The organism is Serratia sp. AS12, assembly GCF_000214195.1.
Taxonomy (GTDB): domain Bacteria; phylum Pseudomonadota; class Gammaproteobacteria; order Enterobacterales; family Enterobacteriaceae; genus Serratia; species Serratia plymuthica.
The window spans coordinates 2233475-2348817 of sequence record NC_015566.1 but is presented as its reverse complement, the minus strand read 5'-3'; the positions used below and the strand labels follow the sequence as shown (position 1 = coordinate 2348817).

The 115343-nt window shown below is 54.4% G+C and carries 113 protein-coding genes, 3 tRNA genes and 1 other annotated feature (2 of these 117 running past the window's edge); of the genes, 52 read left to right on the top strand and 64 right to left on the bottom strand.

All coding sequences use genetic code 11. The annotated features are described in order from the left end of the window. On the top strand, window positions 1–637 hold the final stretch of the coding sequence (gene rsxC, locus SERAS12_RS11005; RefSeq protein WP_013812721.1) for an electron transport complex subunit RsxC. It extends 1763 nt beyond the left edge of the window; the window shows 637 of its 2400 coding nt (coding positions 1764–2400); its start codon lies beyond the left edge, outside the window; the stop codon is at window positions 635–637. Window positions 638–729: 92 nt separating this feature from the next. Here rsxC and SERAS12_RS11000 read toward each other — a convergent pair whose 3' ends face one another. Next, window positions 730–1623 (bottom strand): helix-turn-helix domain-containing protein, encoded by an 894-nt coding sequence (locus tag SERAS12_RS11000; RefSeq protein ID WP_013812720.1) that lies wholly within the window; start codon window positions 1621–1623, stop codon window positions 730–732. Window positions 1624–2002: 379 nt separating this feature from the next. On the opposite strand from SERAS12_RS11000, the gene rsxD reads away from it, so the two are divergent. The 4 genes from rsxD to nth are packed head-to-tail and all read left to right on the top strand — an operon-like array spanning window position 2003 to window position 5057. Then, on the top strand, window positions 2003–3088 hold the full coding sequence (gene rsxD / locus SERAS12_RS10995; RefSeq protein WP_013812719.1) for an electron transport complex subunit RsxD: 1086 nt from the start codon (window positions 2003–2005) through the stop codon (window positions 3086–3088). A gap of 9 nt (window positions 3089–3097) precedes the next feature. Then, on the top strand, window positions 3098–3727 hold the full coding sequence (gene rsxG, locus SERAS12_RS10990; RefSeq protein WP_013812718.1) for an electron transport complex subunit RsxG: 630 nt from the start codon (window positions 3098–3100) through the stop codon (window positions 3725–3727). After that, a complete protein-coding gene (locus SERAS12_RS10985; RefSeq protein ID WP_013812717.1) occupies window positions 3724–4422 on the top strand; it encodes an electron transport complex subunit E in 699 nt (232 codons plus the stop codon). The genes rsxG and SERAS12_RS10985 overlap by 4 nt, the downstream gene beginning before the upstream one ends. Continuing rightward, the gene (gene nth / locus SERAS12_RS10980) at window positions 4422–5057 is read left to right on the top strand and encodes an endonuclease III (RefSeq protein WP_013812716.1); all 636 of its coding nucleotides are present in this window, start codon (window positions 4422–4424) and stop codon (window positions 5055–5057) included. Before SERAS12_RS10985 ends, nth begins: the two co-directional genes overlap by 1 nt. Window positions 5058–5422: 365 nt before the next feature. Here nth and SERAS12_RS10975 read toward each other — a convergent pair whose 3' ends face one another. From SERAS12_RS10975 to SERAS12_RS10960, 4 genes are all read right to left on the bottom strand, one after another. After that, on the bottom strand, window positions 5423–7030 hold the full coding sequence (locus SERAS12_RS10975) for a glycoside hydrolase family 43 protein (protein WP_013812715.1): 1608 nt from the start codon (window positions 7028–7030) through the stop codon (window positions 5423–5425). After that, window positions 7027–8403, bottom strand: coding sequence for a glycoside-pentoside-hexuronide (GPH):cation symporter (locus SERAS12_RS10970; RefSeq protein ID WP_013812714.1), 1377 nt, complete (start codon window positions 8401–8403; stop codon window positions 7027–7029). Before SERAS12_RS10970 ends, SERAS12_RS10975 begins: the two co-directional genes overlap by 4 nt. 247 nt (window positions 8404–8650) lie before the next feature. After that, window positions 8651–9553, bottom strand: a complete 903-nt coding sequence (locus tag SERAS12_RS10965) for an AraC family transcriptional regulator (RefSeq protein WP_013812713.1) — start codon at window positions 9551–9553, stop codon at window positions 8651–8653. Window positions 9554–9732: 179 nt separating this feature from the next. After that, window positions 9733–10584, bottom strand: a complete 852-nt coding sequence (locus SERAS12_RS10960; protein WP_013812712.1) for a helix-turn-helix transcriptional regulator — start codon at window positions 10582–10584, stop codon at window positions 9733–9735. Window positions 10585–10726: 142 nt separating this feature from the next. On the opposite strand from SERAS12_RS10960, the gene SERAS12_RS10955 reads away from it, so the two are divergent. The 3 genes from SERAS12_RS10955 (at window position 10727) to dtpA (ending at window position 15865) form a co-directional block, all read left to right on the top strand. Beyond that, on the top strand, window positions 10727–12115 hold the full coding sequence (locus SERAS12_RS10955; protein WP_013812711.1) for a glycoside-pentoside-hexuronide (GPH):cation symporter: 1389 nt from the start codon (window positions 10727–10729) through the stop codon (window positions 12113–12115). Further along, entirely contained in the window at window positions 12112–13437 is a 1326-nt protein-coding gene (locus tag SERAS12_RS10950) for a glycoside hydrolase family 30 beta sandwich domain-containing protein (protein WP_013812710.1), read from the top strand. Before SERAS12_RS10955 ends, SERAS12_RS10950 begins: the two co-directional genes overlap by 4 nt. A 907-nt stretch (window positions 13438–14344) precedes the next feature. Continuing rightward, window positions 14345–15865, top strand: coding sequence for a dipeptide/tripeptide permease DtpA (gene dtpA, locus SERAS12_RS10945; RefSeq protein WP_013812709.1), 1521 nt, complete (start codon window positions 14345–14347; stop codon window positions 15863–15865). Window positions 15866–15936: 71 nt separating this feature from the next. Here dtpA and SERAS12_RS10940 read toward each other — a convergent pair whose 3' ends face one another. Both SERAS12_RS10940 and SERAS12_RS10935 read right to left on the bottom strand, forming a co-directional pair. Beyond that, the gene (locus tag SERAS12_RS10940) at window positions 15937–18027 is read right to left on the bottom strand and encodes a prolyl oligopeptidase family protein (RefSeq protein WP_041416077.1); all 2091 of its coding nucleotides are present in this window, start codon (window positions 18025–18027) and stop codon (window positions 15937–15939) included. A 159-nt stretch (window positions 18028–18186) separates the two neighbouring features. Then, entirely contained in the window at window positions 18187–18750 is a 564-nt protein-coding gene (locus tag SERAS12_RS10935; protein ID WP_013812707.1) for a helix-turn-helix domain-containing protein, read from the bottom strand. Window positions 18751–18862: 112 nt separating this feature from the next. Between SERAS12_RS10935 and SERAS12_RS10930 the strand changes: the two genes are divergently transcribed. The 3 genes from SERAS12_RS10930 to SERAS12_RS10920 all read left to right on the top strand — a co-directional run bounded on the left by SERAS12_RS10930 (window position 18863) and on the right by SERAS12_RS10920 (window position 21221). Continuing rightward, window positions 18863–20047, top strand: coding sequence for a benzoate/H(+) symporter BenE family transporter (locus SERAS12_RS10930; RefSeq protein WP_013812706.1), 1185 nt, complete (start codon window positions 18863–18865; stop codon window positions 20045–20047). Between the two features lie 93 nt (window positions 20048–20140). Continuing rightward, complete coding sequence (locus SERAS12_RS10925; protein WP_013812705.1) at window positions 20141–20638, top strand: MEKHLA domain-containing protein; 498 nt, start codon at window positions 20141–20143, stop codon at window positions 20636–20638. A gap of 79 nt (window positions 20639–20717) precedes the next feature. Further along, the gene (locus tag SERAS12_RS10920; protein WP_013812704.1) at window positions 20718–21221 is read left to right on the top strand and encodes a cupin domain-containing protein; all 504 of its coding nucleotides are present in this window, start codon (window positions 20718–20720) and stop codon (window positions 21219–21221) included. Here the strand turns inward: SERAS12_RS10920 and SERAS12_RS10915 are convergent. Beyond that, the gene (locus SERAS12_RS10915; RefSeq protein ID WP_013812703.1) at window positions 21186–22040 is read right to left on the bottom strand and encodes an aminoglycoside phosphotransferase family protein; all 855 of its coding nucleotides are present in this window, start codon (window positions 22038–22040) and stop codon (window positions 21186–21188) included. The two genes, SERAS12_RS10920 and SERAS12_RS10915, sit on opposite strands and share 36 nt — an antisense overlap. Window positions 22041–22195: 155 nt before the next feature. Here SERAS12_RS10915 and SERAS12_RS10910 point away from each other — a divergent pair, with 155 nt between their 5' ends. Beyond that, window positions 22196–22573 (top strand): RidA family protein, encoded by a 378-nt coding sequence (locus tag SERAS12_RS10910; RefSeq protein ID WP_013812702.1) that lies wholly within the window; start codon window positions 22196–22198, stop codon window positions 22571–22573. A gap of 9 nt (window positions 22574–22582) precedes the next feature. Here SERAS12_RS10910 and SERAS12_RS10905 read toward each other — a convergent pair whose 3' ends face one another. Both SERAS12_RS10905 and SERAS12_RS10900 read right to left on the bottom strand, forming a co-directional pair. Further along, window positions 22583–22963, bottom strand: a complete 381-nt coding sequence (locus tag SERAS12_RS10905) for a nuclear transport factor 2 family protein (protein WP_004943837.1) — start codon at window positions 22961–22963, stop codon at window positions 22583–22585. Window positions 22964–22993: 30 nt separating this feature from the next. Beyond that, window positions 22994–23305, bottom strand: coding sequence for a hypothetical protein (locus SERAS12_RS10900; RefSeq protein WP_013812701.1), 312 nt, complete (start codon window positions 23303–23305; stop codon window positions 22994–22996). 201 nt (window positions 23306–23506) lie between these two features. Between SERAS12_RS10900 and SERAS12_RS10895 the strand changes: the two genes are divergently transcribed. Then, the gene (locus tag SERAS12_RS10895) at window positions 23507–23776 is read left to right on the top strand and encodes a hypothetical protein (protein WP_004943833.1); all 270 of its coding nucleotides are present in this window, start codon (window positions 23507–23509) and stop codon (window positions 23774–23776) included. Here the strand turns inward: SERAS12_RS10895 and SERAS12_RS10890 are convergent. Next, window positions 23773–24168: a nuclear transport factor 2 family protein gene (locus SERAS12_RS10890; protein ID WP_013812700.1), complete on the bottom strand. Its 396-nt coding sequence runs from the start codon at window positions 24166–24168 to the stop codon at window positions 23773–23775. The genes SERAS12_RS10895 and SERAS12_RS10890 overlap by 4 nt on opposite strands. Before the next feature lie 236 nt (window positions 24169–24404). Between SERAS12_RS10890 and SERAS12_RS10885 the strand changes: the two genes are divergently transcribed. From SERAS12_RS10885 to gstA, 4 genes are all read left to right on the top strand, one after another. Next, window positions 24405–25070 carry an HD domain-containing protein gene (locus SERAS12_RS10885; protein WP_013812699.1) on the top strand — a complete coding sequence of 222 codons (666 nt, stop codon included), beginning with the start codon at window positions 24405–24407 and terminating at the stop codon, window positions 25068–25070. 107 nt (window positions 25071–25177) lie between these two features. Further along, on the top strand, window positions 25178–25441 hold the full coding sequence (locus SERAS12_RS10880) for a DUF3811 domain-containing protein (RefSeq protein ID WP_006324956.1): 264 nt from the start codon (window positions 25178–25180) through the stop codon (window positions 25439–25441). Window positions 25442–25643: 202 nt separating this feature from the next. Beyond that, entirely contained in the window at window positions 25644–26528 is an 885-nt protein-coding gene (dapA, locus tag SERAS12_RS10875; RefSeq protein ID WP_013812698.1) for a 4-hydroxy-tetrahydrodipicolinate synthase, read from the top strand. 92 nt (window positions 26529–26620) lie between these two features. Next, window positions 26621–27226 carry a glutathione transferase GstA gene (gene gstA / locus SERAS12_RS10870; protein ID WP_013812697.1) on the top strand — a complete coding sequence of 202 codons (606 nt, stop codon included), beginning with the start codon at window positions 26621–26623 and terminating at the stop codon, window positions 27224–27226. Window positions 27227–27263: 37 nt separating this feature from the next. Here the strand turns inward: gstA and pdxY are convergent, their stop codons facing one another. From pdxY to anmK, 5 genes are all read right to left on the bottom strand, one after another. Continuing rightward, the gene (gene pdxY / locus SERAS12_RS10865; protein ID WP_013812696.1) at window positions 27264–28124 is read right to left on the bottom strand and encodes a pyridoxal kinase PdxY; all 861 of its coding nucleotides are present in this window, start codon (window positions 28122–28124) and stop codon (window positions 27264–27266) included. Window positions 28125–28190: 66 nt separating this feature from the next. Further along, the gene (gene tyrS, locus SERAS12_RS10860) at window positions 28191–29465 is read right to left on the bottom strand and encodes a tyrosine--tRNA ligase (RefSeq protein WP_013812695.1); all 1275 of its coding nucleotides are present in this window, start codon (window positions 29463–29465) and stop codon (window positions 28191–28193) included. A gap of 138 nt (window positions 29466–29603) precedes the next feature. Then, a complete protein-coding gene (gene pdxH / locus SERAS12_RS10855) occupies window positions 29604–30257 on the bottom strand; it encodes a pyridoxamine 5'-phosphate oxidase (protein ID WP_013812694.1) in 654 nt (217 codons plus the stop codon). 89 nt (window positions 30258–30346) lie between these two features. Continuing rightward, a complete protein-coding gene (locus SERAS12_RS10850; RefSeq protein WP_013812693.1) occupies window positions 30347–30649 on the bottom strand; it encodes an MliC family protein in 303 nt (100 codons plus the stop codon). 45 nt (window positions 30650–30694) lie between these two features. Then, entirely contained in the window at window positions 30695–31816 is a 1122-nt protein-coding gene (anmK, locus tag SERAS12_RS10845) for an anhydro-N-acetylmuramic acid kinase (protein WP_013812692.1), read from the bottom strand. Window positions 31817–32181: 365 nt separating this feature from the next. On the opposite strand from anmK, the gene SERAS12_RS10840 reads away from it, so the two are divergent. Beyond that, the gene (locus SERAS12_RS10840; protein ID WP_004943793.1) at window positions 32182–32646 is read left to right on the top strand and encodes a glycine zipper 2TM domain-containing protein; all 465 of its coding nucleotides are present in this window, start codon (window positions 32182–32184) and stop codon (window positions 32644–32646) included. 86 nt (window positions 32647–32732) lie between these two features. Here SERAS12_RS10840 and slyA read toward each other — a convergent pair whose 3' ends face one another. Next, window positions 32733–33167 (bottom strand): transcriptional regulator SlyA, encoded by a 435-nt coding sequence (gene slyA / locus SERAS12_RS10835; protein ID WP_013812691.1) that lies wholly within the window; start codon window positions 33165–33167, stop codon window positions 32733–32735. Window positions 33168–33347: 180 nt separating this feature from the next. Between slyA and SERAS12_RS25540 the strand changes: the two genes are divergently transcribed. Genes SERAS12_RS25540 through SERAS12_RS10825 form a run of 3 tightly spaced genes read left to right on the top strand, consistent with a single transcriptional unit; the run spans window position 33348 to window position 36488 of the window. Then, window positions 33348–33584, top strand: coding sequence for a DUF1656 domain-containing protein (locus tag SERAS12_RS25540; RefSeq protein ID WP_143760031.1), 237 nt, complete (start codon window positions 33348–33350; stop codon window positions 33582–33584). 3 nt (window positions 33585–33587) lie between these two features. Continuing rightward, window positions 33588–34445, top strand: a complete 858-nt coding sequence (locus tag SERAS12_RS10830; protein WP_013812689.1) for an HlyD family secretion protein — start codon at window positions 33588–33590, stop codon at window positions 34443–34445. Window positions 34446–34454: 9 nt separating this feature from the next. Continuing rightward, the gene (locus SERAS12_RS10825; protein WP_013812688.1) at window positions 34455–36488 is read left to right on the top strand and encodes an FUSC family protein; all 2034 of its coding nucleotides are present in this window, start codon (window positions 34455–34457) and stop codon (window positions 36486–36488) included. 6 nt (window positions 36489–36494) lie between these two features. Here the strand turns inward: SERAS12_RS10825 and sodC are convergent, their stop codons facing one another. Beyond that, window positions 36495–37019 (bottom strand): superoxide dismutase family protein, encoded by a 525-nt coding sequence (gene sodC, locus SERAS12_RS10820; RefSeq protein ID WP_006324947.1) that lies wholly within the window; start codon window positions 37017–37019, stop codon window positions 36495–36497. 241 nt (window positions 37020–37260) lie between these two features. On the opposite strand from sodC, the gene SERAS12_RS10815 reads away from it, so the two are divergent. Further along, a complete protein-coding gene (locus tag SERAS12_RS10815; protein WP_013812687.1) occupies window positions 37261–39105 on the top strand; it encodes a triacylglycerol lipase in 1845 nt (614 codons plus the stop codon). A gap of 60 nt (window positions 39106–39165) precedes the next feature. Here the strand turns inward: SERAS12_RS10815 and SERAS12_RS10810 are convergent, their stop codons facing one another. The 3 genes from SERAS12_RS10810 to SERAS12_RS10800 form a co-directional block, all read right to left on the bottom strand. Continuing rightward, on the bottom strand, window positions 39166–40062 hold the full coding sequence (locus SERAS12_RS10810) for an aldo/keto reductase family oxidoreductase (protein WP_013812686.1): 897 nt from the start codon (window positions 40060–40062) through the stop codon (window positions 39166–39168). Window positions 40063–40161: 99 nt separating this feature from the next. Next, window positions 40162–40401: a DUF1289 domain-containing protein gene (locus SERAS12_RS10805; protein WP_013812685.1), complete on the bottom strand. Its 240-nt coding sequence runs from the start codon at window positions 40399–40401 to the stop codon at window positions 40162–40164. Window positions 40402–40422: 21 nt separating this feature from the next. Next, window positions 40423–41352 (bottom strand): LysR substrate-binding domain-containing protein, encoded by a 930-nt coding sequence (locus tag SERAS12_RS10800; protein ID WP_013812684.1) that lies wholly within the window; start codon window positions 41350–41352, stop codon window positions 40423–40425. 140 nt (window positions 41353–41492) lie between these two features. On the opposite strand from SERAS12_RS10800, the gene SERAS12_RS10795 reads away from it, so the two are divergent. The 4 genes from SERAS12_RS10795 (at window position 41493) to SERAS12_RS10780 (ending at window position 45836) form a co-directional block, all read left to right on the top strand. Further along, entirely contained in the window at window positions 41493–42134 is a 642-nt protein-coding gene (locus tag SERAS12_RS10795; protein ID WP_013812683.1) for an NAD(P)-dependent oxidoreductase, read from the top strand. A gap of 152 nt (window positions 42135–42286) precedes the next feature. Beyond that, window positions 42287–43924 carry a phosphoethanolamine transferase EptA gene (gene eptA, locus SERAS12_RS10790; RefSeq protein WP_013812682.1) on the top strand — a complete coding sequence of 546 codons (1638 nt, stop codon included), beginning with the start codon at window positions 42287–42289 and terminating at the stop codon, window positions 43922–43924. A 103-nt stretch (window positions 43925–44027) separates the two neighbouring features. Beyond that, window positions 44028–44648 carry a TetR/AcrR family transcriptional regulator gene (locus SERAS12_RS10785; protein ID WP_013812681.1) on the top strand — a complete coding sequence of 207 codons (621 nt, stop codon included), beginning with the start codon at window positions 44028–44030 and terminating at the stop codon, window positions 44646–44648. Window positions 44649–44738: 90 nt separating this feature from the next. Next, entirely contained in the window at window positions 44739–45836 is a 1098-nt protein-coding gene (locus tag SERAS12_RS10780; RefSeq protein WP_013812680.1) for an alkene reductase, read from the top strand. Window positions 45837–45945: 109 nt separating this feature from the next. Here the strand turns inward: SERAS12_RS10780 and idi are convergent, their stop codons facing one another. Then, the gene (gene idi, locus SERAS12_RS10775; protein ID WP_013812679.1) at window positions 45946–46485 is read right to left on the bottom strand and encodes an isopentenyl-diphosphate Delta-isomerase; all 540 of its coding nucleotides are present in this window, start codon (window positions 46483–46485) and stop codon (window positions 45946–45948) included. Between the two features lie 324 nt (window positions 46486–46809). Here idi and gloA point away from each other — a divergent pair, with 324 nt between their 5' ends. Both gloA and rnt read left to right on the top strand, forming a co-directional pair. Beyond that, window positions 46810–47217, top strand: a complete 408-nt coding sequence (gene gloA / locus SERAS12_RS10770) for a lactoylglutathione lyase (RefSeq protein WP_013812678.1) — start codon at window positions 46810–46812, stop codon at window positions 47215–47217. Between the two features lie 79 nt (window positions 47218–47296). Then, entirely contained in the window at window positions 47297–47977 is a 681-nt protein-coding gene (gene rnt / locus SERAS12_RS10765; protein WP_013812677.1) for a ribonuclease T, read from the top strand. 71 nt (window positions 47978–48048) lie between these two features. Here the strand turns inward: rnt and SERAS12_RS10760 are convergent, their stop codons facing one another. Further along, window positions 48049–48393 carry a Grx4 family monothiol glutaredoxin gene (locus tag SERAS12_RS10760; RefSeq protein ID WP_013812676.1) on the bottom strand — a complete coding sequence of 115 codons (345 nt, stop codon included), beginning with the start codon at window positions 48391–48393 and terminating at the stop codon, window positions 48049–48051. A gap of 415 nt (window positions 48394–48808) precedes the next feature. Between SERAS12_RS10760 and SERAS12_RS10755 the strand changes: the two genes are divergently transcribed. Beyond that, complete coding sequence (locus tag SERAS12_RS10755; protein WP_013812675.1) at window positions 48809–49627, top strand: C40 family peptidase; 819 nt, start codon at window positions 48809–48811, stop codon at window positions 49625–49627. A 214-nt stretch (window positions 49628–49841) separates the two neighbouring features. On the opposite strand, the gene SERAS12_RS26215 is transcribed toward SERAS12_RS10755, so the two are convergent. After that, the gene (locus tag SERAS12_RS26215) at window positions 49842–49931 is read right to left on the bottom strand and encodes a YnhF family membrane protein (RefSeq protein ID WP_004943739.1); all 90 of its coding nucleotides are present in this window, start codon (window positions 49929–49931) and stop codon (window positions 49842–49844) included. Window positions 49932–50254: 323 nt separating this feature from the next. Between SERAS12_RS26215 and purR the strand changes: the two genes are divergently transcribed. After that, entirely contained in the window at window positions 50255–51280 is a 1026-nt protein-coding gene (purR, locus tag SERAS12_RS10750) for an HTH-type transcriptional repressor PurR (protein ID WP_004943736.1), read from the top strand. On the opposite strand, the gene punR is transcribed toward purR, so the two are convergent. After that, complete coding sequence (punR, locus tag SERAS12_RS10745; protein ID WP_013812674.1) at window positions 51277–52221, bottom strand: DNA-binding transcriptional activator PunR; 945 nt, start codon at window positions 52219–52221, stop codon at window positions 51277–51279. The genes purR and punR overlap by 4 nt on opposite strands. A gap of 124 nt (window positions 52222–52345) precedes the next feature. On the opposite strand from punR, the gene punC reads away from it, so the two are divergent. Both punC and cfa read left to right on the top strand, forming a co-directional pair. Continuing rightward, complete coding sequence (gene punC, locus SERAS12_RS10740) at window positions 52346–53554, top strand: purine nucleoside transporter PunC (protein WP_013812673.1); 1209 nt, start codon at window positions 52346–52348, stop codon at window positions 53552–53554. Between the two features lie 341 nt (window positions 53555–53895). After that, window positions 53896–55047 (top strand): cyclopropane fatty acyl phospholipid synthase, encoded by a 1152-nt coding sequence (gene cfa / locus SERAS12_RS10735; protein WP_013812672.1) that lies wholly within the window; start codon window positions 53896–53898, stop codon window positions 55045–55047. 76 nt (window positions 55048–55123) lie between these two features. On the opposite strand, the gene SERAS12_RS10730 is transcribed toward cfa, so the two are convergent. Further along, entirely contained in the window at window positions 55124–55420 is a 297-nt protein-coding gene (locus SERAS12_RS10730) for an I78 family peptidase inhibitor (protein ID WP_013812671.1), read from the bottom strand. Window positions 55421–55448: 28 nt separating this feature from the next. Beyond that, window positions 55449–56099, bottom strand: coding sequence for a riboflavin synthase (locus SERAS12_RS10725; RefSeq protein ID WP_013812670.1), 651 nt, complete (start codon window positions 56097–56099; stop codon window positions 55449–55451). Between the two features lie 242 nt (window positions 56100–56341). On the opposite strand from SERAS12_RS10725, the gene SERAS12_RS10720 reads away from it, so the two are divergent. The 7 genes from SERAS12_RS10720 (at window position 56342) to SERAS12_RS10690 (ending at window position 60989) form a co-directional block, all read left to right on the top strand. Next, window positions 56342–57718: an MATE family efflux transporter gene (locus SERAS12_RS10720; RefSeq protein ID WP_013812669.1), complete on the top strand. Its 1377-nt coding sequence runs from the start codon at window positions 56342–56344 to the stop codon at window positions 57716–57718. 192 nt (window positions 57719–57910) lie between these two features. Then, a tRNA-Val gene (locus SERAS12_RS10715) sits at window positions 57911–57987 on the top strand. Window positions 57988–58007: 20 nt separating this feature from the next. Beyond that, window positions 58008–58084, top strand: a tRNA-Val gene (locus tag SERAS12_RS10710). 20 nt (window positions 58085–58104) lie between these two features. Then, a tRNA-Val gene (locus SERAS12_RS10705) sits at window positions 58105–58181 on the top strand. A gap of 141 nt (window positions 58182–58322) precedes the next feature. Further along, window positions 58323–58628, top strand: a complete 306-nt coding sequence (locus SERAS12_RS10700) for a cupin (RefSeq protein ID WP_013812668.1) — start codon at window positions 58323–58325, stop codon at window positions 58626–58628. Between the two features lie 403 nt (window positions 58629–59031). Next, window positions 59032–60444 (top strand): pyruvate kinase PykF, encoded by a 1413-nt coding sequence (gene pykF, locus SERAS12_RS10695; RefSeq protein ID WP_013812667.1) that lies wholly within the window; start codon window positions 59032–59034, stop codon window positions 60442–60444. Window positions 60445–60752: 308 nt separating this feature from the next. Next, on the top strand, window positions 60753–60989 hold the full coding sequence (locus tag SERAS12_RS10690; RefSeq protein WP_004943717.1) for a major outer membrane lipoprotein: 237 nt from the start codon (window positions 60753–60755) through the stop codon (window positions 60987–60989). A gap of 137 nt (window positions 60990–61126) precedes the next feature. Here SERAS12_RS10690 and SERAS12_RS10685 read toward each other — a convergent pair whose 3' ends face one another. From SERAS12_RS10685 to sufA, 7 genes are all read right to left on the bottom strand, one after another. Then, the gene (locus SERAS12_RS10685) at window positions 61127–62140 is read right to left on the bottom strand and encodes a L,D-transpeptidase family protein (RefSeq protein ID WP_013812666.1); all 1014 of its coding nucleotides are present in this window, start codon (window positions 62138–62140) and stop codon (window positions 61127–61129) included. Window positions 62141–62443: 303 nt separating this feature from the next. Then, window positions 62444–62860: a cysteine desulfuration protein SufE gene (gene sufE / locus SERAS12_RS10680; RefSeq protein ID WP_013812665.1), complete on the bottom strand. Its 417-nt coding sequence runs from the start codon at window positions 62858–62860 to the stop codon at window positions 62444–62446. 98 nt (window positions 62861–62958) lie between these two features. Further along, window positions 62959–64179 carry a cysteine desulfurase SufS gene (sufS, locus tag SERAS12_RS10675; protein ID WP_013812664.1) on the bottom strand — a complete coding sequence of 407 codons (1221 nt, stop codon included), beginning with the start codon at window positions 64177–64179 and terminating at the stop codon, window positions 62959–62961. Beyond that, window positions 64176–65462: a Fe-S cluster assembly protein SufD gene (gene sufD / locus SERAS12_RS10670; RefSeq protein ID WP_013812663.1), complete on the bottom strand. Its 1287-nt coding sequence runs from the start codon at window positions 65460–65462 to the stop codon at window positions 64176–64178. Before sufD ends, sufS begins: the two co-directional genes overlap by 4 nt. Then, window positions 65437–66183 carry a Fe-S cluster assembly ATPase SufC gene (sufC, locus tag SERAS12_RS10665; RefSeq protein ID WP_013812662.1) on the bottom strand — a complete coding sequence of 249 codons (747 nt, stop codon included), beginning with the start codon at window positions 66181–66183 and terminating at the stop codon, window positions 65437–65439. The genes sufD and sufC overlap by 26 nt, the downstream gene beginning before the upstream one ends. Window positions 66184–66225: 42 nt before the next feature. Next, entirely contained in the window at window positions 66226–67722 is a 1497-nt protein-coding gene (sufB, locus tag SERAS12_RS10660; RefSeq protein ID WP_004943701.1) for a Fe-S cluster assembly protein SufB, read from the bottom strand. A gap of 14 nt (window positions 67723–67736) precedes the next feature. Further along, on the bottom strand, window positions 67737–68108 hold the full coding sequence (gene sufA, locus SERAS12_RS10655) for a Fe-S cluster assembly scaffold SufA (RefSeq protein ID WP_004943698.1): 372 nt from the start codon (window positions 68106–68108) through the stop codon (window positions 67737–67739). 556 nt (window positions 68109–68664) lie between these two features. Between sufA and SERAS12_RS10650 the strand changes: the two genes are divergently transcribed. After that, window positions 68665–69069, top strand: coding sequence for a hypothetical protein (locus SERAS12_RS10650; protein ID WP_013812661.1), 405 nt, complete (start codon window positions 68665–68667; stop codon window positions 69067–69069). Between the two features lie 57 nt (window positions 69070–69126). Here SERAS12_RS10650 and menI read toward each other — a convergent pair whose 3' ends face one another. Beyond that, complete coding sequence (gene menI / locus SERAS12_RS10645) at window positions 69127–69543, bottom strand: 1,4-dihydroxy-2-naphthoyl-CoA hydrolase (RefSeq protein WP_013812660.1); 417 nt, start codon at window positions 69541–69543, stop codon at window positions 69127–69129. Beyond that, entirely contained in the window at window positions 69540–72596 is a 3057-nt protein-coding gene (locus SERAS12_RS10640; protein WP_013812659.1) for an FAD-binding and (Fe-S)-binding domain-containing protein, read from the bottom strand. Before SERAS12_RS10640 ends, menI begins: the two co-directional genes overlap by 4 nt. Window positions 72597–72907: 311 nt before the next feature. Here SERAS12_RS10640 and ydiK point away from each other — a divergent pair, with 311 nt between their 5' ends. Then, on the top strand, window positions 72908–74008 hold the full coding sequence (ydiK, locus tag SERAS12_RS10635; protein ID WP_013812658.1) for an AI-2E family transporter YdiK: 1101 nt from the start codon (window positions 72908–72910) through the stop codon (window positions 74006–74008). Between the two features lie 469 nt (window positions 74009–74477). Here ydiK and ppsA read toward each other — a convergent pair whose 3' ends face one another. Then, window positions 74478–76856 (bottom strand): phosphoenolpyruvate synthase, encoded by a 2379-nt coding sequence (ppsA, locus tag SERAS12_RS10630; protein WP_013812657.1) that lies wholly within the window; start codon window positions 76854–76856, stop codon window positions 74478–74480. Between the two features lie 530 nt (window positions 76857–77386). On the opposite strand from ppsA, the gene SERAS12_RS10625 reads away from it, so the two are divergent. The 9 genes from SERAS12_RS10625 to SERAS12_RS10585 all read left to right on the top strand — a co-directional run bounded on the left by SERAS12_RS10625 (window position 77387) and on the right by SERAS12_RS10585 (window position 86339). Further along, the gene (locus SERAS12_RS10625) at window positions 77387–78208 is read left to right on the top strand and encodes a pyruvate, water dikinase regulatory protein (RefSeq protein WP_013812656.1); all 822 of its coding nucleotides are present in this window, start codon (window positions 77387–77389) and stop codon (window positions 78206–78208) included. A 235-nt stretch (window positions 78209–78443) separates the two neighbouring features. Next, entirely contained in the window at window positions 78444–79490 is a 1047-nt protein-coding gene (locus SERAS12_RS10620; protein ID WP_013812655.1) for a 3-deoxy-7-phosphoheptulonate synthase, read from the top strand. Between the two features lie 125 nt (window positions 79491–79615). Beyond that, window positions 79616–80101, top strand: a complete 486-nt coding sequence (locus SERAS12_RS10615) for a glutathione peroxidase (RefSeq protein WP_013812654.1) — start codon at window positions 79616–79618, stop codon at window positions 80099–80101. 164 nt (window positions 80102–80265) lie between these two features. After that, window positions 80266–80457 (top strand): hemin uptake protein HemP, encoded by a 192-nt coding sequence (hemP, locus tag SERAS12_RS10610; protein WP_013812653.1) that lies wholly within the window; start codon window positions 80266–80268, stop codon window positions 80455–80457. A gap of 93 nt (window positions 80458–80550) precedes the next feature. Beyond that, the gene (locus SERAS12_RS10605) at window positions 80551–82632 is read left to right on the top strand and encodes a TonB-dependent hemoglobin/transferrin/lactoferrin family receptor (protein WP_013812652.1); all 2082 of its coding nucleotides are present in this window, start codon (window positions 80551–80553) and stop codon (window positions 82630–82632) included. Window positions 82633–82695: 63 nt separating this feature from the next. Continuing rightward, window positions 82696–83730 (top strand): hemin-degrading factor, encoded by a 1035-nt coding sequence (locus SERAS12_RS10600; RefSeq protein ID WP_013812651.1) that lies wholly within the window; start codon window positions 82696–82698, stop codon window positions 83728–83730. Continuing rightward, a complete protein-coding gene (locus tag SERAS12_RS10595) occupies window positions 83727–84557 on the top strand; it encodes a hemin ABC transporter substrate-binding protein (protein WP_013812650.1) in 831 nt (276 codons plus the stop codon). The genes SERAS12_RS10600 and SERAS12_RS10595 overlap by 4 nt, the downstream gene beginning before the upstream one ends. Then, window positions 84557–85561: an iron ABC transporter permease gene (locus tag SERAS12_RS10590; RefSeq protein ID WP_013812649.1), complete on the top strand. Its 1005-nt coding sequence runs from the start codon at window positions 84557–84559 to the stop codon at window positions 85559–85561. The genes SERAS12_RS10595 and SERAS12_RS10590 overlap by 1 nt, the downstream gene beginning before the upstream one ends. Beyond that, on the top strand, window positions 85554–86339 hold the full coding sequence (locus tag SERAS12_RS10585; RefSeq protein ID WP_013812648.1) for a heme ABC transporter ATP-binding protein: 786 nt from the start codon (window positions 85554–85556) through the stop codon (window positions 86337–86339). Before SERAS12_RS10590 ends, SERAS12_RS10585 begins: the two co-directional genes overlap by 8 nt. Before the next feature lie 60 nt (window positions 86340–86399). Here SERAS12_RS10585 and SERAS12_RS10580 read toward each other — a convergent pair whose 3' ends face one another. The 24 genes from SERAS12_RS10580 to SERAS12_RS10465 all read right to left on the bottom strand — a co-directional run bounded on the left by SERAS12_RS10580 (window position 86400) and on the right by SERAS12_RS10465 (window position 111007). Then, complete coding sequence (locus SERAS12_RS10580) at window positions 86400–87842, bottom strand: protein adenylyltransferase SelO (RefSeq protein ID WP_013812647.1); 1443 nt, start codon at window positions 87840–87842, stop codon at window positions 86400–86402. 243 nt (window positions 87843–88085) lie between these two features. Then, the gene (locus SERAS12_RS10575) at window positions 88086–88826 is read right to left on the bottom strand and encodes an EAL domain-containing protein (protein ID WP_013812646.1); all 741 of its coding nucleotides are present in this window, start codon (window positions 88824–88826) and stop codon (window positions 88086–88088) included. Between the two features lie 544 nt (window positions 88827–89370). Further along, window positions 89371–90384 carry a lipoate--protein ligase A gene (locus SERAS12_RS10570; RefSeq protein ID WP_013812645.1) on the bottom strand — a complete coding sequence of 338 codons (1014 nt, stop codon included), beginning with the start codon at window positions 90382–90384 and terminating at the stop codon, window positions 89371–89373. Between the two features lie 57 nt (window positions 90385–90441). Continuing rightward, entirely contained in the window at window positions 90442–90906 is a 465-nt protein-coding gene (locus tag SERAS12_RS10565) for an NlpC/P60 family protein (protein ID WP_004943635.1), read from the bottom strand. Window positions 90907–91079: 173 nt separating this feature from the next. After that, window positions 91080–91472 carry a 4-amino-4-deoxy-L-arabinose-phosphoundecaprenol flippase subunit ArnF gene (gene arnF / locus SERAS12_RS10560; protein ID WP_013812644.1) on the bottom strand — a complete coding sequence of 131 codons (393 nt, stop codon included), beginning with the start codon at window positions 91470–91472 and terminating at the stop codon, window positions 91080–91082. Then, a complete protein-coding gene (gene arnE, locus SERAS12_RS10555; protein WP_004943629.1) occupies window positions 91469–91816 on the bottom strand; it encodes a 4-amino-4-deoxy-L-arabinose-phosphoundecaprenol flippase subunit ArnE in 348 nt (115 codons plus the stop codon). The genes arnF and arnE overlap by 4 nt, the downstream gene beginning before the upstream one ends. Then, window positions 91813–93477 carry a lipid IV(A) 4-amino-4-deoxy-L-arabinosyltransferase gene (gene arnT / locus SERAS12_RS10550; RefSeq protein WP_013812643.1) on the bottom strand — a complete coding sequence of 555 codons (1665 nt, stop codon included), beginning with the start codon at window positions 93475–93477 and terminating at the stop codon, window positions 91813–91815. Before arnT ends, arnE begins: the two co-directional genes overlap by 4 nt. Continuing rightward, a complete protein-coding gene (gene arnD, locus SERAS12_RS10545) occupies window positions 93474–94379 on the bottom strand; it encodes a 4-deoxy-4-formamido-L-arabinose-phosphoundecaprenol deformylase (protein WP_013812642.1) in 906 nt (301 codons plus the stop codon). Before arnD ends, arnT begins: the two co-directional genes overlap by 4 nt. Then, complete coding sequence (arnA, locus tag SERAS12_RS10540) at window positions 94376–96358, bottom strand: bifunctional UDP-4-amino-4-deoxy-L-arabinose formyltransferase/UDP-glucuronic acid oxidase ArnA (protein ID WP_041416570.1); 1983 nt, start codon at window positions 96356–96358, stop codon at window positions 94376–94378. Before arnA ends, arnD begins: the two co-directional genes overlap by 4 nt. Then, window positions 96358–97338, bottom strand: coding sequence for an undecaprenyl-phosphate 4-deoxy-4-formamido-L-arabinose transferase (gene arnC / locus SERAS12_RS10535; RefSeq protein ID WP_013812640.1), 981 nt, complete (start codon window positions 97336–97338; stop codon window positions 96358–96360). The genes arnA and arnC overlap by 1 nt, the downstream gene beginning before the upstream one ends. After that, entirely contained in the window at window positions 97325–98479 is a 1155-nt protein-coding gene (arnB, locus tag SERAS12_RS10530; protein ID WP_013812639.1) for a UDP-4-amino-4-deoxy-L-arabinose aminotransferase, read from the bottom strand. The genes arnC and arnB overlap by 14 nt, the downstream gene beginning before the upstream one ends. Window positions 98480–98867: 388 nt before the next feature. Further along, window positions 98868–99623 carry a vitamin B12 ABC transporter ATP-binding protein BtuD gene (gene btuD, locus SERAS12_RS10525; RefSeq protein WP_013812638.1) on the bottom strand — a complete coding sequence of 252 codons (756 nt, stop codon included), beginning with the start codon at window positions 99621–99623 and terminating at the stop codon, window positions 98868–98870. A gap of 19 nt (window positions 99624–99642) precedes the next feature. Next, window positions 99643–100194: a glutathione peroxidase gene (locus SERAS12_RS10520; RefSeq protein ID WP_013812637.1), complete on the bottom strand. Its 552-nt coding sequence runs from the start codon at window positions 100192–100194 to the stop codon at window positions 99643–99645. Window positions 100195–100235: 41 nt separating this feature from the next. Further along, the gene (gene btuC / locus SERAS12_RS10515; protein ID WP_004943610.1) at window positions 100236–101243 is read right to left on the bottom strand and encodes a vitamin B12 ABC transporter permease BtuC; all 1008 of its coding nucleotides are present in this window, start codon (window positions 101241–101243) and stop codon (window positions 100236–100238) included. Between the two features lie 175 nt (window positions 101244–101418). Further along, a complete protein-coding gene (locus SERAS12_RS10510; protein WP_013812636.1) occupies window positions 101419–101871 on the bottom strand; it encodes a DUF2502 domain-containing protein in 453 nt (150 codons plus the stop codon). A 573-nt stretch (window positions 101872–102444) separates the two neighbouring features. Continuing rightward, a complete protein-coding gene (gene ihfA, locus SERAS12_RS10500; protein ID WP_004943604.1) occupies window positions 102445–102741 on the bottom strand; it encodes an integration host factor subunit alpha in 297 nt (98 codons plus the stop codon). Between the two features lie 4 nt (window positions 102742–102745). Beyond that, entirely contained in the window at window positions 102746–105133 is a 2388-nt protein-coding gene (gene pheT / locus SERAS12_RS10495) for a phenylalanine--tRNA ligase subunit beta (RefSeq protein WP_013812634.1), read from the bottom strand. A 14-nt stretch (window positions 105134–105147) separates the two neighbouring features. Continuing rightward, the gene (gene pheS / locus SERAS12_RS10490; RefSeq protein ID WP_004943598.1) at window positions 105148–106131 is read right to left on the bottom strand and encodes a phenylalanine--tRNA ligase subunit alpha; all 984 of its coding nucleotides are present in this window, start codon (window positions 106129–106131) and stop codon (window positions 105148–105150) included. Window positions 106132–106334: 203 nt separating this feature from the next. Further along, window positions 106335–106457 (bottom strand) — a sequence feature (Phe leader region). Beyond that, window positions 106409–106453: a pheST operon leader peptide PheM gene (gene pheM, locus SERAS12_RS26210; RefSeq protein ID WP_121608962.1), complete on the bottom strand. Its 45-nt coding sequence runs from the start codon at window positions 106451–106453 to the stop codon at window positions 106409–106411. Its footprint overlaps the feature before it by 45 nt. 113 nt (window positions 106458–106570) lie before the next feature. Next, window positions 106571–106927 carry a 50S ribosomal protein L20 gene (gene rplT / locus SERAS12_RS10485; RefSeq protein ID WP_004943595.1) on the bottom strand — a complete coding sequence of 119 codons (357 nt, stop codon included), beginning with the start codon at window positions 106925–106927 and terminating at the stop codon, window positions 106571–106573. Window positions 106928–106970: 43 nt separating this feature from the next. Beyond that, the gene (gene rpmI, locus SERAS12_RS10480; protein ID WP_004943591.1) at window positions 106971–107168 is read right to left on the bottom strand and encodes a 50S ribosomal protein L35; all 198 of its coding nucleotides are present in this window, start codon (window positions 107166–107168) and stop codon (window positions 106971–106973) included. A gap of 98 nt (window positions 107169–107266) precedes the next feature. Next, window positions 107267–107818, bottom strand: a complete 552-nt coding sequence (infC, locus tag SERAS12_RS25530) for a translation initiation factor IF-3 (protein ID WP_013812633.1) — start codon at window positions 107816–107818, stop codon at window positions 107267–107269. 3 nt (window positions 107819–107821) lie between these two features. Next, window positions 107822–109750: a threonine--tRNA ligase gene (gene thrS, locus SERAS12_RS10470; RefSeq protein ID WP_013812632.1), complete on the bottom strand. Its 1929-nt coding sequence runs from the start codon at window positions 109748–109750 to the stop codon at window positions 107822–107824. Between the two features lie 297 nt (window positions 109751–110047). Continuing rightward, window positions 110048–111007 carry a hypothetical protein gene (locus SERAS12_RS10465; protein ID WP_239440994.1) on the bottom strand — a complete coding sequence of 320 codons (960 nt, stop codon included), beginning with the start codon at window positions 111005–111007 and terminating at the stop codon, window positions 110048–110050. 416 nt (window positions 111008–111423) lie between these two features. On the opposite strand from SERAS12_RS10465, the gene SERAS12_RS10460 reads away from it, so the two are divergent. Together SERAS12_RS10460 and SERAS12_RS10455 are read left to right on the top strand one after the other, a co-directional pair. Continuing rightward, window positions 111424–111642 (top strand): hypothetical protein, encoded by a 219-nt coding sequence (locus SERAS12_RS10460; protein WP_013812630.1) that lies wholly within the window; start codon window positions 111424–111426, stop codon window positions 111640–111642. 136 nt (window positions 111643–111778) lie between these two features. Beyond that, entirely contained in the window at window positions 111779–112465 is a 687-nt protein-coding gene (locus SERAS12_RS10455) for a MarC family NAAT transporter (RefSeq protein ID WP_004943583.1), read from the top strand. Window positions 112466–112503: 38 nt separating this feature from the next. Here the strand turns inward: SERAS12_RS10455 and SERAS12_RS10450 are convergent, their stop codons facing one another. The 3 genes from SERAS12_RS10450 to SERAS12_RS10440 all read right to left on the bottom strand — a co-directional run. Then, a complete protein-coding gene (locus tag SERAS12_RS10450; RefSeq protein WP_013812629.1) occupies window positions 112504–113637 on the bottom strand; it encodes an ABC transporter substrate-binding protein in 1134 nt (377 codons plus the stop codon). Between the two features lie 151 nt (window positions 113638–113788). Next, window positions 113789–115072: a septum site-determining protein gene (locus SERAS12_RS10445; protein WP_013812628.1), complete on the bottom strand. Its 1284-nt coding sequence runs from the start codon at window positions 115070–115072 to the stop codon at window positions 113789–113791. Window positions 115073–115327: 255 nt separating this feature from the next. After that, window positions 115328–115343, bottom strand: the 3' end of a protein-coding gene (locus tag SERAS12_RS10440) for a cytochrome c (protein WP_013812627.1). It continues 1322 nt past the right edge of the window; the window shows 16 of its 1338 coding nt (coding positions 1323–1338); its start codon lies beyond the right edge, outside the window — the gene reads right to left on this strand; it ends in the stop codon at window positions 115328–115330.

Below are 115343 nucleotides of genomic sequence, written 5' to 3'. Positions count from 1 at the left end.
ACCGGCCGCGGTGGTGACGGAGGAAGATCCGCGCAAAGCGGCGGTCGCAGCGGCCATCGCTCGCGCCAAAGCCAAAAAGGCCGCGCAGCAGGCAGAGGCCGAGATGCCTGTCGAAGCCACGCCAGCCGAACAGGCCGCGGTGGTGACGGAGGAAGATCCGCGCAAAGCGGCGGTCGCAGCGGCCATCGCTCGCGCCAAAGCCAAAAAGGCCGCGCAGCAGGCTGCGGCAGAAACGCCTGTCGAAGCCACGCCAGCCGAACCGGCCGCGGTGGTGACGGAGGAAGATCCGCGCAAAGCGGCGGTCGCAGCGGCCATCGCTCGCGCCAAAGCCAAAAAGGCCGCGCAGCAGGCTGCGGCAGAAACGCCTGTCGAAGCCACGCCAGCCGAACCGGCCGCGGTGGTGACGGAGGAAGATCCGCGCAAAGCGGCGGTCGCAGCGGCCATCGCTCGCGTCAAAGCCAAGAAGGCCGCGCAGCAGGCTGCGGCAGAAACGCCTGTCGAAACCACGCCAGCCGAACCGGCTGCGGCGGTGACGGAGGAAGATCCGCGCAAGGCAGCCGTCGCAGCGGCCATCGCTCGCGTCAAAGCCAAAAAGGCCGCGCAGAGTCTGGCTACGGCTGAGGCAGATAAAGAGTAAAACGACGGTAGCGCCTTGCAGAACGCAAGGCGCTTTAGGCTGTGTCCCTCGATGGAACTGCGAATGCACCACGGGTCATTAAGGGACGCAGCCTAATCAATAGAAATCAGATAGGTATAATCGACGTCGATCTGACGCATCTTCGAGTCCTGATTCCACTCTTTGGGTTGAATAATTTCCATTTCTACGCTGCCCTGCACCTCATGGCGCAGCCCTGGCATCACGTGGGTCACCAGATAAGCGAAGAACTGTAAACACTCTTTCGCCGTGCCCAGATGGTTGATAGAAATATACTCGCGGCCAGGAATATGAATATTGTCGATCTGATGCCCCGAAAGAATATCCTTTTTGTTCTCCGCCTCCACCGCCATAACGTGAGTGGATGAGCACTGCTTGTCATCCCGGTTACGGGCGGAGTGGATACTGTACACCCGGCGGCAGTCCACGTTCAGCCCACGGAAGAAATCGGTGAAAATCTCGTCCTTCATCGCCATGCAAGAAGCCTGTTCGATTTCCGTTTCAGCGGCAAAATCCAGCTGGCGCGAGAAGCCAACCAGTTGCATATCCGGCAGCGTTACACGTTTCACCTCCGGATAGTAATCGGCCGCGAAACTGGCGTCGAAACTGAAACGCGGCATCAGGTTCTTCACATCCCATTTGTCCATCGAGCGATAACGGTTGGGCGTGGTGTCGAAACGCTGTTTGAACATGCGCGTAAAGGTCTGCTGGGAGTCAAAGCCCAATTCGTCTGAGATGTCGATGATAGAACGGTGGGTAATGCGTAACGCTACGGCGGCACGCGTCAGGATGCGTGAACGGATGTAGGTGGCGAGCTGAATGCCGGTGATACGCTTGAATTTGCGCTGCAAGTGCCATTTGGAGTAGCCGGAAATGCGCGCGACTTCGTCCAGATTGGGCCTTTTCTCCAGATGTATCTCAACCCACTCAATTAATTCTTCAATAAAAAATACATCTTCATTAGTCATTATTATGTATTCACTAACTTAATAATACTCGGGATAATAACCCACATGGATTATGTAAAATTTGTTATTTTGTGCGAAAAAACGTACCGAAAATAACATGCAAATCCAGTGGTTATCGCCTGACGTCGGCCCGCGATGCCAACAGTTTGGCTACTGCATGCCCAAGCTAGCGCAGTTTTACCGCGAAAAAAAATCCGATCGCGCCACAGGCCGGTTAAACCACAGCGCAGCCCGTGCTAAAAGCCTAATACCCCTACAATTAAGACGTATTACCCTTTCAGTGATTGAGGTAGAATGCAGCGCTATTATTTTCCCTGCGTCTCCGCTATGAGGCGCGTCGAACCTGCCGATCCACGGCAAAGATAGGTGTAGTGATTCTATGAAGTTCAGGCCGGTACAACAAACAGCCGCCAAAGGCTTGCACATCGCCAGTTCCCCTTTCACCCATAACCAGCAAAGCACCAGCCGCATCATGCTGTGGGTGATGCTGGCTTGCATTCCGGGCATGGCGGCGCAGGTGTGGTTTTTCGGCTACGGCAACCTGATCCAAACCGCGCTGGCGATGGTCGTCGCCCTGCTGGCGGAAGGTGCTATCCTCGCCCTGCGCAAATTACCGGTACGCACCCGGCTGGCAGACAACTCGGCGCTGCTGACCGCGCTGCTGCTCGGCATCAGCTTGCCGCCGCTGGCCCCCTGGTGGATGATTGTTATCGGCACCTTCTTTGCCATCGTTATCGCCAAACAGCTTTACGGCGGCCTGGGGCAAAACCCGTTCAATCCGGCCATGGTCGGTTACGTGGTGCTGCTGATCGCCTTCCCGGTGCAGATGACCAGTTGGCTGCCGCCGGATGAACTGCGCGCCACCGCGCTGTCGTTCCAGGATACCCTGCTGGCTATTTTCAGCGGCCATACCGCACAGGGGGCCACTATTCACGAACTGCAAATGGGCGTTGACGGCATCAGCCAGGCTACGCCGTTGGACGGTTTCAAAACCGGCCTGCGCAGCGGTCATAGCGTCGAGCAGATGCTGCAACAACCGCTGTTCGGCGGCACGCTTGCCGGCATTGGTTGGCAATGGATTAACCTCGGCTTCCTGGCAGGCGGTCTGTTTATGCTGGCGCGCCGCCTGATTCACTGGCAGATCCCGTTCAGCATGCTGGCGACCATCGCCTTCTGCTCCGGCCTGGCCTGGTGGTTTGATCCCGCGCATCAGGCATCGCCACTGATCCACCTGTTCTCCGGCGCCAGCATGCTGGGCGCGTTCTTTATCGCGACCGACCCGGTCAGCGCCTCCACCACGCCGAAAGGCCGCCTGATTTACGGCGCTCTGATTGGCGTGCTGGTATGGCTGATCCGCGTTTATGGCGGCTATCCAGATGGCGTGGCCTTCGCCGTGTTGCTGGCCAATATTACCGTGCCGCTGATCGACCACTACACGCAACCCCGCGTGTACGGCCATCGCTAAGGAGCCATGATGCTAAATTCAATGAGAAAGCATGGCACCACGCTTGCGGTGTTCGCGGCAGTGACGACCGGCCTGACCGCCGTGGTGCACAGTCTGACGCAGAAAACCATCGCTCATCAGGCGGAACTGCAGCAAAAAGCGCTGCTCGATCAAGTGGTGCCGCCGGAAAACTACGATAACAACATGCAGACCGAATGCTTCCTGGTCAGCGACCCGGCGCTGGGCAACGGCGCCCCGCACCGCCTGTATCTGGCACGCAAGAACGGCCAACCAACGGCCGCGGCACTGGAAACCACCGCACCGGATGGGTATTCCGGCGCCATTCAGCTGCTGGTCGGCGCCGATTTCAACGGCACCGTGCTCGGCACCCGGGTGATCGAACACCACGAAACGCCGGGGCTGGGAGACAAGATTGAGCTGCGCATTTCGAACTGGATTTCGTTCTTCAGCGGCAAGAAAATTGAAGGCGCGGACGACAAGCGTTGGGCAGTGAAGAAAGACGGCGGCATGTTCGATCAATTCACCGGCGCCACCATCACGCCGCGTGCGGTAGTCAACGCCGTTCGTCGCACGGCATTGTATACGGAAACGCTGCCGCCTAAACTCAATACCTTACCTGCCTGCGGAGCCAGCGAATGAGTGAAGCAAAAGAGTTGATTGTCCAGGGGCTGTGGAAGAACAACTCCGCCCTGGTTCAGTTATTGGGGATGTGCCCGTTGTTGGCCGTCACCTCTACCGTTACCAACGCCCTGGGGCTGGGGCTGGCGACCACGCTGGTGCTGACGCTGACCAACGGTTCCATTTCTGCGGTGCGTCGCTGGGTGCCAAGTGAAGTCCGTATCCCTATTTACGTGATGATCATCGCGGCCGTAGTGAGTATCGTGCAGATGCTGATCAACGCCTACGCCTTCGGCCTTTACCAGTCGCTGGGGATTTTTATTCCGCTGATCGTCACCAACTGTATCGTGGTCGGTCGCGCCGAAGCGGTGGCGGCTAAAAAACCGATCGGCCTGTCTGCACTGGACGGCATGGCCATCGGCCTGGGCGCAACCGGCGTCATGGTGACCCTGGGAGCGATGCGCGAGCTGCTCGGCAACGGCACCCTGTTCGACGGCGCCGATATGCTGCTGGGAAGTTGGGCCAAGGTGCTGCGCATTGAAGTGGTTCATTTCGACAGCCCATTCCTGTTGGCCATGCTGCCGCCAGGCGCCTTTATTGGTCTGGGCCTGCTGTTGGCGGTGAAATACCTGATTGATGAACGGATGAAGGCACGCACCGCCAGGGCGTCGGTGGCCGAACCGACGCTGGAACCAGGACAAGCAGAGAAAGCGTAATGAATAAAATCAAACGCCTGGAAATTCTGACCCGGCTGCGTGACAACAACCCGCAACCCACCACCGAGTTGGTCTACACCACGCCGTTCGAGCTGTTGATTTCAGTGCTGCTTTCCGCGCAGGCCACTGACGTCAGCGTCAACAAGGCCACCGCCAAGTTGTATCCGGTGGCCAATACCCCGGCGGCGCTGTTGGCGTTGGGCGTCGACGGCGTCAAGAGTTACATCAAGACCATAGGCCTGTTTAACAGCAAGGCCGAGAACGTCATCAAAACCTGCCGCATGCTGCTTGAGCTGCACGGCGGCGAAGTGCCGGAAGATCGCGCCGCGCTGGAGGCATTGCCCGGCGTAGGCCGCAAGACCGCCAACGTGGTGCTCAACACCGCCTTTGGCTGGCCGACCATTGCGGTAGATACCCATATCTTCCGCGTTTGTAATCGCACGAACTTCGCGCCGGGCAAAAACGTTGATCAGGTCGAAGAGAAGCTGCTGAAGGTGGTGCCGGGCGAGTTCAAGGTCGATTGCCACCACTGGTTTATCCTGCACGGCCGCTATACCTGCATTGCGCGCAAACCCCGCTGTGGCTCCTGCATCATTGAAGATTTATGCGAGTTCGCTGGTAAAACCGAGGTGTAAAGTACAAATAAAAACCCGCATGCGCATCTTTCCATCGTGAAGTTATGGCTTTATGTAAACTCTCACAATCAGATGGCTTGCAGAACCCGGAGGATTGGGCAATCTCTGGTTATTTATTGTCACGGCAACGTCTCAGAGCCGGTTTCATCCACTGTGCGTGCCATGCCGTTGAGAGCCGCCGGCACGCCGAGAGTAAAGAACCTGTCGCCCTGAGCAAGGCTCTGTGTTGTTGATCTGCCCAGGGGCCGCACGTTCAGACAGTTTTCATATTGTGTGACTAGTCAGTGATAGCGCCCTGCAGCGCGGCGACACCGCGAATGATTGGAGTTGAATCTGTCAGTTTTCCATGACGAGGTATTTCCTGCTTATTTATCTTCAATAATCGGGACGTAAGAAAAATAATCAAAATCTGCATACGCGTTTTCCCCCGTAAAGTCCTGGCAACAGATACCGACAAATGCGCCAGTAAACCGCTCATGGCCTTTTTCTTTGAAGTATTCATCGGACAGCTTGCTGTATTCAACATATCCCCCCACGCGATGCCACTCTTTTTCGTCATAGGAGTAAAAGAAGAAGGCAGCATCATGGCTAACCTCAACTTTTAGGTGAACCGGACCATCATGCTCCAGTTCAATCCCCTTTTCCGTCGGTTGATTGAATCTGTTCAGATCATTAATCATCAGGTTAAGGGTGCGCTTCCTCTCACCGTCAGCCGTCAAAAACAAATAAATGTAATTAGTGGTATCGTAAATACAGACCAGCCCTGCCATTTGCTGGAAAGACGTCGGTGTGAAATCAACGCATGTTTGTGCCCTGAAAACGAAGTCAGTTTGTCTTCTGGCCACCAAACTCTGGCAGTGGTGGGAACTGAGCGACTCTTTGCCATGCAACCGCAACCACCCTTTTTTGGCTTTCAAGCTGCAAATTTCCTCAGGCAGCGGAATGCGCAGGCTTTGAAAGTGTAGCGGCAAAGTGGGCGAGTCAAAATCATCCCGTTGCGGCTCATCAGGCCACGGTTTTTCCGGTAACCGGCAGTGGACGACAAGATCCGCAGTCGTTTTCTCATTGGACAGTCTTAACCAACCGTCGTGGCTCCAGTAAACTTTTTGGATGGCGGTTTCCCTGCCCATTGGGCTTCTGCCGCGTGAAGGCAAAGGCCGGCCACAGAGGTGAACCATAAAACACTCGCCCATCTCGGTTTCAACCAGATCGGCATGACCCGTACGCTGCAAGGGAAGCCGACAATCATAACGGGAAGTCATCATCTGGCCACAGGGATCAGTTTCGTACGGCCCCAGTAAATGGCGCGAACGTGCCATAGTCACGCCATGATTGTAGAACGTCCCCCCTTCTGCCGTTAAGAGATAGAACCAGCCGTTCCGCTCATAAATGTGTGGCCCTTCCGTCGTGCCCAGATCGCTTCCGTTATAAATCTTTTGACACTCACCGATGAGTTTTCTGCTTTCCTCATCGTATTGTTGAATGATGATGCCATTCCAATGCGGGAAACCCGGCTTCCCCCCATCCCGGTAACTCATCTCCATACTCACCAGCCACTTGGTACCGTCTCTTTTATGAAACAGCGACGGATCAATTCCCCGGCTGTTGAGATAGGTTGGCTCAGACCATTCCCCCTCAATGTCAGAAGTCGTCACGATAAAATTGTTGGCATCCCAAAACCTGCCCGTCAGGTTTTTTACATCGGTGTAAACCAAGTAAAATTGCCCCTTATCGACACTCAGGCAAGGCGCGTAGATCCCGCCAGAGTCCGGATTGCCTTTCATATCCAACTGGCTCGCCCTGCTAAGGGGGTATGAGATTAATTTCCAGTTTTTTAAATCAAAAGATTTATAGAGACAGATACCAGGAAACCATTCGAATGTTGAAGTAACGATATAATAGGCATGATTAGCATAGATAATAGAAGGATCAGGGTTAAATCCTGGTAAAATAGGGTTATTAATGATTGTCATCTTAACTCTCCCTTTACTTCTGAAAGATCGTCGGTAGACGCATTTTTTGGCGAATACGCGCCACCATCCTTCTTCTGGTCAAGATTATATTTTCTGAGAATCAGGATAAGACTCAAAATTAATAGCGCTGGGATAACCGTGAAGATAAGACGAATACAAAGAGTGGCAGTATCCGCTTGGGTAGCCGAGTTTCCTATATAACCACCGACCGTCAGTAACCACCCCATCAATGCTCCACCTATTGCAATACCGACTTTGATGGCAAAAATGTTCGTTGAAAAAACCAGCCCGCTGAATGACTTCCCGGCTTTACTTTCAATATGGTCAATGATATCGCTGAGGAGACTCCATTGTAACGGCGTTGCCGTAGAGTTTATAAAATGGATACATCCGATAATCACACAGATAACAACGACATATTGTGCCGGAACGAAAAACAAACCGAACATGATGGCCGCCTGCACCGTCATTGCCATTTTATAAGCAAATAATCGGTCTAATCTCGAGTACAGAGCAGTGGTAAACATTGATCCAAAAAACTTGGCACCAAGAATAATGGTTAAAATAATACTAACCAGATCGGGTCGATGTAAATAATAAGTAACGAAATACATTGCACCACCGGTTTTTAAAATACCAGCCGTCAGGTTCACCACATTGAGTAAAAATAACTTCCGCCAGTTTCTATCGGATGAAAGATGGCGGAGTTCTTTAAAAACAGTGCTGAACTTCTGTGATTTGTCTACAGGGCGAACATACTTTTCATTGGTCAATGCGAAGCAAAGATAAAACATAACGGTGCTGATTATCCCCATCAACACCATAGAGTAAAAGTAGCCGTGTTGCAGATTGCCGCCCCCCAGGGTTTTAGTCAGCGGCAGCGCAATAACCGAGACAATGATCCCGCCCAGGGCCGCGAAGGCAAAGCGGTACGATTGCATGGAAACGCGTTCGTCCGGGTTCTGGGAGAGGTTATTAATCATGGCGCAATAAGGGACGTTTACCAACGTATAAAGCAGTGATAATGCAGTATAAGAAACATAGGCATAGATGAGTTTGCCCGTTTCACCGAATTCTGGGGTGAAAAAAGTGAGAGAGCCAAGAATACCGAAGGGCAATGAGAACCAAAGTAAGTAGGGTCTGAACTGTCCGTGCTTTGTTGAGGTGTGATCGGCTAAAAATCCGATGTACACATCGAAAAAAGCATCCAGGATACGTACGACGAGAAACATGATTCCCATATGAAAGGCGCTGAGGCCATAAATATCCGTATAAAAATACGCCATGAACAACATGATGGTTTGCCAGATGATGTTCGATGCGCCGTCGCCCAATCCATAGCCTATTTTCTCTTTAACCGTGAGTTTAGACATGTTGATACCTTTTGAGGTTTTATAGAGTCAGAAAGCACTGACGTCCTGGTATCAAAAATAATCTTTACCTTGGGAGGCGGCTGTAACGGAAAGTGGATTTTATATAATTTTTTTGCGTTTGCAGGGTAACGGAGATCACCATTTTGGAAAGTGATGATTGCCTGAATTCCGAAGACATGGGTTTGAACGGTCGTTTCGCCGTGTGGGAACGACGGCCAGGTTATATAACCTGTTTCTAATGAGGTTTTTAGGGTTTCTCCTGGCGGACAAGATTATCGTGCTTAGTAGACAGTTGCTTCGTGGAGCGACTGTTAGTTCTGAATGTTTTAGGCGTTACCCCCATTAGCGATCTGAATTTGAAACAATAATAGGCACTGTCGGTAAATTCGCACTGATAAGCAATGTCAGTAATGCTTAACTCGGTATTTCTGAGGAGCTCGGTGGATTGAGAAATTTTTTTCCCGACCAGGTACTCTTTAAAACTGACTTGCATGATTTTTTTGAACGTTCTGGAGAAATGGCTTGTCGAGAGAGAGCAATGCGCAGCGGCTTCATTCAACGTCATGTTGAAGGTTGCATTTTTTTCAACATGTACGACCAAATCAATTATCTTGTCGAAGATGTTATTTTTTTCATCACTGACGGTGACTTGCTCAGCATGTTGAGCATGGGTAAACACCGTATTGAGCAAGAGTATTAACAACGGATTCGCTTCACAGAGAGTATGGGGGGCGTCATGCATATCGGTGAACCATCTGAAGAGAAATTGCATGCGTTCGGCATCGCGCTCGTTCAGTTGCAATACAAACCCGGCGTGCGGAGGCGTCACGGGAAACTGATATTTCAAACGATTCAGCACCGTATTATTGTATTGCAGCAAGAAGCGCTCATGATTATCGGTGAATGCCAACTCCATATCATGGAGTCTCATCGGCCCCACAAAGACTAAGGTATTGTCTCTCAGTTTGAATTTTTCGCTGCCGATAGAGTAAAAACCTTCGGCGTGGCGAAACCACATAATCTCATGTTCCAAATGTACGTGGGGCCTGATGTATACCCCTTTCTCAGGCACAGCCTCCCGTGCGCGCAACATGTAATCTGTGCCCAGCGTCGTTTCAATTTTTTCGAAAAAGTGATCTACGTTCCACATAATACGCAAATTTCTTATAAAAAGACGTCGATAACGCCATTTGTTACGCCTTTTAAAGCTAAAAATCAACACCGTGCTTGACTGTGTTTGAAGACCCGCCCTTTGCCGCACCGCATAACGGCCGGCAGGTCATTACACTAATATGCTCATTACGTAACGTCCCGCCTCGGCTTAAGGATTCAAAACTCGCCTGTCTTGCGTATCCTTATCCTGAAGTTTCTTGGTGAGCACCCCATTATTTTTTTGAACTTGGCACAGAAATAAGCGCTGTCCGTGAAATCAGTTTGCTCCGCTATTTCACTGATTTTTAGCTCGGTAGAAGATAACAGGCGCACGGCTTTCGTAAGTTTCCGCGTTAATAAAAAATCTTGCAGTGTTTGCCCAAAAATGGATTTGAAAGTGCGAGAGAAATAAGACACGGACCAATCACAGCGTTTTGCCGCCAGAGATGTTGCAAGTGTATACTCTTGGTTAATATCGATATAACGAATGAGCTCGATAAGCCTGTCGATATGCTCGGCTGCAATAGTAGATGCGGGACAGTTTATTTTTTGCAGTGTAAACAATAAAAATGTTTTCAACAGCGACAACACCAACTCTTCTGCGTTGTCCTGCTTCAGGTGCTCCGTAGCCCAACCCAGCAAATTTTCGATCCTGTCTGCTTCGCTCTGAGTGACATAGCCTATCATCGGTTGAATGCGTTGTTCGGGTTGCAGATTGATGGCGCAGTTTTGCAGCCACTGCACTTCAAACTGAAGTAAGTACCGCAAATGGTCTTGTTGCGGTTCCAACTGCATCTCATGGCACAACAAGGCAGGAATAAATATCAACGTATTGTTTTTAATCAAATAAGTTTCATTGCCGATGGTGAAACTACCCCTTGCCGCAGGAAACCACATAACCTCATACATTAAGTGGAAATGCGTTGCGATAGACAGGCCAACAAAGTGGGTGCTGTCATCGCGCCTTAACGTGAATGCCCGCCCCGTGGGGACAGGAATATGTTCATAAATGGGACCGGCATCACTCATGGAGTTCACTTTTATTATATAAATATCACTGTTTAATACATATAAATCACAAAAAAAGCAATACTATTACTTCACCCCGGGCTTATTGATTTTTCATCAACCACCACCCGTTCGGAGCACAACTCGCCCGAAGGAGACATTAATGTCTGAAATATCTATTTCTATAAAAGAAAAAATAAGCTATGGCTTAGGTGATACCGGTTGCAATCTGGTTTGGCAAACGCTGATGTTATTTATGGCTTATTTTTACACTGACGTTTTTGGACTTTCCCCCCTGCATATGGGAACAATGTTTCTCGCCGTACGCGTTATCGATGCCGTAACCGATGTTATTATGGGTGCAATCGCCGATCGTACGCGCAGCAAATTCGGCCAATTCCGCCCTTACCTGTTGTGGTTTGCCATTCCATTCGGCGTTTTATGTACTTTGACATTTTATACGCCCGATTTCAGTTATACTGGCAAGCTTGTTTATGCCTACATTTCTTATACGTTACTTTCTCTCGTTTACACTGCCATCAACGTGCCTTATTGCGCAATGATCAACAATCTGTCGAGAGATCCGCGAGAACGCGTCTCCTTGCAATCATGGCGTTTTGCGCTGAGTACATTAGGTGGGCTGATCGTATCATTGAGTGCGCTTCCGTTGGTGAAATACCTCGGTCACGGCAACCTGCAACAAGGTTATTTTTACGCAATGATGGTAATGGGATCGCTCAGTATTATTTTCTTTTACATCTGTTTCGCAAATACTCGGGAACGCTACATTCCAGCTGCAGATACTCAACACCACAGCATTTGGAGTGATTTTCAGGTGTTGTGTGCAAACAAGGATTGGCGTCTGTTATTTACGCTCAACGTAGTTAATCTTATCGCCGTTATTTTTAAAGGTGGCTCCGCCCTTTATTATATCAACAGCGTCATGCACAGACCAGACTTGGCGACGCCGTTGCTCACACTCACGCTCATTGCGGGTATCGTAGGCGCACTATTATCTCCCATTATTTTCAAAAACACGGATAAAGTACTGGGGTTCAAGCTGGCCATGGCTGCTGAGGCTATTTTATTATGCCTGTTCTACTTTATCTCACCGTCGCAGATCATGCTGGTTTGCACGATGATTTTTCTGATTAACGTCATTCAACTTGCGGCCACTCCATTGCAATGGAGCATGCTCTCAGATGTGATAGATGTAGAGGAACGCGTCAGCGGCCGCCATTTAAGTGGCATCGTTTTTTCCACTAATTTATTTGCAATTAAAATGGGTATTGCTATTGGTGGCGCACTGATTGGTTGGTTATTGGCCTGGGGGAATTATATTGGTGGTGCCGCAATACAGGGAAATAGCGCTTTACTCATGATTACACTCCTGTTTACGGTCTTGCCCGGTATTCTGACATTCAGTTTGATCCTGATTATGCATGGGTACTCTCTCAACGATAAAAAATTGGCTTTGTTACTCACCCACTCTGTTGCCCCTTTTCCCGAAAACACGCTGTCTGATAATGCTCACAGGAGAGCTGACATATGAATATTGAATGGATCACATCATCTGATACGGAACAATGGCAGAAATGCGACCGTCTTCTAGAAACAATTAAACCCGCTAACCTGCAGCTGTCCAAGCTCCGTGGTCGTCAGGTGGAAGGGTTCGGCGGGTGCTTCAATGAACTGGGGATGACGGCGTTAAATGCTCTGGACGACAAACAGCGGCACGACATCCTGGATAACCTGTTTTCGCCAGAGGGTGAATGTCGGCTTACCCTGGGACGCGTACCGATCGGCGCAAGTGATTATGCCGTATCCTGGTATAGCCTCAATGAACAAGAGGAAGATTACGCCATGGAACACTTTTCCATTGAGCGTGACAAACGTTATTTATTGCCTTATATAAAAGAGGCACTTGCGCGTCAGCCAAACATGACGCTTTTTGCCTCCCCCTGGAGCCCACCCACCTGGCTGAAAACACACCAAGCCTGTAATTTTGGCCGTCTTCGCCGGGATGAACGGGCGCAAAAAGCTTACGCATTATATTTTAAAAAATTTATCGAACACTATGAGAAAGAAGGTGTGCGCATAGCGCAGGTACATATTCAAAATGAAGTTGTCGCCGATCAAAAGTTCCCCTCTTGTGTCTGGAGCGGCGAGCAGTTGAAAGAGTTTATAAAAGAGTATCTTGGCCCACTCTTAATGCAAGAACCCATAGACAGCGAGATCTGGTTAGGAACCATCAATGCTCCGGAATTTTTGAAAGAGCCGGGACAAGACTATGATGACTACGCCAACTGTGTACTTTCCGACCCCGAAGCCTACCAATATGTTAGCGGCGTGGGTTATCAGTGGGCCGGTAAGAATGCCATTCAACGAACCGTAATGAGTTACCCTGAATTACGCTATTACCAAACAGAAAGTGAATGTGGTGATGGAAATAATAGCTGGCAGTACGCGCACTATATTTTTGGTTTGTTCCGACATTACTTAATCAATGGTGCCAACGGCTACTTTTACTGGAACATGGTGTTGGCTGAAGGGGGGGAAAGTACCTGGGGTTGGAAGCAAAACAGTATGATCTCCATAAATAAAGAAACAAAATCAGTAAGTTATAATCCAGAATATAGCGTTATGCGTCACTTTTCTCGATACGTTGTACCTGGTGCCCGGCTAATACCATTAACCGGTGCAATGAGTGGTAATGCCGTTGCGTTCGAAAACCCTGATAACTCGGTCATCATCACGATAAATAACCCTTCATTTCATAAAAGAGAACTGAGGCTTGCCATTGGGGGAAGAACCGTTGAGTTTACCCTTCATGAAAACTCGATAAGTACATTAATAGTAAAAGATTACCATTAAAAATAATGGCCCTGAAATAATGGGCCTTATCTCCCCTGTTGCAGTACGCCAATCCTCCCCCGAGCGACGCGGCGAAGCCGGTATCTTCTGGCCGCCGGGGCGGCAGCCCCTCTTTATGCGATGCGTGGCACTATCCGCTATCGCGTGATAGTTCCGTAGGAGCTATTGGGGCAACAACGAGCACATCACGTGAGTACCGCTCCCAAGGTTTGAAGGCAAAAAATCATAACCTATGTCGTTTGAACCTGAGCCTGCTTGCCCACCTTGGATAGCGCCTTTTAGCGCTATAGCCTGTTGCAGATATAACATTCTTCACGCGCTACCCTGCGTGCGCCACTTCCCCTGCCACTGCCCTATTTTTTATCAGAAATGTGATACTGAACAGCAGTAACCTTGGCGATTTCGTGGATTTCAGCGAAAAACTCACTTCCATGTTATTTTCAAGCGAAAATTTAGTCAAAAATTGCGGCATAAATCACGCTTTCGCGATCACATTGTCGTCACAACCGCCAGCCCCATTGTCTTAAATTTCTATAATTTTACAAAACAACCATTACACACAACAATCCAGCAGGTTGATTAGCGACAGCATTTATATCGACTACAAAAAGACAATACAGCAGAATATATCACTAATTAAATTTCGTATAGCTTTTAATCAAAACAAAAATTCGCCAAAACAAATCAAGGCAAAAGTTAATGCTGAATAACATTTGCAACATGGTTGTTTCACAACGCGAACGTTATATGTAACAGAGTATGACAAACGGCTTGCCTCGCTGACAAAGATAGTGAACATTAACCGCCGTCATCCCATCCTATAACAACGCAGAAGGATGCAGTCCTGCATCACCTTTTGCCATTTCTCGTCTCTACGAGACGGGGCAGTGAAAAATCAGAGGTACCAGTGTCAACTGCAAACAACAACAGCAAACACCCTGAGGGCGTCAGTCTTAACGCCTTCAAACAACCTAAGGCGTTCTACCTGATCTTCTCGATCGAACTGTGGGAACGTTTTGGTTATTACGGCCTGCAAGGCATCATGGCGGTTTATCTGGTCAAAATGCTTGGCCTGAGCGAAGCCGACTCCATTACCCTGTTCTCGTCCTTCAGCGCCCTGGTGTATGGCTTCGTTGCCATCGGTGGCTGGCTGGGGGATAAAGTGCTGGGCTCCAAGCGCGTGATCGTGCTGGGCGCGCTGGTACTGGCCGTCGGTTATGCCATGGTGGCGTACTCCGGCCATGAAATCTTCTGGGTCTATCTGGGCATGGCGACCATCGCCGTGGGCAGCGGCCTGTTCAAGGCGAACCCATCCTCCCTGCTGTCGACCTGCTATGAGAAAGACGATCCGCGTTTGGACGGTGCATTCACCATGTACTATATGTCCGTCAATATCGGTTCTTTCCTGTCGATGCTGGCGACCCCGTGGTTGGCGGCGAAATATGGCTGGAGCGTCGCGTTCTCACTGAGCGTGGTGGGCATGCTAATCACCCTGGTCAACTTTATGGTCTGCCACAAGTGGGTGAAACAACACGGCTCCAAGCCGGACTTTAAGCCGCTGCAGGTCAAGAAGCTGTTGATGGTGCTGGTTGGCGTCGTGGCGCTGGTTGCCCTGTCAAGCTGGTTGCTGCACAACCAGATCATTGCCCGCTGGGCGCTGGCGATTATCTCCCTGGGTATTGTGGTCGTGTTCGCCAAGGAAGCCTTTACGCTGCACGGTGCAGCGCGCCGCAAGATGATCGTCGCCTTTCTGCTGATGCTGGAAGCGGTAGTGTTCTTCGTGCTGTATGCCCAGATGCCGACCTCGCTGAACTTCTTCGCCATTCATAACGTCGAGCACAATATCCTCGGCCTGGCGTTTGAACCTGAACAGTATCAGGCGCTCAACCCGTTCTGGATTATGCTGGCCAGCCCGATTCTGGCGGCGCTGTATAACAAGATGGGTGACCGTCTGCCGATGCCGCACAAGTTCGCCTTCGGCATGATCCTGTGCTCCGGCGCCTTCCTGGTACTGCCGTGGGGCGCCAGCTTCGCCAACGAACAGGGTATCGTGTCGGTTAACTGGTTGATCCTGAGCTATGGGCTGCAAAGCATCGGTGAACTGATGATCTCCGGCCTGGGTCTGGCCATGGTGGCGCAACTGGTGCCGCAACGCCTGATGGGCTTTATTATGGGGTCATGGTTCCTGACCACCGCTGCCGCCGCGCTGATTGCCGGCAAGGTTGCGGGATTGACCGCCGTACCAAGCGACATCAACGATGCGCACGCGTCACTGGCTATCTACAGCCACGTGTTTATGCAAATCGGTATCGCCACCGCCGTCATTGCCATTCTGATGATGCTGACCGCACCGAAGCTGTACCGCATGACTCTGGACACCGCAGAAGACACCGAAAAGAAAGCGCAGGCCGCCGCAGCGGTTAACTGATAACGGTTTCGGACAGACAAAAAACGGGGCGTCTCAACAACGCCCCGTTTTTTATTTCAACCTCTCTCTTCTCAGTCTGGCGACTTGCCGCTCAAAGTTGCCCACATAAATTCGCTGACCAGCGCGCTGTGGAACGCAGCCTGTTTCTTGTCTGCGGCGGCGCTATGCCCACCCTCGGTATTCTCATAGAAGTAGGCCTGCTGATACCCCATTTTCTGCATGCGCGCCGCCATTTTACGGGCGTGCGACGGATTGACGCGATCGTCGCTGGTAGCGGTGTAAAACAGCACCGGCGGGTAAGGCACATCCGCTTTGATATTGTGATAAGGCGAGAAGGTTTTGATGTACGCCCACTCCTCCGCTTTGGCCGGATCGCCATATTCGGCAATCCAGGAAGCGCCGGCGGAAAGTTGGGTATAACGCTGCATGTCCAGCAGCGGCACCTCACAAACGATACAGCCGAACAGCTGCGGGTACAGCGTCAGCATGTTACCCACCAGCAGCCCGCCGTTACTGCCGCCACGCGCGCCCAAATGCTGTGACGACGTCACTTTTCGTGCAATCAGATCCTGCGCCACTGCGGCAAAATCCTCATAAGCGCGATGGCGGTTCTGCTTAAGCGCCGCCTGGTGCCAGGCCGGCCCATATTCCCCGCCGCCGCGAATATTCGCCACCACATACACCCCGCCGCGCTCCAGCCAGGCCGGCGCCTTGCTGCCCATGTAACCCGGCAGCAGCGACACTTCAAAACCGCCATAGCCGTACAGCAGCGTTGGGTTGCTGCCGTCCAGCTTGATGCCTTTGGCCGAAATCTGGAAATACGGCACGCGGGTGCCGTCGCGGGAGGCGACAAAATGCTGGCTGACCTGATAACCGCCGGCGTCAAAGTCCTGCGGCCCCTGCTTGAGCAGCTCTGCCTCGCCACCGTCGAGATTCCCCAGGTACAGCGAAGTCGGTTGCAGGAATCCGCCAATCGTCAGGAAATAATCGTTGGTTTCATCGTCAATCCCGCCGGCGGAAATCGTGCTGATGGCGCCCGGATTGCCGAGCGGCCTGCGCTGCCAGTTTTTACCCTGCGGCGTCAGCACTTCCAGCCGATTCACCACGTTGTCCATGATGCTGAGGATCAGGTGGTCGCGTGTGCCGCTATAACCACTTAGCGCCGCCTGCGCGGTCGGCGTGAATAACACCGTCAGTTCGCGTTTACCCGCCAGATAATCATCGAAATAGGCCGCCAGCAGCGAACCTGAGGGATAGCGCGTGCCGCCTACGTCCCAGTCGCTGCTCGGTTTGATCAATAGCCATTCACGGTGCGTGCTGAACTCGGCGTCAGCGGGAATATCAATTTTGATTTGCCGATCCTGCTCGGTCAGCAGAAAGGCTTCACGGCGGTAGAAATCCAGGCTACGGCCCACGTAGCTACGCTCAAACCCCGGCATGTGGTCGTGGTAAGCAAACACCGTCATGTCCTGCGGTTGCGCCTCATACAGCGTCTGGGCGGCACTCAGCGGCGTGCCGCGCCGCCAACGTTTGGCGATACGCGCATAACCGGATTGGGTCATCGAACCTGCGCCAAAGTCGGTGGCGACAAACAGGGTATCCTTATCAATCCACGACGCCTGGCTTTTCGCCACCGGCAGCACAAAACCGTTTTTCACGAACGCTTTGCTGACCAGATCGAATTCGCGTATCTCTGTGGCGTCGCCGCCGTCCGGCGACAATTCCACCAGGCAATAACGATACTCCGGCGGTAACGGCTCGGAACCGTGGAACACCCAGTCTTTGCCTTCCGCCTTGCCGAGCGCATCGATATCCAGCACCGTTTCCCAGGCCGGGTTGGCCTTGCGGTATTCCTGCAGCGAGGTGCGCCGCCATAGCCCGCGCGGATTGGTTTGATCCTGCCAGAAGTTGTAGTAGTAATCGCCGCGCTTGGCGACCCACGGAATTTGGCTGTCCTTGTTCAGGATCTCCAGCACCTGTTTTTCCACCTGTTGAAAGCTTTTGCCTTGGGCAAAACGCGCGGTAGTCCGCTGGTTTTCCTGCTTCACCCATGCCTGCGCGGCCTTGCCCTGCAGCGCTTCCAGCCACAGGAACTCATCGGTGGCGCTGGCGCCGCCCTCCGCCGCCATCGCCAGGCGGACACTGTTCGGTAATGAAGTCATCGCGAATACGGCTCCTGCGGTTTGTGCACTGAGTTTAATAAACTGGCGTCGATTGCTAACCGGCAAAATCAAGTTCTCCTTCCTGGATAAATAAGACTCATTTTCAACAAGGTAGATCGTTGACGCAGCGGAGTCAAAGCCTGCGCCCATGCCGTTGAGTCAAAATTTAGGATAGTGGATCAGATCGTGAATGCGCACCGTCTCCTGGCTGGCGTTGCGGTAAGCATGTGGCCGATCGGCCTGAAAGCGCATTGCCTCGCCGCTGGCCAGGCTGTACCACTGACCGTCGACCGCCAGATCCAACTGGCCGCTGATGACAATCACATGTTCAATGACGCCCGGTTCGTGCGCCGACGATTCACTGAGCGCTCCCGGCGCCAGGTCGATAACGAACATGTCGAAACCCAATTGCCTGTCGAACGGAAACAGCGGCACCACCCGCATATCGGCGTTGTACTGGTTGAACACCGGCGCATCGCCATAACGATGCAACGTGGCCTGCTCTTGCAGCGGCGATATCTCCAAAAAAGCGGAAAACGCCACGTTAAAACCGGTGGCGATTTTCCACAGCGTCGCCACCGTTGGACTGGATTCGCCGCGTTCTATCTGCCCCAGCATCGCCTTGCTGACGCCGGTATTCTCAGCGGCCTGAGCCAGGCTCCAGCCGCGCTGCGCACGCAGCGATTTCAATGTTTGCGCCAGATGGCCGGACAGTTCCTGCATGATTCCCCCTTCTGAATTCCGGCTGATTATAGCCACTTGTGCGCTATAACGCACGGTGCTATGCTCATTCATCTCTGTGCGTTATAACGCACAATTACAGCCGGAGTCTGCCATGCGCCCTGCCATCTCGTTGCGTCATTTGACCCTGCCCGCCGTTATGGCCGGGTTTGTAGCGGTATTGGTGGGTTACACCAGTTCCGCGGCCATTATCTTTCAGGCCGCGGCGGCGGCCGGTGCCACGCCAGTGCAGATCGGCGGCTGGTTGAGCATGCTGGGGCTGGGAATGGGCGTGACCTCGCTTGGGCTTTCGTTGTATTACCGTACACCGATCCTGACAGCCTGGTCGACCCCGGGCGCGGCGCTGCTGGTCACCAGCCTGCCCGGCACGCCAATCAACGAAGCGATTGGCGTGTTTATCTTCACCTCCGGGTTGATCCTGCTGTGCGGCGTCACCGGGCTGTTCGCCCGGCTGATGGACTCTATTCCGCAGGCGATTTCGGCGGCCATGCTGGCGGGGATCCTGCTGCGCTTCGGCCTGGACGCTTTTGCTTCGCTACAGGTAAATTTCGTGCTCAGCGCCGGGATGGGGTTGATGTATCTGGTGAGCCGCCGCTATCTGGCGCGTTATGCGATTGTGCTGACGTTGCTGGTGGGGCTGGCTATTGCGGCGTTGCAGGGCACTATTCATCTTTCTCAGCAACCGCTGGCTTTCGCGGTGCCGGAATTTATTGCACCGCATTTCACCTGGTCGACGCTGCTTGGCATCGGCGTGCCTTTCTTTGTGGTGACCATGGCATCACAAAACGCCCCCGGCATCGCTACGCTGAAGGCCGCAGGCTATAGCGTCCCTACTTCGCCGCTGATCAGCTGGACGGCATTGACCGCACTGCTGCTGGCACCGTTCGGCGGGTTCTCCGTTTGCATCGCCGCCATTACCGCCGCCATTTGCATGGGGCCGGACGTGCACCCCGACCCACAGCGCCGTTATATGGGCGCCGCTGCCGCCGGGGTGTTTTATCTGCTCGCCGGGCTGTTTGGCGGCGCTATCGGCATGTTGTTCAGCGCGTTGCCGCCGGCGCTGATCCACACCATTGCCGGGCTGGCGCTGCTCGGTACTATCGCCGGCAGTTTGCAACGCGCGCTGCAGGATGAAAAACAGCGCGATGCCGCTCTGATCGCCTTCCTGATCACCGCCTCCGGCGTAACGCTGCTCGGCGTCGGCTCTGCATTTTGGGGAGTTATTGGCGGCGCGCTCGCGCATCTCATTTTGTCGCTGCCACGGCGCACAATGGATTGATCCAGGCGTAATTCTTTTCCGCTTCAGCGATCTTCTGCTTAACTGTCAAAGGGGCGATTATTGCCCCGCTTTGGATCCGTTAAGAGAGCCGCTATGCCATCGTCCGAGCTGATTGATCTGATTCAACGTATCGACTCCGCCTATCGCCAGTGGACGGGCGTCGGCCTGCCTGGGCCGCAGGCCACTGCTTCCGACCAGCATTTTCTCTGGTTGCACCATCAGGCGCCGTACAGCCTGTTGGCTCATGAGGGCGGTGTGGATCCGGTTTTTATCTACGCCAATCATTGTGCGCAGCAGTGTTTCGGTTATTCCTTCGATGAATTTATCGCGCTACCTTCGCGATTGAGCGCCTCGCCGGTAGATCGTGCGGAACGCCAGCAATTGCTGGATAAAACCGCCCGCCAGGGCATCGCACAGGGGTATCAAGGCCTGCGAGTCGATAAATTTGGCAACGCCTTCACTATTTATGATTGCGCGGTATGGCAGATCCCGGGCGGGGGTCAGGGCGCACTGTTCTGGCCACAGCCGAAACGCCGACCAGGCTGGTTTAACCACAGGAGAACATGCACAGTGCAAAACGATAAAGGTTGATACATATATCTTCGACAGGCTTAGAGGCTGTTACCACCGCCTCAGCCAATTATTAAGTGACATTGTAACGAGAGGCTTTATGAATGATAACGCCGCGCTGTTAGCCCAGCGACTGATCCGCAATCTTGAAGAAGTCGAAAAAACGCACGATCGCCGTCCGCCGTTATATGACAGCGTCGGCGCCCGTTTAGGCACCGGCACCGCTGCCAACAAGCTGGGAGCGTCCATCGACGTGGTGGCGCCAGGCATGCGTTCCTGCCCTTATCATTTTCACTATGCGCAGGAAGAAATGTTTATCGTGCTGGAGGGAACCGGAACACTGCGGGTCGCCGGTGAGCAATTGCCGATCAAAAGCGGCGACGTTATTTTTATCCCACCCGGCCCGGAATACCCGCACCAAATCATCAACACTTCGGCGGTACCGCTGAAATATCTTTCCGTCAGCACCCGTGAGCAGCCTGAACTGGTGGAATATCCGGACTCGGGTAAATTCCAGGCAACAGCCCAACGTGACAATGGCCAACCGGTGCGCTATCTGCAACGCCCTTCAGCGTCGCTCGATTATTGGGAGGGTGAACCCTGAGTCCCCCTCCGGCAGCGGCAGGCCCAGCGCGCGCGCAGCCTGTTCCGCCACCCGAAAATCGATATCCGCCGCTTCGCCGTCTTCCATAAACCAGGCTGCGGACAGCCCTGCCCAGGCAAGGATCCATTGCAGCAAACGCTGGCGTTCCAAGCCAGCCAATTGGCAGACCTGCTCCACGCGGCGCTGGAAAATATCCGGATCGGTGGCAATGCCGTAATTGGGGTTGCAGAAGATATTGGCATAGTCGAAGGCGCGTTCGCCGTAGAGGCGTTTGGGATCGATCACCAGCCAACCGCGCTCGCCGAAATCCAGCACGTTGTCGTGGTGAATATCCCCGTGCAGCACGCTCTGTTCCCGCGGGCTGGTCAGCAGTTCCGCCGCCGCCGTGGCGCTGAGCCGCAGCATACCGCCGTGGGCCTGCGCCGCCGGCCACAACGCGTTGAACCACAGGTGCAACGGAATAAGCTCTGGCAATGGCTGTGAACGCGGCGCATGCAGGCGGGCAACCACCTGGCAGAGAATCGTCGTCGCCTGCCGATCGTCGCCGTCTCGCACCATTTGCGCCAGCGATCGCTTGCCCTGAGCACGCTCCAGCAGGATGCCGTCCTCGTGCCAGGCCAGCACTCGCGCAGCACCTTCGCCCTGCCACCAGCACATCAGTAACCCGCCGAACTTTTCTTCCTGTTCGCGGGCGATTTTCAGCATGGCGGCAGCGCCCTGATAGCGCACCGGCATCAGCAGGCTGCTGTGAGTTTCAAATGCTTTGCCGTCAGCTTCCAGCTGCCAGCGTTGCACATAGGGAATAAAGGCAGGATTCATTGCGGTCAGGCGTCCTTATTGATGGCAATCACGGTGATAAATTGGCACCGGTGATACTATTAGAAATCAACAGTTCTCGGCGTATTCCCGGTGTTAATTGCAGTATCCTAACCAAGTTTGCCTGTTTTTTTAATTAATCTTGCGGGGTTTTTATCATGACGTCATTGAAGCGCATTAATTATCCGCAGTTACCCACGCCGGGCGGGCCTTATGTCCACGCGGTGCGCCACGGCGATACGCTGTATATCTCCGGGCTAACGGCCTTCGCCACCGAAGCTCAGGGGCAAACGGCGCAGCAACAGACCCAAGCCATTCTGGAGCAGTTGGCGACCATTACCGCCGCCGAAGGCACCAATCTCAAAGCGCTGATTAAAATCACCGTGTTTTTAACTGACATTGGCGATCTGCAGGCAATTCGGCCCGTGCTGTTTGATTATTTTGATGGTGCGCTGCCGGCCTGTTCACTGGTCGCGGTCAACGCACTGTTCTCGCCACAGGCATGCGTGGAGATCGAAGCCGTCGTGGCGCTGTGAGATTGGGCGCTATAATGCGCCCTCATCCAGCTCGCACGGGCCGACTTTGAACCAGGCCTTCACGATCTTGCCCTGTTCAACTTCATAAATGGCGATCACGTCCATTTTTCCGCGCCCCTGCGGGAAATTGCGCGTAACCACTTCCTGATCGATCACCATGCTGCCCAAGGCCATGCGCTTGACCCGTTCACCGTACAGGCTTGGCTCCTTGAAACGCGCAATATGGCGCTCGCGGATCTCCGCCTTGCCACTGGCCAGCAGCGTATCCGGGTGTTCATAATACTGCGCGTCTTCCGCCCAGTACGCCATAAAGGCGTCAATATCGCGGGCGTTATAGGCATCAAGCTGCTGCTGAACCACATCTTCCGGGCGTATCGTTTTGTTGTTCATACTATCCCCTGCTCGTAGTTAACCTGACAATTACAGCGCGGCGATTTCATCAACCTGATGATGAAAGACATAAGGGTCTGAAATTAAAGCGAAGGCTTCATCGTCCGGATAAGTGACCGCTACCTGATAATCCTCACCGGCGAAACGTTTTATCGCCGCCAGAGACTCCCAGTAGGTGGCCAGAAAGAAGTGCGCATACTGGCCCTGGACCTCTTGGCGAACAAAAGCACCAAGGTTTCCAGCCGTAGCTTCAGCATGCTGCAGCCCTGTGACAGTTAAATGATCGGTAAATCCTTGCTGATGCCGTAATGGCACGCACCCGTGCCAGGTCCTGACAATCATTACGCCCCCAAATGAATAAAAAAACACAAATAGTGAATAGGTAACGTATCATGCTTTGGGGTTTATTCACTACCCCGTGCGCAGATTTTCAGCGGAGGAATGCCAGCGGGAAAAACAGCGGCGCGGCGTGCGTTAACCTTTGCCGCCATCAGGAATATTCTGGTAATTTATCGCTAAGAGAATTATCACCCGCGGAAAGTTATGCAGCAAAAACCGGTTATGCACGAAGCCAGACAGTTAAAGCGCCTCAACGCCGCCACGCGGCGGCAATCCCATATGTACAAATGGATTGCCTTTGTCGCGGCGATGGATGCTGTGTTGGTGTTTTGCTATGACCGCGATATGCGCAACATTACCTTTTCAGGCGCAGTCGCGCTGGTGTGCGGCTATTTGTGGATCCGCGATCGCAACAAGGCGCGCGGTTACCGGCGGGAATACGATCGTAAATACGGCAAACACAGTGGTCTTTAGTTCTGCATGGCTTCCAGCACTTTAGCGCTGTCCACGATTTGCGTGAACTTGACGATTTTCCCCTCGCGCAGCTGATAAATATGCGCAAAGGATGCAGTGAATGATTTGCCGGTCGCGCCATAGGTGCCATGATAGAACCCTTGGGCAATCACGTTTTCACCGGCATCGTAGAAGTGTTCAACGTCGGCGCGGTAGCCCTGCCATTCTGTCCCTAAACGCTGATGAACATTTTTAAAAATGGCCTGCGGCCCAACGTAGGTACCGGCATAAGGAAAACCTGCCGCTTCGGTCCATTCTGCATCGGGCGCCAACGCCGCCAGCAGGTTACGACCGTTCTCTTCGGCACTGCCACCTTCATAGGTAGCGCGTACAATTTCCAGATTCGTTGGCATGTCTGTTCTCCTGTGGCATTAGCGGGATATTCCGGCCATGCCCCGCAGACACAGGCTAACACCAGGCGGGGATGACCGGAATGAGACTATTGTAGGTTGCTTATTCCGGTACAAAAACCGTAATTACGGCAATAGTCTATTGCAATACAGTAAACAATTCTGTTACTGCGGTGTCATAACCGCCTCATCTGCGGCTGCTATGATGATTAACAATCACCGCCACCAAGGAGCAAAACGTGCATTTTCCACTGCTGCCACAGGAATTGCTGCGGCCTTTCTCACCCCATCAGGAGCTGGCGCAGGCGCTATTGCCGCTGACCCTCGATTCCGACGATGGCTCGCATGACGTTGCCCACTTGCACCGTGTATGGAAAAACGCCCGCCAGATCAGCATTCAGGAAGGCGGCGACCGGCGCATTCTGTGTGCGGCGGTGCTGTTGCATGACTGCGTCGCGGTAGAAAAGAACTCGCCACAGCGCCACCTGGCGTCACGCATGGCGGCGGAGAAAGCCGCTCTGACGCTCACACAACTGGATTGGGAAACGCAGGACATCGCCAAAACGGTCCATGCCATCGAAGCGCACAGCTTTTCTGCCGCCATTACGCCGGAAACGCTGGAGGCGAAAATCATCCAGGATGCCGACCGTTTGGACGCCATCGGCATGATTGGCGTGGCGCGCTGTTTCTACATCGGCGGGCGTATGCGCAGCGCGCTGTACGATGCCGCCGATCCGCTGGCGCAACAGCGCCAATATGACGATAAGCGTTTCACGCTGGATCACTTCGAAACCAAACTGTTTAAGCTGCAGGAAGGCTTTCAGACCGCGGCCGGTCGACAAATGGCTCAGGAACGCACCGAGCGCATGCGTCGCTTCCTCAGCGAGTTGCTGGAAGAGATGTGAAAATCGCTGTTAATGCCCCCAACGCATCGATTCCGTTACGCTACCGGCATCTTCGCCGCAATAATTGCTGTACACTGACAACCATCTTCACTGACCAGGCCACAACGATGAAAAAACTGACGCTGAAAGACATGACGGAAAGCGAACAACGTGAAGTAAAAACCGAGCTGGACAAGGCGCGTAAAAACCTCGGCCGGGAACTGACGAATGCCGAGAACAACAAGACCAAGGATGAAGTCGTGGCACGTATCATGGCCGCCCGCGAGAAAATTGAAAAAGCGACGCGCGCCGAACGTAAAGCCAACCGGGTCAAACCCAGCGGCGAAACCTTCAGTTGGTCCGCTTCAATCAGCACCCGCCCCCCGCGTTAATGCCTTACGAAAACCCCGCCAGCGCGGGGTTTTTTATTGCCCCGATTTATTAGCCAAACTCATCAGCCCATTCAAATCATGAATAACAATGTTATCAAGAAGTTGTAAATTGACAGCATAATGAAGAATATTCATTATCGGCGGATATCCTCTGGCATTTTCTCATCTGGCTTATCTGTCGTTTGCACTGAAGGAACTTATTATGGCTTCATTTTCCGGTATTTGGGTTGCGCTGGTTACCCCATTCAATAATAACGCCGTCGATCTGCCTGCGGTTAAACGGCTGGCGCAATACCTGATCGCCTCTGGCGTCTCCGGGCTGGTGGTCTGCGGCACAACCGGTGAAGCGGCGGCGTTAAGCAAGGAAGAGCAGTTGGCCGTGCTCGACGCGGTGCTGGACGTCGTGCCGGCCAGCCAGGTGGTGATGGGGCTATCGGGCAATAACATGCTGGACACCCTGCAGATGCAGCAGGAGATCCAACTGCGCGACATCGCCGGGGTGCTGATCCCCGCGCCCTATTACATCCGCCCATCGCAATGCGGTCTGGTGGATTACTTCACCCAACTTGCCGATGCGTCGAGCGTGCCGGTGATCCTGTACAATATCCCGCAACGCACCGGCATCGTGATGGAACTGCAAACTATCAGGAAGATCGCACGCCATCCGCAGGTGAAGGCGATCAAGGACTGCGGCGGTAACCCGGACACAACCATGGCGCTGATTGACGACGGCGAGATCGACGTCATGACCGGCGAAGATAATCTGATCCTCACCACCCTGTGCCTGGGGGGAACCGGTGCGATTTCCGCCTCCGCGCACATTTATCCGCAGCGCTTTGTGCAACTGGTGCAACAAGTCGCCGACGGCGATCTGGCCGCGGCGCGTGCGAACTTCTATGCGCTGTTGCCGATGATCCACCAGATGTTCAGTTTCCCCAACCCCGCGCCGGTCAAAGCCGCTCTTGCTCAGCAGGGCCTGATCCGCAACGAGCTGCGCTCGCCGATGCAAATCGTACCACAGACGTTGCAACAGCAAATTGCCGTGACTCTGGCGCAGTTACAACCGGAAGATGCGTTAATTAGCTAAATTTGTCAGCTAACCCGCTGTAATTTTAGCGTTATGGAACTAAGATCAGAGGTTAAGCATGCCTGTCATTCATCACAATCAAGGAGCTTCCGATGAAACTGTTCTATAAAGCCGGTGCCTGTTCTCTGTCCCCACATATTGTGTTGCGTGAGGCGGGTCTGGATTTTACGGCGGAGAAGGTCGATCTGGCGCAGAAAAAGACCGAAAGCGGCGCAGACTACCTGGCGATCACCCCCAAAGGACAGGTACCGGCACTGCTGCTCGATGATGGCAGCCTGCTGACCGAGGGCGTGGCGATTGTGCAATATTTAGCGGATCGCGTGCCTGATCGCAACCTGATCCCGGCGGCGGGAACGCTGTCGCGCTATCATGCCATTGAGTGGTTGAACTATATTGCGACCGAATTGCACAAGGGATTTAGCCCGCTGTTCAATCCAAAAACGCCGGATGAATACAAGAGCATCGCACGCGCCAAACTGGAGCAACAGTTCAGCTATTTGGACTCTGTGCTGGCGAAACAGCATTTCCTGTTGGGAAACCGATTCAGCGTGGCAGATGCCTATCTGTTTACCGTTTTGCGTTGGGCCGTCTCCCAGCAGTTCGATCTCAAAAAATACCCCCAGTTAGCGGCGTATTTTGACAGAGTAGCTGCGCGGCCAGCGGTGGATGCGGCGTTGAACGCCGAAGGTTTGAAATAATCCCCAAGCCCCGGCTGCACTGCCGGGGCTACAGAACTTACCGTTTTACCGCTTTGAATTCGCAGTTCGGTTGCACGATGCGGTCTTGCGCCGCCACTACCTGCAGTTCGTACTCGCCCATTGCCTGGGTTGTCAGCATCACCTCATATACCGCTGCGGTCACATGCTCCAATGCTTTATCCAGCGCCACGCCTTTCAGTAAATTGACCAGCAGCAGACCGCTGGTCAGATCGCCCACGCCGACTGGCTGACGAACGCCAAAATCCACCAGCGGACGACTGATATGCCAGGCTTCATCCGCCGTGACCAACAGCATTTCGAAACAGTCGATATGATAGCCGGCACGACTCAGGTGTTTGATCAGCACCAGCTTAGGTCCTTTGGCGATCAGTTCACGTGCTGCGCTTATCGCCTGCCCGACGTCAGTCACTTCCCGCTGACTCAGCAGTTCCAGTTCAAGCAGGTTTGGCGCAATCATGTCGCTGCACTGCAGCGCCTGTTGGCAAAAAAACTCCGCCACGCCCGGCGCAACGATGCAGCCCTTCTCAGGGTGGCCCATCACCGGATCGCAGAAATACCAGGCGTCCGGGTTAGCCTGTTTGACCTGACGAACCACCTCGAGAATATGGCTGCCCTGCTCCGGTGAACCAATATAGCCGCTCAGCACCGCATTGCAGTTTTTCAGTTGATCGATGGCCGCAATCCCCTGAGCGATCTCCGTCAGGTGGCTGGCCGGCATCACGCAGCCCGTCCATTTGCCGTACTGGGTATGATTCGAAAACTGCACGGTGTTCAGCGGCCAGACGTTAACGCCCATACGCCGCATGGGGAATTCAGCCGCGCTATTGCCGGCATGCCCAAATACCACATGCGATTGAATAGAGAGAATGTTTTTCATCAACACTGACGGTCCTGCCACCTTAAAAAATAAAGGGGCCTCGAAAGGCCCCTCATTGATATTTAATTATTTCCAGTCGATCAGGCAGTAATGCTTCTTGCCCCGGCGCAACAACGTGTAACGGCCGAACAGACGATCGGCGTCGCTGAATGCGTATTCGGCGTTGGACTGTTTCTCGCCGTTGATGGTCACCGCGTTGGAGCCGATCATGGTGCGCGCCTGGCCACGTGACGGCACCAGTTCAGCATTCACCAGCGCCTGCTGCAGATCCGCATCGCCATCCAGTTTGATGGTTGGCATACCGTCTTGCGCCAACTGGGCGAAATCCGCTTCGGTCATCTCATGCAACGCACCGGAGAACAGGCTCTGGGTGATGCGCTTGGCCGCAGCCAGCCCTTCCGCACCATGTACCATGCCGGTCACTTCTTCCGCCAGCACATACTGGGCACGCGGTGCCTTGCCGCTGTTCTTGTCTTCTTCTTCCAGCGCATTGATCTCGGCCAGATCCATAAAGGTGAAGAACTTAAGGAAACGGTAAACGTCGGCGTCGGCGGTGTTGATCCAGAACTGGTAGAACTTGTACGGGCTGGTTTTTTCCGGTGCCAGCCACACTGCGCCGCCTTCGGTCTTGCCGAATTTGGTACCGTCCGCTTTGGTGATCAACGGCACCGTCAGGCCGAACACCTGTTTCTGGTGCATGCGGCGAGTCAGATCGATACCGGACGTGATGTTGCCCCACTGGTCGGAACCGCCAATCTGCAGTTCCACCTGATGGCGGTTGTACAACTCGGAGAAATCGAACCCCTGCAGCAGGTTATAGGAGAACTCGGTGAAGGAAATGCCCGAGTCGTCACGGTTCAAACGTTGCTTCACCGCTTCCTTGTTGATCATCTGGTTCACGGAGAAATGCTTGCCGATGTCACGCAGGAAGGTCAGCACGTTCATGCCGCCGAACCAGTCATAGTTGTTGGCGGCGATGGCGCTGTTGCTGCCACAGTCGAAATCGAGGAACGGGGAAACCTGTTTGCGGATCTTTTCCACCCACTCATTCACCGTCTCGGCGGTATTCAGCTTGCGTTCAGCCGCTTTGAAGCTCGGATCGCCGATCAGACCGGTCGCGCCGCCTACCAGCGCGACTGGCTTGTGGCCGGCCAACTGGAAGCGCTTCAGGCACAACAGAGGAACCAGATGGCCCAAATGCAAGCTGTCAGCGGTCGGATCGAAACCGCAATACAGTGCAATTGGCCCTTGCGCCAGTCGCTCCGCTAACGCTTCCTCATCCGTAACCTGGGCAACGAGGCCCCGCTCTTGCAGTTGTTTAATCAAGTTGCTGCTTGCCATCAATGACTCCATGTATAAACGAATGCACCTTTGTCGGTACACGACCTTCCGCCCACTGGCGAAATATAAAATCGGGGTAGCGCATAGAATAAAGCGCCGGCGGCATCAGTGCCAGCGCTTAAGGGGGATTTTCAGTCTTCAGGGCGCCAGTCGGTCAATTTTCCAGTCATTCCCACCGCGCTGATACAAAAAGCGGTCATGCAGGCGGTGTTCGCCACCCTGCCAGAACTCGACAGAATCGAAATTAACGCGGAATCCGCCCCAGAAACTCGGCAACGGCACTTCGCCCTGCTGGAATTTTTGCTTCAGTTCGAGGAATTTGCTCTCCAGTACGCCGCGTGCGGAAATACGCGATGACTGCTGCGATACCCAGGCGCCGATTTGGCTGTCTTTCGGCCGACTGGTGAAGTACTTCATGACTTCCAGCGTGGACAGACGTTCCGCCTTGCCAAGGAAAATCACCTGGCGATCGAGCATGTGCCACGGAAACAGCAGGCTGATGTGCGGGTTTTGCGCCAACTGCTGCGCCTTGCGGCTGCCAAGGTTGGTATAAAAGACCAGCCCTTTGTCGTCAAAATGCTTGAGCAGCACGATGCGTTGATAGGGCTGCCCATTTTCATCCACCGTAGCCACACACATGGCGGTAGGATCGGCCAGACGCGCCTCGCAGGCCTGTTTCAGCCAGCGCTCGAACAATTCAAGCGGATTGGCGGTCAGATCGTTGCGGCGCAGGCCGCCACGGGTATATTCACGGCGCAGGTCCGCAACATCAAACTCATTATTTTCAATCATCTGGTTTATCAACCAACCGAAAAAATCGTCGTTACATTCTGCGCCTGCGGCGCCAGAATCTCAATCGTTCTGACGCCGCCACCGGCCGATCAGTTAACCAGTACGCAGTCGCTCATAATCACCTTGTCATTGCGTTCGACATAGGCGTTTTGGCCCTTCGACCAGAAACTGTACTTGCCGTCGCTGTATTTCGCACCGGACATGACCAGCACCTGTTTCAGCTTCAGTTGCTCGCCATCCATCAGAAAACTGGCTGTACTTTCCTTACCGTCCAACGACACCGTCAACGGCGTGGTGCCACATTGGTAGTGCAGATTCTGGCTGCTTTGCGGTAATACGTAGCTGCAACCCGCCAACGCCAGTGCGCCCGCGACAATAATCATTTTTTTCATGCTGTTGCTCCTTAGGGAAATCTGTCGATTTCTATCCTAACAGAGCTAACGGGGCCCTAAAGGCAAAACCGGATAAATCCCACCCAGCAGGGTTTCACGGCTGGCGCCGGTGACCGACGGCAGGTTGCCGGCCTGCCCGGACAGGGTACGAAACGCCAGCCAGGCAAAGGCCAGCGCCTCCATATCGTCGCCACTGACGCCGAAATCATCGGTCAGACACACCTCGGTGCCCGGCAACAGCGCGGACATTCGCGCCATCAGCAACGGGTTGCGCGCCCCGCCGCCGCACACCAGCAGACGCTCGCAGCCGCCCGCCAACTGTACCTGTTCGCAAATGGTGACCGCCGTCAGTTCCGCCAAGGTCGTTTGCACATCGACGGGGCTGATAGCCTGCAAGCCCGAGAGCTGACGTTCCAGCCAGGCGGCATTAAAATACTCGCGGCCAGTGCTTTTCGGCGCAGGCAGCGCGAAGTAAGGATCGGCCAACATCTGTTGCAACAACGGCAGGCAGACGCGCCCTTCCATCGCCCATGCGCCGTCTTTATCGTAAGGCTGCGAGCGATGACGCCATACCCAGGAATCCATCAGCATATTGCCCGGCCCGGTATCGAAACCCCGCACCGGCACGCCTGGCAGCAGCAGCGACAGGTTGGCGATGCCGCCAATATTCAGCACCATACGGCGCTCTGTTTGATGCGCCAACAGCGCCTGATGAAACGCAGGCACCAGCGGGGCCCCCTGACCGCCATAGGCCATATCGCGGCGGCGAAAATCACCGACGGTGGTGATATTGGTCAGCGCGGCGATGCGGTTGTTATCGCCCAGTTGCATCGAAAAGCCCGCGTCGCCTCCAGGCTCATGCCATACCGTCTGCCCATGACAACCGATAGCCGTGATGTCATGCGCCGAGACGCCGGTTTTTTTCAGCAAGCCAAGCACCGCTTCGCCAAACAGCATCCCAAGCTGTGCATCCAGTCGGCCCACCGCAGAAAGCGTGGTCTGCTGGCCCTGGCACATGCCAAGAATGTCTTGCTTCAGTTGGATCGGCATCGGGTGGCTGTAACTGGCCTGCTGCGCGACCATTCGTCCGTCGATTGCGGCAAGCACCACATCGACGCCATCCAGACTGGTGCCAGACATAACACCTATATAGCGGCCTGACTTCATAGCAACATCCTTTAACCCGCACGGGGAAACAAACTTTCAACCGATAAATAAACCAGAATTAGGCCATTAACGCCATGAATTATGATGCCTTTTTTCACCTCTGTGAGCGATGCGCCTGTTTTTACCTGTCGCCCACGCAGATAAAGACGGCTAAACCCCGGCTCAACCCGCAACGGAATTTGTTCCAGCCCTGTTATAAAGCTAAACCACCGTTTATTATTGGTTGAACAGAGTAAAGTTAAGCTTCGTGCAGTGACGGGGCATGGTGATGTACGTGTGTTTAAGCCATACTTTGTCTATTATTTTCACTGAATCTGGCCTGGCAAGGTTTCCCAGGTTATGGACTACTACAACAGGAGTTTTATATGATCAAGCGTCTTCTCGTCGTTGCCGTCGCCGCAGTTACGCTGGCAGGATGCGCCAATGAATCCATGTCCGGCGATGTCTATTCGTCCTCGCAGGCTAAACAGGTTCAGACCGTGACTTACGGTACGCTGGTTTCTGTCCGTCCAGTCAAGATCCAGGGGAGCGACAGCTCGAATACCATTGGCGCTATCGGCGGTGCGGTCCTTGGCGGCCTGCTGGGTAACACCGTAGGTGGCGGCACCGGCCGTACCCTGGCAACCGCTGCGGGCGCAGTGGCCGGTGGCGTAGCCGGCAACAGCGTCGGTGAGCTGGCAGGACGCACCTCGGGTTATGAGTTGGAAATCAAGACCGACCAGAAAGAGAACATCGTGGTGGTTCAGAAGGCTGGCGCAACCAAGTTCAGCGTAGGTCAACGTGTGCGTATGGCACGTACCGGCGACACCATTACCGTCTCCCCACTGTAAGCGGAAGCGGGAAGGTAAAACCGGAGGCCAAGGCCTCCGGTTTCATTTCCGATGCTGTGAAATCTAATCAAATAAAGAAAACATTATTATTGTTTATTTTGTAATTCAGTGATGTTTTGTTCCAGCTTGTCAATCAAACCTACCAACTGTTGCACTTCATCAGTGGTAATGCCGCTCAAAATCTCACCGCGCGTAGAGCTGATGACGCTGTCGACTTCCCTGATGATGGGATCGGCCGCTTCAGTCAACTTGATACGCTTTGCACGCCGATCATTAGCGCAAGTGTGACGGGTAATAAGCCCTTTCTCTTCCAACTGGTCCAGGGTTCGAACCAGCGAAGGTTGTTCAATACCGATCGCCTTGGCCAGTTGGATCTGCGACTGCTCCGGCGGTAGGCGATTGATATTGTGCAGGGTAACCCAGTGTGTTTGCGTGAGCGCCAGCGGCTTGAGCCGATGATCGATAAGCGCGCGCCAAACACGAACTAATCGTGCTAAATCTGAACCTAATGATGACTCCACTTCCCCCTCCTTATAATTAGCATGCTAATATAACCTTCCAAAGCTTAGACTATTCTGAGTAACTCACATTAAAAACACAAATGTATATAATGTATGTTGAAGAAATAGCCACCGTTTTGGTCAGTTATTGTTTATCCTTTACGCAAATATTTAACATATTCACTCTTAGGGATTGTTAATGTGAATGGTTCATGGCTTCACGTCGCCTCCCCTCTGCCCGATTTGGTGCTCGGGGCCTCGCTCTATTTTCCGCCCCTATTTAAAGCTTTTTTGCTCGGGTCAGTTTTATGGCTACTGGCACACCACCTGTTGCGAGACTGGATTTATTCCGGCGAAATTTGGCATCCCCTGTTGATGGATTTGTCTATTTTCGTCATCGCCGTCAGTGGTTCCTTATGGATTTTAGCGAGTTGGTAACTCATGACGCATAAAACGTTAAAATATTTTTCTACGGTAATCGTTTGCGCCATTGCCCTGTGCGCCGGTTGGTGGCTGTGGAATTATTATATGCAATCCCCGTGGACCCGTGATGGAAAAGTGCGCGCCGAGCTCGTCAATATCACACCAGAAGTTTCTGGGAGATTAGAGAAAATAACCGTACATGACAATCAGTTCATACCTGCGGGAAGTCTGATTTTTACTCTCGACCCGGTGCCATACCAGATTGCACTGGACAATGCTGAGGCCGCGCTGGCAAAAGCGCAGTCCGATCTGGCCAGAGCCGATCATGAGGCAGCACGCCGCCGCGGCCTGCCGAAAAACGTTATTTCTGTTGAAGATATGGACGAATCAAATTTAGCCGCACAAGCAATGAAAGCCGCGTATAAAGCCGCTGAAGCTAATCTGAAACAGGTTAAATGGAATTTAAGCAAAACTAAAATGTACGCGCCTGCAGATGGCTATATCACTAATTTGCAAGCCCGGGTTGGAAACTATGCCAGCACCGGTACCCCTCTGGTTGCGCTGGTCGACGCGCACTCATTTTATGTGCTCGGATATTTTGAAGAAACCAAACTAAAGCATATAAACGAAGGCAACAAAGCGGACATCGTTTTATATAATGGCAACATTCCTCTGAAGGGCCAAGTGGAGAGCATCGGTCGTGCCATTAACGATCAAAGCGTCGACAGCAGCAGCGATTTATTAATGGACGTGAAGCCCAACGTTCCCTGGGTACGGCTGGCGCAGCGCGTGCCGGTGCGGATAAAACTGCTGAACGTGCCCGCCGATCTGCCTTTAGTGGCCGGCACCACGTGCACCATCGCCATTCATCAGTAAGGCTAACCAGTGAACCTGCCCTTTTTGGAATGGAACCGTACCCCCTGGGGTAAGGCCACCGGGGGTCAGTGGCGCTATGCGCTGCGCAACTCGCTGGCCATGTGTCTGTCATTGTGGGTGGCGTTCGTCCTCAATCTCGACGAGCCTTATTGGGCGTTGACCTCTGCGGCGGTGGTCAGTTTCCCCACCGTCGGCGGCGTCATCAGCAAAAGCATCGGGCGTATTATCGGCAGCCTGATCGGTGCCGCCGCTTCAGTGGCCATTGCCGGCCATTGCCTGAACGACCCTTGGCTGTTTACCTTGTTTATCGCCGCCTGGATCGGTCTGTGCACGTACATTTCCAACCATTACCAGAACAACGTCTCCTATGCCTTCGCGCTGGCGGGCTATACCGCCGCCATCATCGCCTTCGGCACGGTCAACGTCACCGATACCCAACAAATCTTTGATATCGCTCAGGCGCGCGTCTGCGAGGTCATCACCGGTATTCTGTGCGGTGGCGTGATGATGATGATCCTGCCAAGCACCTCCGACGGTGAGGCTCTGCTGACCTCGTTACGGCGCATGCATCTGCGGCTATTGGAACATGCCGCGATGCTGTGGCAGCCGGAAATCACCGCTCAAATGCGCACATCGCACGAGGGCGTTATCGGTCAGATCCTGACCATGAATCTGCTGCGCATTCAGGCGTTCTGGAGCCACTACCGGCTGCGGCGGCAGAATAACGTGCTTAACTATATGCTGCACCAGCAGTTGCGCCTTACCAGCGTGATTTCCAGCCTGCGCCGCATGCTGCTGAATTGGCCGGATCACCCTGCCAATCTGGCGGCCGTCCTGGAGCAATTGCTGACTGAGCTGCGCGATCCCGACACCGACAAATACCGGCTGGCGCGTATCCTGCAGCAGATAGCGCCCCAGGATACGACAGATTACCGCCACCGTGCCTTCTGGCTGCGGCTGCGCCATTTCTGTTGGCTGTATCTGCGCTGCAGTCACTGGTTGCAAAGATTGGAAGGTGCCACGCCGGTCAGCGATATCCAGCCCCCTCGCGTGACCTCTCTGGCGCGCCATACCGACAGTTACGAAGCCGCCTATAACGGTCTTCGCACCTTTTTGTGCATTATCATCGGCTGCGCTTATTGGATTAATACTCAGTGGGATGCAGGCAGCTCGGCTCTGACGTTAACCGCCATCAGCTGTGTGCTCTATTCTTCAACCCCTTCGCCGATCAACAACATCACTACCTTGTTAAAAGCGGTATTGTTGCTTTCGGTTGCCTGTTTTGTGGTGAAATTTGGGCTGATGATCCAAATCGATGATTTTTGGGTGTTCTGCGCTTTTCTGTTCCCCATTCTGGTCACCCTGCAGATGATCAAACTGCAAAACCCGCCCTACGCCGCGCTGTGGGGGCAACTGATCGTATTCATGGGGTCTTTTCTCACCGTCACCAACCCACCCAGTTACGATTATCAGTCGTTTATCAATGACAACATCGGCAAGATTGTTGGGGTATTGTTTGCCGGTTTGGCCTTTCAGATCCTGCGGCCCAGTTCTGACAAGCGCAAAGGCCGGCGCATTATCCGCGCCCTGCGGCGCGACTTTAGCGATCAACTGAGCAAAAAACCGCAGCAGAGCGAGAGTCAGTTTGAATCTCTGATTTATCACCGCATCAGTCAGTTGAATCAAAGTCAGGATCAGGAGGCGCGCAGCTGGTTATTGCGCTGGGGCGTGGTGCTGCTCAACTGCAGCCATATCGTTTGGCAACTGCGTGACTGGCAAACCCGCTCCGATCCGCTCTCGGCGGTGCGCGACGTCTGCATTCACTGTCTACGGGACATTATGACCGAGAAAGGCGTACAGCACCGCTCGTTGGATGCCACCCTGCAGGAACTGCTGCGCATGAGCAATGCGCTGGCGCACCACCCGGAACAGGCGGCGCGCGATCTTGCCGGGTTGATTTGGCGGCTTTACTGTTCGCTGCAACAGTTGCAGCAGGCGATCAACCCGCCTGACAAGGTTGCGGCCACACCTGCCGCCCGTTAAACCCGATTACCCTTTAATCACACCGCAGGCAAAACGTTCCCCTCCGCCACCCAAGGGTTTCGGATGATCGGAGTGGTTGTCGCCGCCGGCATGTACCATGAGCGCTTTGCCGGTTATTTCGCTGATTTTTTTCAGCCGTGGAGCCAGCACCGGATCCGTGGACATGCCGTCTGCCGTAACGTAAATAGCCGGCAGATCGCCCAAATGGCCGTCTGCGTAAGGGCCAAGGTGCTTGCCGGTTTTTTGCGGATCAAAATGCCCACCCGCCGCCAACGCTGCTACCGCCTTACCCTCTTTCATTCCCGGCTCGCAACTGCCGTTCTCATGCACGTGAAAGCCGTGCACTCCGGCCGGCAACGCTTTTAACTGAGGGGTAAACAGCAGGCCGTAAGGCGTTTCGCTGATCGTGACTTTGCCAATCTCCTGGCCAATTCCCTGTCCGGTCACCAGATTCATGTCAACATCCACCGTTGCCGCCTGGGCGACGCCACAGGCCATCAGGCCGAAGGCCGCATACCAATAATGTTTCATTAATCGCTCTCCATGGAATATCTGTGAACCTTGAGTATAGGGTAACGGGTGATGTCACCGCTCAGAATGGGGATAAATCTGGCGATAAGATTCGCATTATTAATAATTCACACTAATAATAATTTTACCGCCCGTGGTCATCCGACCAGTTGTCGTTCGGTTTGTTCTGTTCACCTACACTCGCTGCCAGTGCTATTTGATGATTAAACAAGCCAATGCAGCAAACTCATAAGGAACTGATATGGGCATATTTAATTACCAAGGTCTCGATGATGCGAAATCAAAAACGTTATTTTCTGATGCGTTGGCGATCTCCACGTACGCATATCACAATATCGATAATGGTTTTGACGAAGGCTACCACCACTACGGCTTTGGTCTGGGTTTGCCGTTTACGCTGGTTACCGCGCTGATTGGCAGCACGCAATCACAGGGAGGGCTGCCCGGCATTCCCTGGAATCCCGATTCGGAAAAAGCGGCGTTAGACGCGGTTAATAACGCCGGATGGTCCTTGATTAGCGCTGACCAATTAGGCTACCAGGGCAAAACGGATGCTCGCGGCACCTATTACGGCGAGAGTCTGGGTTACACCACCGCGCAGGCTGAGGTGCTGGGAAAATATGACAGCACAGGCCACCTCATCTCGATTGGCATCGCCTTTCGCGGTACCAGCGGGCCACGCGAATCATTAATTACCGACAGTATCGGCGATCTGATCAACGACCTGCTGGCAGGCTTCGGGCTCGAAGGCTATGCCGACAATTACAGCCTGAAAGCTTTCGGCACGTTACTGGGCGATGTGGCTAAATTCGCCCAGGCGCATGGCCTGACCGGCGATGATGTCACCGTCAGCGGCCACAGCCTGGGCGGGTTGGCGGTGAACAGCATGGCAGCGCTCAGCGACGGTAACTGGGAGGGGTTCTACTCGCAATCCCACTACGTGGCGTTCGCTTCGCCAACGCAATATGAAACAGGCGGCAAAGTCATTAATATTGGTTACGAAAACGACCCGGTATTTCGCGCACTGGATGGCACCACGCTAACGCCGGCATCCTTAGGCGTCCATGATGCACCGCAGGAGTCCGCCACCAATAATATCGTTAATTTTAACGATCATTACGCCTCTGCCGCCTGGAATATCCTGCCCTTCTCCATTCTGAATCTCCCGACCTGGTTATCCCATTTACCGTTCTTTTATCAAGACGGGTTAATGCGGGTGCTGAATTCAGAATTTTACTCTCTGACCAATAAAGACTCGACGGTGATTGTGTCCAACCTCTCCGAGGTGACGCGCGGCAATACCTGGGTGGAGGATTTGAACCGCAACGCCGAGAAACACAGCGGCCCGACCTTTATTATTGGCAGCGAGGGCAATGACTTGATCAAAGGCGGCGCAGGTAACGATTACCTGGAGGGCCGCGCCGGTAACGACACTTTCCGCGACGGCGGTGGGTTTAATATTATTGTCGGCGGTGAGGGAAATAACACGCTGGACCTGCAACAGGCATTGAAGAAAAACGAGGTGGCTTACGACGGCAATACGCTTTATCTGCGTGATGCCAACGGCGGAATTACCCAGGCAAGCGATATCAGCACTTTGCGCAGTAAAGAAACCACGCTGTTGATCTTTACCAAAGACGTAGACCATCAGGTGACCGATGCCGGGCTGAAATCAGGCTCCAGTCTGAAAGCCTATGCCGCGTCATCCAATGGCAGTGACGGCGCCGATATTCTGCACGCCAGGGCCAGCGACAACTGGTTGTTTGGCAAAGGTGGCGATGACCAGCTGTTTGGTCACAGCAGCGGTAACCTGACCTTTGTCGGCGGTAACGGCAACGATACCCTGCAGAGCGCCGGCAGCAACAATACCTTCCTGTTCAGCGGCGATTTTGGCAAGGACAAGGTGTACCACTTTGGCTCCAGCGACCAACTGGTTTTCCTCGGCACCCAGGGCGCCAGCGGCAATTTCCGCGACTATGTTTCGCAACAGGACGACGGGCTGACATTGGCCTTCGGCGAAAACAAAGTGACGCTGATCGGCGTGAACCTCGAACATCTCAACGATAGCCAGGTGGTGCTGGCGTAAAATACAAAAGCTGGGCACCTGTGGCGCCCGGCTTTTTCTGATGGCTAACTCGTCTAACGCTTAAGGCACATCGTAACCCAGTGCCGCCTTGCGGATGCGGAACCACTGTTGGCGGTTCATCGATAGATCTTGCGCCTTCAGCGCCGAACGCACGCGCTCAATCTTGCCGGAACCGATGATCGGCAGCGGCGCAGACGGCAGACGCATTACCCAGGCGTACACCACCTGCTCGATAGTGTCGGCGCCAATCTCCTGCGCCACCGCCTGCAATTCATCACGCAGCGGTTGGAACTCCGCGTCGCTAAACAAGCGACCGCCCCCCAGACAAGACCAGGCCATCGGCTTGATTCGCAATTGCTGACACTGATCCAAGGTGCCATCCAAAATGGCCGGCTGATGGATCGGTGAAATCTCAACCTGATTGGTGACCAGCGAGAACGGCAGGCGTGATTGCAGCAACGTAAACTGTGCCGGCGTGAAGTTGGAAACGCCGAAATGGCGCACCTTGCCGCTTTTGTGCAGGGCGACAAAGGCTTCTGCCACTTCATCGGCTTCCATCAACGGATCCGGGCGATGGATCAGCAACAGATCAAGGTAGTCGGTATGCAGAAGCTCCAGCGAACGTTCGGCGCTGTGCACAATATGATCGCGGTCCGTGTTGTAATGGCCGATCGGGTTGCCAGGCTTGGCCGTTGTGGCGATGCCGCATTTAGACACCAGCTCCATCGACTGACGCAGCGAGGGTTTAAGGCGCATTGCCTCGCCGAACGCCTGTTCGCAAGCATAGCCGCCATAAATGTCCGCGTGGTCAGCGGTGGTCACACCCAGCTCGATATGCTGTTCGATGAACGCCAGCAGTTGCTGCGGCGTCATGCCCCACTCCATCAAACGCCAGTATCCGCAAATCATGCGGGAAAATTCAGGCCCCTGCGGCGCGAGTTGAATACGGTTTACCATCGTTAAAGCCTCATGACATTGTTTAATGCCAGCATACACAAGCGGATAAGAGCGTGGGAAGCGGAAAGCTGCGTTAACGTGCGGCCGATCAGGAAAGGTTCAGAACAGCGACGGCTGTTCCGGTTGCGGTTCATCAGGTTGCTTATTGGCACGTTGCAGGCGCAGGAAGCGTTGGTGGCACAGGCGCAGCACGTCGCGTTTTTGCGCGTCGCTCATTTGCATCCAGCCAAAACGCTCCTCGCGACTGCGCAGGCAGCCACGGCAGAAGCCGCGCTCATCGGCCTGGCAAATACCGCGACACGGGCTGGGGATGTCGAAAAACTCAAGCTGCTGCGGCACACGTCCTCCTGCGTTCTCTTGCTAATTGAAGACGCCATTAGCGCCGCTGGCAAGTGCCTTTTCAGTATGGTGGCGAAAATAGTCGCGTAAATAGCGCAGCGCCTGGCGATTTTTCTCCGGCATTGCCCTTTCCAGCGTCAGCGCATGCAGCCGCAGCGGTACAGGCCGCCATTCGGGCAGCAGGTGGATAAGTTCACCGCGCTGCAATTCATCCTCTATTTCATACAGCGGCTGCACCGAGATCCCCAGGCCACTGCGGGTAAAACCGCGCATGACGGTCATGCTGTCGCTGACGATCTGCCCCTCCGCCAGCCGTAATTTAAGCTGCTGCCCGCTCTGATGGTGCAAATCCAGATGCGCGCCGCTATGAATGCCGGAGATCCAACGGTGCGCCACCAAATCCTGCGGTGTCTCCGGCACCCCGTGTTGGCTGAGATAACGCGGCGCGGCGCAAAGCACCATCGGCCACTCGGCCAGCGGGTGGGCGATCATGCTGGCATCCGCCAACTGACGGTTGACCCGCAGCGCGATATCGATCCGCTGCTCGATCATGTCGACGATCCGATCGTCCGCCAGTACGCGCAGCGTCAGTTTGGGGTGCGCCTGCAACAGCGGCGCCAACGCCTCCGCCAGTGGGCGCCCGCCAATGCCGACTGTGGTGGCGATACGCAGTTCACCCACCAGGGTGTCGCGCAATTCCGCCAGCCGTTGTTCTGCCTGCTGCGCCTGAGACAACATCGCCTCGCAGCCAGGATAGAACGCCGCCCCCGCTTCGGTGAGTGCCAATCGCCGCGTGGAGCGGTGCAACAACGGCACGCCGAGCGCTTTTTCCAGCGAACGCATATGCTGGCTGACCGCCGACGGCGTCATGCCCAACCGCCGTGCAGCACCGGCCAGCGACCCTTCCGCCACCACGATGGCGAATACCGCCATTCGATTCAGTTTATCCACGATTATGAAGTTTTACTTAATCAAGAAAGCATGAATATGGCACTAATCAGGTCTATTGTTAAGTACTAGAGTATATGCACCGCTCAGGTCAACCCGACCTGACCCCTGATACCGATCCCATTTCTGACAGGAGCAAACAGATGAAAGTAGCCATTATTGGAGCAACCGGTTTTGTTGGCCGCCGCGTGGTGGACGAAGCGCTGGCGCGTGGATTGCAAGTAACGGCGATTGCACGGCAGCAAAAAGATCTGCCGGATGACGTCAACCTGACCGTAGCGCTGGGCGACATCGCCGACACCGAATGGCTGACGGAACAGCTGGCCGGGCAAGATGCGGTGATCAGCGCCTACAACCCAGGTTGGGCAGAAGAGAATCTGTACGAAAAAACCACCGTCGGCGCACAACAGATCCTGACCGCAGTGGAAAAATCCGGCGTTAAACGCCTGCTGGTGGTCGGCGGTGCCGGTAGCCTGGAGGTGGCCCCGGGCGTTGAACTGGTGGACACCCCGCAGTTCCCGGAAAATATCCGTCCGGGCGCACAGGCGGTGCGCGATTTACGCAACAAGCTACGTAACGGCTCTTCGTTGGACTGGACCTATCTTTCCCCTGCCGCGCTGCTGGAACCGGGCAAGCGCACTGGTCAGTTCCGCCTCGGCACCACCCAGTTGTTGATGAACGGCCAGGCACCGGCCAGCATCTCAGTGGAAGACTTGTCGGTTGCCATTCTCGATGAAATCGAAAAACCGCAGTTTATTAAAGCGCAGTTTACCGCTGCTTATTAATTACCCCGACAGACCGCGATTCTCGCGGTCTGTCGACTGTAAACTAAACCAAAAGTAAACAAACCCGCCACCATTCTGAATCTCTAAGGTTTTCTTAAGTTTCATCCTGTAAATTTCAGCGCATTACTTACTATCAGGATTCAGATTTGGCAATGTGGTTACGTCAACGCTTACAGTGCAACAGCCTGGGGTTTATCCTCGCCAGCGCCTTGTTCTTCACTCTGTTCCAGAACGCGTTATTCCTGCATAAGGCCTGGTCGTATATCAATTTCGATAGCGTCCACAACCTGATCTTCGCCGCCACCATGCCGGTAGTGATTTTCTGCGCACTGAACATTATCTTCAGCCTGCTGACCGTGCCTTTCCTGCGCAAACCACTGATGATTTTCTTCCTCCTTGGCAGCGCTGCCGCGAACTACTTTATGTTCAGCTACGGCGTGGTGATCGACGGCAACATGATGCAAAACGCCTTCGAAACCAACCCGCAAGAGGCGACCGCTCTGTTGACGCCACGCATGGGGTTGTGGCTGGCGCTGCTTGGCATTTTGCCTGCGGTGTTGGTCTGTTTTACCGAGATCCGCATCACCCGCCCGTGGTGGTATATGGCCGGGCTGCGCGCCGCCAACGTGATGCTTTCCGTGGTGGTGATCCTGATTATCGCCGCGCTGTTTTATAAGGATTACGCCTCGCTGATCCGCAACAACAAAAGCGTGGTGAAAATGCTGACGCCGTCGAACTTCGTTTCCGGCACCATCAAATTTACCCAGCAGCGCTATTTCACCCGTAATCTGCCGCTGGTGAAAATCGGCGAAGATGCACGTAAAGGGCCGCTGATCGCCGGGCAACAAAAGAAATCCCTGGTGATCCTGGTTGTAGGTGAAACCGCCCGCGCCGAGAATTTTTCGCTCGGTGGCTACGAACGTGAAACCAACCCGCGCCTGAAGCAAGACAACGTGGTGTACTTTAAGAACGCCAGCTCCTGCGGTACCGAAACGGCGATCTCTGTCCCCTGCATGTTCTCCAATATGCCGCGCAAGGACTACGACGCCACCCTGGCGACTCACCAGGAAGGCATGCTCGACGTGCTTGCGCATGCCGGCGTCAACGTACTTTGGCGTGAAAATGACGGTGGGTGCAAAGGCGCCTGCGATCGCGTACCGCACGTCGACATGACCAAGCTGAAACTGCCGCAGGATTGCGATGGCGACGTCTGTATGGATAACGTGCTGCTGTATAAGCTGAATGACTACATCAACGGCCTGAAAGACGATAGCGTGATCGTGTTGCACCAGATGGGCAGCCACGGGCCGGCCTATTTCCGCCGCAGCACGCCGGAGTTCCAGAAGTTTTCGCCAACCTGCGACAGCAATCAGATCCAGGATTGCACCCATGAGCAGTTGGTAAATACTTATGACAACTCACTGCTTTATACCGACGCCATGCTGGACGACACCATCAAGCTGCTGCAACAGCACAGTGACAAGTTCAATACCGCGCTGGTTTACCTCTCCGATCACGGCGAATCCCTGGGTGAAAATGGCATGTACCTGCACGGTACGCCTTATGTGTTTGCCCCCAGCCAGCAGACCCACGTTCCTTTCCTGATGTGGATGTCCGCTGACTATGAGCGCAACTTCAAGATTGATCGCCAGTGCCTGAACAAGATGGCCGAAAAGGATGAGATCTCGCAAGATAATCTGTTCCATACCCTGCTCGGTATGCTGAACGTGCAAACCCGCGAGTATCAGTCGCAATTGGACATTTTGCAGCACTGCCGCAGCGGGGCATAAAAGCTTAACTTCCGCCCCCTGCTCGGGCAAAATACCCTGCTTCGTAACCGGCGTTTTTGCGCCGGTTTTTTTATTGTTATTGACCTAGACCAATCGGTCTATTATGCTCATCCTCATTATGACGAAACATGCGCACTGCCCCGTAGATACACGTGAACATTTGCTCGCTACCGGCGAGTCCCTTAGCCTGCGCCTGGGTTTTACCGGCATGGGGCTGAGCGAACTGCTGACCACGGCGGGTGTGCCGAAAGGTTCGTTCTATCACTATTTCCGCTCGAAGGAAGCCTTCGGCGAAGGCATGTTGCAGCGTTATTTCGAACACTACGATACTGAAATGCAACGGCTGTTTAGCGACGACAAAAGCGACGCTCGCCACCAGTTGCTGAGTTATTACGCCCAGGCGATCAGCTTCCATTGCCGCAGCGAATGCCATAATGCCTGTTTGGCGGTGAAACTTTCCGCCGAAGTGAGTGACCTGTCGGAACCCATGCGCCACGCGTTGGAAATCGGCACCGCACGGGTAATTGGCCACCTGCAGGATGCCATCGAGCGCGGTATCCGCGAAGGATCGCTGTCGATAGCCATGAGCCCGGCGGCCACCGCAGAAACGCTGTACTCGCTGTGGCTTGGCGCCTCGCTGCGCGCCAAAATCCGCCGTTCGGTCGCCCCGCTGACCAGCGCGCTGGAAAGTATTGAATTGCTGTTGCGCCCGCCGCAGCCGTAAACGCAACACCCGAGCTTTACCGAAAAATTACCCTGTTAGGCAGTGATTTAACCATTACTAGTCGACCGGTCTATTAATATAGGATGCACTATGAAGATTGAAAAATTGTTCTCCCCGCTGAAGGTTGGCTCTGCAACTTTGCCAAACCGCGTGTTTATGGCCCCGCTGACGCGTCTTCGCAGCATTGAGCCTGGCGATATCCCTACTCCGTTGATGGCCGAATATTATGCCCAGCGCGCCAGTGCCGGCCTTATCGTCACCGAAGCCACCCAGATTTCTTTCCAGGCGAAAGGCTATGCCGGCGCTCCGGGGCTGCATACCCCAGAGCAGATCGCCGCGTGGAAAAAGATCACCCAGGCCGTACACGATAAAAACGGCCATATCGCCGTTCAGTTGTGGCATGTGGGCCGTATCTCCCACAACAGCCTGCAACCGGGCCAACAGGCACCGGTAGCCCCTTCCGCGATCAATGCCGACACCCGCACCACCGTGCGTGACGAAACCGGTGCCTGGGTGCGGGTTCCAACCTCGACCCCGCGTGCGCTGGAAACCGAAGAGATCCCGGGCATCATTAACGATTTCCGCCAGGCAAGCGCCAATGCGCGTGAGGCCGGTTTCGACTTTATCGAACTGCACGCGGCCCACGGTTATCTGCTGCACCAGTTCATGTCTCCAGCCTCCAACCAGCGCACCGATCAGTACGGCGGCAGCATCGAAAACCGCACACGTCTGACGCTGGAAGTGGTCGACGCGACCATCGCTGAATGGAGTTCAGAGCATGTCGGCATCCGCATTTCGCCGTTGGGTCCGTTCAATGGCCTGGATAACGGTGAAGATCAGGAAGAAGCGGCACTGTATCTGGTTGAAGAGTTGAACAAGCGCAACATCGCTTTCCTGCACATTTCCGAACCGGACTGGGCTGGTGGCAAACCCTATTCCAACGCCTTCCGCGATTCGGTGCGTGCCCGCTTTAAAGGGGTGATTGTCGGCGCAGGCGCCTACACCGCCGAGAAAGCCGAAGAGCTGATCAACAAAGGCTTTATCGATGCGGTGGCCTTTGGCCGCAGCTATATCGCCAACCCGGATCTGGTCGAGCGTTTCAAACAGAACGCACCACTGAACGAGCCGCAGGCAGAAACCTTCTACGGCGGCGGCGCTGAAGGTTATACCGATTACCCGACGCTGTAAGTGAGATAAAAAGCCCGCCGGTGCGCGAATGCCGGCGGGCTTTTTGCTGTTTATCGACAAAGCCGTTGGGGCTGGTAAAGACGGCTCTTGTCGTACAACGCAAATGAAATTAATGCGTCACCAACGTCGCCCAGCGCGCGATCTCATTGGCATCGACAGTATTCATTATTTCCCGAAACCAAACGGTAAATCTATCCGGGCTCCGTTTTATCTCATCAGTTAATTGCTGAATATCCATCCACAACCAGCTATGGGCTTCTGCAGGATCCCCCAGAGGTTCACCATCAAACAATCCCACGTAAATATGATCGAACTCGTGCTCAATTAAGTCGCCCGGCACCTCTGACCGATAAATGAAGCTGGAGACCTGCTGCAACTCGCTGCTGAACCCCATCTCCTCCTGTAGTCGACGCTGAGCCGCTGCTGCCGTCGTCTCTCCCCAGCGCGGGTGACCACAGCAACTGTTGGTCCATAACCCACCCGAATGATATTTACTGAAAGCTCGTTGTTGCAGCAGTAAACGGCCCTGGCTATCGAAGATAAAAATTGAAAACGCCCGGTGCAACAACCCCTGCTGATGTATCCGCGTTTTCGTTTGCGAGCCGATGGAATTATCATCGGCATCAACCAGAATAAGCATTTCATCCATTGATGGCCTCCTTCGGCAAGATCGATAACTTCGTACTGATAAAAACCTAACCAGACCCAAATTTATCAATTGACGCGATCCAACCCTGGTCTGCTATCAGACCTCGCTCCCCCTTGAGGTGGTTCATAGTACTTATTTCCCTGATTCGAACGACAGCATACTGTGCGGTTATCGTCAGCATAGTCGATGCATAGGTGACGTCGTCACCTTTATTCTCATGCCTTAGCCATGTCGATAAATTGAAATCCCTTATACGGCAACGCTATACTGAGTTTCGCTAAGATCCATTCGCCGTTGACGACGGCACATCCAATCAGAGGAATTATGCGCTTACTCCATACCATGATCCGCGTCGGTGACCTGCAACGCTCCATCGACTTCTATACCAAGGTATTAGGCATGCGCCTGCTGCGTACCAGCGAGAACCCAGAATACAAATACTCGTTGGCATTTGTCGGTTATACCGATGAAAGCGAAGGCGCGGTGATTGAGCTGACCTACAACTGGGGCACCGACAGCTACGAGATGGGCACCGCGTTCGGCCATCTGGCGTTGGGCGTCGACGATGTAGCCACCACCTGCGACAGCATTCGTAATGCCGGCGGCAAAGTGAGCCGTGAAGCCGGGCCGGTCAAGGGCGGCACCACGATTATTGCCTTTGTCGAAGATCCGGACGGTTATAAGATCGAACTGATCGAGAACAAACACGCCGGTCAGGGTCTCGGCCACTGAGACCGATAAGGGGCGCTTTCGGCGCCCTTCTTGTTATGCCTGCGATAACCGCCTGCAACCGGGCGTAAAATTTGCCATAATGCGCGCTGTATTCGATGAAGATAAGAAACTGATGGCCGAAAAAAGTGATCTTAACGCCCTGAGTGGTCGTTTTCGTGGGTTTTATCCCGTAGTGATAGATATAGAAACCGCCGGATTTAATGCCAAAACCGACGCGCTGCTGGAGATTGCCGCCGTTACGTTAAAAATGGACGAAGAAGGCTGGTTGCAGCAGGATGAAACCCTGCACTTTCACGTTGAACCTTTTGAAGGCGCCAACCTGCAACCGGAAGCGCTGGCATTCAACGGTATCGATCCACATAACCCGCTGCGTGGCGCAGTCAGTGAATACGACGCGTTGCACAGCATTTTTAAAGCGGTGCGTAAAGGCATCAAGGATCGTGGCTGTAACCGGGCGATTATCGTGGCGCACAATGCCAACTTTGATCACAGTTTCCTGATGGCCGCAGCAGAGCGCGCAAGCCTGAAGCGCAACCCTTTCCACCCGTTCGCCACCTTTGACACTGCCGCGCTGAGCGGGCTGGTGTTGGGGCAAACCGTGCTGGCCAAAGCCTGCATTGCCGCCGATATTCCGTTCGACAGCACCCAGGCGCATTCGGCCCTGTACGACACCGAACAAACCGCTCAACTGTTCTGCGAGCTGGTTAACCGCTGGAAACGCCTTGGCGGATGGCCGCTGGCCATCGGTAATACCGACTAAGCCACAAATAAATCGGGCGGCCCAGTTTGCACTGGCGCCGCCCGATGTCTTCTTGCAATAAACCCGAGCCGTTATGGCTGCTGGTCTTCTTGCTCTTTGTACTTCTCTGCCGTTTCTTTGATCAGCTGTTGCAATTCGCCGCGCTGATACATTTCGATAATGATATCACAGCCGCCTACCAGCTCACCGTCTACCCACAGCTGTGGGAAAGTCGGCCAGTTGGCGTATTTCGGCAACTCGGAGCGGATGTCCGGATTCTGCAGAATATCAACGTAGGCAAAGCGCTCGCCACAGGCAGACAGCGCCTGCACCGCTTGCGCAGAGAAACCGCAGTTTGGCAATTTCGGTGAACCTTTCATGTACAGCAGAATTGGGTTCTCACCGATCTGCTGCTGAATTTTTTCAATCGTCGTCATTTATTGCTTCCTCAAGCCACATATCATGGCTACAACATGCATCACACTGGCTATTGTAGCGGCTGGAACAGTCGCAAGAAAACGCCATCTTTTGCAAGGGTATTCCCCGTTGCCAATCGCATCTTACCGGCAAAGGCCATTCCGGTTAAAACATACGCTCAGAATAACATTTTTAATCCGACCATTTCACTAATATATTTTTCCGCCTCCTGATCCCCCTTTAATAATTCCAACAGCGGCCAAAGGTGATTTTTTATACACCAACGGATTGATTTTTCGGCAAAAAAAATGCTGTTAACGTTTTCTCACAATATGGATTATCATTTATGAGTTCTTCGCTGTTTTATATGGCGAAATTGGGGAATACTGTCATTCTTTCGATATCTGTTTCGGGGCCAAGGTTGGTAACGTCGACATGCGTTTAATTCTTACGCTTTTTGTGCTGTTGTTTACACAGCTATTCTTAAATCTGGCGCACGCTGCGCCACAGGCGCGTATTGCCGCCGAGCAGCGCAAGAGCCACGTTAATGAAGCTCGGCCGGATGACCGCAAGAAAAAGAAAGCGGCAAAGGTCAGCAAAAAAGTGAAAGTCACTGCTCCGCAAAAAACTGCCAAGGTTTCCAAAGCCAAAACAGAGAAAACCGCTAAAAAGATCGTCAGCGCAAAATCGAAACACCAAACCCAGAAAATAGCCAAGATCAAAGTGACCCCGCCGAAAAAGGGCTACAAAAAAGGCTATGGCCGCCACCGGGAACCCGGTATGGCCACCGCTAAATTGGCTCGCGACGAAAAGCCGCTGAAACTCAGCCCGGCGCACAAAAAACGCTATCAGCACGCCAAGCAAACCGCGATGGCCAAGCTGATGGATCAAATGGGCAAACCTTATCGCTGGGGCGGCACCTCACCAAGAACCGGTTTTGACTGTAGCGGTCTGATTTATTACGCCTATAAAGACGTAGTGAAAATCAAGATGCCGCGTACTGCCAACGAGATGTATCACCTGCGCGACGCGGCGCCGATCAAGAAAAACGAGCTGGAAAGCGGTGACCTGGTGTTCTTCCGTATCAACAACCGTGGCGTGGCCGATCACGTCGGCGTCTATCTGGGCAACGGCAAATTCATTCAGTCACCGCGTACCGGTGAGGAAATCCGTATCAGCCAGTTGGACAACGACTACTGGCAAAACCACTACATTGGCGCCCGCCGTGTGGTAACGCCGAAAACCATTCGATAATCGCCTCCGCGGCTGGCTCTCCCCCCAGCCGCACGCCTCACCGCCTACCTGACCTTAGGCCCTTTCGTCGTTCTCAGACCACAGTTTAACGAAGCCGCATGGAAGACATCCGGGTGTGAGTGAACGGAGCACTTGGGGAAAAATCTGACGTAGCGGCGGGAAAATGCGAACAGGCACAGCGGACTGCGGACTGCGCCTGTGTGACAACCGGGGATCAGTTCAACGCCGCGGTGAAGCTAAAAGCAATAATAACGGCCAGCGCACACACAGTGGTGAACAGTGACATTTTCAGATCGGTATCCATTACAACTCCTTTTCAGACGGGTTATCCCAAGGATAAAAGGCACACAATTAATGCGTCAACCCATTTTCCCACAGTTAGACAATAAAATCTTGTTATCATTTCCCGGTTTATAATACTGATTACCTCTTCCACTTTGGCTCAATATGGGACAAAATTCGCAGTTCACAACTGCGTACCGGCAAAAATGCCCTCCTGACCAAACGCTGACGACTTCAACACACTAAAAACTCAGCTTCGCTTATTTGGAAGAAGGATCTACGCAGGCAAACGATTAACATCACACTTACATGCTGCAACATGTGAGTTCAGGAGTCATTCTTTACATGGCAACGATTAAAGATGTGGCCAAACGCGCTGGCGTTTCCACCACCACCGTTTCGCACGTCATCAATAAGACTCGTTTCGTCGCCGAAGAGACTAAAGCGGCCGTTGCGGCCGCGATCAAAGAGCTGCACTATTCTCCCAGCGCCGTGGCGCGCAGCCTGAAAGTCAATCACACTAAATCTATCGGTCTGCTGGCTACCTCCAGCGAAGCGCCCTATTTCGCCGAAGTGATCGAGGCGGTGGAAAACAGCTGTTACAGCAAAGGCTATACGCTGATCCTGTGTAACTCGCACAATAACCTGGACAAGCAACGCGCTTATCTGGCGATGCTGGCGCAAAAACGCGTCGATGGCCTGCTGGTGATGTGCTCTGAATACCCGGATCAATTGCTGGGGATGCTGGAAGATTACCGTAACATCCCGATGGTGGTCATGGACTGGGGCGCAGCGCGCGGTGATTTTACCGATACCATTATCGACAACGCCTTCGAAGGCGGTTATCTGGCCGGCCGCTATCTGATCGAGCGTGGCCACCGTGAGATTGGCGCCATTCCGGGCCAATTAGCGCGCAATACCGGCGGCGGCCGCCATCAGGGCTTTTTAAAAGCCATGGAAGAAGCCAATATCGAGGTACGCGACGAGTGGATTGTACAGGGTGACTTCGAACCGGAATCCGGCTACAAGGCCATGCACCAGATATTATCGCAGAAACAGCGCCCGACGGCGGTATTCTGCGGCGGCGACATCATGGCAATGGGTGCTATTTGCGCCGCTGATGAGCTGGGGTTACGCGTACCGCAGGATATTTCCGTTATTGGTTACGATAATGTGCGCAACGCCCGCTATTTCACGCCGGCACTGACGACCATCCATCAGCCCAAAGAGCGTTTGGGCGAGATGGCGTTCACCATGCTGCTGGATCGCATCATCAGCAAGCGTGAAGAATCGCAAGTCATTGAAGTACATCCGAAGCTGGTTGAACGCCGCTCGGTCGCCGACGGTCCCTTCATCGATTACCGCCGCTAGTCGCCAGCGCCGGGAGCCAAGGCGGTTTCCGGCGTCACTTCGCTTAACCATTCCTGATTCAAGGTTTCGCTATCCCCCAGATAATCAAGCAGCCAGGCCATCGCCGGCGATGGGGTATTCTGCTGCCAGGTCAGGCAGCATGGGCTGGCGGGAAATGGCTGTTGCAGTTGCAGCGCCACCAACTCGCCACGCTGCACCAACGGCAGCACCTGATGCGCAGGCATCATGCCGACGCACAACCCAGCACACAGACAATCCACCGCAGAGGCCCAATCCGGCACCACCAGCCGCCGTTGATTGTCCAGCGTCCAGGTAACCCGCTTGGGCAGATTGCGTGACGTATCCTCCAGACACAGCGAAGGGAAAGGCCGGAGCTGATCATCATTCAGCAGGCCATCCAACCCCGCTAATGGATGCTGTGGGCTGGCGACACACAACCAACGCATGTCGCCCATGTCGCGAAAGGCAAAACCACCGCCAACCGGCACCGCCCGCGTAGCGCCGATCGCCATATCGGCGCGTCCATCCACCAGCGCATCCCATACGCCGTTAAACACTTCGGGTTGGACCAACAGCTCGACATCGGGGAAATGGCGGTAAAAATCCAGCACCAGCTGACGGCAGCGCTGCGGTTTGACGATGATATCCACCGCGATTTTTAATTGACCACGCCAACCATTGGCCACCTGCTGGCACTGTCTGCGAGTGTCGAGCATTTTTTTGATGACACCGCGCGCTTCCTGAATAAACAGCGTGCCGGCCGGCGTCAGTTCTACATCGCGATGACGCCGTTCAAATAGCGGTACCGCCAGCCATTGTTCCAGTTGCCGCACAGTATAGCTAACCGCCGAAGGCACCCGGTGCAGTTCCTGCGCCGCCGCGCTGAAGCTGCCGGTGCGGGCGACCGCGTCCACTACATCAAGCGAATATTCAGACCACATGGTTTTTGCCTTCAATTTTTTTAACAGCACTTCGCAAATATTACCGTTTCACAAGCAGAGATCCAGCCAGATACACTTGCCGGCGCTAAAAACCTGCGACAATAAAATATTAATGAGAAATACCATGCGAAATTCCTTTGGTTTTATGTTCTATCTTGCCGGCCTGAGCATGCTGGGTTACCTGGCCACCGACATGTATCTGCCCGCCTTTGGCGTCATGCAGCAAGACCTGCAAATTTCCGCCGGTGCAATCAGCGCCAGCCTGAGCATTTTCCTGGCCGGTTTTGCCTTTGCTCAACTGCTCTGGGGACCACTCTCCGATAATTTGGGCCGTAAACCCGTGCTGCTGATTGGCCTGGCATTATTTGCCCTGGGCTGCCTTGGCATGCTGTGGGTGCAAAATGCCGTCCAATTGTGGTCGCTGCGCTTTATCCAGGCGATCGGTGTGTGCTCAGCCGCCGTCACCTGGCAGGCATTGGTCATTGACCGCTACCGTGAAGGCAAGGCCAACCGCGTATTCGCCACCATTATGCCGCTGGTGGCACTTTCGCCTGCGCTGGCGCCGCTGGTCGGTGCCTGGCTGTTGAACCACATGGGATGGCGGGCCATTTTCGCCGTGCTGCTGGGTATCACCGTCATTTTGCTGCTGCCGACGCTGTTACTGAAGGAAAGCGCCAAAAGCGCGCCATTGGCCACTCAGAAAAACACCCTGAGTTTCTTCCAACTGCTGAAGTCGCCGGTATTCAGCGGTAACGTCACCATTTTTGCCGCCTGCTCTGCCGGCTTTTTTGCCTGGCTCACCGGTTCGCCGTTTATTCTTGGCGATATGGGCTACAGCCCCAATGATATAGGCCTGAGCTATGTGCCGCAGACGCTGGCTTTCTTATTGGGCGGTTACGGTTGCCGTACGGCATTAAACCGCATGAATGGCAACACCCTGCTGCCATGGCTGCTGGTAGGTTATGGCATTAGTATGGTGGCGTTATATCTGGTGGCGACATTGACCGAACCCACGCTCACCACGTTGCTGATTCCATTCTGCCTGATGGCGCTGGTCAACGGAGCCTGCTACCCGATCGTAGTGGCGAATGCGTTGATGCCGTTCCCGGAAGGCACCGGTAAAGCCGCAGCGCTGCAAAATACCCTGCAATTGGGCCTGTGCTTTGTAGCGAGCCTATTGGTTTCGGCCTTTATAGCCCAACCGCTGTTGGCAACGGTAACGGTGATGGTTTCAACGGTGGTCTTAGCCGCGTTGGGGTACATGTTGCAACGGGGAAAAGTGATCGATAATTCGCAGGCAGGGCGACAGGAACATGCTAACTCTGCGTCATAATTACCTGCACTAATAATCACTTAAAGAATATTTTTGCCGAGTGCGATTTACGGTTGAGTAAGCGCCTCGGCAAGCCTATACTCAAAACGACCTTTTAAAATAACACTTTTATAGTCTTATTATCACAAGTAGCTGTTGTGTACGCGTATGGCGTCACACTTTTTTAAGGATTTGTTTATCCGCGCCTATTGCGCTGGAGCCTTCTTAAAATTTTCCTCTGTTCATAGTCGGATATCAGACGCCACGGTGACTCTTCACCGTAGGTATACATATGCGCCCGCAGAAATTGTCTAAGCTATTTTCTGGCGGGTCATAAGTCAGAAGAAGGTGATGGAGAAGCTATGAGTTCATCGTGTATAGAAGATGTGAGCATTCAGGACAACCCATGGTACCGTATCGCTCATGAAATGCTCAGTATGGCCGGTATAGAAATAAACGGCTCACGTCCTTTCGATATTCAGATTAAAAATCCTGATTTTTTTAAACGCGTGTTGCGGGAAGGTTCTCTCGGCCTGGGCGAAAGCTATATGGATGGTTGGTGGGAATGTGAACGGCTGGATATATTCTTTCAACACGTAGTCGGCGCTGGCCTGGAAAAGAAACTCCCCCACCATGTGAAAGATATCCTGCGTATTGCCGCCGCGCGATTAATCAATTTGCAATCGAAGAAACGTGCCTGGATTGTCGGCAAAGAGCATTACGATCTGGGAAACGATCTGTTTACGCTGATGCTCGATCCCTATATGCAATATTCCTGCGCCTATTGGAAAGAGGCAACCACGCTGGAGCAAGCGCAGGAAGCCAAGCTGCGAATGATTTGCGAGAAACTGCAGTTGCAGCCGGGCATGAAATTGCTGGATATCGGCTGCGGTTGGGGCGGCCTTTCCGCCTTTGCAGCGAAAAACTATGGCGTTTCCGTAGTGGGCGTAACCATTTCCGCCGAACAGCAAAAGCTGGCACAGGAGCGCTGCGCCGGGCTGGACGTTGAAATTCTGCTGAAGGACTACCGCGATCTGCACCAGCAGTTTGATCGCATTGCCTCCGTCGGCATGTTTGAGCACGTTGGCCCTAAAAATTATCGCACCTACTTCAAGGTGGTGGCGCGTAATTTAAAACCGGATGGCCTTTTCCTGCTGCACACCATTGGCTCGAACCGGACAGATATGAATGTTGACCCGTGGATCAACAAATATATCTTCCCGAATGGCTGCCTGCCTTCAGTCACACAGATAGCCAAAGCCAGCGAGGGACGTTTCGTGATGGAAGATTGGCATAATATTGGTGCCGATTATGATCGCACGCTGATGGTCTGGTACGAGCGTTTCAGACAGGCATGGCCGCAACTGGCCCAGCGTTATTCCGAACGTTTCGAACGTATGTTCAGTTATTATCTGAACGCCTGTGCAGGTGCGTTTCGCGCGCGCGATATTCAATTGTGGCAGGTGGTATTCAGCCCGAAAGGCATTGAAGGCGGTATCCGCGTCCCGCGCTGATTAATGCCATGTCATAACGAAACGCCCCCGGTTTTTACCGGGGGGCGTTTTATATTATTCGCTAACCAATGGCCGATCAGCCGCAATAAACCCGAATGATTTTATCATCGCTGTCGCCCAGGAAGTTCAGACGACGCAGGTTAAAGTCCATAGTCACGGCCGAATTGTACGGAATAGCGCGTACCTGAGATTCAATCTGAACGCCTTCCAGCGCCGACATCGGTTTACCGACGTAACTCTGGTATTGCGCGGCACCGCAGGTATCACTTTCTGCATCAACGGCCTGATTGGCCGCACCCTGCTCAGGTGAACTGCTACAGGCACTCAGCGCCAGCAGCGCCGTTAACATCAACGTTTTCCCATAAAACTTCACGCGGTTGCTCCTCTGTGGTTATTGTCCGTCAGATCTTCTGCGCCAGCACGCTCGCCGTCGCCATTGCCGCTTCGCGGCTCGCCAACACCCGCTCAACGGTGTCTACCACCGCCTGCGTTTGTGGATCAATCTCAATATTCACCTTGTCGCCCAGGCGTTTTTTACCCAGCGTGGTGCGGTCAAGCGTTTCCGGGATCAGGTGCACGCAGAAACGGTTATTCACCACCTCTCCGATCGTCAGGCTAATACCGTCAATGCCAATAAAACCTTTATGCAGAACGTATTTCATCAGTTCAGCATCCGGCATGCGCAGCCATACCTGACGATTATTTTCGGAGGTATAAATCTTGGCGACTTCCGCCGTGCAGATAATATGGCCGGACATCAGGTGGCCGCCAATTTCATCGTTGAATTTGGCCGCCCTTTCGATATTGACCACGTCCCCCAAAGCCAGCTCGCCAAGATTGGTCAGGCGCAACGTTTCTTTGATCAGATCAAAACTGACGCGGTTGCCTTCCACCGCGGTGACGGTCAGGCAGCAGCCGTTATGGGACACCGACGCGCCGAGCTCCAGCCCAGGCAACAGTTCCGCAGGCATCTCTATGACGTGGGTACGGAAGTTGGATTTTTCATCAATGGCGACCAGCGGCGCGGTGCCTTGTACGATACCGGTGAACATGTGAGCCTCTTCTTTCTGAAAATGTTTAAAGCACTTGGGGCAGTTTGCCCCAGTTGGCGTGGAAAACCAAACCCGGGGAGGCAAAAAATCCGCGCCTGCGCATTTAATAACTATTTCGTCACAACATTTGCTTAACGACGCCGAGCGCGTACAATCTTTTTGACAAAATTCCGCTATTTTTAATTGTTGTCATTTCGCGACGACCCTCCTCTCAATCATAAATAAATAGAAAAGGTGTATGCGTGCAGAAGTACTTCATTGAAGCGCGTAGTTTATTGGCCCTCGCAATTCCGGTAATCATCGCGCAAATATCGCAAACCGCAATGGGCGTGGTCGATACCATTATGGCCGGTGCTTATAGCGCCACGGATATGGCCGCCGTCGCCGTCGGCACCTCTATCTGGTTGCCGGCCATTCTGTTCGGCCACGGCCTGCTGCTGGCGCTAACCCCGGTGATCGCGCAGCTTAACGGCGCCGGCCGCCGCGACCGCATCGCTCATCAGGTACGCCAGGGGTTTTGGTTGGCTTTTGCGGTCTCTGTCCTGATCATTTTCGTGCTGTATAACAGCAAGTTCGTGATCGACATGATGCACAATATCGATCCGCAACTGGCGGATAAAGCCGTTGGCTACCTGCATGCCATCATGTGGGGCGCACCGGGCTATCTGTTCTTCCAGGTGCTGCGTGGCCAGTGTGAAGGACTGTCGAAAACCAAACCCGGCATGGTGATTGGCTTTCTCGGGCTGCTGGTCAATATCCCGATTAACTATATTTTCATCTACGGCAAGTTCGGTATGCCTGAGCTGGGCGGCGTCGGTTGCGGCGTGGCGACCGGCAGCGTCTACTGGTTCATGTTCCTGGCTATGCGCTGGTATGTAAAACGCGCACCATCGCAGCGTGACATCCTACCGCATGAAGGCAGCAACCGCAGCCCGGATTGGCCGGCGATGAAACGCCTCATCGGCATCGGTCTGCCGGTGGCGTTGGCGCTGTTTTTTGAGGTGACGCTGTTCGCCATCGTCGCCCTGCTGGTCTCGCCGCTCGGTATCGTTTCCGTGGCCGGGCATCAGATTGCGCTGAACTTCAGCGCGTTGATGTTCGTGTTGCCACTGTCGCTCGGCGTCAGCGCCACCATTCGCGTCGGCTATCGGCTAGGTGAAGGTTCGGTCGAAGGCGCACGGGTAGCCGCCTATGCGGCTATCGGCGTCGGCATCCTGATGGCCTGCTGCACCGCGCTGTTTACCGCCACTTTCCGCGAACAAATCGCTCTGTTATATAACGACAGCCCGGCGGTAGTGGCCATGGCGTCGCACCTGATGTTGCTGGCGGCCATTTATCAGATTTCCGATTCGATTCAGGTGATCGGTAGCGGTATTCTGCGCGGTTATAAAGATACCCGGTCAATCTTCTTCATCACCTTTATCGCTTATTGGGTGTTGGGTCTGCCGAGCGGCTACGTACTGGCGCTAACCGATGTCCTGGTGCCGGCGATGGGGCCAAGCGGCTTCTGGATTGGTTTTATCATCGGCCTGACCTTTGCGGCCATCATGATGGCCGCGCGCATGCGCTGGCTGCAAAAACAGCCCGCTGCGTTGATCTTGCAGCGTTCCGCCCGCTAAGTTTCGCCACCGGCCGGTTTGTTCAGCCGCCGGTGGCTTCTTCGCCCGTGTTTGCGGAAAAAACAGCCGCACTGCACATAAGCTCAGCAATCGTGTGAAATACCGGATAAAATTACGTTTTTCTCCTTGCCAGCACGCAGGTAGCTCGTTAATATTCGTCCCCGCTGTCAGCCATGACAGACAGGAAAAGATGCGTCCGTAGCTCAGTTGGTTAGAGCACCACCTTGACATGGTGGGGGTCGGTGGTTCGAGTCCACTCGGACGCACCAAATTCCTAAAGCAGTACAGTGCGTCCGTAGCTCAGTTGGTTAGAGCACCACCTTGACATGGTGGGGGTCGGTGGTTCGAGTCCACTCGGACGCACCAAATTACTAAAGCAGTGCAGTGCGTCCGTAGCTCAGTTGGTTAGAGCACCACCTTGACATGGTGGGGGTCGGTGGTTCGAGTCCACTCGGACGCACCAAATCGTTATTTCCTCATGTTTGTCCTTTCTTCGACATTTCCATTGCCCTGATCTGCCCATGCGATTCCCGAACGTTACTTCTGTAACCGCTAGCCGTATCCGAATATCATCATGGCGAACACCTTTTACAGGACAGGTTTAATGCTGACATTTACCGCAGAAACTCCGTTTGAAACACTCGACAACGGCCTCATCCGCCGACAAGGCATAATGAGCGATGGCGCCCGTGCTACAGAAGTCAAATTCGGGGCCGGCACCTTCGGGCAACTGCAAAAACGAGCATACTCATTGCAAACACGGGTCGTTTCCGGTGAGTTTGAATTCACCGTTGGCAGTGATACTCAGGTGGTGGTGGCCGGGGAAACTATCGCCATTCCCGCCAATATCGCCAGCGGATGCTTCTGCCTGACTGCCGGAACCCTGCTGGAAATCACCACGGCAGATTGATTGCCTCCATTGTGGCGTTCACAGTAAGGTTATTTGCGCAACAAACACCTGCTGGTGATTTGCATTTGCGCCACATTTGCTGCTGATTTGACGGATCCGCCGCCGAACACCGGTTTTTTATTTTGTTTCCCGTCGCTTAGCCTTTATAATGCGCAACGTCTTTCAGTTGAATGGTTTCAGCCCTTGATCTGCGAAAACGCAATAACAACACATTTTCATCTCATCATGTTGCGCAGCATCCCTACGCCCCGGCGCGGGCTGAATTTTTACACCCCATTTCAACTCTGGTCACCTATCCTTAACTGTGTTTTGCACCACCAGGCGCGACTCAAATTCCATACCGGTGGCCTGGCCGCTGGTTTTATTCGTTTTTTATCCATCACAACTTGTAGAAAACTCCGTCATGAAAAAGACCAAAATTGTTTGTACCATCGGTCCAAAAACCGAATCGGAAGAAATGCTGACCAACCTGCTCAATGCAGGCATGAACGTAATGCGCCTCAACTTCTCCCACGGCGATTATGAAGAACATGGCAACCGCATCAAGAACATGCGCGCCGTGATCGCGAAAACCGGCAAAAACGCCGGTATCCTGCTGGATACCAAAGGCCCGGAAATCCGCACCATGAAGTTGGAAGGCGGTAAAGACGCGGCGCTGGTTGCCGGCCAGACCTTCACTTTCACCACCGATCAAAGCATTATCGGCAATAACGAACGCGTTGCGGTCACCTACGCCGGTTTCTCCGCCGATCTGAAAATCGGCAATACCGTGCTGGTTGACGATGGCCTGATCGGCATGGAAGTCACTAACGTGACCGAAAACGAAGTGATCTGTAAGGTACTGAACAGCGGCGATCTGGGCGAAAACAAAGGCGTTAACCTGCCGGGCGTTTCCATCCAACTGCCTGCATTGGCGGAAAAAGACAAACGCGACCTGATTTTCGGCTGTGAACAAGGTGTCGACTTCGTTGCCGCGTCCTTTATCCGCAAACGCTCCGACGTGCTGGAAATCCGCGAACATCTGAAAGCCCACGGCGGCGCGCAGATTCAGATCATCTCCAAAATTGAAAACCAGGAAGGCCTGAACAATTTCGACGAGATCCTCGAAGCCTCTGACGGCATCATGGTAGCTCGTGGCGATCTGGGCGTAGAAATCCCGGTAGAAGAAGTGATCTTCGCTCAGAAGATGATGATCGAAAAATGTAATCGCGCACGTAAAGTGGTGATCACCGCCACCCAAATGCTGGATTCGATGATCAAGAACCCGCGCCCTACCCGTGCTGAAGCCGGCGACGTGGCGAACGCCATTCTGGACGGTACCGACGCCGTTATGCTGTCAGGCGAGAGCGCCAAGGGCAAATACCCGCTGGAAGCCGTGACCATTATGGCCACCATCTGCGAGCGCACCGATCGCGTGATGCCGAGCCGTATTGACAGCCTGAACGACAACCGCAAACTGCGCATCACCGAAGCCGTCTGCCGTGGCGCCGTTGAAACCGCAGAAAAACTGGATGCGCCATTGATTGTGGTTGCCACCAGCGGCGGTAAATCAGCCAAATCCGTGCGTAAATACTTCCCTAACGCCGTGATCCTGGCGCTGACCACCAACGAAGTCACCGCTCGCCAATTGATCCTGACCAAAGGCGTTACGCCGCAAATGGTCAAAGAAATCGCCTCTACCGACGACTTCTATCGCATTGGCAAAGAAGCTGCGCTGGCCAGCGGCCTGGCGCAAAAAGGCGACGTTGTGGTGATGGTTTCTGGCGCTCTGGTACCGAGCGGCACCACCAATACTGCCTCGGTTCACGTGCTGTAATATAAAACGTGACATAATTGTCTTGACCAAAACGCCGCTTAGCGGCGTTTTTTTTAGCAGTAGTAAACTGTTTTCCCAAAAACGCAACCGCCGATTGCTCATTATTTGGCTAATTACAAATCGGAGTTGTCCCATGGAATCCAGCTGTTTTCCCTAGATTTTTTAACTATTCATCAAAAGAAGATGCAAGTTTGAGCGAACGATCAAAATAAAGCACTCCAATACAAAAAAATTATTCTCTTTCGAAAAAAGTTTGTGTAATACTTGTAACGCTACATGGAGATTAACTCAATCTAGAGGGTGTTATAATGAATCGTACTAAACTGGTACTGGGCGCGGTAATCCTGGGTTCCACTCTGCTGGCAGGCTGCTCTAGCAATGCTAAAATCGATCAACTGTCTTCTGACGTTCAGACTCTGAACGCTAAAGTTGACCAGCTGAGCAACGACGTGAACGCAATCCGTTCTGACGTTCAAGCAGCTAAAGACGACGCAGCACGTGCTAACCAGCGCCTGGACAACCAAGCTCACGCTTACAAAAAGTAAGATAGCTTCGGTTATTGAAAACGGCGCACATTGTGCGCCGTTTTTTTTGGTTTGCGCTCCCCCTTTCCTCTCGCCACAGGCGAAAAAAAGGGTTCAGCACGCTGAACCCCCTCAGAATCGTCAGTTATGACCCGTATTTAATTCACCGAGCTGATAGGTGCCCCCTTGAACAGGCCCTTATTCGCTCCCTGCGGGGCTACAGGCGTTAAAGTCACCTCAGACGCACTCTGCCCCAGATTAACCAGTACCGGCATGCCAGAACGGCGTACAACCGCACTGTCGAACACCGCACGATCGGTCTGCGAATCCTCGACAAAGGTTTTTTCGGTTTTGGACAGCGTAATCGGCATGGTCTGCGGATCGTCGCTTTCGATTCTCGACAGCGGCTGATGGACTTCGACGTAACGCTTGCCGTCCGGCTCTACGGAAATTTTCACCGGATCGTTAATCACCTGTACGCGGGTGCCGCGCGGCACCATGTTAAACAGCGCTTCGATATCCTTCGGACGCAGGCGAATACAGCCGGAGCTGACACGCATGCCAATACCGAAATTGGCATTGGTACCGTGGATCAGATACTCACCGTGCCCCATAGCCAGACGCATGGCAAACAGCCCCATTGGATTTTCAGGGCCGGCCGGTATGACCGCCGGCAGCGTCACGCCTTTCGCCTGATAGCGCTTACGGATGTTGGCCGTTGGTGTCCAGGTCGGGTTCGGGATCTTCTGGCTGACTGAGGTCACCTGCAGCGGCGTATGCATGCCGGTCTGGCCAATACCGATAGGATAAACAATCACTTTATTCTCGCCTTTCGGGTAGTAGTACAGGCGCAGTTCGGCCAGATTGACCACTATCCCCTCACGCTTGGTGTCCGGCAGCAGCATTTGGGTCGGGATGGTTAATACCGAACCCGGCTTGGGCAAGAACGGATCCGTACCCGGATTGGCCTCCAACATGCCCAACAAACCAATTTGATAGTCGGCGGCAATGGCCTCTAACGGACGGCCATCGTTAGGTACGGTGTAAGTGGTGTTCTCGCCAATCAGGCGGCTGTCCGGCGGCGGCAACGGATACTCGGTCGCGCTGGCGGCTTGGGTGCCTGTCAGTACGGTGGCAAATAGCATGCCCATTAAACTCAACGCACGTTTCATTATCATCCCTATATGCTTATTACGGTTCGGCCACAAGGCTAGCGGGCACCTGACGGCAGGTAAATCAGACAATACCTGATTAATACTAGCAACGCTGGCATTAAAGGCAATAAGTCCTCTAAAAATCAACATGTTATAACGTAATTACGCGACAGGTTTGTCAATGTAACGTCAATCAGCAAGCTGCTGAAATGTCACTGATTTGTTGCAAAGAGGGGGGGATCGGAAGGGATTTGTAAAGACTCACTGACACAAGAAATATATTCAACGCATCAATAAGCCTTTCTGGATATCAAAGCAGGCTCACAGCAACTGGGTGGCCTTAATGCGAATAGCGCGGATCATCGCCTCCAGCCCCTGGGAACGCGATGGCGTCAGGTGCTGGCTCAACGCCAGTTCGGCGAAAAAGGGTCGCACATCAAGCTCGGTAATCTGCTGTGGCGTCATTTGGTGATACAGAATAAACACTACCGCCAGCAGCCCTTTGACGATGGCCGCATCGCTGTCGCCGTGAAATTCGACGCACCCTTGCTCGTCAGTCTGCATCACAATCCACACCTGGCTCTGGCAGCCGGAAATCAGATTGCTCGCCTGACGTTCGTCCTCGGCAAGTGCCGGCAGCTTCGCGCCCAGTTCAATCACATACAGGTACTTATCTTCCCAATTAAGACAACGGGAAAAATTACGCACCAACTTATCTTTATCCGGCAAGTTCGCCATGAGGTTCCTTTCAATAATTCAGGGGCCGCATGACGGCCCCGCGTAACTGTTTGCAGGCATTGTTTCGCCAGAGAGCACCACAAACGGCGCCCATCGACCTACCCCAAGAGTTTTTGGATACGCTGCAACCCGGCTACCAACCGGTCCACTTCGTCGCGGGTGTTGTATAACGCCAGCGAAGCGCGACACATGCTCGGCACATTATAGAACGCCATCAACGGCATCGCGCAATGGTGGCCGGTACGAATGGCGATACCGTATTGATCCAGGAAACTGCCGACGTCGTAAGCATGATGCTCACCCAGGTTAAAGGCAATGACCCCAGCACGCGCTGTCGGGCCATAGATTTTAAGCGTCGGCACCTGTTTCAGCGCTTCGAGCGCATAGTGCATCAGCGACTGTTCATAGTCGTGTATCGCCTCCAGCCCCAGCGCGTTAACATAATCAATCGCCGCGCCCAGCCCCATCATGCCGGCCGTATTCGGCGAACCGGCCTCAAAGCGCCACGGCGGCTCGGCATAGGTGGTGCCATTAGTCAGGCTGACCTGCTGTATCATCGATCCCCCGCCTTCCCACGGCGGCATCTGCTGCAGCAGCGCCTGGCGGCCATAAAGAATGCCGATGCCGGAAGGGCCATACAGCTTATGCCCGGAAAACACATAAAAATCGCAATCCAGCGCCTGCACATCCACGCGCTGATGCATAACGGCCTGTGCACCGTCTATCAGCACCTTCAGGCCCGCAGCCTTCGCCTGCGCGATGATTTCACGCACCGGGTTCACCGTGCCGAGCACGTTGGAGACCTGAGTCATCGCCAGCAATTTGGTGGACGAGTCGATCAAACCCGGCAACTGTGCCAGATCCAGAGTGCCGTCCTGCTGCAGCGGCCATACCCGCAGATGAAGCCCGCGCTCCTGCGCCAGCATCTGCCAGGGAACAATATTGGCGTGATGTTCCATCTCGGTGATGATAATGCTGTCACCCGGCTGCAGGAAATGGCGGCCAAAGCTGTTGGCCACCAGGTTAATGCCCTCGGTGGTGCCCTTGACGAAAACAATCTCTTCCGCCGAGGCGGCGTTGATAAACGCCGCCACTTTCTCACGCACCGCTTCCATGTCCTGCGTCGCTTCTGCGCTCAGCGTGTGGATGCCACGGTGTACCGCAGCGTAGCCATGGCGATAAAAATCCAGCTCGCGATCGATCACCGCCTGCGGCTTCTGCGCACTGGCGGCACTGTCAAGGTAAGCCAGCGGCCGGCCATTGACTTCACGCGCCAACAGAGGGAATTCGCTGCGCACCCGTTCAATCGGAAAACTCATGCTGCCTCCCCCGGCAGACGCTGCGCTATGCGCGTCAGCACCCATTCGCGGATGACATCGTTGCCGATGCCCTCGGTCAGTTCAGCGGCAAAGGCAAAGATGATCATCTGCTGCGCTGCGTGTTTATCAATACCGCGCGATTGCAGATAGAACAGTTGCTCTTCATCAATACGCCCGACGGTGGCGCCGTGGCTGCATTTCACGTCATCGGCGTAGATTTCCAACTGCGGCTTGGTGTCCACCTCCGCCACCTTACCCAACAGCAGGTTGTGGTTGGTCATCTGGCCGTCGGTCTTGATCGCATGCTTGGCGACTTTGATCATGCCGTTGAATACCGCCTTGGCGCGATCGCTGACCACCGTTTTATGCAGTTGACGGCTCTCACAGTAACCTTTGTTGTGCTCCAGATAGGTACGGGTATCGCACACGTCCTTGCCCACCGGCAGTACCAGGCTGTTGATCGCCAGGTTGGAGCCTTCGCCGTTCAACTGTGCGCTGGTGTTATGCCGCGTAAGGCCGGCCCCCAGCAGGAAGCTGTCGCTTTTCACCCGCGCGTCGCGGCCAATCACCAAGTCGTTATGCGCAAAGTGGTAGCTCGCCTGGCTTTCAAACGCCAGCTTGCAGTGACGCAGTTCCGCGTTGTCTCCGACGCTGGCCGTCAGCCGGGTACCGGTGAAATGCGCGGCCTCGTTCAGGCTGACATAATGCTCGATAACCTCAGCCCGAGCATTGCGACCGACGTCGAGGTGATGGCGATGATGCACAGTATTCACCTCGCCCTCAGAGCCGCGTCCACTGCTGATGTGCAGCAAGTACAACGGCCGCGTAGCGATCTTGCCGGCCGCCACGCGAATCATGCTGGTTTCCTGCGCCAGACTTTCGGTCAGGTGCAGAAAAATTTCAGGCTGGATCGGCTCAGGCAATGCCTGCGGCGTGCCGTAGGGAGTGACGTCGAACTGGTATTCGCCCAGATCGCTGTCGCTCAGCGCGGCGTTGAAACGCCCGTCGACAAACACCAGCCGATAAGCATCGAGATTCAGCGCCAGCGCATCACGTTGTGCGGCAGCGATCGGCTCGGCCTGCGGCTCAAGGAACTGCTGCTCCAGCAGGCCCTCCAGCGGGGTATATTTCCAGTTTTCGTGTTTGCGCGTCGGCCAGCCCAGGCGCAAAGCCTGCTGCCAATGCGCCAGAGCATGGGCGGAGTGTTCGCCGCCACGGGCCTCGAACAGGCTGTAAAGCTGTTGCAACGCACGCGAGTTATTGTTGGTCGGTAAGCCAGCCATAGCCCTGCTCCTCCAACTGTTTCACCAGGGAGAAATCGCCGGACTTCACGATGCGCCCTTGGGAAAGAACATGAACATAATCCGGTTTGATGTAGTCCAGAATACGCTGGTAGTGCGTGACGATAATGAAGGCGCGTTTGCCGTCCCGCAGCGAATTAACGCCGTTGGCGACGATCTTCAGCGCGTCAATATCCAGGCCGGAGTCGGTTTCATCCAGGATGCACAGATCCGGCTCCAGCGCCGCCATCTGCAGAATGTCATTACGCTTTTTCTCGCCACCGGAGAAGCCGACGTTGACCGAACGGGTCAGCAGATCCGGAGGCATATTCAGCAGCTCAATCTTTTCTTCGATGAAATCAGCGAAGTCGAAGCGGTCGAGCGGTTCTTGCTGGCGGTATTTACGCACCGCATTCACCGACGTCTGCAGGAAGAAGTGGTTGCTGACGCCGGGGATCTCCACCGGATACTGGAACGCCAGGAATACGCCTTCGCCGGCGCGATCTTCTGGGGCCAACTCAAGCAGATCTTTGCCCTTGAAGGTAACCTCGCCCTCGGTCACTTCATACTCTTCACGTCCCGCCAGGGTGGCGGAGAGCGTACTCTTGCCCGAGCCGTTCGGCCCCATGATGGCATGCACTTCACCCGGTTTGATCTCCAGGTTCAATCCCTTGAGGATCTCATTGCCTTCGGCGCTGACTTTCAAATTCTTGATACTTAACATGCGGTGTCCTTAGGTAGCGCTGCTGCGCTGTAAATCCGGCGTTTAGCCCACGCTGTGTTCCAGGCTGATGGCCAACAACTTTTGCGCCTCGACGGCGAATTCCAGCGGCAGTTCAGAGAACACGTCCTTACAGAATCCGTTGACGATCATAGAAATGGCATTGTCTTCGCTGATGCCGCGCTGCAAACAGTAGAACAGTTGGTCATCGCCGATTTTCGACGTGGTCGCTTCGTGTTCCAGCTGTGCGCTGTTATTGCGTGCCTCCACGTACGGGAAGGTATGAGCACCGCTGTCCGGCCCAATCAGCATCGAGTCGCATTGCGTAAAGTTACGCGCGTTTTCCGCCCCCGGCAGGATCTTCACCAGGCCGCGGTAAGTGTTCTCGCTGTGCCCCGCGGAGATGCCTTTGGCAATGATGGTCGATCGGGTGTTCTTGCCGATGTGGATCATCTTGGTGCCGGTATCCGCCTGCTGATGGCCGCTGGTCAGCGCCACCGAGAAAAATTCGCCGATCGAGTTATCGCCCTGCAGGATCACGCTCGGGTATTTCCAGGTGATCGCCGAACCGGTTTCCGACTGGGTCCAGGACATTTTCGATCCTGCGCCTTCGCACAACGCGCGCTTGGTCACGAAGTTGAGAATGCCGCCCTTGCTGTCACCGCCGGAGAACCAGTTTTGCACCGTTGAATATTTCACTTCGGCGTCTTTGTGCAGGATCACTTCCACTACCGCCGCATGCAGCTGATAGCTGTCACGTACCGGGGCTGAGCAACCTTCGATGTAACTGACGTAGCTGCCTTCATCGGCGATCAGAATGGTGCGTTCGAACTGGCCGGTCTTGGCGGCGTTAATGCGGAAATAGGTCGAGAGTTCCATCGGGCAGCGCACGCCTTTCGGCACGTAGACAAAAGTGCCGTCGGAGGCCACTGCGGCGTTCAGCGCGGCAAAGAAGTTATCGTTGGACGGCACTACGCGGCCCAGATACTTGCGCACCAGATCCGGGTATTCTTGAATCGCCTCGCCGAATGAGCAGAAGATCACCCCGCTTTCCGCCAGTTTTTCGCGGTAGGTGGTGGAGACCGATACCGAGTCGAAGATCGCGTCTACCGCCACTTCGCTGCCTTCACGCACCGGTACGCCGAGCTGGTTAAACGCCAGTTCAACTTCGCTGGTCAGGTAGCTGTTTTCGGTTGCCGCGCCGGGTTGCTGTTCGGCACCGGGCTGGGAGCCGCAGGCGTCGTCGCAACTGCCGCAGGATGGCGCCGAGTAATAGCTGTAATCCTGGTAGTTCAACCGGTCATAGTTCGCTTTCAACCAGTGCGGCTCTTCCATTTGCAGCCAGGCACGGTAAGCCTCCAGGCGGAATTCCAGCATCCACTCAGGTTCGTTGCGTTTGGCCGAGATGGCGCGCACCACATCTTCATTGATGCCCGTCGCCAATTCATCGGTATCCAGTTGGGTGAAAAAGCCTTCTTTGTAGCGACCTTCGCTGACCCAAGCCTGCACTTCATTAGGCATTTCTACATTGCTTCGTGTCATGTTGATTGCATCGCTCAAACGCCAAAGCTCTCGCCGCACCCGCAGGCATGCTGAGCTTTAGGGTTATTGAATTTGAATATTTGATTCAGCCCTTCACGGACAAAATCTACCGTGGTGCCATCGATGAACGGCATGGCTTTTAGCGGCACATACAATTTGGCGCCATCGCGCTCAAACAGCAGGTCGTCTTCCGCCGGGGCACGGGTGAGATCCAACACATAGGCAAACCCGGCGCAGCCTGATTGCTTCACCCCGAGTTGCAGCCCCTTCACTTGCGGATCCTGCTGCATCAATTTAGTTATTTGTTGTACGGCGTTGTCGCTGAGCAAAATGCCTTGCCAGACATTTTCGTCCAGAGAAAAGGTGCCGACATTTTCCGTTTGCATAGGGCCTACCTCACACTCGTGTTTTACCACAGCCAATCTGGGTTGCTTATATGTTAGTGATAACAATTATCACTTCAACCGTTTGTTTTGCGGGGGTATCCGCCAAAAGCCCGTTTTTTTGCTGCCGCAGGCGGCAAGCACAGGGGACAGTCGGGGTGCCTGGCGCAGTCCGGTGGCGACGCGCTCATTTTATCCTTATGAATTTACTGTATATCCTGAATCACCTCACCGCCCAGCCGCTGGCTCATCCCCTTTACACCGCCGGCTTTTATTGTCGATGTAAACATTCATAGAAAATACCTATTTCAACATTTTGTCTGTCTCAAAAATGCGTTTATCGGCAATTAGCGGCGTTTTCCGTCGTTTGCACCACCCGGCTGCACCGGCCTAAACCGCCGTCATTGATTAAAGTTTAGCCGCTACTGACTGATATTGGGTCGCCGCAAAGCAAATGCAGCCCCCGGTGTCCGATAAAAATTTCAACAGAATGATTGATCGCGAACGCATCCGTAAATATGATAATGATTATCATTCAAATACAAGTGAGCGCGAGTAAATGAATATCTCGATGAATGCGTGGCTGCTGGGCAAAATTGATGACTATAAATTCAGCGTGCGCGATGCCACGGTAGATTTCTACATGGCGGAGGCGTCGCTGAGGCGGCCAGAGTGCAATGTCAACCATCTGAAACGCTACAATAACGTCAGCCTGAACATGGCCAATCTGTGCCTGGAAAACGGCGATGATGAAAGCTATCTGCACGCACTCAGCAAACTGCATAACCGGCTGATCGCCGAAATCAACAACCCGCAGCGCTGCCAGCTGTTTCGGGTTCAGAGCTATCATTTTGCCCGGCATACCCTGACCTTAATCTGCCAGAAATATGCGATGGAAGGCACCTGGGAGAAGGCTAACGCCTTCCAGAAGGATTTCGTCAAGCGGGTGCCATTCCAACTGTGAATGTCTGCGGAACGGCAACGGAGTACCCGCAGGCAAAGGCGCCTGCGGGTGGGAGGATCAGTCGATGACTGCGGTGGTCAGGCGTGAGGTGCAGCACAACCGGTCGCGCGAATCGAATATTTCGATCTGCCACACCTGATGCCGTCGGCCAACGTGCAACGCACGGCATACGCCACGTACCTGCCCTTCAAATACCGCCCGCAAATGGTTGGCGTTGATTTCCAGCCCCACCACTTTCTGCTCCCCTTCGCTGCACAGATAACCGGCCATCGATCCCATCGACTCCGCCAGCACCACCGACGCCCCGCCGTGCAGCAGCCCGAAAGGTTGCCGGGTACGGTGGTCCACCGGCATCGTGGCTTCAAGAAGATCGTCTTCCAGCCGGGTGAAGTGAATCCCCACATGGCTCACCATGCATCCCTCACCGGAGCGGTTTAACTGCTCCAACGTCGTTTCTCGTTTCCACAATTTCACGCAATCATCTCCAGAAGTGCCTGTAACGGGTGGCGCACGCCGTTACCCTCAATGCGTTTGACCTGGCTGCGACAGGAATAGCCGGTCGCCAGACAGCGTTGCCGCGGCAAACGTTGCAACGCCTGATGCCATGATAGCTCATAAATCCCGAGCGAATTCTCCAGGTTCTTCACTTCATGTCCGTAGGTGCCCGCCATGCCGCAACAGCCCACGCTGACATTTTCCAGCCTGGCCCCGAAGCGGGAGAAGATCGACGCCCAATGCTGGCCGCTGGCCGGCAGTGCCGTGGTTTCGGTACAGTGGCCAAACAAGTACCAGGCCTCGCCGGTCGCCGGTTGTTCAGCACGTTCCGCCAGCAGTTGTTGCAACCATTCATGCACCAGTTGTACCTGGAAGTCACCGCGTGTTTCGCCGAGGATCTCGTTATATTCGTCGCGATAGCACAGTACCAACGCCGGATCGACCCCGACCAGCGGCATCCCGAGCTTGGCCACCCTATTGAGGAAATCGGCGGTTTTGCGCGCGGTGCGGGCAAAGCGCGTCAAAAAGCCTTTAATATGCTGCGCCTTGCCGTTCGGCGAGAAGGGCAGCAGAACCGGCTGGTAACCGAGCTTTTCAACCAGCCGCACAAAGTCCGCCACCACCTTGGCGTCGTAATAGCTGGTGAAAGGATCCTGCACGATCAGTACGTGTTGCTCACGCTGTTCGGCGCTCAACGCCTCAAGTTGCTCCAGCGTCATGGTCAAGGCACCGTGGCCGGAAAGCTGCTGACGCAGCGTCGGGCTGGAGAGCATCGGCAAATCGACCATACCGATAGCGTTGCGGCTCAGCTCACGCACCCAGGGCTGACGGAAGAAGAAGTTGAATACCTTCGGCGCTTTCGCCATCAGCGGCGTATAGCTTTCAACCCCGGCGACCATATAGTCGCGCGCCGGCCGCAGATAGCGGGTGTGATACAGCTGCAGGAAACGCGAGCGGAAACCCGGTACGTCAATTTTAATCGGGCATTGGGTGGAACAGGCTTTACAGGCCAGGCAGCCGGACATCGCCTCTTTCACCTCGTGCGAAAAATCATATTCGCCTTTGCCGGCATACCAGCTGTTGCGGGTTTTCTCAATCAAGGTACGGAAGCTGAGACGCTGCTGCGGCAATTGCTGTTCCAGCACCAGCGGATCGACCCCCTGTTCGGACAGCAGACGCAACCATTCACGCACCAGCGCCGCACGACCTTTTGGCGAATGAATGCGGCTGCCGGTGATCTTCATCGACGGGCACATAGGGCTGCGCACATCAAAGTTGAAGCACAGGCCATTACCGTTACATTCCATGGCACCCCGGAACGAGGTGCGCACCTCTACCGGGATACGGCGGTCGAGCGTGCCGCGCTTGGCTGCGTCCACTTTCATCATCGGGGCATCAACGCCCAACGGCGGGCAAATTTTACCGGGGTTAAGGCGGTTATTCGGATCGAACGCGGCCTTGATGCGGCGCAACTCTTCGTACAACTGCTCGCCGAAGAATTCCGGGCTGTATTCGGCGCGGAAGCCTTTGCCGTGTTCGCCCCACAGCAATCCACCATATTTGGCGGTCAGCGCCACCACCTGGTCGGAAAGCTGCTTCATCAGCACTTCTTGCTGCGGATCGCACATGTCGAGCGCGGGCCGCACGTGCAATACGCCGGCATCCACGTGGCCGAACATACCGTAACTGAGGTTATGGCTGTCCAGCAACTGGCGGAACTCGACAATGTAATCGGCCAAATGCTGCGGCGGCACGCAGGTGTCCTCGGCGAAAGGAATAGGTTTGGCGCGCCCTTTGGCGTTGCCCAACAGCCCGACCGCCTTCTTGCGCATATTATAGATCCGCTCGATGCCGACCAAGTCCCCGCAGATCTGATAGCCAATCACGCCACCCTGCTGCTCGCTGATTAACTCGTCCAACCGCAGACACAGAGTTTCCAGCTGCTGGTCGATCAGCGCCTTGTCATCCCCGGCAAATTCGACGATGTTCAGACCCAGCATCTCTTTATCCGGCACATTAGTGATCAATTCACTCACCGAATGCCAGACAATATCTTCCCGCGCCAGATTCAGCACCTTGGAGTCGATGGTCTCCACCGACAGCGCCTTGGCCTCCACCATGAACGGGGCGTTGCGCAGGGCGGAATCAAAGGAGTCATATTTCACGTTAACCAAACGGCGTACCTTCGGCAGCGGCGTGATATCCAGCCTCGCCTCGGTGATAAACGCCAGTGTGCCCTCTGCACCGGTCAGGATCCGCGTTAGATCGAAGGTTTGCAGATCGTCGCTGAACACATGCCGCAGATCGTAGCCGGTCAGGAAACGGTTTAATTTGGGGAATTTCTCCAGGATCAGCGCACGCTGGTCGCGGCAGCTATTCAGCACCCTATGGTAGATCCGGCCTTCAACGGTATCTTCCATAGCAATCGTTTCCGCAAGCGATGTCGGCATAGCGCGGGTGTCGATCATATCGCCCCCCAGCAGCACCGCCCGCAGGCCCAAAACGTGATCGGAGGTTTTGCCATACACCAGCGAGCCTTGGCCGGAAGCATCGGTGTTGATCATGCCACCCAGCGTCGCGCGGTTACTGGTAGAAAGTTCCGGCGAGAAGAAATAGCCGAACGGCCGCAGATACTGGTTAAGCTGGTCTTTGATGACCCCGGCTTCAACCTTCACCCACCCCTGCTCGACATTGATTTCAAGAATGCGGTTCATATGGCGCGACATATCCACCACGATGCCGGTGTTGAGGGCCTGGCCGTTGGTGCCGGTGCCGCCGCCGCGCGGGCTGAAGGTCAACGCACTAAAGCGCTCTTCTCCCGCCAGGCGCGCAATCAACGCCACATCCGCAGTGGAACGGGGAAACACCACCGCATCAGGCAACAGCTGATAGATGCTGTTGTCGGTCGCCATCGTCAGCCGATCAGCGTAGCTGGTCGCAATATCGCCGTTGAATCCGTTTTGCTTTAAGGCTTCCAAAAAGTCGAGCACCCGTTGAATGAGGCCGGGTGCCTGAGAAATCTGTGGGATCATTCGCTTTTTTGACCCTGTCTGTCTATTTTTTATGCGTTAATATACGCTGAATCAGGTCTTTACCCGTCGCCTTTCAGGCTGCGGCGTTGTAGGCTGCAACTTGAAATTCATAGGGTATATTCAGACCCACCCTACTTTTTATTGATGCTGAAAACTAACATACTCGTTTAGTGAAGGCATTCACATTATCACAATTACCCCGCTACAGAATGGCGTGCGATAAAAGGTGCGCCGCATTGTGAAAAATGGCGAAAATGCACCATGCTTAGCGGGTACAAAGGATTTAACTTACCAGGATGAGAACCTAATTCATGACACTCCCGCACTCCCGATACGATTTGCCACGGATTATTTTTGGCGTGCTGTTTATCGCCATCATGATCGTCGCCTGTTTTTGGGTCATTCAACCTTTTATTCTCGGTTTTGCCTGGGCCGGCATGGTGGTCATCGCCACCTGGCCACTGTTGATCAAATTGCAAAAAATACTCTGGGGCCGGCGTTCACTGGCAGTCCTCGTCATGACACTGCTGCTGATCCTGCTGTTCATTCTGCCAATTTCGCTGCTGGTCAGCAGCGTGGTGGACAACAGCGCGCCAGTCGTTGCCTGGGCCAGCACCCCCGGCAAGCTGCATATTCCCGATCTGGCCTGGTTGCAATCGATCCCGATGATCGGCAACAAAGTTTATAACAGCTATCACACTCTGGTGAATGCCGGCGGCGCGGCGCTGCTGGCGAAAATCCAACCTTACTTCGGTCAGACCGCCACCTGGTTTGTCGCGCAAGCAGCGCATATCGGCCGTTTCCTGCTGCACTGTACGCTGATGTTGCTGTTCAGCGTGCTGCTGTATGCGCGCGGTGAACAAGTCGCCCTGGGTATTCGCCACTTTGCGGCGCGTCTTGCGGCCGAGCGCGGTGACGCGGCGGTGGTGCTGGGTGGCCAGGCGATCCGCGCGGTAGCGCTGGGCGTAGTGGTGACGGCGCTGGTGCAATCGGTACTGGGCGGGATTGGCCTGGCGGTGTCCGGCATTCCTGCCGCCACCTTGCTGACGGTGCTGATATTCATTTGCTGCGTGGCGCAATTGGGGCCGTTACTGGTGCTGGTACCGGCGATTATCTGGTTGTACTGGAGCGGCGACACCACCTGGGGCACCGTACTGTTGGTGTGGAGCTGCGTGGTCGCCACGCTGGATAACGTGCTGCGGCCAGTGCTGATCCGCATGGGCGCCGATCTGCCGATGCTACTGATCCTGTCCGGCGTTATCGGCGGCCTGCTGGCCTTCGGCATGATCGGCCTGTTTATCGGCCCGGTGGTGTTGGCGGTATCTTATCGTCTGCTCACCGCCTGGATGGACGAAGCGCCAGAACCCACGGCCGATCTGGACGACGTCGCCAAAGAGTTGGAAGAGCGGTAATTCCCCTATTCTGCCCGGGCTACCGGGCAGAATACCCTCGGCAAGACGCCCGGTTCATTTCCTGCTTTCGAATTCATTCGAAGCCGTAATATAACCGACCGCTACAGCACATTAATTAAACATGCTTAGTGAATGCATCTTTATACAATAAAGATAAAATAAGCGTTCTTAAAAATAAATCATGAGGCAAGTATTTATTAGGATGATTCTTAATGACTAGCGAACCTTAAATATCTAGTATTATTACCATCTATTGCTTCAAATCACTGATTTTTAAGCAAGCTTTCCAAACAATGTAATGCCATACATGTGAATTGCTGTGTGTAGTCTTTGCCCGTCTCTTGATGGGCTTTTTTTTATTCTTTTTTTAGCCACGCTTATTCACCCGCCCACATCATTTACATTCAGCAATAAAAAAACCGTAACCTGAGTTACGGTTTTACGTCAGCGCTTAATCTGCGGTGAAGCGTTATTTTTTCTTCGACAGATTGATCCAGGTTTGCACCACGGTATCCGGATTGAGGGACAGGCTATCAATGCCCTGCTCCATCAGCCATTCGGCGAAATCCTCATGATCGGATGGCCCCTGGCCACAAATACCCACGTATTTGCCATGACGCTTAGCGGCCTGAATCGCCATCGACAACAGCGCCTTCACCGCTTCGTTACGTTCATCAAACAGTTCCGACACCACGCCCGAATCGCGGTCCAACCCCAGCGTCAACTGAGTCATGTCGTTGGAGCCGATCGAGAAGCCATCAAAATGTTCCAGGAACTGATCCGCCAATAGCGCATTGGATGGGATTTCACACATCATGATCACTTTCAGGCCGTTCTCGCCGCGCTTGAGACCCTGACGCGCCAGCTCTGCAACCACCGCCTCCGCCTGCGCCACGGTTCGAACAAAGGGCACCATGATCTCGACGTTGGTGAGGCCCATTTCGTTGCGCACGCGTTTTACCGCATCGCACTCCATCGCAAAGCAATCACGGAAGCTGTCCGACACGTAGCGGCCTGCCCCACGGAAGCCCAGCATTGGGTTTTCTTCGTGCGGTTCATACTTCTCGCCGCCCACCAGGTTGGCGTATTCATTGGATTTGAAATCGGACAGACGAACGATCACCCGCTTCGGCCAGAATGCCGCACCCAGCGTGGCGATCCCTTCCGTCAGGCGACCCACGTAAAACTCGACAGGGTGGTCATAGCCCAGCATCAACGCCTTGATTTCGTTCTGCAGCGCCGGGGTTTGTTGATCGAACTCCAGCAACGCCTTTGGATGGACGCCAATCATGCGGTTGATGATAAATTCCAGACGAGCCAGACCCACGCCTTCATTCGGTAAACGGGCAAAATCGAAAGCCCGATCCGGGTTACCGACGTTCATCATGATTTTCAACGGCAGGTCCGGCAATTCGGTCACTTCAGAGCTCTGTACGGTAAAGTCGATCATATCGCTGTACACGAAGCCGGTATCGCCTTCCGCACAGGAAACGGTGACTTTCTGGCCGTCTTTCAGCAAATCGGTGGCGTTGCCGCAGCCGACTACCGCCGGGATACCCAGCTCGCGAGCGATAATCGCCGCGTGGCAGGTACGCCCCCCACGGTTGGTGACGATCGCCGCCGCTTTCTTCATGATCGGTTCCCAGTCCGGGTCGGTCATGTCGGTAACCAGCACGTCACCCGGCAGAATACGATCCATTTCGCTGATGCTATGGATCACCTTCACCGGGCCGGCACCGATGCGATGGCCGATAGCTCGCCCTTCCACCAGCACCGTACTTGTGCCGTTAAGCTGATAACGTTCCATCGTCTGCTCGTTGGAACGCACGGTTTCCGGACGCGCCTGCACAATCAGCAATTTTCCGGTATGGCCGTCTTTCGCCCACTCGATGTCCATCGGGCGGCCGTAATGTTTTTCGATCAAAATCGCCTGATGCGCCAGTGCTTCCACTTCCTGGTCGGTCAGAGAGAAACGATTGCGTTGCTGCTCTGGCACATCTTCGATTTGCACCTGCTTGCCGTGATCCAGCGAAGGTGCGTACACCATGCGGATTTTCTTCGAACCGAGGTTGCGGCGGACGATAGCCGGATTGCCGCGTAGCAGCGTCGGTTTGTGCACATAGAACTCATCCGGGTTCACCGCGCCCTGCACCACCATTTCGCCCAAGCCGAAGGCGGACGTAATAAATACCACCTGATCAAAGCCCGACTCGGTATCAATGGTGAACATCACGCCGGAAGACGCCAGATCGGAGCGTACCATGCGCTGTACGCCGGCCGACAAGGCTACGCCGCGGTGGTCATAGCCCTGATGTACGCGATACGAGATGGCGCGGTCATTAAACAGTGAGGCGAAAACGTGTTTGATCGCCACCATGACAGCGTCGATACCCTGCACGTTGAGGAAGGTTTCCTGCTGGCCGGCAAAAGAGGCATCCGGCATGTCTTCCGCAGTCGCGGAAGAACGCACGGCAAACGAGGCTTCCGGCTCGCCGTCCGCCAACTGTTGGTAAGCCAGGTTAATTTCACGCTCGAATTCCGCATGGAATGGCGTGTCGATGACCCATTGGCGAATTTGCGCACCGGCCTTGGCCAGTTGAGCAACATCGTCAACGTCAGTTTGATCCAGTAATTGATAGATGCGCTGGTTAACACCGCTTTGCTCGAGGAAATCGTTAAACGCCTGTGCGGTGGTGGCAAAACCGTTTGGCACGGCCACGCCCAAATCGGAAAGATTGGTGATCATTTCACCGAGGGAGGCATTTTTGCCACCGACACGGTCAACGTCGTGCATGCCGAGCTGGTTGTACCAAAGCACATTACGCAAGTCTGGGCCATTGTTGGACATCGAGACAATCCTTATTGCTATCAGTAGGGTATAGACGGATTTAATTCGTTTGCTTTCTTGGGCACCGACAAAACGGAGCCAACTCAGACTAGCACAATGATCCATAGGAAATGGAAAGGTGAATCGATCAACCCGATGAAGAAAGTGGATTTTCGGAAAATTACCTGAAAGCCTGAATTTGACTGGAATCGTTCCCTATGGCACTAAAAGCTTAAATCTCAACAAATTAAGTATTTTTTAAACTTCAGTTTTAAAGGCCATAATAATTGGATGGACTTTGATGAACATAACGCCAATATGCTGAATATGCCATCGCTGAAAATAAATCCTGCTTTTTCATAAAAATTAAAATAACGTTTCATCTTAAAAACCTGTGGCTCATTATTCCCCTGCCTCGACAATCAATGGCCAACGCTGCCCGCATTATCACATTTTTTTTGCCCGCCCCTTTACCGCCGGTAAGCCTGAAGCCCATGATACGGTTAAGCAGGCGATACAACTGCATCACCGTTTCAGGTAAGGAGCCTCGGGTGGAAAGAAGCGTTTTTTATATTTCGGATGGCACGGCGATCACCGCCGAAGTGTTGGGCCACGCGGTTTTGTCCCAATTCCCGGTCAAGGCTACCACCTTTACGTTGCCCTTCGTTGAAACCGAAGCACGGGCCCGTGGAGTCTGCCAACAGATTAACGATATTTATCGCGATACCGGCGTGCGCCCGCTGGTGTTTTATTCCATCATTTCGCCGGAAGTGCGTAATGTCATCACCCAGAGCGAAGGCTTTTGCCAGGATATCGTTCAGGCGCTAGTCGGCCCGCTGCAGGGCGAACTGGACGTTGAACCCACGCCGGTGCCGAACCGCACCCACGGGCTGACGGCCAGCAACCTCGGCAAATACGATGCCCGTATCGCCGCCATTGACTACACGTTAGCCCATGATGACGGCATATCGCTACGTAATCTCGATCAGGCTCAGGTCATACTGTTGGGCGTATCCCGCTGCGGCAAAACCCCCACCAGCCTGTATCTGGCCATGCAGTTCGGGATCCGCGCCGCCAACTACCCGTTTACCGCCGACGATATGGACAATTTGCATCTCCCCGCCGCGCTGAAACCGTTTCAGCATAAACTGTTCGGTCTGACCATCGATCCGGAGCGGCTGGCCGCCATCCGCCAAGAACGCCGTGAAAACAGCCGTTATGCCTCAATTCGCCAGTGCCGGATGGAGCTTGCCGAAGTCGAAGCGCTATTCCGCAAGAACCAGATTCGCTATCTGAACACCACCAACTATTCGGTGGAGGAAATCTCCACTAAAATCCTGGATATTCTTGGCATGAGTCGCCGCATGTTCTAGGCAGCATGGCGCTCGCCGCTGGCAACGCGCCTAGCCGTGCGCTCTCCCGGCAGGGGTATTTTCCCTGCCGTCTGCCGCTGATTTCCCCACAGACCCTGATTTTTGTGCTTTTTTTAGTGGCTTCGATCAACAGAACACAATTTCTACGGTTGAATTCACCGGTTTTTACGTTATTGTGATCGGCATCACTTCCCGGCACTCCTGCCGCAGCGAAGAAAAGTCTTTAGAGAAAATCATGCACAAAACAGATGAACTGCGGACCGCGCGCATCGACAGCCTCGTCACGCCGCAAGCATTGGCGGAAAAGCTGCCGATTTCGGCGGAAATTGCCGATAGCGTGACAGCGTCACGACAACGAATTGAAAAGATTCTTACCGGCGAAGATCGTCGCCTGTTGGTGGTTATCGGCCCCTGCTCCATCCACGATTTAGACGCCGCCATCGATTATGCCGGCCGTCTGAATGCGCTGCGCATTCGCTATCAGGACCGCCTGGAAATCGTGATGCGCACTTATTTTGAAAAGCCGCGCACCGTGGTGGGCTGGAAAGGTCTGATCTCGGATCCGGCGCTGGATGGCACCTTTCAGGTAAATCGTGGCATCGAAATGGCACGCCGACTGTTACTGGAAGTCAATCAGCTCGGCCTGCCGACCGCCACCGAATTCCTGGACATGGTAGTCGGCCAATACATTGCCGACTTGATCAGTTGGGGCGCCATCGGCGCACGCACCACCGAAAGCCAGATCCACCGCGAAATGGCTTCTGCGCTCTCCTGCCCGGTGGGCTTCAAGAACGGTACCGACGGCAACACCCGCATCGCGATTGACGCCATCCGCGCGGCGCGCGCCGGCCACATGTTCCTGTCGCCGGACAAAAACGGGCAGATGACGATTTATCAGACCAGCGGCAATCCCTACGGTCATATCATCATGCGCGGCGGCAAAACGCCGAACTACCACGCCACCGATATCGTTGCCGCCTGCGACAGCCTGCGCGAATTTGAGCTGCCGGAACATCTGGTTATCGACTTCAGCCACGGCAACTGCCAGAAACTGCATCGCCGTCAACTGGAAGTAGCCGAGAATGTCTGCCAGCAGATCCGCGCCGGTTCCGCCGCCGTCACCGGCGTGATGGCAGAAAGTTTCCTGGTGGAAGGCACGCAGAAAATCGTTGCCGGCCAACCGCTGACTTACGGCCAGTCAATCACCGATCCATGTCTGAGCTGGTCCGACAGCGAACAGCTGCTGGCCATGCTGGCCGATGCGGTGGATACCCGCTTCTGAACCTGTTCTCCGGGGTGGCGACACCCCGGTTTTTCAACTTTCCCTTCTCTCATCTATACTTACGCCAATCAAGCCCGCAGACGCTATAAACCGCGCCCCTGCCAACAGGATGTGGAGTTTCCCGCATGAGCCATTCACTGTTATCCATCCCCTGTGTCACTCTGCAAGGGGAACACAAAACGCTCGGCGACTTTCCCGCCCGCGCTTATCTGGTGGTTAATACTGCCAGCAAATGCGGCTTTACTCCGCAATACCGTGGCCTGGAAAATCTGTGGCAGTACTATCGGGATCGCGGCCTGATGGTGTTGGGGTTCCCGTGCAATCAATTTGGTGCGCAAGAGCCAGGGGATCCGCTGGAGATCGCCAATTTCTGTACGCTCAACTACGGAGTCAGTTTCCCGCTGTTCAGCAAGGTGGAAGTTAACGGCCCCGGCACGCATCCGCTGTTCAACGAATTGAAACGCCTGGGGCCGGGGGTGCTGGGCAGCAAGCGCATCAAGTGGAACTTCACCAAGTTCCTGCTGACTGCCGACGGCCAGCGGGTGAAACGTTTTGCGCCCATCACCAAACCTGAGCGTCTGTTTGACCACATAGAAACCCTGCTGAAATAACCCCCCTTGGTTTGCGGTCCGGGTGTGCCCGGACCGCGGCGACAGCCTTTCTTTCAAAAAGGTTCCATCGGTAAGAAAATTTTCCTTGATGTAACCTTTCATTCACATGATAATGATTATCAATATGATATTAATTACCATTTAATGGTCTGCTTTATAAATAAATGACGATGGATAATCACGATGCCCCCCCGCAGGGCAAAGCTGCCCCCGGTGCTGAACGCAGCCTGATCTCGCCTCCTTGCTACGACAGCGCGCAGTTGCTTGATGCAGACGGCGTAGCGATCATCCTCCATCAGGGCCAGCGTTACCAACTGCGGCAGACCAAGGCCGGGAAATTAATCCTGACCAAATAATCCCTTATTCCTCAACGCCAGCCACCCCGATCGCTTCGATCCAGGCAGCCAGCAAATCTATTGATATGTTTAAAACATATGGAGAATTGCGACATGCCTCTGCCCTCTTACACCCGGCTGCGTTTATCCGCATTGAGTTTGGCGATTGCCTGCGCTCTGCCGACGGTGACTTTTGCACAAACCACCAGCACAGTTTCTTCTTCTGCCGCCGCCCCGGCAAAAACCGAGAAAACCGGCGAAGACGCCATGACCGTTGTCGCTACCGGCAATCAGCGCAGCAGTTTTGAAGCGCCAATGATGGTCACGGTAATCGAAGGCAACGCGCCGGTAAGCCAGACTGCGTCTACCGCAGCCGATATGCTGCGCCGGATCCCCGGTATTACCGTCACCGGCACCGGCCGCAGCAACGGCCAGGACATTATGATGCGTGGCTATGATCGCCGAGGTGTACTGACGTTGGTGGATGGCATCCGCCAGGGAACGGATACCGGGCACATCAATGGCACCTTCCTCGATCCCGGTCTGATTAAACGCATTGAAGTGGTACGCGGCCCTTCTGCCCTGCTGTATGGCAGCGGCGCACTGGGGGGCGTGGTCGCCTATGAAACGGTCGATGCCGCCGATCTGCTGCTGCCCGGTCGTGACAGCGGTTTTCGGGTGTTCGGCACCGCAGCCAGCGGTGATCACAGCCTGGGTATGGGCGCCAGCGCCTACGGCAAGACCGACAATCTCGACGGCCTGCTGTCGTTCGGCACCCGCGACGTCGGCAATTTGCGCCAGGGCAACGGTTTTGACGCGCCAAACGATGAAACCATCAACAACCTGTTAGCCAAAGGTACCTGGACGCTGGACGAAAACCAGTCATTGAGCGGCAATCTGCGTTACTACAACAATCGGGCGCAGGAGCCTAAAAACCCTCAGGAGCCCGCCAGTTCCAGCGGCAACCTGATGACCGACCGCTCCACGATCCAGCGCGACGGCCAGCTCAGTTACCGCCTGAAACCTGTTGGCCAGGAATGGCTGGATGCCGAAGCGAAAGTGTATTATTCCGATGTGAAGATCAACGCCCACACTAACGGCAGTGAAGATGAAGCGCGCAAGCAAACCACCCGCGGTGCAAAACTGGAAAACCGTACCCGTTTGTTTGCCGATACCTTCGCGTCGCACCTGTTTACCTACGGTTCGGAAGCTTATAAGCAAGAACAGACGCCGGGGGGAGCGACCGAAAGCTTCCCTCAGGCGAAAATCAACTTTGCTTCCGGCTGGCTCCAGGATGAAATCACCTTGCGCGACCTGCCCATCACCCTGCTTGCCGGCACCCGTTACGATAACTACAAAGGCTCCAGCGACGGCTATGCGGATGTCGACGCCGACAAATGGTCATCACGAGGGGCAATCAGCATTACGCCAACCGACTGGCTGATGGTGTTCGGATCTTACTCCCAGGCGTTCCGTGCGCCAACCATGGGGGAAATGTATAACGACGCCAAACATTTCTCGATCCCCATGGGCCCGACCACCATTACCAACTACTGGGTGCCAAACCCCAATCTGAAGCCGGAAACCAACGCGACTCAGGAATACGGCTTCGGCCTGCGCTTTGACGATTTGCTGCTGGCGGACGACAGCCTGCAATTCAAAGCCAGCTATTTTGACACCAAGGCCAGAGATTACATCACCACCGACGTCACCATGGAGTTGGGGCGTGGCCCGCGTGGCCCCTATTGCATCAGTTGCACCACTTTCTCGACCAATATTGACCGCGCAAAAATCTGGGGCTGGGACGCCATGCTGAGCTATAAAACGGCGATTTTCGGCTGGGATCTGGCTTACAACCGCACACGCGGCAAGAACGAAGCCAGCGGCGACTGGTTAAGCAGCATCAACCCCGACACCGTGACCAGCACGCTGGATATCCCGTTGGGTGAAACCGGCCTGTCGACCGGTTGGGTCGCTACCTTCGCCGAGCGCGCCACGCGTGTGGAAACCGGTACCACCGAGCAAGGCGGCTACGGCGTTAACGATTTCTACCTGAGCTATAAAGGCCGCGAACGCCTGCAGGGCGTCACCACCACAGTGGTGCTGGGCAACGCCTTCGATAAAGAGTATTACTCGCCGCAGGGCATTCCGCAGGATGGCCGCAACGCCAAACTGCTGGTCAGCTATCAGTGGTAACCTTTTGAATACGGCGGGCAAGCCGATTGCCCGCCGCGTGAACCGCACACAGGAGCACAACCGATGAGCAATAACTTATACGCCCGTTACCAGCAGGCAAAAATTGATAATCCTGGCAAATACGCACGCGATCTGGCGGAACTGCTGGGTGTCAGCGAAGCGGAACTGACCCATGCCCGCGTGGGTGAAGACACCCGCCGCCTGCAAGCCGATGCACGTACCCTGCTGACCGAGCTGGAACAGGTTGGCGTGACCAAGTCCATTACTCGCAACAGCTATGCGGTACATGAGCAAATGGGCCGCTACCTTAACCAACACCTGAACGGCCACGCGGGGTTAATTCTTAACCCCCGCGAGCTGGATTTGCGCCTGTTCCTCAACCAGTGGGCCAGCGTATTTGCCATGAGCGAAACCAACAAGCGCGGCGTACGCCACAGCATTCAGTTCTTCGATCATCAGGGCGACGCCTTGCATAAGGTGTACACCACCGAGGAAACCGATCTGGGGGCCTGGATGGCGCTGGTCGAACGCCACCTGAGCACAGAAAACCCGGCTCTGGCACTGAAAGCGGCAGACTCCACGACCAGTAACGCCGCACCGGACGCCGAAAAAATTGACCGGGAATGGCGTGAAATGACCGACGTTCACCAGTTCTTCCAACTGCTGGGCCGCCATAAGCTAACGCGTCAGCAGGCCTTCCGCGCCGTCGGCAGCGATCTGGCGTACCAGGTGGATAACAACGCCTTGGCGCAGTTGCTCAATGCCGCGCACGGCTTGCAGAACGAGATCATGATTTTTGTCGGCAACCGAGGTTGCGTGCAGATCTTCACCGGCCAGATCGAGCGGCTGATGCCGCAGGAAGGTTGGATTAACGTGTTTAACCGCCGCTTCACTCTGCACCTGATCGAAGGCGCTATTGCAGAAAGCTGGATCACCCGCAAACCCACCAAAGACGGCTTCGTCACCAGCCTGGAGCTGTTCGCCGCCGACGGTACGCAAATCGCCCAACTTTACGGCCAACGTACCGAGGGCCAGCCGGAACAAACCCAGTGGCGTGAGCAGGTTGCCGCCCTTGAACCCAAGGACATTGCCGCATGAAATCTTCATTGTCCCGTCGTCTGACGTTGTGCCTTGCGCTGGCGTTGCCGTTCACCGCTGCGGCGGCGGAACGTATTGTCTCGATAGGCGGTGACGTCACCGAAATTGCCTTCGCCCTTGGCGCGGGCGATGAGATCGTGGCACGAGACAGCACCAGTCTGCAGCCAGCAGCCGTGAAACCGCTGCCGGATGTCGGCTATATGCGTCAACTCAATGCCGAAGGCATTCTGGCGCTGAAACCCACGCTGGTGCTGAGCACCGAACTGGCTGAACCTGCGCTGGTGCTCAAGCAGTTGGAGGAAAGCGGCGTGAAGGTGGTGCGAATTCCCGGCGACACCACGTTACAGGCGGTGCCGGAAAAAATCGCGGTCATCGCCCAGGCGCTGCAACGCCCCGACAGGGGCAAGCAACTGAGCGCTCGTTACCAACAACAGCTCGCACAGGTGAACACGTCTTCGTTGCCGATCAGGGTGTTGTTCGTCATGAGCCACGGCGGCATTACGCCGATGGCCGCCGGGCAACATACCGCCGCCGATGCGGTCATCACCGCCGCAGGGTTGAAGAACGCGATGCAAGGATTCAACCGCTACCGCCCGCTGTCGCAAGAAGGCGTGATCGCCAGTGCGCCCGATCTGCTGCTGGTCACCACCGATGGCGTCAAGACCCTCGGTGGCCTGAAGCAGCTGTGGAAACTGCCTGGCATTGCCCTCACGCCTGCCGGCAAAAACCACCGCGTGTTGGTGGTCGACGACATGGCGCTGCTGGGCTTTGGGCTGGAAACGCCGGCCGCGCTGGCCAAACTGCGTAATGCGGCGGAGCAAAAGTAATGCCTGGCCGCACCTCTGCGCGCGTGACCATTGCCGGCCTGTTGGTGCTGCTTGCGCTATTGGCGCTGGGCGCCGCCAATATGGGCGCGCTGACGCTGTCGTTTCGCACCCTGTGGCAAGAGCCGTTCAGCGATACCTCTTGGCATATCTGGCTAAACATCCGCTTGCCGCGTGTGCTGCTGGCGGTGGTCATCGGCTGCGCACTGGCGGTGTCCGGCGCCGTCATGCAGGGGCTGTTCCGCAATCCGCTGGCCGATCCCAGCCTGTTGGGCATCAGTAGCGGCGGCGCGCTGTTTGTCGCGCTGATTATCGTTATGCCGCTGGCCCTGCCGCCGGTGATTGCCTTGTATGGCCACATGTTGGCGGCTTTCCTCGGCAGCCTGCTGGTGTCACTGCTGATCTACGGCATCAGCCGCAGCGGGCACGGCAGCCTGTCACGCCTGTTGCTGGCGGGGATCGCCATCAACGCCCTGTGCATGGCGGCCATCGGCGTGCTGTCTTATCTCAGCAGCGATCAACAGCTACGCCAGTTTTCATTGTGGATGATGGGCAGCCTGAGCCAGTCACAGTGGCCAACGCTGATCGTATCGGCCTCTTTGATCCTGCCGGCGGCCCTGCTGACGCTGTTACAGGCGCGCTGCCTGAACCTGCTGCAACTGGGCGATGAAGAGGCGCACTACCTCGGCGTGAATGTCCAGCGTGCCAAACTGCAATTGCTTCTGCTTAGCGCATTGTTGATTGGCGCAGCGGTGGCGATGAGCGGCGTCATTGGCTTTATCGGCCTGGTGGTGCCGCACCTGGTGCGCATGCGACTCGGCGGCGACCACCGCTGGCTGCTGCCCTGCTCCGCGCTGGGCGGCGCCTGCCTGCTGCTGGTCAGCGACACACTGGCACGGACGCTGGTGGCGCCGGCGGAGATGCCGGTCGGGCTGATGACCAGCCTGATTGGCGGGCCTTATTTCTTATGGCTGGTCATGCGCCAGCGGGAGCGTACGGATGGGTAATGCATCAAGCCTGACGGCACGTCAGCTACGTTACAGCCTGGGTTCGCGCCGGTTAATCAACGACGTCTCGCTGAGTATCGCCAGCGGCGAAATGGTGGCGATTATCGGGCCGAACGGCGCGGGGAAATCGACGCTGCTGCGTCTGTTAACCGGCTACCTGTCGCCGAGCTGCGGAGAGTGCAAACTTCTTGGGTTGCCGTTGGATCAATGGCAACCGCAACAGTTAGCCAAAGTACGTGCGGTGATGCGTCAGCACAGCGATCTGGCCTTTCCGTTTACCGTCGAGGAAGTGGTCAGCATGGGCAGGTCACCGCACGGCAAGCGTCATGTGCAGCAAGCGGTGCAGCAGGTGATGGCGCAAACCGATTGTCTTGAACTGGCCCAGCGGGATTATCGCCGCCTTTCCGGCGGTGAACAGCAACGGGTACAGTTAGCCCGCGTGCTGGCGCAGCTTTGGCAGCCGCAGCCCTCGCCTTCCTGGTTGTTCCTGGACGAACCCACCTCGGCGCTGGATCTCTACCACCAGCAGCATACGCTGAGGTTGTTGCGTTCGCTGACGCGGCAACAGCCCATTGCGGTGTGCTGCGTACTGCACGATCTGAACCTGGCGGCGCTGTATGCCGACCGTATTTTATTGCTGCATCAGGGGCGTTTGGTTGCCGTGGGCACGCCGCAAGAGGTATTGCAGGCGGATATTCTGACCCGCTGGTATCAGGCCGATTTGGGCGTGGTGCACCACCCGGAAGTGGCGCTACCACAGGTTTATCTGCGTCAGTGAATGGGGCGCAGCATGCCGCGCTCACGTTAACCCGCTGCAATGTGAAACACGACGGGTATTTCAGCTCGAGCAGGAAATCTCCAGATGCTTGCCCCAATCCGGCGGCAAAGCGGCAAGATCGTCGTATTCTGGCACATCGGCGAACGGCGTCAACAACGCCTGATGCAGGCGCGCCAGCTTGCTGACATCATCCTGCTCGGCACGCTCAATCGCCTGCTGCGCCAGGTAATTGCGCAGGATTAATTTGGGATTTGCCGCCTTCATCGCCTGCTGCCGTTCACTGTCGCTCACCTGCTCTTGCTGCAAACGCTGCCGATATTGCTGATACCAAGCGTCGAATGCGCCGCGATCGATAAACTCGTCCCGCAACGGCGACTGCGCCTGTTGCTGTTCCGTCTGGCTCAGCAAGCGGAAAGTACGGGTATAGTCGCGCCCCTCTTGCGCCATGAGGCTCAACAGCCCGGTCAGCAGATCGTTATCCTGAGTCGACTGGGTGAAAAAGCCGAGTTTGGCGCGCATCTGCTCCCCATAGGCTCGCATCAACGCCGGTTCATAGACCGCCAACGCCTGCTGCAACTGCTCGGTGGTCATCAACCCGGACAGCGCCTGCGCCAGCCGGTGGAGGTTCCACAGCGCAACCGCGGGTTGATTATCAAAGGCATAACGCCCCTGATGATCCGAATGGTTGCAGATAAAGTCAGGTTTGTAATCATCGAGGAAAGCGTAAGGGCCATAATCGATGGTGATGCCAAGGATCGACATATTATCGGTGTTCATGACGCCGTGAGCGAACCCGACGGTCTGCCAATGCGCGATTAAGCGCGCAGTGCGTTCAACAACGTCAATAAACCAGGGTAAATAGCCGTCGTCGTGATCCTTCAACTGCGGCCAATGGCGAGCGATCACAAAATCGGCCAGCTGTTGCACCTGCTCCGGCTGTTTGCGGTAGTAAAAATGCTCAAAATGGCCGAAGCGCACATGGCTTTCCGCCACGCGCAGTAACATCGCGCCACGCTCCGGTTGTTCACGGAAAACGGGCTGTTCGCTGGTCACCAGAGTCAACGCGCGCGTGGTCGGAATGCCCAGATGATGCAACGCCTCGGAGGCCAGAAATTCACGGATCGCCGAACGCAATACGGCACGCCCGTCGCCCATCCGCGAATAAGGCGTTAGCCCCGCGCCTTTCAGATGCCAGTCCATGCTGCGGCCATCCGCCAGCTTTTGCTCGCCGAGCAAAATGCCACGGCCGTCGCCCAATTGCCCGGCCCACACGCCAAACTGATGGCCGCTGTACACCTGCGCCAACGGCTGCATACCGGGCAGCAGCCTTTCACCCGACCATATCGGGGTCTTGTCCTGGGTAAACCAGCTTTCGTCCAACCCCAGCTCTCGCGCCAGCGGTTCACTGTGATACAGCAGGCGAGCGCCCTTCAGCGGCGTGGGTTTCAATTCGGTATAAAAACCGGGTAACTGGTGGTGATAAGCGTTTTCAAACTGCGGCATAGGCCCTCCGTATCCGCTTAGTGTAGAGCCTGGGCGTGCGGATTAACACAGAGGAAATGCAGGGAGAACACCTCTGTCGAGAACCCAGGCAGAGGCGGAGGAGTGTCGTTTGCATCGATAGGGTTTAAACGCCTGATTGTGCCGATGAACGGAAGGCTTTATCCGCGGGAAATTCATGAGAAATAACAGGGCAGGAATCACAGCAAAATCACCCGATCCATTATTACTCTGGGGTGGGCAGCGCTATCGATTATTGTTATTGAACTCTTCAGGTGTGACCCGCAAAGCGACCAAATTATCCACACCAACGCTGGGCCATAAAAAACCCTGCAAACCAAAAACACCGGCATGCCTGAGCTTATTAAAATACGCCTTCTTCTCAATGCCGCAGACAATCACTCCCTTGCACAGCAGGTTGATATTCTTTAATAGCGAGTCTATGACTACGTCATATCCTTGGTGGGCAAACAGCTGCCAGTAAAAATGTTTGTCGATTTTCACATAGTCGAACAGCCCGTCATACAATGCGGTCAATGTCGCCTGCCCTGAACCAAAATTATCCAGCCACAGCGTGAACATTTCGCTTAGCCGGCTGACCTTGGTATTGTTCTTTCCCGCCGAAAGATTCGGAAAGGCCTCACTGATCTCCAATGCAATAAACGACCACTGCCGTAGGCGTTGACACAGCAGATCGTCAGCGAGGATCGCATCGACAATGGTTTCTTCGATATTGAGGGTCAACAGCACATCGTGCTCGATAAACCAACTGGCATGTTGCTCCGCCAGTCTCAATTGCTCGTTAAATAACTCAACCCTTTGAGCGGGAGTCAATAACGTAATCCCGATGTCAGCCGGCATGGCTAAATCACCGTCCAGGCTATTGAAACGGCATAAAATTTCTACCGCCAGCAGCCTGCCGTCCATTGAGTAAACAGGTTGAAAAACATAGCGACTAATAAAGTCAGCTTCGAATTGAATTTTCATTTTAATGCCACAGGCAGAATGGCGAGCAGCTGATCGTATATCAATATATTTTATCGATCAATCCCCCTGAGATTAATCGGAAATATCAATGTAATTACCAATAAGTTATCATTTAATTGATAGATTAAAGCTATGCGCAGTTCGCAAAAAAATGAATAAAAAACAATTTAACTTATGACAAAATCAGAGCGGAGCGAATAAAATTGAGAGGCATTTCACTTAAGGGATAGAGTAATGCTTAAAATTTGACTTATCTCCATTGTTTTAATTAAAGAAATTCCTATCAGTTTTAAAACGTATCTTTTGCACTCAACGCAATTACGCTCCAATTTCATAACAACTGATTAAATTCGATAACACATCAATTCACTGCGTTATTCTCAGCATTGAAACAACCCAAAAAATGCCCACCTTGATTTTTAGCGAATTTATGCTGAGTCTGCATTTACGCCTTTTTTTACGATGAGATACAACAAGAAAGTAGGGGCCGCACGGCGTAAAAAGGGATGAGCTGCCTCATCCCAGGATAACTGAAGCCTGAATGTTATTTGATTGTCTCGACCAACCATTGCCGCAGTTCAGCCAACTCGGCGGCATGTTCGGGAAACTGCGCGATCAAACTATCGCAACAACTTGCCACAGCCTCACTGCGGTAGGCGCATCCCACCAGCCGTTCTGCCAACTGTTGCAACGGCGCAGGGTTAAGGCTATCGGTAAAAATCTGCGCCCGGTCAATGGCTCCCTTTTCCACATCAAAGAAGATATCCACCCCGCCCCAGGCAAAGCGCTCATTCAGCAAATGGCTAAATGCAGGCGCTTTGCCGAAATTCCATTCCCAGCTGCTTTGTCTGGCGAACTGCGCGGCGAAATCCGGCAAATCGGGATAAACATCGGGGGAGATGATTTCCGCCCTGGCGGTATCACCATAATGCTCAAAGAATGCCTGAGTCACAGCGTCACATATCTGTTGGTGGTTGATATCAGGCCTGAACTCCGCCAGGTTGGCGACACGAGAGCGTACTGAGCTGATACCCTTGGCCTGCAATTTTTTGGGGTCCGGGTTAAGGTAATCCGCCAGGCGGTTTAGATCGGCGTTCAGTAATAACGTGCCATGGTGAAACCCGCGATCCTGAGTTTCACGGTAGGCCGAGCCGGATATTTTACGCACGCCCTCTGCGGTGTCGATCACCAGATCATTGCGCCCTGAAGCCGTCGCGGAGATCCCCAATCGTGTCAGCGCCGCCAGTATAATGCCGGTGGACACGGTTTTATCATAGCCGGGCTTCCCCGCCATAAAGGTAAAACAGGTGTTACCCAGATCGTGAAATACCGCTCCACCCCCGCTGCTGCGCCGCGCCAGCCGGATCCCATCCTGCTCCATCCGTCGGGTGTTGCACTCTTTCCACGGGTTTTGTGACTGGCCAATGACCACGGTTTCGGCGTTGCGCCATAAGAACAGGATTTTCTGCGTGGTCATCTCGCGGAAGATGCACTCTTCCACGGCCAGATTGAACCAGGGATCGTAGGAGTCGGAAATCAGTAAGCGTAGGCTATTCATGGCAGTCACCGTTAAGGACGTGATGCCGCCATGATACACCGAATCAAAGAGTTAAGGTTAAATGCGTCGCGCCTGCCAGTAGGCTCGCTTCCAATAGACATTGTCCAGCGAGGAGCGAATAACGCCGCGGCTGGTTGAGGCATGGATAAATTGATCGTTGGTATCGTAGATACCCACGTGTAAACCATTTTCACCCGCGCCGGTTTTGAAAAACACCAGATCGCCCGGCATCAATTCATCACGCGAGACTTTGGTGCCGAGCTCGGTTTGCTCTTCGGTAGAGCGCGGCAATTGCATATCGAAACGGTCACGGAAGGTGCGATAGACAAATCCTGAGCAGTCGACACCACCGCGATCCATCCCACCATAACGATATGGCGTGCCGTACCATTGCCGCAGTTGCTCATTCAATTGAGCCACCACCACGATCGAGTCGGCCAACCGGCCGCTTGGCGGCGGCGCATGGCTGCTGCAACCGGCAAGAATTAAACTGGCTAATAAAAACCAAACACGCATCCGCATAATATCCCTTCATTGAACCCGTTGCCGCATCATGCCGCACGGTCAACCACACCGCCAGCGAGGCAAAGTCGGCGCCACGTTAGGAGAGAGCTATTTGGCGCTAATTTATCCCCCGTAGGGGGAAAAAGGCAAGCACTGTGAAGGAGATAATCGCGTTGACGCCAATTTTTGCGCTATTGGGCCGTTTTTACCCCGGCCTTACTGTTAATCAGCCACACCCCAAACAGGATAAACAGCGTTCCCAACGTTTTCAGCAAGGTAGCGGATTCATTAAACCAGGGCAGGATCACCGCAGCCATGTACACCAGCGCATAGCTGACGCTCAACAGCGGATAAGCGCGGTTGAGCGGCAAATGATGCAGCGCAAAGAACCAGCACAACATCGACAACGCATAGCCAAAAATACCGCAACCCACCGCCAGCAACGGCAACCAGTAATGCATGAGCAGCGCCAATGTCACGTCGGCGAACGACATCAGCGGGATCTGCGCCATGCCCCACTTCATCAAAAGCTGCGCCACCGTCACCAACAATACGCTGGCAGCCCCCCAGGCATAGCCCCTCATGGGTGTACACTCATCAACAGGATCCCCAGCATAATGGACGCTACGCCACACCAGTGGCGCAAAGTGGTCGGTTCCTGAAACAGCCAGCGGGCAGCCAGCGTCACCAGCACAAAATTCAGGCTGAGCATCGGGTACGCCAGGCTGAGCGGCAAACGTTGCAACACGTTGAGCCACACCGCCATGCCGGCCCCCAGCAGCAACACCGCCAGTGCCAACCAGCGCAGCGTCGGCCCCCGTCTGACATCCGGCGGCAATTGCCAGCACAGAGCGGCCTGTTTCTGGCACAGCTGCCCACCGCAGGTGAGCAGACTGACCACAATCACCAACAGGTAACCGATCATCATGGTTGCTGTTGATACCAAACCAGTGCCAGGCGGTTCATCTCAACAATCTTGTCTGCGGTCGGTAAGTTTTTCGGCACGTGATCCCCTCTCGACAATTGCAATACCAGCGAGACATCGCCCTGCTTGCGCGCCTGTGCCAACCACTGCGGGAAATCTTCATCGCTGATGAAATGGCTGCGGGCATCCGGGTAGTCCAGACCATAAGACACTTCGCCCTTTTCGCTGAACATCAGCACGTCGCTGCGCTTCAGTTCCCAGGCCAGGCCGGCGGCTACCCCCACGCTGTCTGTCAGCACGTAGCGGCTATGGCTTAATTCTGCCATGTTCACCCGTGCGAAGTTTTGCGGCAACTTGGAATCGGTCACCTGTTGCGGAATCGCATAGCCAATCAGCAGGCACAGCAGCAACGGACAGGCAGCCGCCCAGCGCCAGCGGCGTGCATTATCACGCACCGACACCACGGCGAACAGTAACCACCCGGCAAAGGCGATAATGCCGATCACTATCTTCGGCCATTCCTGGGCGCTAAACAAATGCACCTTGGGCAACAGACCACTACCGATAATCAACAGCGCCAATACGCCGATCGCGCCAAACAATCCGTTTAGCAACGCATTGACTTTGAATGCCTTGCTGCGCAGTACCGCCGCATAATCCTCGGCATAGGCCGCCATCAACAGCGCCAGCGGCGCCATGCACGGCAGAATATAGGTCGGCAGCTTACCCTTGGCGATGCTGAAGAAGATCAGTGGCATCACTACCCAACTGAACAAGAAAAACAGCTCAGGGCGATTGATGCGTTCACGCCAGCCCTTGATCAGCGCCCCTGGCAGCAACGCCGCCCACGGCAGCACCCCGGCAAACAGAATCGGAATGTAGTACCAGAACGGTGCCTTATGCTGCGCGTTGTCCTCGGCGAAGCGCTGAATATGCTCCACCCAGAAGAAGTAGTTCCAGAAGTCCGGTTCTCGCTGGGCAATGGCCAGCGCCCAGGGCAGGCTGAGCAACACCGCCACCACTATCGCCACCGGGCCGTAAATAAGAAGATCTTTAATCCGCCGTTGCTGAATGACAATCGGGATCACCGCAATCACCGGCACCGCCAGTGCCAGGAACCCCTTGGTCATAAAGCCCATGCCGCAGGCCAAACCCAGCAGCACGTAACCACCCAGCTTGCCTTTGACCGTGGTGGCTTTCAGCGTCAGGTAATAACTGACCATCGCTGCGGCCAGCCACAGTGAGATCATCGGATCCAGTACGCTGTAGGTACCGATGCTGAACACCAGTACCATCGACAGGAAAATCAGCACCGCCAGGCTGGCGCGGCGCGCATTGCGCCACATCAGCATCGCCAGCGCAAATACCAGCAGCGCGGTCATGCCGGTGCTGAATACCGAACCGAAACGCACCGCAAAGTTGGTCTCGCCAAACAGCCATTGGCTGATGTTGTTAAACCAGTAACCGGCTACCGGTTTTTCAAAATAACGCAGGCCAAGCAGATTGGGCACTACCCAGTCGCCGCGCTGCAACATCTCGCGGCTGATTTCGGCATAGCGGGTTTCATCAGGTTGCCACAGCAGGCGCCCATTGAGGGGAATCAGGTAAACCAGAGCAAAAAAAATGGCCAGCAAGATGGCCCATGATCCTTTTAGCGCCTTCATGAATCGTCCTTCACATCGGTTTGACAACCCAGCCAACCTTCGCGGCCGGGGAAAGGAGCGCGCTTGATGCGGCCCAATGGCAATGAAGCCAAATCGTGCGGCAGCAGTTCGCTTAACGGACAGAATGCTATGCCCTGTCGTTGCGCGCGCTGCAGTAACTGTTCGAACATCGCTACCTGCGACATCCCTTCCACTTCGGTATGAATGGTATACACCGGCACGCCCTGGTCGTTTTCAATGGCTTGCAGAATGTAATCGTTGAAGTCGGCCATACTGACTTCACTGCCAATCACCTCGTCAAAGGTGGGTAACGTAACCGGGATCTGCACGGTGCCGAGACGGCCATCGCTTAACTGCGGGCGGAATGGGTGGGTGCCACGACAGTCGCTGTTATAGTGAAAACCGAAACGCTGCTTCACCTCCAGCACCCGCGTATCCGCACGCCAGCCGGCTACCGCCGAGCATTTTACCGGCTGGCCGGTACTGCCGGTTAGTGCATCCACGCCCCGTTGAACCTGCTGTGTCAGTTGCGCCTCAGACCAGCGGCCGACGTTCGCCTGCCAGCCCTGATGATCCCACGCGTGCAGCCCCACTTCATGCCCGGCCTCGGCGGTACGTTTCATCAACGGCCCCAGCTTGCGGGAAATATTGCGCCCCGGCCAGGCGGTACCTGCCAGCAGGATATCCCAGCCGTACAGTGACGCGGCGTTCGAACGCAGCATTTTCCACAGGAATTTCGGACGGAAAAGGCGCCACAGATGGCGCCCCATATTGTCCGGTCCTACGCTGAAGAAGAAACTGGCCTGAATATCGTACTTGTCGAACAGTTCCAGCAACTGCGGTACCCCTTCACGGGTACCGCTGAAGGTATCTACATCAACTCGCAGGCCGACTTTCTTCATGCACCTTTACCTTCCTGGACGGTAGTGCGCAGGAAGTAATCCAACGTATCGGCAACGGTCTGCTGCATCGCAATGGTCGGCTGCCAACCCAGCAGGCGACGGGCATTCTTGATGCTCGGCGTACGGTGCTCAACGTCCTGATACCCTTTACCGTAATAGCTGCTGCTTTCTACATCCTTAAAGCCGGCAAACGGCGGGAAGCTGTCGCGCAACGGGTGATTGTTGAAACTCTCAAGCAGCATTTCCGCCAGTTCACGGATGCTGGCCTCATTGGTCGGGTTACCGATATTGACGATCTGACCGTCACACAAACCGTCGCGGTTTTCGATAATGCGGAACAGCGCTTCGATACCGTCGTTGATGTCGGTAAAGCAGCGTTTTTGCGCCCCGCCGTCCATCAGTTTGATCGGCGAACCTTCTACCAGATTGAGGATTAACTGGGTGATAGCACGTGATGAACCGATACGCGCCGCATCCAGATTATCCAGGCGTGGGCCCATCCAGTTGAACGGACGGAACAGGGTGAACTTCAACCCTTCCTTGGCGCCGTATGCCCAGATCACTCGGTCCAGCAACTGCTTGGACACCGAGTAAATCCAGCGCTGTTTGTTGATCGGCCCGACAATCAGACGCGAGTGGTCTTCATCAAATTCTTTGTCGTCGCACATGCCGTACACCTCGGAGGTGGACGGGAAGATAATGCGCTTATTGTATTTCACGCAGTCGCGGACGATTTTCAGGTTTTCTTCGAAATCCAGCTCGAACACGCGCAGTGGATTGCGGGTGTATTCGATAGGTGTTGCGATGGCTACCAGCGGCAGCACCACGTCGCATTTCTTGATGTGATACTCGATCCACTCGGAGTGAATGCTGATATCCCCTTCCACAAAGTGGAAGCGCGGGTTATCCAGGAAACGGCTGATGGCATCAGAGCCGATATCCAGACCGTAAATATCGTAACGATCGTCACGCAGCAGGCGTTCAGTCAGGTGGTTACCGATAAAACCGTTAACGCCCAGGATCAACACACGGGTTCTGCGTTTCATGACCGCATTGACCTTCGCTGCCAGACGTACATCGGTCACGATGCCCATTTCCTGCGCCAGACGGCTGCCCTGCACGTACAGACCGGCCTCGTTTTGCCCGGCAACGATTTCCAGCGCACCTTCACCGCAAGCGATGATCAGCGGTGAGGTGCTGAGCACGGTGCCCGGTTGTTTATCATGCTGGGCATCCAGCACGCGGGCGCGCCAAACGATCAGCTTACGTTGGCCGAGGTAGCTGAATGCGCCAGGGTAAGGCTCGGTGACCGCACGGATCAGGTTGTTGATTTCCTGTGCGGATTTATGCCACAAAATTTCACCGTCTGCCGCGGTGCGACGGCCAAAATAGCTGGCGTCGGCTTCATTTTGCGCAGTGAATGAGGCGGTGCCGTTTTTCAGCTTAGGCAGCTCCTCTTTCAGCAGCGCCTGTGCCGCTTCCAGCACTTTTTTATGCAGCGTCAACGCCGTATCGTCAGCGGCGATCGTCACTTTGCGCTGGCCAACGATGTCCCCGGCATCCGGGCGTTTGACCATTTTGTGCAGCGTGGCGCCGGTTTCGGTTTCGCCGTTGACCAGCGCCCAGTTCACCGGTGCACGGCCGCGGTAGCGCGGCAGCAACGAACCGTGCAGGTTGAACCCACCAAGCCGTGCCAGCGACAGGATCTCATCGCTTAACAAGTTGCGGTAATAGAAGGAGAAAATAACGTCCGGTTGCATCTGACGGATGCGCTCGATCCACAACGGGTGGTTAACGTCTTCCGGCGCATAGACCGGCAACTCCAATTCAGCGCCTAAACGGGCTACGGAGGAGAAGAAGTTGTTCTCACCAGGATCGTCGGTATGCGTGAATACCGCCTGAACGTCATAGCCTGCGTCAGTCAGCGCTTTCAAACCCGCGCAGCCAATATCATGGTAAGCAAATACAATAGCTTTCATCATTCTTCTTCCTGAGTATTGTGAACCGGCTGTTCGCCGACCACTTTCTGAACAAAATAACGAGGACGAGCGCGTACGTCGGTATAGATTCGACCTATGTACTCTCCCAACAGGCCCATGCCGACAAATTGAGCACCAATAAAGGTAAACAGCACCGCAAACAGCGTGAACACCCCACCGCCCGACCATTCAGGCCCCATAATCAAACGCAGGGCGATCAGCACTACCGCCAGCACAAAACCTGAGAGCGCCACCACGCTGCCAACAACGCTGAGCAAACGCAGCGGCGTCGTCGTCAGGCAGGTGAGCAAGTCGTACATCAGGTTAATCAACTTCATCAGGCTGTATTTGGAATCGCCAAACTCGCGTTCGGCGTGCAGCACGTCGATTTCGGTGGTACGCCGGGCGAAGGTGTTCGCCAGGATCGGGATAAAGGTGCTGCGTTCGTGGCAGTTCAGCATGGCTTCGATAATATGGCGGCGATAGGCGCGCAACATGCAGCCGTAATCGCCCATCGATTTGCCGGTAGCACGTTGGATCATCATATTGATAATGCGTGAGGCGCTTTTGCGGAACCAGGAGTCCTGGCGGTTGGCACGCACGGTGCCCACTACGTCATAGCCCTCTTCTGCGACCCGCACCAGGCGCGGGATCTCTTCCGGTGGGTTTTGCAAATCGGCGTCCAGCGTAATCACCAGATCGCCGCTCACCTGATTGAAGCCGGCCATGATCGCCGAGTGTTGGCCGTAATTACGGTTCAGCAGAACGGCAATCACGCAGCTGCCCGGTTGCTCTGCCGCAGCGGTCAGCATATCGGCTGAGTTGTCGCTGCTGCCGTCATCGACCAGAATAATTTCATAAGGCTGAGTCAGTTGTTCACAGGCGGCGGTAGTACGCTCAAGCAAGGCAGGCAAACTTTCCTGCTCGTTGTATACCGGGATCACCACCGAAACTTTTTTTATCGGTTCAACGCGAGACACGTAACGACTCCACAACAGAAGATAAGGCGTTGACCACGCGATCTACATCGCCGTCGGTCATATCAGGGAATAACGGTAAGGTACACAGACACGCCGAGTTCCATTCGGTGTTCGGCAACGACAGCTGCGGATAACGTTCGCGGTAAAATTTTTGGGTATGGGCAGCGCGGAAATGCAGACCGGTACCGATACCCAACGCCTTCAGGCGCTCCATCAGTTGGTCGCGATCGATGCCGCAGCGCTCGGCATCAACACGCACCATAAACAGATGCCAGGCGTGATCATGCGGGTAATCAGGCAGCCCCAGCGGCTGGAAAGGCGAACCTTCCAGCGCGGCCAAATAACGCTGGGCCAACGCTTTGCGGCGGGCGTTCAACTGCGGCAGACGAGCTAACTGCACGACAGCGATGGCCGCGTGAATATCCGAAAGGTTGTATTTGTAGCCCGGTTCCACCACCTCTGCCTGTGGCTTGCGCCCCAGCTGTTGGCGATCGAAGGCGTCAACCGCCAGTCCGTGGAACTTCAGGCAACGCACGCGATCGGCCAGCGCATCGTCGTCGGTGGCAATCAGGCCACCCTCGGCGCAGGTCAGGTTTTTAATCGCATGGAAGGAAAAAATTGCCGTGCCGCGTGCGCCGACCCACTCGCCGTTGTAACGGGCACCCACCGCATGGGCAGCATCTTCGATCAGGGGGAGGTTGTGGCGCGCTGCCACATCGCGCAAAGCGTCCATCTGCAACGGCGCACCGGCGTAATGCACCGGGACAATGGCTTTGGTTTTAGCCGTAATGGCCGCTTCGACATCGGCGGCACTGACCATCAGCGTATCGCGATCAACATCAATCATCACCGGCGTTGCGCCAAGCAATTCAATCATATTGAGGGTGGAAACCCAGGTTTGCGAAGGTGTGATAACCTCATCACCCGGGCCAATGCCCAGCGCCATCAGGGTGATGTGCATGCCCGCAGTGGCGGAACAAACGGCTATGGCGTGTTTACATCCGAAGGTGGAGCAGAATTCGTTTTCCAATTGCTGATTCTGCGGCCCGGTGGTGATCCAGCCAGAGCGCAATACCTTTTCTACCGCTGCGATCTCTTCGTCGCCAATGGCAGGGCGAGAAAAAGGTAAAAATTCATCCATAGTTAACCCCAAACGTATCAAATTTCTTTAATGACACTGTAGATCTCTTTCATTTAACGAATATTAAACGCCAGAGAGAATCGTTCCTGGTGGATTGGTTGCCAATGTACGGCCGCAAGCTTAACTAAACCTTAAGGTAAGATTAATTGCCAGTTGGCTATCAGATTTAAGAGACTCATCACCAAGGAATAAATAATTCATTAAAATCAATTAATTGTACTTATAAATAATTACTTACTTATTTTATTTGAACTAAATCAGCGTAGCACGTCAGCGACGGTTTTCAAGGCGGGGGAGTTAATTTAAAAGAGAAAAAGAAATAACGGCTTAAGGTTAGCCGTCTATTTATATCGGGTCCGTTTAATTTACGTTTAAGCCGAATTTCGCGCTACGCCGTCTTGGTCATGATCCAGCGCTGATCGCCGACCGCCTGCAGATGAAAATCCACATCATAAATCTGTGAAAGCACTACCGGCTCCATCACTTCTCGCGTAACGCCCTGCGCAACCAGCCGACCGGCGTGCAACAGCCAAACCCGATCGGCCTGCTGCAAAGTATGGTTGAGATCGTGCGCGCAAACCAAAGCGCTACGGCCGCTCTGACAAAACTCGCGCAGCAGGCGATCCAGTGCCACCTTCTGCGCCACGTCCAGACTATTGGTCGGTTCGTCCAGCAGCAACAGTTGGCTGTAGGGGTTAACCGTCGGCCACACCTGAAGCAACACCGCCGCCAGCCGCACCCGTTGCCATTCACCGCCGGAAAGCTGAGTCAGCATACGTGGCAACTTATCCATCAGCTTTAAACGTTGGCAAAGATAGAGAATGGTGCTCTCCACCGCAGTTTCAGCGGCGCCCGCCGGTTGATGTAACGCCAGGTATTGGAACACGGGCATCAACGCGACAGGGGGCTGCTGCTGGCTTAAGTAAGCGCGGCGCAGCGCCAGTTCACTTCCCTGATAGCCGGCCAGCGGTAGGCCCGCCAGCAAGAGTTCCCCTGAACCGGGCAGCATACCCGCCAGCCGAGCCAGCAGCGTGCTTTTACCGGCGCCGTTCGGGCCGATAAGGTGATACTGCAACCCAGCATCAACCTGCGCTGAAAACGGGGCCAAACGCCCTTCTACCCCAACCTGACTGAGCTGCAGCATGATGGATTACCGCTCCTTGTTATCCGGCCAGCGCCTGTTTGACAGCGGCCACCAGCGCCGGATCTTCCGGCGTCGTGTCCGGCGAGAAACGCTCGATCACTTGGCCATCGCGCCCAATCAGGAACTTTTCAAAGTTCCACAAGATATCGCCAGTTTGCTTCGGCGCACGGCCTTTGCTACTCATACGCGCCAGGAACTCGCTGCCCTCTGGCGCGACCGCCTGCGGTTTTGCGGCAATCAACGCCTGATACAATGGATGGCGGTCGTCGCTGTTCACTTCAATTTTGGCGAACATCGGGAACTGTACACCGAAGGTCCCGCGGCAAAATGCCAGGATCTCTTCATTGCTGCCGGGTTCTTGCCCCAGGAACTCATTGGACGGGAAGCCCAACACCTCAAAACCCTCTGCGCGATAGGTTTCGTATAACGCTTCCAGCCCTTCATATTGCTTGGTCAAGCCACATTCCGACGCCACGTTAACCACCAACAGCGCTTTGCCTTCATATTCGCCCAAGGTGGTGGATTGATTTTCGATAGTGTTTACCGGAATGTCATAGATAGGTTGAGACATAGCTTTATCCTCTTGTTTTGTTTGCAGGTGAACAGAAGAAACTACCTTACGCTTTTTACCCGGGTCAGTAACCAGATAAATAGCGGTGCTCCGAGGGTGGCCGTCACCACCCCAATGGGCAATTCTGCCGACAACAGGGTGATGCGCGCCACCACATCAGCCGCCAGCAACACGCCGCCACCGGCCAGCGCGCATCCGGGCAGCAGGTAACGCTGGTTGGTCAGGCCGCTGAGGCGCAGCATATGCGGGATCACCAACCCGACAAAACCAATCACCCCGGCCAGCGCCACACTAACGCCCACCAACCAGCCAATCGCCAACACCAGTAGGTTGCGCCACAGATGCAAAGAGAGCCCGAGCTGACGCGCCTGAATCTCCCCCAGGGCCATAAAGTTCAGCGCCTTGCCTTGGCAACACAACCAAAGCAGCACCGGCAAAAGGGCCAGCACCAACCACTTTTGCCGCCAGTCAACACCGCCAAACCCGCCCATCATCCAATACATCAGTTGGCGCAGATCCAGACTGGAACTGAAGTACACCGCCCAGGTCATCACCGCGCTGCATACGATGCCCAGCGCAACCCCCACCAACAGCAAGCGCGCATTGGTTAAGCGTCGGCGGCGGGCAAAACTGAGCAGCAGAAAAGTCATGATTAACGCGCCGACGATGGCGCTCAGGCTCATCAGCGCCACCGGCAGCAAACCGTTGCCCAGCAACACCGTCAGCACCAGCGCCACGCCGGCGCCGTTCGCGACACCCAGCAGGCCCGGCTCGGCCAAGGGGTTTTCGAACAACGCCTGCATAACCGCCCCAGCCACCGCCAGGCTGGCGCCTACCAGCATCACCGCCAGCGCCCGCGGCAGCCGCAACTGCCAGACAAACAGCTGCGCGGGCTCGCTAAGCCACTGTGAGGGCCAGAGCCAAATGTCGCCGGCACTGAGGCTGAAAACAAAAGCCACCGCAACGCCCAGCATCAACAACCACAGATGGCGCTTGTCGCGAGTGCGTTGGTTTTGGAGCAATAAAGAAAAGGTTTGGCTGGTCAGCATTGGCGCGGCGATTCCCTGCAGGCCGTATTTACGGCCGAATAATTGACGTCTGGGTCAAATATTAGGGGGTTAGCGCCAGAAGGGGAAGCATTGCATAAGCACAATGACAGGAAAACGGCGGCTGCGTCTGCCCGTCACCCGCAGGTGATGGCAAAAGCAGCCGCTGTAAAATTAATTAAGGGTGCGGACCATTGCCGTTCGGCGGATAGGGTTCGCCATTGCCGTGACCGCGGCTATTGTCATGGCCACGGCCCTGATCGTTACCGCGCCCATTGTCACGGTCGCCATTGTCATGACGGTTGCCGTTATCATGATTATCGCGTTCGCCACGGAACGGATTACCGTCGCGATCCGGGCCACGGTGCTCATAACCACGCGGTGGTTTCGGTTGCCAACGGCCTCCGTCCCAGTACATGCCATGGTTATTCCGCTCGCCCATACCGCGGCCCTGATGAGCATGCCACCACTGCGGCGGACGCCAGTCGTAACCATCCCAATAATAGCCCCGGCGGTCCTGATCGCCCAGATGTACCGAAACGCCCGGCACGTTGATATCAATAGAGACATCCGCCTGCGCAGCCACCGGCAGCAGCAACGGTAAACAAACCAGCAACAGGAACTTTTTCATTTTATGTTCTCACTTTATTTTCTCGCTTGAGTGGTTATATCAGCGCATTTATTTAGCGCCTATCTCACCAATGCCTATTTTCAGATCGTTTTCATCTCCCTTACGAAATCCATACACTCCAGCCCTGCCGTTTAATTAATATAATTGCTGACAACCTTTAACGAATAACTGACGTACTTATCGCCACCAGGCTATTTATAATTAAGCCAACAACCACCGGAGAGACATTATTATGATTAAGCGCATTGGAATGTTATTGACCGTTGCCGTACTGGCTTCAGCGCTCAGCGCCTGCTGCTTCGGCCCACACGGCGGCGGGCACCGTGGCGGCGGACCGGGTCACTACTATAATCATTATTAACCATCAGGGGCCGCGGCCCCTTTTTTATTAAAAAAGCAACCAACACAAAATAGCCATAAGAATAATCCGCAACGAAAATATTATTTTAGTCTGAACGAGAGAGATTAATATCACCACCTGAAAAATCTCGTGGCGGCATAATTTAAGAATACGCCTAATTTAACTCAGAAAAAGAAAAAGGCCGCAAAGCGGCCTTTTTGGTTTCATGCAACTTACTCTTTCGGGCTGGCGTTCTCTACCCGACTTTTCAGCTTTTGTCCCGGACGGAAAGTGACCACGCGGCGCGCCGTAATCGGAATGTCCTCGCCAGTCTTCGGGTTACGCCCAGGACGTTGGTTCTTGTCACGCAAATCAAAATTGCCAAAACCTGACAGTTTAACCTGCTCACCGTTCTCGAGAGCACGACGTACCTCTTCGAAAAACAGTTCTACCAGGTCTTTGGCATCCCGTTTGCTAAGCCCAAGCTTTTCAAACAGGTGTTCTGACATTTCAGCTTTAGTAAGCGCCATAGGTTCAATCCCTCAAGGATGCTTGGAATCGCTGTTTTAGAGCCTCTACGCATCTTGCAACGGTAGCGGCTATCTCCTCTTCTTCCAGTGTACGAGCGGTATCCTGCAATACCAGACTGATAGCCAGGCTCTTATCGCCCTCCGCTACGCCCTTGCCACGGTACACATCAAACAAGTTTACGCCAACTACCTGATTTGCGCCAACTTTCTTACACTCTGCCAAAATATCTTCTGCGGCGACGTTTTCAGCCACCACAACGGCGATATCGCGGCGGTTTGCCGGGAAGCGAGAAATCTCCCGCGCCTGAGGCACGGCGCGGCTTGCGACCTTGTTCCACTCCAGTTCGAACACCACTGTACGGCCGTTAAGATCCAGTTTACGTTCAAGTTCCGGATGAACCACACCGATGAAACCTACGCGTTCACCCTGTAAATAAATCGCCGCGCTTTGCCCAGGATGCAATGCCGGATTGGCCTCGGCTTTGAACTGAATTTCGGATAATTTACCGGTCAGTTCGAGTACCGACTCCAGATCGCCTTTTAAATCATAGAAGTCGACCGGCTTACGCGCCAGATCCCAGTGTTCTTCATGCGTATGGCCCGCAATCACCCCTGCCAGCATGACATCCTGACGGATACCCAGATTTGCCGCAGTATCAGGCACAAAGCGCAACCCGCTTTCAAACAGGCGCAGGCGGCTTTGCTGACGATTCTGGTTATACACCACCGCAGACAGCAGGCCGGTCCACAATGACAGACGCATAGCCGACATCTCTACCGAGATTGGGCTTGGCAGGATCAACGCCTCTTCGCCCGGGTGCAGCAAGGCCTGCACTTTAGGATCAACGAAGCTGTAGGTGATCGCTTCCTGGAAACCGTGATCGACCAGCAGAGTTTTCACGCGTTTCAGCGTCAAATCGGCTTCGCGGTGCTTGGTCATGACCAGATCGGCACGTACCGGCACGTCAGGAATATTGTTGTAGCCATAAACGCGCGCGACTTCTTCTACCAGGTCTTCTTCGATTTCCATATCGAAACGCCAGCTCGGCGCCACCGCCAGCCAGTTATCGCCCTGCTCGGTCACCTGACAACCCAGACGACGCAGAATATCGCTCACCTGCTCGCTTGGTACCACATGACCAATCAAACGATCCAGCTTTTCACGGCGCAACGTAATAGTGGCGCGCTTTGGCAGTTCGCTTTCGGTGGTGACATCAATAACCGGGCCGGCCTGGCCGCCGCAGATATCAACCAGCAGGCGGGTAGCGCGCTCCATCGCCTTGTACTGCAGCGCAGGATCAACGCCACGCTCATAGCGATGTGAAGCGTCGGTGTGCAGGCCCTGACGACGCGCACGGCCGGTAATCGACAGCGGGCTGAAGAAGGCGCACTCCAGCAACACATCCTGGGTCTCGTCATTCACCCCTGAATGTTCGCCACCAAAGATGCCGCCCATCGCCAGCGCTTTTTGGTGATCGGCAATCACCAGGGTATCTGCATTCAGTTTGGCTTCATTGCCGTCCAGCAGCGTCAGGGTTTCCCCTTCTTCGGCCATACGCACCACGATACCGCCTTCAATGCGGCTCAGGTCGAAGGCGTGCATTGGCTGACCCAGTTCCAGCAGCACGTAGTTGGTAACGTCAACCACCGCGTCAATGGAGCGGATGCCGCAACGACGCAGTTTCTCACGCATCCACAGCGGGCTGGCAGCCTTAACGTTGATGCCTTTGACTACGCGACCCAGGTAACGCGGGCACGCCTGCGGCGCATCAACGCGGATCGGCAGCGTATCATTGATCGTGGCTGCAACCGGGCTCATGTCCGGTTCGGTGAGTGCCACCTGATTCAGCACGCCAACATCACGCGCTACGCCGATGATGCCCAGACAGTCGGCGCGGTTAGGCGTCACGCTGATTTCGATCGTGTTGTCGTTCAGCTTCAGGTATTCACGGATGTCGGTGCCAATCGGCGCATCTTCCGGCAGTTCGATAATACCGTCGTGATCGCCGGAAATGCCCAATTCGGAGAACGAGCAGAGCATGCCTTCAGAAGGTTCGCCACGTAATTTGGCGGCTTTGATTTTGAAATCGCCCGGCAGCACTGCGCCCACGGTGGCAACGGCCACTTTCAGGCCAGTCCGGCAGTTCGGCGCGCCGCAGACGATATCCAACAAGCGGTCGCCGCCTACGTTAACCTTGGTCACGCGCAGTTTGTCCGCATTTGGATGCTGACCGCATTCAACCACGTGGCCAACCACCACGCCGTTGAAGACGCCGGCTACCGGCTCCACGCCGTCCACTTCCAGGCCAGCCATGGTGATTTGATCGGATAATGCTTCGCTGCTGATGGCCGGGTTTACCCACTCGCGCAACCAGAGTTCACTGAATTTCATGTGATATTCCCGCCTTACTTAAACTGTTTGAGGAAACGCAGATCGTTTTCGAAGAACGCGCGCAGGTCGGTGACGCCATAACGCAACATCGTCAGACGCTCCATGCCCATGCCGAAAGCAAAACCGGAATAGATTTCCGGGTCGATGCCCACGTTGCGCAGAACGTTCGGATGCACCATGCCGCAGCCCAGAACTTCCAGCCACTTGCCGTTTTTGCCCATGACGTCCACTTCAGCAGACGGTTCGGTAAACGGGAAGTACGACGGACGGAAACGAACCTGCAAATCCTCTTCAAAGAAGTTATTCAGGAAATCATGCAGCGTGCCCTTCAGGTTGGTGAAGCTGATGTCTTTGTCGACAATCAGGCCTTCCATCTGATGGAACATCGGGGTGTGCGTTTGGTCGTAATCGTTACGGTAAACGCGACCCGGCGCAATAATGCGAATTGGCGGCTGTTGGTTCTTCATGGTACGGATCTGCACGCCGGAAGTCTGAGTGCGCAGCAGGCGCGTGGCATCGAACCAGAAGGTGTCGTGATCGGCGCGCGCCGGGTGGTGCCCGGGGATGTTCAGCGCGTCGAAGTTATGATAATCGTCTTCAATTTCCGGTCCGGTCTCGACTGAGAAGCCCAGTTCGCCAAAGAAGGCTTCGATACGATCGATGGTGCGGGTCACCGGATGCAGCCCGCCATTTTCCATACGACGGCCTGGCAGGGAAACGTCAATAGTCTCTGCAGCCAGACGCTCGTTCAGCGCAGCGGATTCCAGCGTGTTTTTACGCGCGTTCAGCGCATCCTGCACCGCCTGTTTTGCCTGGTTGATCACCGCCCCGGCCGCCGGGCGTTCTTCCGCCGGCACGTCACGCAGCGATTGCATCTGCAAGGTAAAATGGCCTTTCTTGCCTAAATATTCGACGCGTACCAAATCCAACGCGGCAACATCCTGGGCATCTTCTACGGCTGCTTTAGCATTGGCAACCAGCTCTGCGAGATGTGGCATTGCTTTCCTCTTCCTCTGGCCGGTATGGCCCTAAGTAATGACTGATAATTGTATGTTATCTGGCCTATGTCGTACCCACAGGATTTCAAGCTACAGCCAGGCGGCAAGTGGGTGAATCCCCGGGAGCTTAGATAACTAAGTGACTGGGGTGAACACACGCGGCCAACGCCGCTGTAGTTTGAAAGACAAAGGGTATGGCCAAAAACAAAAAAGCCTCCACAGGGGAGGCTTAGGCGCTACTTTTCGTTTCTTTTCTTACGCGCAAAGCCTCCTGAGATCAGGCGCTAAAGTAAAAAAAGAAACGAAAAATAACAGCGTGCATGATTGCTTAACCTTGTCGATTGATTGCCCACCAGTGATATAGCGGCGGTCAATAAAAGTCAATATTCGTACTGAAAAACAAAGATAAAAGAGGGAGCAAGCTCCCTCTCTTACTGACTTACGCCAGTGCTGCTTTCGCTTTCTCAACCAGTGCGCCGAAGGCCACTTTGTCGAAGACTGCGATGTCAGCCAGGATCTTACGGTCAATTTCAATAGAGGCTTTTTTCAGGCCGTTAATGAATTTGCTGTAAGACAGGCCGTTCACACGAGCTGCTGCGTTGATACGTGCAATCCACAGCTGACGGAACTGACGCTTACGTTGACGACGGTCACGGTAAGCATACTGACCTGCTTTGATTACTGCCTGGAAGGCAACACGATAAACGCGCGAACGGGCACCGTAGTAACCTTTCGCTTGTTTTAAAATTTTCTTGTGACGTGCGCGTGCAATTACACCACGTTTTACGCGAGCCATATGCTCTCTCCTAAAGTCTTATTCTGGATTCAAAAAAAATGGCTTATGCGTACGGAAGGCACGCAACAACCAGGACCATATCGTTTTTAGACACCATGCCTTTCGGACGCAGGTGACGTTTACGCTTGGTTGCTTTTTTGGTCAGAATATGACGCAGGTTAGCATGCTTGCGCTTAAAACCACCGCTGCCGGTTTTTTTGAAGCGTTTGGCTGCACCACGTACAGTTTTAATCTTTGGCATTTTAATTAAATCCACTTCGCATTGTTAAACAACGATCAGTAAGGCGAATAAAACCCACACAACGCAAGCGCTGCGCGGGTTCGATTACTTGGAAGCCTTTACTGTCTCTTTTTCGGTGCGAGCACCATGATCATCTGACGGCCTTCGATCCTCGTAGGGAAGGATTCGACAATGGCCAAATCAGAATCTTCACACAGGTCTTTACGGACGCGATTAAGCACTTCCATACCGATCTGTTGGTGCGCCATCTCACGTCCGCGGAAACGCAGGGTGATTTTGGCTTTATCGCCATCTTCCAGAAAGCGAATCAGGTTGCGTAGTTTGACCTGATAGTCGCCATCATCGGTACCAGGACGGAATTTGATTTCCTTGACCTGAATGACTTTTTGCTTCTTCTTCTGTTCTTTGGTCGACTTGCTCTTCTCGTAGAGGAATTTGCCGTAATCCATGATTCGGCAAACTGGCGGTTCGGCATTTGGGCTGATTTCTACTAAATCAACGCCCGCTTCCTCAGCTTTTTCAAGAGCTTCATTCAGACTGACAATACCAATCTGCTCGCCATCGACGCCGGTTAGGCGAACTTCTTGCGCGCGAATTTCTCTGTTAATGCGATTAGGACGCGCCGGTTGAACTCGTTTTCCGCCTTTAATACTTTATTCCTCCAGTTGATGAAGACTACGGCTGCGAATCTCTTTCAGCAGCTTGTCTACGACTTCGTTTACGTCGAGGCTTCCCAGGTCTTTGCCACGGCGGGTACGAACGGCAACTTTGCCTGATTCGACCTCTTTATCACCGCACACCAACATGTAAGGAACCCGACGTAAAGTATGTTCGCGAATTTTAAAGCCAATCTTCTCATTTCTCAAGTCCGCTTTAACACGAATCCCTGCATCTTGCAGTTTTTTGGTCAATTGCTGGACATAATCAGACTGGCTATCGGTGATATTCATCACCACCACCTGCACCGGAGCAATCCAGGTTGGGTAAAACCCTGCGTACTCTTCGGTAAGGATACCGATGAAACGCTCCATGGAGCCCAAAATAGCACGGTGAATCATTACCGGTACCACGCGATCGTTGTTTTCGCCAACATACGACGCGCCTAAACGGCCCGGTAAGAAGAAATCGAGCTGCACGGTACCACATTGCCATGCACGATCCAAACAATCATGCAGAGTAAATTCAATTTTTGGTCCGTAGAAGGCGCCCTCACCCGGCTGATATTCAAACGGAATCCCGTTTTCGGTCAGCGCAGCAGCCAGATCCTCTTCCGCACGAGTCCACATATCGTCAGTGCCGATGCGCTTCTCAGGGCGGGTGGAGAGTTTAACTGCAATCTTTTCGAAGCCAAAGGTGCCGTAAACATCATAGACCATTCTGATGCATTCGTTCACTTCGGCACGCACCTGCTCTTCTGTACAGAAGATATGGGCGTCATCCTGAGTGAAACCACGCACGCGCATCAGGCCATGCAGAGAACCCGAAGGTTCGTTGCGGTGGCAACTGCCGAACTCGCCCATACGCAGCGGCAAGTCACGGTAAGACTTCAGACCCTGGTTGAAGATCTGCACGTGTCCCGGGCAGTTCATCGGCTTGATGCAGTACTCGCGGTTTTCCGACGAGGTCGTGAACATGGCGTCTTTATAGTTTTCCCAGTGGCCGGTTTTTTCCCACAGCACACGGTCCATCATAAATGGCCCTTTCACTTCCTGATACTGGTACTCTTTGAGCTTCATGCGCACAAAGGCTTCCAGCTCGCGGAAAATCGTCCAGCCGTCGTTGTGCCAGAACACCATACCCGGCGCTTCTTCCTGCATATGATACAGGTCGAGCTGCTTGCCGATCTTGCGATGGTCACGCTTGGCGGCTTCTTCCAGACGCTGCAGGTAGGCATTCAGCTGTTTCTTGTCTGCCCAGGCAGTACCGTAGATACGCTGCAGCATTTTGTTTTTGCTGTCGCCACGCCAGTAGGCGCCCGAGGTTTTCTGCAGTTTGAAGTGATGGCAGAAACGCATGTTCGGCACGTGCGGACCGCGGCACATGTCGATATATTCTTCATGGTGATACAGGCCAGGACGGTCGTCATGGCTGATGTTCTCATCCAGAATCGCCACTTTGTAGTTTTCACCACGCGCGGCAAAGGTGTCGCGGGCTTCTTGCCAACTGACCTTTTTCTTGATGACGTCATAATCTTTATCGGCCAACTCATGCATCCGCTTTTCCAGCAGATCCAGGTCTTCCTGCGTCAGGGTACGGTCAATATCAACGTCATAGTAGAAACCGTTGTCGATCACCGGGCCGATAGCCATTTTGGTGTCCGGCCACAGCTGCTTGATAGCATGGCCCAACAGGTGCGCGCAGGAGTGGCGCATGATTTCCAGGCCTTCGGCGTCCTTGATGGTGATAATCGCCAGTTGTGCATCGGATTCGATCAGATCGCCGGCATCAACCAGTTCACCGTTTACACGGCCGGCAATACAGGCTTTGGCCAAACCAGGGCCGATATCAAGGGCAACATCCAGGGGGGAAACGGCGCGGTCGAAATGACGCTGACTTCCGTCAGGAAGAGTAATAACAGGCATTAATGATTCCTTATCTACAGTGGTGACCCACACGACAGATCACATGAAGAAATACAATATCGTTTAACTACATGTTGTTATGAACGCTATTCAGCTTCACTCTGCCAAATATGTACCCTCATAAGCACACGATTTACGGTATGCCATGGTGCGACGCCATAACGGAACGGGCAGTGTAACACTATGATTAGCGCGCCATCTACCGGAGAGTTTGTCAAACAGGATTGCCCACAACCAGTACGGAAAAAACCTGTCCTCGCCGGTTGACGGCGAGGACAAGACGGCCGCTATTTATTCCTAATTGGCGAGAATAGTATTCGCCATAAAAGATAACAGCGCAGTTGATGTCTTATACACATCGCGATTTTCCGTAACATTTCTGTCAAACCGCCAGTTCATGATGTAAACCACCGGCGCTTTGGGATATTGGTTAATAAAATCCCAATACAATTGAATTTGCGTATGGAGCTGTTCGTCATTCAGGCCAAGGGACGCACTAGATGGCGGAACCAAAACCCATTTTTGACTATTATTGGTCGGTGCCAGACGGTTGTAGGTTTCCCACATGTCAGATACTGACCAATTGTAATTATCGACCCCTATCCAGTCAGGCTTACTATTCACACCTCTAGGGCAGGCAGTTGTCGGTGCCCCTTTTTGTATTTCATTGACATATTCTGGTATATGGGTATGCCTGTAACTCAGAACAGTATAAACCGGGACAGTTAACCCGTAGTTTTTCATGGCCTGTCGGAGAGTACATAGATAACTGGCATATTGATATGGAACATATTTGTCGCCAGTTTGCAAAGCGGGCACATCGAACGGCTCATCAATAAAATAAATAGCGCCGGGACGATATGTAGCCTTACTGATTTCCTGCACAATGCTCCAAATATTAGCCCATGAACCTACAGCCTGACAGGCACTGTCATTTGTTGCTCCTGGACAAATGTCCACGAACGGCGAACCTGCAACGGAGCCGGATCCAGCTTGCACATTCAGCACACATTGCCCTTGGGCACAAATCGGCAAACTCAAACTTTTAATGGAATGCACGACATTAAGGTTGGTCGTACTGACCCCAACGTCAGAAATCGCATTTAAGGCTGCGGTTGCATTATAAGAGGGAGAAGTATTTTCATAGAAGTCGAGCCAATCATAACCATAATACTTTATATTCACATTCGGTCCAGCGGCCGACGCAGAACCATTAGCGAGGCCGAGACACAAAATAAATAAAATCCTCATCATCATTTTTACTCCTTTTAACCTGCTGGTTAATGTTGATATAGATATGAACACAATTAGGCTGATATAACCTCCAACGACTTAATTTCTCACTTGTAGCCCATACGATCTATTCATTCCCGTTGTGCAATATAGGAGTAAACAAGGTCACTTACAAAGGTAGTCCTTAGCTTCTGCATTGGTTAGCCAGGGTACGCCACGAGGGAAGTAACGAGACATTGATAATTGTATTTCTACGTTGTCGGAAAGAGCAGATTTTGATAAGCATCAAGACATGCCTTCTTAAGGTGGTGGCGTTCCCTGCAGGAAATTTTATCCGCAGTGAACAGGTAATAACATTGCGTAAATCAGCTATGGCGAAGCTTGCCCGCTACCGCTATTCTGTCGCCACTAACGGCTGAATTGAGACATACCCTCGCATCATGAACCGGTTATTCAAGTTACTTGTTGGCGTCTGCGTAGTGCTGGTGGCGAGTTTCACTCTGCTTCACCTCGGCACCGATCGCCACCCACGAGCCATTGCGGTCAACGAACCGCCGATGGAGTGCGAAGATACCCCGGACATTGCCAACGACTGTGTGAACGACGACGCCTCCGACGACACGGCACCTGAATTGATGCCACCCGATACACGGGGCTGATCGGGGCCGCATACACCGTCAACATGGTGTATTTTCACATGATATCCCTCTCTCACCATTGCCCGTGATCTCCCGGCAGGCTACTCTACTATTTTGCGCTGCATTGCGGCGTTAACTGAAAACAGGGGTCTGCTTTATGTCGAGTATCATGCAGTTATTCCAGGCCATCGGATTGGGTCTGGTGCTGTTACTGCCGCTTGCCAACCCGCTTACCACCGTGGCGTTGTTGCTCGGCCTGTCGGGCAATATGACACGTGAAGAGCGCAATCAGCAGTCGCTGATGGCGTCGGTCTATGTTTTCCTCATCATGACGGTCGCGTTCTACGCCGGTCAGTTGGTCATGAACACCTTCGGCATCTCCATTCCCGGCCTGCGCATCGCCGGCGGGCTGATTGTGGCGTTTATCGGTTTTCGCATGCTTTTTCCGCAGCAAAGTGCAGAAGATGCGCCTGAGGTGGAAACCAAGTCAAACGAGTTGCGCAAAAAAACCTCGGTCAACATCGCCTTCGTGCCACTGGCCATGCCAAGCACCGCCGGTCCCGGCACCATCGCCATGATCATCAGTTCGGCGTCGAGCATTAAAGCTAATACGCTGGGATTTGAGCACTGGGTACTGTTGGTGGCGCCGGTGGCGATTTTTCTGTCGGTGGCGGTAATACTCTGGGGTTGCCTGAGAAGCTCCGGTGCCATTATGCGTTTGGTGGGCAAGAGCGGGATTGAGGCGATCTCGCGCCTGATGGGGTTCTTGTTGGTGTGTATGGGCGTGCAGTTCATTATCAACGGCGTGCTGGAGATTATCTCCACCTACACGCCTGCGGCCTGATAAAACGGGCGCGGCTCAGTGAACCGCGCCCGCTATGCTTACTTTCCTACCGGTGCCTGAGCACCCAGAATCCCCTTGCCTTCCGGCACTTCGGTAAAGCGGCTGAGGATCTCGCTATAGGTTTTCGCCGGATCCAACTCTGTGAACTGATTCGGGTAGATAAACTTCGCCAGATACTCCAACCCAACGATGTTGTACGGGTGATTATAGAAGTTGTGGTAAATGCCGTAGAAACGGCCCTCTTTCACCGCCGAGAGTTGGGCGAAACCCGGACGCTGTTTCATGCGGTTGAAAGCCTCGTCAACCTGCTGCTGGGTAACGCCATAACCAAAGGGCACCGCGGCATTGGTTTTGCTGGCCCACTGGGAGCCTGAAACGATATAAGCATCCGGCTTCATGCTGATCACTTTTTCAAGCGAGACGTCGCCGGTGGCACCGGGCAGCAGTTCGGAACCCAGGTTGCGAGCACCCACGGCTTCGACCATCCCACCCCAGCCGACGTGCGAATGCGTGAAGCAGCAAGACTCAAGCCCGTTCAAACCGGCTTTCGCTTCGATAAACACCAGCGGCTTTGGCTCCACCGTTTTGGTTTTATCGAGGATGCTCTGATAATGCTGCTGGTAGAAATCGGTGTATTGCTTCGCTTCGCTCTCGCGGTTCAGGGTCTCCCCCAACAGTTGGATACTTTTCGGGGTGTTTTCCACCGGCTTCAGCATGGTATCGATAAACAACACCGGAATGTTCAACGCTTTCAGCTTGTCCAGTACGCCGGTCTGGCTCAACGACGGTTTGGAACGCAACTGCGCCACCATCAGATCGGGGTGTTTCGCTATCACGCTTTCCAGATTGATCTCGCCCTTGTCGCTGAAGCCCATATCGATAATGTTCTTCGCCTCAGGCCATTTGCTCTGCAGGATTTTCCAGGTTTCACCGTCGCTTTTCTTCAGCAGGTTGTTCCACGCCACCAGCCGGGTGAAGGGATCGGCGCGATCAAGCAAAGCCAGCGTCAAAATATCGCGCCCGTCCTGCACCACAACGCGTTTCGGCTCTTGTTTAATCGTCACGCTTGCGCCGGAAGTGTCGGTCAGGGTCAACGGATAGGTGGTCGCCATCGCCTGAGCAGATAAAACGCAGGCGCAGGCCAATGCCAGCAGGGTGATTCGACGATGCACGTAAAGCTCCTTAGCGTAGAAAAATTCTCGGTAAATAATAATGAGAATGGCTTCCATTATCAAAGACAACGCTAAGCAGATGACGGTTTAATTGAAAATGGATGTGAATCAGAAGGAAGCGTGGCGCGCCGGTTTCGGCGCGCCACAGAGGTTAAACCAGGCCGTAAATCAGCGCAGAAAGCGCAATCAGGCCCATCACCAGCACGAAGACGTTGCTCGGCGCACGGTAGCGGTGCATCGCGGGTACCGCACGCACCGCGTACATCGGCAAAATAAACAGGATTACCGCAATCAGCGGGCCGCTGATGGTTTCGATAATATGCAACGCGCTAGGGTTCCAGACCGTGGCTGCCCAGGTGAGCAGGAACAGCAGTACGGCGGAGAGGCGGTGCGTGATGCGCGAACTTAACGGCTTACCGACCGCTCGCGTCAAACCGTCAATCAGGCTGGTCGCCCCTTCGGTAACGCCAAGCGAGGTGCCGAGGTAGGACTTGGACATCGCCAGTATCGCCATCACCGGGCCAAGATAGGCAATCAGCGGGTTGGAGAATTTGTTCGCCAGCGTAGTCAGCACGGTGATGTTCTGATCCTTCGCCTGCTGCATGTCCGCATGAGACAAGCTCAGCACGCAACTGAAGACAAAGAACAGCACGGTGACGCAGATCAGCACGTAGCTGTAGCGCATGATGCGTGCGCAGCGGCGTTCGGCCTTGTCGCCATACAGGCTTTTCTGGGTAGAGGCAAAGGACGAAATAATCGGCGCATGGCTGAAGGAAAACACCATCACCGGTACCGCCAACCACAACGAATGCCACAAATCCGGGCTGCTGAACTGGGTGTTGGCCAGGCCGTTGACGAAGTTCGCCGTCTGCCAGGTCGGCATCAGGTACAGCGAAATGCCCATCAGGAACACCAGTAACGGGAATACCAGCATGCCCATCGCCGCGACAATCGCGTCTTTACCGCGCAGCAGCACCAGATTCAACACCACCACCACCGCCAGACTCAGCCAGATACGCGGCAGCGGCGTCAGGTGAAACTGATGGATCAAGAAGCTGTCCAAGGCGTTGGTAATCGAAATGCTGTATACCAGCACGATCGGGAAAAACGCCATCAGGTACAACACCATGATGATTTTACCCGCCAGCACGCCAAAGTGTTCGACCACCACATCATGGATATTGCCGTCGCGGCTGGAACCGGAAAGCACAAAGCGGCTCAGTGCGCGATGCGGTAAATAGGTCAGAGGAAAAGCAAACAGTGCCATCAGCAACAGCACCAGCGGGCCGTTCAAACCGGCATTGATCGGCAGGAACAACGTGCCTGCGCCGACAGCGGTGGCATAGAGGCCAAACATCCACACCGTATCGGTTTTGTTCCATTTGGCCGCTTGGGTAGCGGCCTGCGTACCTGAATCGGGAGAAATCGTACTCATAGGAAAGCTCACCTTACTCTTCAGCGACAACGATTGCGCTCAATGGGATATCCTTCTCCGCGAATTTTTTAACATTAATCAAGGGATTAATGCAGTATTTCATTCTTGTGCTTGATAAAAGGATGGCAAAGGATAATTAAAAACGCTGCTCGGGTCTATCTCTTGGCGGCTAACTGCGCGCTTCATGAGCGATTTTCAGTGCGGGAATCGATGGCGAGAGGCAAAAAACAGGGGCCTCTGGAGGCCCCTGGCGGTTTACTTGTTGGCGTCC

Bases quoted from the DNA above. Each gene is read 5' to 3' on its own strand.
- SERAS12_RS11000 (WP_013812720.1), bottom strand. From the start codon at position 1,623: ATGACTAATGAAGATGTATTTTTTATTGAAGAATTAATTGAGTGGGTT.
- rsxD (WP_013812719.1), top strand. From the start codon at position 2,003: ATGAAGTTCAGGCCGGTACAACAAACAGCCGCCAAAGGCTTGCACATC.
- rsxG (WP_013812718.1), top strand. From the start codon at position 3,098: ATGCTAAATTCAATGAGAAAGCATGGCACCACGCTTGCGGTGTTCGCG.
- SERAS12_RS10985 (WP_013812717.1), top strand. From the start codon at position 3,724: ATGAGTGAAGCAAAAGAGTTGATTGTCCAGGGGCTGTGGAAGAACAAC.
- nth (WP_013812716.1), top strand. From the start codon at position 4,422: ATGAATAAAATCAAACGCCTGGAAATTCTGACCCGGCTGCGTGACAAC.
- SERAS12_RS10975 (WP_013812715.1), bottom strand. From the start codon at position 7,030: ATGACAATCATTAATAACCCTATTTTACCAGGATTTAACCCTGATCCT.
- SERAS12_RS10970 (WP_013812714.1), bottom strand. From the start codon at position 8,403: ATGTCTAAACTCACGGTTAAAGAGAAAATAGGCTATGGATTGGGCGAC.
- SERAS12_RS10965 (WP_013812713.1), bottom strand. From the start codon at position 9,553: ATGTGGAACGTAGATCACTTTTTCGAAAAAATTGAAACGACGCTGGGC.
- SERAS12_RS10960 (WP_013812712.1), bottom strand. From the start codon at position 10,584: ATGAGTGATGCCGGTCCCATTTATGAACATATTCCTGTCCCCACGGGG.
- SERAS12_RS10955 (WP_013812711.1), top strand. From the start codon at position 10,727: ATGTCTGAAATATCTATTTCTATAAAAGAAAAAATAAGCTATGGCTTA.
- SERAS12_RS10950 (WP_013812710.1), top strand. From the start codon at position 12,112: ATGAATATTGAATGGATCACATCATCTGATACGGAACAATGGCAGAAA.
- SERAS12_RS10940 (WP_041416077.1), bottom strand. From the start codon at position 18,027: ATGACTTCATTACCGAACAGTGTCCGCCTGGCGATGGCGGCGGAGGGC.
- SERAS12_RS10935 (WP_013812707.1), bottom strand. From the start codon at position 18,750: ATGCAGGAACTGTCCGGCCATCTGGCGCAAACATTGAAATCGCTGCGT.
- SERAS12_RS10930 (WP_013812706.1), top strand. From the start codon at position 18,863: ATGCGCCCTGCCATCTCGTTGCGTCATTTGACCCTGCCCGCCGTTATG.
- SERAS12_RS10925 (WP_013812705.1), top strand. From the start codon at position 20,141: ATGCCATCGTCCGAGCTGATTGATCTGATTCAACGTATCGACTCCGCC.
- SERAS12_RS10920 (WP_013812704.1), top strand. From the start codon at position 20,718: ATGAATGATAACGCCGCGCTGTTAGCCCAGCGACTGATCCGCAATCTT.
- SERAS12_RS10915 (WP_013812703.1), bottom strand. From the start codon at position 22,040: ATGAATCCTGCCTTTATTCCCTATGTGCAACGCTGGCAGCTGGAAGCT.
- SERAS12_RS10910 (WP_013812702.1), top strand. From the start codon at position 22,196: ATGACGTCATTGAAGCGCATTAATTATCCGCAGTTACCCACGCCGGGC.
- SERAS12_RS10905 (WP_004943837.1), bottom strand. From the start codon at position 22,963: ATGAACAACAAAACGATACGCCCGGAAGATGTGGTTCAGCAGCAGCTT.
- SERAS12_RS10900 (WP_013812701.1), bottom strand. From the start codon at position 23,305: ATGATTGTCAGGACCTGGCACGGGTGCGTGCCATTACGGCATCAGCAA.
- SERAS12_RS10895 (WP_004943833.1), top strand. From the start codon at position 23,507: ATGCAGCAAAAACCGGTTATGCACGAAGCCAGACAGTTAAAGCGCCTC.
- SERAS12_RS10890 (WP_013812700.1), bottom strand. From the start codon at position 24,168: ATGCCAACGAATCTGGAAATTGTACGCGCTACCTATGAAGGTGGCAGT.
- SERAS12_RS10880 (WP_006324956.1), top strand. From the start codon at position 25,178: ATGAAAAAACTGACGCTGAAAGACATGACGGAAAGCGAACAACGTGAA.
- dapA (WP_013812698.1), top strand. From the start codon at position 25,644: ATGGCTTCATTTTCCGGTATTTGGGTTGCGCTGGTTACCCCATTCAAT.
- gstA (WP_013812697.1), top strand. From the start codon at position 26,621: ATGAAACTGTTCTATAAAGCCGGTGCCTGTTCTCTGTCCCCACATATT.
- pdxY (WP_013812696.1), bottom strand. From the start codon at position 28,124: ATGAAAAACATTCTCTCTATTCAATCGCATGTGGTATTTGGGCATGCC.
- tyrS (WP_013812695.1), bottom strand. From the start codon at position 29,465: ATGGCAAGCAGCAACTTGATTAAACAACTGCAAGAGCGGGGCCTCGTT.
- pdxH (WP_013812694.1), bottom strand. From the start codon at position 30,257: ATGATTGAAAATAATGAGTTTGATGTTGCGGACCTGCGCCGTGAATAT.
- SERAS12_RS10850 (WP_013812693.1), bottom strand. From the start codon at position 30,649: ATGAAAAAAATGATTATTGTCGCGGGCGCACTGGCGTTGGCGGGTTGC.
- anmK (WP_013812692.1), bottom strand. From the start codon at position 31,816: ATGAAGTCAGGCCGCTATATAGGTGTTATGTCTGGCACCAGTCTGGAT.
- SERAS12_RS10840 (WP_004943793.1), top strand. From the start codon at position 32,182: ATGATCAAGCGTCTTCTCGTCGTTGCCGTCGCCGCAGTTACGCTGGCA.
- SERAS12_RS10830 (WP_013812689.1), top strand. From the start codon at position 33,588: ATGACGCATAAAACGTTAAAATATTTTTCTACGGTAATCGTTTGCGCC.
- sodC (WP_006324947.1), bottom strand. From the start codon at position 37,019: ATGAAACATTATTGGTATGCGGCCTTCGGCCTGATGGCCTGTGGCGTC.
- SERAS12_RS10815 (WP_013812687.1), top strand. From the start codon at position 37,261: ATGGGCATATTTAATTACCAAGGTCTCGATGATGCGAAATCAAAAACG.
- SERAS12_RS10810 (WP_013812686.1), bottom strand. From the start codon at position 40,062: ATGGTAAACCGTATTCAACTCGCGCCGCAGGGGCCTGAATTTTCCCGC.
- SERAS12_RS10795 (WP_013812683.1), top strand. From the start codon at position 41,493: ATGAAAGTAGCCATTATTGGAGCAACCGGTTTTGTTGGCCGCCGCGTG.
- eptA (WP_013812682.1), top strand. From the start codon at position 42,287: ATGTGGTTACGTCAACGCTTACAGTGCAACAGCCTGGGGTTTATCCTC.
- SERAS12_RS10785 (WP_013812681.1), top strand. From the start codon at position 44,028: ATGCTCATCCTCATTATGACGAAACATGCGCACTGCCCCGTAGATACA.
- SERAS12_RS10780 (WP_013812680.1), top strand. From the start codon at position 44,739: ATGAAGATTGAAAAATTGTTCTCCCCGCTGAAGGTTGGCTCTGCAACT.
- idi (WP_013812679.1), bottom strand. From the start codon at position 46,485: ATGGATGAAATGCTTATTCTGGTTGATGCCGATGATAATTCCATCGGC.
- gloA (WP_013812678.1), top strand. From the start codon at position 46,810: ATGCGCTTACTCCATACCATGATCCGCGTCGGTGACCTGCAACGCTCC.
- rnt (WP_013812677.1), top strand. From the start codon at position 47,297: ATGCGCGCTGTATTCGATGAAGATAAGAAACTGATGGCCGAAAAAAGT.
- SERAS12_RS10760 (WP_013812676.1), bottom strand. From the start codon at position 48,393: ATGACGACGATTGAAAAAATTCAGCAGCAGATCGGTGAGAACCCAATT.
- SERAS12_RS10755 (WP_013812675.1), top strand. From the start codon at position 48,809: ATGCGTTTAATTCTTACGCTTTTTGTGCTGTTGTTTACACAGCTATTC.
- SERAS12_RS26215 (WP_004943739.1), bottom strand. From the start codon at position 49,931: ATGGATACCGATCTGAAAATGTCACTGTTCACCACTGTGTGTGCGCTG.
- purR (WP_004943736.1), top strand. From the start codon at position 50,255: ATGGCAACGATTAAAGATGTGGCCAAACGCGCTGGCGTTTCCACCACC.
- punR (WP_013812674.1), bottom strand. From the start codon at position 52,221: ATGTGGTCTGAATATTCGCTTGATGTAGTGGACGCGGTCGCCCGCACC.
- punC (WP_013812673.1), top strand. From the start codon at position 52,346: ATGCGAAATTCCTTTGGTTTTATGTTCTATCTTGCCGGCCTGAGCATG.
- cfa (WP_013812672.1), top strand. From the start codon at position 53,896: ATGAGTTCATCGTGTATAGAAGATGTGAGCATTCAGGACAACCCATGG.
- SERAS12_RS10725 (WP_013812670.1), bottom strand. From the start codon at position 56,099: ATGTTCACCGGTATCGTACAAGGCACCGCGCCGCTGGTCGCCATTGAT.
- SERAS12_RS10700 (WP_013812668.1), top strand. From the start codon at position 58,323: ATGCTGACATTTACCGCAGAAACTCCGTTTGAAACACTCGACAACGGC.
- pykF (WP_013812667.1), top strand. From the start codon at position 59,032: ATGAAAAAGACCAAAATTGTTTGTACCATCGGTCCAAAAACCGAATCG.
- SERAS12_RS10690 (WP_004943717.1), top strand. From the start codon at position 60,753: ATGAATCGTACTAAACTGGTACTGGGCGCGGTAATCCTGGGTTCCACT.
- SERAS12_RS10685 (WP_013812666.1), bottom strand. From the start codon at position 62,140: ATGAAACGTGCGTTGAGTTTAATGGGCATGCTATTTGCCACCGTACTG.
- sufE (WP_013812665.1), bottom strand. From the start codon at position 62,860: ATGGCGAACTTGCCGGATAAAGATAAGTTGGTGCGTAATTTTTCCCGT.
- sufS (WP_013812664.1), bottom strand. From the start codon at position 64,179: ATGAGTTTTCCGATTGAACGGGTGCGCAGCGAATTCCCTCTGTTGGCG.
- sufD (WP_013812663.1), bottom strand. From the start codon at position 65,462: ATGGCTGGCTTACCGACCAACAATAACTCGCGTGCGTTGCAACAGCTT.
- sufC (WP_013812662.1), bottom strand. From the start codon at position 66,183: ATGTTAAGTATCAAGAATTTGAAAGTCAGCGCCGAAGGCAATGAGATC.
- sufB (WP_004943701.1), bottom strand. From the start codon at position 67,722: ATGACACGAAGCAATGTAGAAATGCCTAATGAAGTGCAGGCTTGGGTC.
- sufA (WP_004943698.1), bottom strand. From the start codon at position 68,108: ATGCAAACGGAAAATGTCGGCACCTTTTCTCTGGACGAAAATGTCTGG.
- SERAS12_RS10650 (WP_013812661.1), top strand. From the start codon at position 68,665: ATGAATATCTCGATGAATGCGTGGCTGCTGGGCAAAATTGATGACTAT.
- SERAS12_RS10640 (WP_013812659.1), bottom strand. From the start codon at position 72,596: ATGATCCCACAGATTTCTCAGGCACCCGGCCTCATTCAACGGGTGCTC.
- ydiK (WP_013812658.1), top strand. From the start codon at position 72,908: ATGACACTCCCGCACTCCCGATACGATTTGCCACGGATTATTTTTGGC.
- ppsA (WP_013812657.1), bottom strand. From the start codon at position 76,856: ATGTCCAACAATGGCCCAGACTTGCGTAATGTGCTTTGGTACAACCAG.
- SERAS12_RS10620 (WP_013812655.1), top strand. From the start codon at position 78,444: ATGCACAAAACAGATGAACTGCGGACCGCGCGCATCGACAGCCTCGTC.
- SERAS12_RS10615 (WP_013812654.1), top strand. From the start codon at position 79,616: ATGAGCCATTCACTGTTATCCATCCCCTGTGTCACTCTGCAAGGGGAA.
- hemP (WP_013812653.1), top strand. From the start codon at position 80,266: ATGACGATGGATAATCACGATGCCCCCCCGCAGGGCAAAGCTGCCCCC.
- SERAS12_RS10605 (WP_013812652.1), top strand. From the start codon at position 80,551: ATGCCTCTGCCCTCTTACACCCGGCTGCGTTTATCCGCATTGAGTTTG.
- SERAS12_RS10600 (WP_013812651.1), top strand. From the start codon at position 82,696: ATGAGCAATAACTTATACGCCCGTTACCAGCAGGCAAAAATTGATAAT.
- SERAS12_RS10595 (WP_013812650.1), top strand. From the start codon at position 83,727: ATGAAATCTTCATTGTCCCGTCGTCTGACGTTGTGCCTTGCGCTGGCG.
- SERAS12_RS10590 (WP_013812649.1), top strand. From the start codon at position 84,557: ATGCCTGGCCGCACCTCTGCGCGCGTGACCATTGCCGGCCTGTTGGTG.
- SERAS12_RS10585 (WP_013812648.1), top strand. From the start codon at position 85,554: ATGGGTAATGCATCAAGCCTGACGGCACGTCAGCTACGTTACAGCCTG.
- SERAS12_RS10580 (WP_013812647.1), bottom strand. From the start codon at position 87,842: ATGCCGCAGTTTGAAAACGCTTATCACCACCAGTTACCCGGTTTTTAT.
- SERAS12_RS10575 (WP_013812646.1), bottom strand. From the start codon at position 88,826: ATGAAAATTCAATTCGAAGCTGACTTTATTAGTCGCTATGTTTTTCAA.
- SERAS12_RS10570 (WP_013812645.1), bottom strand. From the start codon at position 90,384: ATGAATAGCCTACGCTTACTGATTTCCGACTCCTACGATCCCTGGTTC.
- SERAS12_RS10565 (WP_004943635.1), bottom strand. From the start codon at position 90,906: ATGCGGATGCGTGTTTGGTTTTTATTAGCCAGTTTAATTCTTGCCGGT.
- arnF (WP_013812644.1), bottom strand. From the start codon at position 91,472: ATGAGGGGCTATGCCTGGGGGGCTGCCAGCGTATTGTTGGTGACGGTG.
- arnE (WP_004943629.1), bottom strand. From the start codon at position 91,816: ATGATGATCGGTTACCTGTTGGTGATTGTGGTCAGTCTGCTCACCTGC.
- arnT (WP_013812643.1), bottom strand. From the start codon at position 93,477: ATGAAGGCGCTAAAAGGATCATGGGCCATCTTGCTGGCCATTTTTTTT.
- arnD (WP_013812642.1), bottom strand. From the start codon at position 94,379: ATGAAGAAAGTCGGCCTGCGAGTTGATGTAGATACCTTCAGCGGTACC.
- arnA (WP_041416570.1), bottom strand. From the start codon at position 96,358: ATGAAAGCTATTGTATTTGCTTACCATGATATTGGCTGCGCGGGTTTG.
- arnB (WP_013812639.1), bottom strand. From the start codon at position 98,479: ATGGATGAATTTTTACCTTTTTCTCGCCCTGCCATTGGCGACGAAGAG.
- btuD (WP_013812638.1), bottom strand. From the start codon at position 99,623: ATGCTGCAGCTCAGTCAGGTTGGGGTAGAAGGGCGTTTGGCCCCGTTT.
- SERAS12_RS10520 (WP_013812637.1), bottom strand. From the start codon at position 100,194: ATGTCTCAACCTATCTATGACATTCCGGTAAACACTATCGAAAATCAA.
- btuC (WP_004943610.1), bottom strand. From the start codon at position 101,243: ATGCTGACCAGCCAAACCTTTTCTTTATTGCTCCAAAACCAACGCACT.
- SERAS12_RS10510 (WP_013812636.1), bottom strand. From the start codon at position 101,871: ATGAAAAAGTTCCTGTTGCTGGTTTGTTTACCGTTGCTGCTGCCGGTG.
- ihfA (WP_004943604.1), bottom strand. From the start codon at position 102,741: ATGGCGCTTACTAAAGCTGAAATGTCAGAACACCTGTTTGAAAAGCTT.
- pheT (WP_013812634.1), bottom strand. From the start codon at position 105,133: ATGAAATTCAGTGAACTCTGGTTGCGCGAGTGGGTAAACCCGGCCATC.
- pheS (WP_004943598.1), bottom strand. From the start codon at position 106,131: ATGCCACATCTCGCAGAGCTGGTTGCCAATGCTAAAGCAGCCGTAGAA.
- rplT (WP_004943595.1), bottom strand. From the start codon at position 106,927: ATGGCTCGCGTAAAACGTGGTGTAATTGCACGCGCACGTCACAAGAAA.
- rpmI (WP_004943591.1), bottom strand. From the start codon at position 107,168: ATGCCAAAGATTAAAACTGTACGTGGTGCAGCCAAACGCTTCAAAAAA.
- thrS (WP_013812632.1), bottom strand. From the start codon at position 109,750: ATGCCTGTTATTACTCTTCCTGACGGAAGTCAGCGTCATTTCGACCGC.
- SERAS12_RS10465 (WP_239440994.1), bottom strand. From the start codon at position 111,007: ATGATGATGAGGATTTTATTTATTTTGTGTCTCGGCCTCGCTAATGGT.
- SERAS12_RS10460 (WP_013812630.1), top strand. From the start codon at position 111,424: ATGAACCGGTTATTCAAGTTACTTGTTGGCGTCTGCGTAGTGCTGGTG.
- SERAS12_RS10455 (WP_004943583.1), top strand. From the start codon at position 111,779: ATGTCGAGTATCATGCAGTTATTCCAGGCCATCGGATTGGGTCTGGTG.
- SERAS12_RS10445 (WP_013812628.1), bottom strand. From the start codon at position 115,072: ATGAGTACGATTTCTCCCGATTCAGGTACGCAGGCCGCTACCCAAGCG.